Consider the following 113,907-nt stretch of genomic DNA (forward strand, 5'->3'; position numbering starts at 1 on the left):
GGTGATCGAATTACTGGTAGCGCCGATTCATTGGCGGGCTTTGGTGTTGAAGGAGGAACTCGGACCGGACCTGGCTGTCACGCTGGCGAAGGTGGTCTTCGACGGAGTGCGGTGTAGTCGTCCTTGACGGGTGCACTGACGCGGGCGCTGGACAGCCCTTCAGCCAGCGACGAGCGCAGCGAAGCAGCCGCGCCACCGCGACGGTTGAGGAGGTGCAACTCGTCGAAGTACTGAGCCGATCTGGTGGGATGACGAGCCGTCTGATATTCGGAGAGTTTTTCTGCGACCCGAGGAACTCGACGCGACGACAGATCGTCAGGTGTTGGCACCATGGTCTACATGCTGCCGTCGCCGTCACCCGCGACCCGCCGACACTCGTTGCCATCACGCGAGCGGAGGTCTAGTTGTGAACGAAGTAGTGATCGCGATTGAGCTCTTCGAGTAGCCCGTTCCTGTGCGGTTGCCAGCCAGTGATCTCCCGTGTTCGAGCGCTCGAGACAGGGCCGTCCGTCGCCAGAAGTGTGCCAAGGAACCCAAAGTGGTTTTCTACCTCGTCGTCGACGACAGGACGAGTGGGCACGCCGAGCCGGCGACCGATCGCGTCCGCGATATCGCGGACGCGCACGCCTTCCTCGGCGACCGCATGCAGAATCGAGCCAGGAGGCGCCTTTTCGACTGCAAGGCGAAACAAGTTTGCGGCATCTTCGACGTGCACTGCTGACCAGCGTGCAGTTCCATCGCCCGGATACCCCGAGAATGCTTTCTCCCGAGCGATCCGAATCATGGTGGGCATGAACATCGCGTCTCCCACGCCATGGACGGTCGGGGCAAGCCGCACCACAGATGACCGGATGCCTCGGTGGGCGAGGTCGAGGATCGCGTCAGTGGGCGGTTGACGCTTGAGCCCCAAGGCGTTGGGGCGCGACGTTTCGGTTGCGGGCGAACCGTTCTCAGCCTGCAACCCAAGAGCGGCCCCGGCAATCGTCAACGCCCCTGCAGGGGGCAAACCTCGGGCGAGGGCATCGATGGCCGCCAAATCCGAAGCCACCGCGTGTCCAAAATTGCCTGCAAGTGCCACATCATGACGAAACGCAAGGTGCACAACAGCATCGACTTGTCCTGCAGCCCAGGACAATACACCGAGATCCTCGATCGACCCACTTACGGTTTGAGCGCCCAACTCCTCCAATGCTTCGGCGGCTTGACGCGAACGCGCAAGCCCGAGCACTTCATGCCCATTCCTGAGCAAGTCGGCTACAACGACCCGACCGATGAATCCAGAACCACCAGTAATGAGAACTCGCACGATACAACCCCGCTCCTCGTTCATAGGCTGCCATGACCGCTGTCCGAACCTGGCGTCTGGCAGACCCGCATTCATTCTGATTCCGCGATCTGCTGCGCGGGACGCGTCACCGTGAGGTCACGGTATCCGGACAGGCCAATTAACGCAAGCACACTTGCGATAAATTGCTGGCCGAGGCTGCTGGCGACGAGCGCTCAGCCCGCCCCTCGCAATAGAGCAATGCGCGCCGCTTCGGTGGCCAGTCCTTTCGACCAGAAGTCGGGGTGTAGAACGTAGCCGATCTCGCCTCGGCGGTGTTCAGTGCTGGTGATAGCTCCAGCGATTCGTGACGTCGGGTTGGGGATGCACCCCGAGCTGGTCGGCCGCGGGAACGGCGCCCATTTTGGTGCAGTTGTTCTCCGCTACCTGGAGGTTCACCGTCCAGGGCTCACGTTGCGTGCGGTGATTCAAAGCTGGAATGTACGCAGTGTGACGCTCCAGCACCGTCTGGGCTTCCAGACCATCGGGAAACTGGGTCCCCCAACCCCATGCAAGGCCCTCAGCGTGCCGAAAGACACAAGGGCTTCACCGCAGCGCAATGACTCGCCATCACGCCCGCGAGGTGTTAGGCGAAAATAGCTGCAATGCAGCAACTTTAGTGGTGCACAGTGTCCCGCGGAGGAGATGGCATGAGGCTGCATGACAGTGACGAATTGAGGCCTGGTGCATGGGATTCGCGAGCCATGGGTCCGCAAGCCAATTGTCGCGTCAGAAGTGGTGTGGACATGAAAGTGAGAATTCGAGATATGGACACAACGTGAGAATGCCGCAGACGCCGCAGCTCAGCGAAGGACGACTGGACACGAAACTTGAGAACCTACACTGCTGCTGCTGCGGCACACGATGTCCAAATGGACATGAAAGTGGGACTTTTCGCACGGCAGGACGCCACAGCGTTACCTGCATGATGGAAGCGAAATGTGTGCGGGCCATCTGAGGCAGGAAGCGAGACAGCGGGACTATGGAGAGCGAGTGCCGGAGTGGGGTGCTCGACTCAATGGCGTATTTTGGCGGTGGCCTTTGCAGTCTGCACGCATCCCCGATCGAGTGCATGGTCGGCAGCTCTGATTGCTAAAACAGTTGTAGCGGCGATGTCCGGGTGAGGTGGTCGTCGTTTATCTGTCGCGGTAGACGCGGTGGGCGACTCGCCGAGGCCCCTCCCGGCACAACCACCACACCGCGGGTCACGGGGTGCCGCCAGAGCCGCCGCGACTGGCGATGCCGCGCCGCGACATGTGTGACAGGACCCGCTACGCCGATGCCGGGAGATTCACTGAAACGCTGCATCAGCGCTCCATCAGCAACAGCGCTAGATCTCCCCATGTGCGCAACCTGCTGGTCCAGGGAAGTTAGCCGCACAGTGCTGTTATCTATGTCACAGTACGTTCGGATGGCTTAGTAAAGCCCGACTACCTCTGCATAAGTTCTCGCAATCTCGCCAACTATCCGGTTGATGGGGATTCGAGAGTGATAGCCACAGGGGTGGGTCATGGGCCGTCATGCACGCAAACAGTTCGATTCAGATAACTTTCTGACCGCCGAACATCAGTCCATATGGGTTCGCTGGCCAGGACAGGTGCTAGCGATTGTGGCTGCGGTGGCGTTGGTGGTGACCGGGGTGCAGTACGCCGAACGCTGGACCTCCGCCCGCCCGCAGAGCAGTGATGCCACGGTGGTGGCCTCAGCGCCGGAGTTGACCAGTGCCGATGTCGTCGCCCGCCACGCCGTCGCCGCGTTCGGCGACTCCGCAGTCGGCACCGATACCAGCGTGACTCCCGTCCAGCGGGCGGTGGGCATGCCCAACGACCCGGTGGCCGGACTGACCCGCGACACCGCAGCCGGACCGGTGCAGATCGTATTACCCGGCGGCCTGGGCCCCGCCCAAGCGACCGTCGACGGCCACGTGGTCTACCCGAACCGGGGTGCCGGATTCGACTTCCTGGCTGAGAACACCGGCTCGGGCACCCGCACCATCGCCCGCATCCCCGACCCGTCCGGCCCCCGAGCCGTCACCACGTTCGTGCGGACACCGGCTGACACGGTGATGCTCGCTCACACCAACGGCTACCTGACGATCAACCGCGCCACCCCCACCGCCGAGACCGTGGCACTGTTTTCCCCAGCGGAAACCCGGGATGCCACCGGTGCTCTGGTCCCCTCCTCCTACGTGGTGCGGCAGTTGCGACCCGGGCTCTATCAGATGACCGAAGTCATCGACCCCACCCCCGAGACGGTCTTCCCCGTCTTCGTCGACCCACCCCTACACGTCGGCGGCCTCACCGAGGCGCCGTTGCCGGCCGGGTTCCTCGACACCCTCTCCGGTGCTGTCGATGCCGTCGGCGGGGCGATCACCACCGCCGCCAACGCGACCGTCAGCGGCGTCACCGCGGTCGGCACATTCGTCAAAGAAAACCCGCTGGAATCAGCCATCCTCGTCGGGGGTGTCGCCCTGGCCATCACCGGCGTCGGCGGACCCGCCGGCGCCGCCGCCATCGCCGCCGCGACAGTGAATCTCAGCTCCGCCGGCCTCGACATCGCCGCAGCCGCCATGCCCGACAACGAACTGCTCGCCAACGCCTCCACCATCATCGGTGTCGTCTCGATGGCCACCCCGCAAGGCGCGACGAAGAAAGTCGTCAAAGAAGGCCTCGAAGAACTCACCGAACAAGCAGCACGCAACACCGACACCATCATCGACGTCGCGAAAGCCGCACCCACCCCACCGGGAAAGCTTGTCGACGACATCACCGGTGCCACACCAGGTAAAGCTGATGTTCCCGGTGCCGCCACCCCCAAAGCCCCCAACGCACCCCCCACCACCGGCAGCGGCATCCCCGACGGAAACGTCATCCCGGGCGGCGAACACAGCTGGCCACTACCCCCCGCAGCCGCCGACCGCCGACTGTCCACCAAGATCACCTCCGACGTCACGGTGCGGCCAGAGAATAAGAACGCCATTGCCCCGCCAAAAAAGAACGCCGACGGTATCGAAGTCGATCCAAACACGCAGGCGCCGCTCGGTCCTAAACGCGATATGGGACACAAGCCAGGAGAGGAGAAACGGACGAGCAAGGAGATGGCTAAGAAGTACGGGCTCTCGCGCCGAGAATTCGTTGAATGGGAAAACAACCCAGCGCGGCGGCAGTGGGAAAACGCCAGCAGCAACCGCGGCCACGAGTACGAAGACCCGCGTCCGGCTGACGTGATGTACAACAGTTACAAAAGATGGCTCAGAAACAACATGGAGAAGAACCCGCAGCTGGCAGCCGACCCGACCGCTCAGCGCCGGTTGCGGGATGAAATCGACAATCCCACACCGAACATCCGGCCCTCCTCAGAACGGGCCAACATTAACGCCGAGATGCGCGACACCGGCACCACCCGAACCGTGCCATTAGGTTCCGGACAGCAAGACGACTCCGAATCGTCCGAATCAAGCTCGGGCACCAGTAGCTCGCAGCAACGCGATGACCGCGGCGGCAACAAAGACCGCAAAGACTCCTCCAACAACGGCAGCAAGAAGAAAGACGACAGAAAGAAGAGCGAACCGAAGAAGAAAAAGAAGAAAACCCAGGCACAGAAGAAACGCAAACGCCAAAACCGGTGACACGAAGTCGAACTCACCAAACTGCGGCGCCGCCACGAGCGCCGACAGTGATCGAAAACCACGTAAATCAGAAAAGAGGTTGTGATGGTGCGGACTCCGCTGCACATGTTCGATATGAAGTATGACGTGGAGGAGTACTTGGCGTTGGTGGCCAGCGGCAAGTATGACGTCAACGCTCAAGACGCCGACGGCAAGACCCCCCTGCACTACGCCGCCGAACAAGAACAATCACAAATCGCGGCTGCATTGCTAGATGCTGGTGCCGACCCGAATCTGCAGGAAACCCGCTGGGGAAAAACTGCATTTTCCGTCATGGTGATGTACCTCGATACCCCCACCATCAAAAAGGCCATCGCCTGCGGAGCTGATCCGACCATCCCCAACTACCACGGGGTCCGGCCTGTGGACCTCGCCGGAAACGAACCAGAGATCATCATCCCGCTTCTGCGCGAGACCGCCCGCAAGTTCGGCGTCAATGACGACAGTGCGGCGCCATGATCCTCATCGACGACTTCCTGGTCGGACACACCGACCGCTACACCAATACCAGTGAACTCGAACTCGGCACCCTCACCCTCACCTCCGGACGACTACGCATCCGCGACCCCTTCGACCCCCACCCCCGACCCACCGATGATTGCCTGATGCTGATCCCCGCCGGCACCTACCGGGTGTGGGTCACCCTGGCCTCACTGCCGGCCATCCACGACACCACCCTCACCGAAATCCGGGAGGCCTACCTATCCATCGAACTCGCCAACCGCACCCCCACCCGACTGACCTACGCCGACTCCCTCGTCGCACCCCCGAAACCCAGCTACGGCGCACTCACCGGCACCGACAGCGGCACCATCGCCGTCTTCGACGACACCCTCAACACCAGCATCAACCGCGACCACCTCACCACTGCACTCGACACCACCACGCCACTGCCGTTCAACTACGCCAACATCCCCGCCGACAACAACCACAACATTGTTGTCAGCCACAGCGGCTACGGCGACGGCGCCTTCCCCATCCTGCTCACCAGCGACACCGATGGCCCCCTGGCCATCCACATCGACTTCGGCGTCCTCAACACCGGCGAAGACGACGAATAAACACCAAAACTCCTGTCATGCAGCCCAATACGGGCCATGCTCAGTGCTGAGCCAGCCGTAACACCGTCCTCCCCGACCAAAACAGACACCCTGATCGGCAATGAGATTCGACAGGGGCGAAGCTACTGAGCACAAGCCAACGCGCCGGCCCCCACACAGCCCAACCAACTCACCGATCCCGACGCAGACGCGAGTCGACGACAGCCCCGAGCAGGCCCATGGGCAGACGGCGCCGCAACCACCAGGTGTGTCAACGGATCCACCTACACACGGGTAACACGCGAACTCTCTGCATCCCCATCACATACACGTATCGAACAGCTACGGACCAGCAAAGACGCTGAAATTTCGGCCCTGCCTTACAGATAAGCAGTCGGTGACGTCTCGCCCGTTGAGCTGTAGTGCGTGTCCGGACAATGCGATTCGGCGGTGTCAACGGCAACCGAAAGCTGACTACCTGCCCAGAGGGGTGGGCTGCTCAGGATTCGACCGGAGCCGACAGTCCAGTTCTCAAACGAGATGCCCACCTGGTGTCCAAATGGACATGAAGGTGAGAATGCGCCCGGCTGAAGCGTCCCGACTCAGCTGCCAGGGTCGAATTGAGGCAGCGCGATACGAGACGGACGGTGTGAGACGAGACATGAGCCCGCGCGAGCTGGCCGTTACGCAGTGGCGCCTCGGAGAGGGCTCACGTCTCGATACACGGGACCGTCAGTCGCGCAGGTGAACGCGTGACTCCCCTCGACTTCCTTACTCGTTGAGAATTTCAATGATTCCTTGTGGGTAGGTCGTGACCGTGAAGTGGGGGAAGCGTGTGGCGAACTTGCTGGAGTCGAAGACGTTGTCGTAGCGGTAGCGAGGTAGCAGTTCGGAGGCTTCCTTGACCGCGGTGTTGAACCATCCGCCGACTGTGAAGGTGATCTCCGGGACTGTCGTGGGGTGGATGTCGCGCCCGGTGACTTGTGAGCAGATGGCGATCATCTGCGCGTAGGTGAGTCGGTTGGGATCGGTGGGGAGATGCCAGGTCTGGCCGTAGGCGTCGGGGGTGTTGCCGATCAGTCCCATTGCGCGGCTCGCGTCGGGGGTCCAGATCAGGGATCTTCTCGTGTGGGCGTTGATCGGGATAATCGGTCGCTTGCGCTGCCTGATGCGGTCGAAGACGGCGGAGTTGGTCAGGCTCTTGGTCTTACCGGGTCCGTAGAACTCGGGGGCCCGGCAGATGACGGCCTCAATCCGGCCGGCGCTCATCTCGTCGAGCAGCATGTTGGCGATCTGTGCGCGGACGGCGGCCTTGCGGCCGATTGGCTGGAATGGGGTGTCTTCGGTCTGCGGCGTGGAGGTCCGCGGGTACATGTAGGTGTTGTCGAAGAAGACCAGTTTGGTCTTGTGTTTCTGACAGGCGGCGATGGCGTTGGCCATCATCACCGGGAAATGCTGCTCCCACAGGGTCGAATCGATCGGCAGCCCGACCGTCAAGTAGGCGACGTCGCTGCCGGCGACGGCGGCCGCGGTGGCGTCGGGGTCGGTGAGGTCGGCGGAAACCAGTTGGTTGGTGTCGTGAATCTTGATCGGTGTACGGCTGACCAGCCGGATGTCCTCGGTGACGTGGTCATGGAGGTAGCGGGTGAGTTCTTCGGCGATCTGGCCGTTGGCTCCTAGGACGGTCTGCATGTCGTCGTGTTCCTCCGAGCCGGGATGGGGTTACGTGGTGATGGGCCTGCGGCCCAGGTGGCCAATCATGTCGCCGGGAACGACACGGGCACGGGGATGTGCAGGGCGTTCTGGCATTCGGTGAGTACGTCGAGGCGCAGTGCCCTGATGGGTTTGAGCGATTCGATGTCGTCGGTCAGGCGTCCGGTTCCCAGTTCCAGCGAGACGTCTTTGGGCAGGAGCGTGCTGCCGGCGGCGAGGGCGTTGGTCTGGCTCAGTGTGGCGTTCCAGCCGCCGTTGAGTTGCGTGTAGGAGGTCAGTGTCGAGACCTGTGTGCCGCTGCGGATCTGCTTCTGGTTCGGGGTGGCGACGTCGAGCGCGATGTCGGTTCCGCCGGTGCCGTTGGCCACCCTGGAGGCGGTCCGCTGCGCGGTGATGTCGACGTCGATGTCGGTGACCCACTTGGGAAATCCGTACCCGTCGTGCCCACGGACTTGGGCGATCTCGGTGTTCACCGGCAGCGACAACACGTAAGCGTGCATGGAGTTGTTGGCCAGCGAGGACAGCAGGTCGGCCGCTGCGAGGTTGCCGTGATGCGGGGGCCGGACGGCGATGCCGACGGTCGCCTCGGTGTAGAAGTCGATGTCGCACACGTCGTAGCGGAAGAACACCACCGAGAACAACCCGATGCCGGGCGCAATCTGCAGCGGGTCCAGCCCGGCGGGGAGTCGGGATCGCAACCTCCTCACCGGAGCGAGGTAGGTGATCTGCGCCTTGGACATCGCGTAGTAGAAGTTCGGCGTCCGAGTCGGACCGATCGCCGACTGCACCTGCGTCTTGGGCAGCTTTCGGAAGAAGTCGACGCTGCACACCCGCGGGTCCGCGGCGACGGCATCCAGGTCTGCGTCCATGCGGTACCGGTCATAGAGCCCGCCCTTGGGGACGGTGACCGTGCGGCCGCCCAGCTGCACCTCCACCACATCCGAGTCCTTCTGGCCGCTCGCGCCGCCCGATGTCGACTCCGTCATGTTCTGAACCCTCCGTATGTATGCAATGCTTACATTGAACGATAGGTTCGAATGTGCGCGGTGTCAACATTGCTCGTCCCCCCTGGGTGCGGCCCTTTTCGGGCGGGACGAAGATGCTGACGGCGCGTCCGGCATGATCGGAACATGCTCGACGTCGACGTCGACGCGGATGTGGAAGGGAGGCGCGGCCATGGCGGCCACACCCAAGAGCACGTACCACCACGGCGACCTGCGCGCCGCCCTGTTGACGACCGCCATGGACATGCTGGAACGTGGCGAGCAGTTCTCGATTCGCGCGGTAGCCCGTGAGGCCGGCGTCTCGCCCACCGCCCCGTATCGGCACTTCCCCGAGCGGGAGGCGCTGGAGTCGGCGCTGGCGGCTCAGGGGCTGCGGGACTTGAAGGCCGACCTGACTCGCGGCCGCGAGCTGCCCGGCACGGTCGACGAGCTGGCCGACCTCGGTGCGGCCTACGTCGAGTTCGCGCTGCGCCGGCCCGCGCTGTTCCGGCTGATGTTCGGCAACGAGTGCGATCACGAAAGCGAGGAACGCGTGCAGGCGGCCGCCGAGGTGCACGAACTGCTCGCGACCGCGATCACGCGCGTCCTCCCCGATTCCGACCCCATCGACCTCGCCCTCGGAGGCTGGGGGCTCGTGCACGGGATGGCGTGTCTGTACCTGGACCGTAAACTCGCCGCCCCGTCGATCGCGGACGTCACCGCCCAGGTTCGCGCGTCCTTCATCGCCGTGCTCGCCGCCACGCCCGATCAGTCTCGGTCGGACTGACGGTCGGCGTTGACTCCCGGCTCCACCCTCGCTAACGTCGATGTAAGCGATGCACACATTCTTGTATCGCGTCCCCTCCCGCGTTCAGTTACGAGATGGAGACCCGTCATGGCCGATGTCCCGCCGCCCATCACCCCCTACCTCGAACCCGAGGCGAAGCAACTGTGCGAGCAGACCGACCCGCACCCGCGGATCTACGAGATGCCGCCCGCGCAGGGCCGCAAGATCCTGTCGGACCTGCAAAGCGGTGAAGGCGTCGACCGCCCGGAGGTCGACGAGGAATGGATCGACGTCGACGCCGGACAATGGGGCAACGTCCGAACCCGGATCATCCGCCCCAAGGGCGTCGACGGGTCGCTGCCGGTCGTGGTCTACATCCACGGCGCCGGATGGGTGTTCGGCGACGAGCACACCCACGATCGGCTCTTCCGCGAACTCGTCGTCGGCGCGGGTGCCGCTGGAGTCTTCCCCGTCTACGACCGCGCACCGGAGAAGGGCTACCCCACCCAGGTTGAGCAGAACTACGCCGTCGGACAGTGGGTCCTCGAACACGGCGCCCCCCACGGCCTGGACACCTCGCGGGTCGCGGTCACCGGTGAATCTGTCGGTGGCTGGATGTCCGCGGTCTTCGCCCTGATGAACAAGGACCGTGGCGGCATCGACCTCAAGGCCCAGGTGCTGCTCTACCCGGTTACCAACGCCGACTTCGACACTCCGTCCTACCTGCAGTTCGCCGAGGGCTACTACCTCACCCGAGACGGTATGAAGTGGTTCTGGGACGCCTACACCCCCGATGCGAGCCACCGCGCGGAGAAGTACGCATCACCGCTGCAGGCCTCCCTCGACGACCTCACGGGGTTACCGACGACGCTGGTCATCACCGATGAGGCCGACGTATTGCGCGACGAGGGCGAGCAGTACGCCAACAAGCTGCGCGAAGCCGGAGTCGATGTCACCTCCGTGCGAGTCGCCGGCATGGTCCACGACTTCCTGCTGCTGGACAGCCTGCGCAACACCAAGGCCGCCAACGTCGCCCGCGACCTGGCGATCACCGCCCTGACGAAGGCGCTGCACTCATGAGCCCGCGCATCCTCAACGTCGGCCACTACGACGACCCCGACGAACCGACCGGCCTGTGGCTGTCCGAACTCACCCACGCCTGGCACGTCTTCGAACAGCACGGCTTCGAGCAGACCCTCGTCAGCCCCGCCGGCGGCCAGGTGCCCCTGGAGCCGCGCGCGCTGAAATTCCCCAACTACGACAAGACCGCCAAGGCCTGGCGCGCCGACCCCGCCAAGATGGCACTTCTCGAGAACACGTTGAGCCCCAACGACGTCGACTCCTCCGACTACGACGCGATCTACTTCACCGGTAGTCACGCCGTCATGTACGACTTCCCCGACAGCGAGGGCCTGCAACGGATTACCCGCGAGATCTACGAACGCGGCAACATCGTGTCGTCGGTGTGCCACGGCTACTGCGGACTGCTGAACACCACCCTCTCCGACGGCTCCTACCTCATCGCCGGCAAGAAGATGACGGGCTTCGCCTGGCAGGAAGAAGTCCTCGCCCGCGTCGACAAACTCGTTCCCTACAACGCCGAGGAACGAGCCAAAGAACGCGGTGCGCTCTACGAAAAGGGCAAAATTCCGTTCCTCTCTTACGCCGTCGTCGACGGCAACCTCGTCACCGGACAGAATCCGGGCTCGGCCAAGGAGACGGCCAAAAAGGTCGCCTCACTGCTCCGCTAGCTCAACGGCAGGTCACAGCCGCCCAGTCACGTACCACGCATTGACCGACGTTCAAGCCGAAGGACGATTCGACTGCATCCGAGCTTCTGGAACGCGCCGCGCAGTGGGCCGATGTGTTGTCTCGAGCCGCGCAGGAGGTCGGGAATCGTGCCGGGCGACACGGGGTTAATCAGATCATGTCAAAAATGACCAGCACGGAACGCGAGACTTACCTGGCCGATCTGCATGTTGGTGTCATCGCCGTCGAACGCCTTGATCGCGCGCCGCTGTCTGTACCGATCTGGTACGACTACGAGCCCGGCGGCGAGGTTCTCGTCACCAGCTTGGCGGGGTCGCTCAAGGCTCGCCTCATCACCGCCGCCGGGCGCTTCTCCATCACTGCTCAGGATGAGACCTTTCCATACCGTTACGTCACTGCCGAGGGATCGTTGACCTCGATCGAGACAGCCGACGACGCCACCATGAAGGCGATCGCCGTTCGCTACCTCGGAGAGGAGGGGGGCAACGCGTTCGTGGAGTCGTTCGCCAGGGACCATCCTGACGCTGAGTCGCTTTTGTTCCGGATGCGGCCCGAGCACTGGCTCAGCGTCGACTACTCCAAAGAGTCCTAGTGGCGGTTTGACGCGGTCTCATCAGTGAAGAAGTCAGGGCGGGTGAGCAAAGATCTGTTCGGCCCTGATGATGAGTTGTACATGACCCACTGCAGTGTTGTCGCCTGGTTGTTCAGAGGCCTTGGAGCATGGTGATCGGGTTCGCGTTCATGACGCCGTGAAGTACGAGTAGTGGCCACATCGCTCGATAGCGAGCCCAGAGCAGGCCTAAGAACAGCCCGGTGACACCTTGGTTGGCTATGGCGTTCGCGAGATCTGAGACGAGCGGACCCTGGCCTTGGATTGCGATGTGCCAGGAGGCCCAAACGACCGAGGAGAGCACGATTGCCGGCCAGAGACCGCCGAGTAGCTGTTGCCATCGAGTCTGGAGCCACCTCCGGTAGAAGAACTCTTCCAGTACCGCGTTCAGAAGGAACCCGCCGATCAGGACGACCAGAAGCGTGGTGGGGTCGAGCTCGGGAGAGGTACTTGGTCGGTTGGCGGACAGGATAAAGAAACAACCTGCCCATCCGGCTGCTGGTACCAGCGGTCGCCAAAGGTTTTGCAGTGCAAGCATCCTCGTGCCGTCTAGGTCGCCTTCTTCCAGTGAAATTGGTTGGCAACTCTTAGCTTTGGCGCGTCGGGTGGTCACTGCAAAGAGCATCGCCGGCAGGACCAGGAGCAGCGTGACTTTCAGCAGTGTGTACCGAGGCTCGTCGGCTCCCAGTAGCGTCAGCAAAACCGTAAAGGCCAATCCCAGAGCAAGCAGCACAGCCGCTTCGATGCGAAGAGTCCCGGCGCTGCCACGCGGGCGCGGCTCTATCCGTGAACTCGGTGGCACCAGCATCGCCAAAGCTACCCCGATAATGGCGGGAAGCAGCGGATGCCAAAAGGGCACGGTGCCGTTGCTGTCGGCGGTGTAGCGGATCTGTCCGCCATCGCCGATGATGACGATGAAAGCAACAATGTAGATCGTCACACCGAGACCAAAGATGGACTTTCCCACCAATCGGCATAGGCGCCCGATGTCGATATCAGTCGGCAAGCAGGTCGGCGCAGTCTCGGACACGCAGCCACGGTAACCGCGACATGTGGTTCGACTCGAGGCGCTCTCTGGGGACTTCTGAATCCGGCTACCGATGTTGGGGACCAGCATGATTATCAGGCAGGCTTCGTCGTCGGACCCATCACGATGGTGGCTAGAGCGGCCGTGGTAGCCGCACCCGCCCGTAGATGTGACCAGAGATGTCGCTCAGCAGCTACGACTCAGTCGTCACCCATCTGAGCGGGTACCTGTACAACAGTCAGGGCGCACCTCTGGCGCTTCGCGGAGAGGGGCATCGATTGGGGCGGCGTCGAAGCTGCGGGCGGTTTCGCTTACCAACACGCTCGAGCCGTCCATGTCGCGTTTCGATTAGCGCACGACACGGGATTGTCCCGGCTTCGCGTCGAGGCCACGACGTCATCAACGTCGACGTGTGGTCTGGGTAATGTCGGCATTGACGGTCTCCTTCGTGGCCTGCGACGCGCGCCGGTGATGTCCCCGCCACGCGGGTCGGCCTACCGCGCGGCGAGGTGGCGCCAGCAAACTTCACGGTAGACGGCCGGAAAGTCGCACACCATGTACGGTACGACCCATAGTCAACTGCTGCTGGCGTGCGATCCGCACGAAGACGGCGCACACGGCATGCGCGGCCACAACGCCGCCCGATCTGCCTTGCGCTACCTCAACCGCCGCTGATAGATCGGCTGCGCGACGGAGGAATTGGACATCTGAGTGAGATTTTCCAGGTGCCGTCGGTGCGTTGCCCCCGACGGGGTGGACTTCTGGTCGACAACGGCGCACACGGGTCTCGCGAAACATCGTCAAGCAGCAGTGGGAGGACTCAAGCCTAGGCGCCGAACGCCACACAAAACGGCCCGCGAAGTCAACGAACCACCCGCACGCCGGCCTGCCGCGGTATGCCCGTTGCAGGGCTGACGGTCTGGTCCGATTTGCTGGCACCCGCAGCCGTGATGCCTCGGGGCCCTCACTCCAACGGGGGAAGCGATGTGCGGCGGGCAGCGCGAGACAGGAAACGAGGTGAGGGAGTGTTTTCTTCGGCGCGTCCCTTTCTTTGCAACCGAGAAAGAGAGTCCCGGTCAGGGCTGCTGGTGGATGCCTAGCAGAGCTTCGGACCGATCCCAGAGTTCCTGGGCGAGCATGGCGTCTTTGGCCTGGGGGTTTACGCGGCGGGCGGGTTTGAACTTCTCGTAGTAGGTGCCTGACGTCCACTCGCTACCGGCTGTGGTGGTTGCTAGCCAGATGAGCTGGGCTGCACCTTTTTCCGGGGTGATGAGGAATGGGCGGATGGCCTTGGCCAGGTACTTCAGCCAGCTATCGGATTCCTTGGCGAAGTTGGAGGCGACGTTGCCCGGATGGAATGCCGCCGAGGCCAGGCCTTGGGCACGGTAGCGGCGGTCGAGTTCGGTGGTGAACAGGATGTTCTCCAGCTTTGCGGCTCCGTAAGCGCGCACGGGCGCTGAATGCGAATGGCCTCGGAGGCAGGTTCTCTAGCGATATCGCGTTGCCGCAAACAGTGATCAGACGGCGGATCCTCGAGTCCGACAGCTACTACAATGCGTTGAACGTCCCGTTTTCGCTGCGGCAGCAAATCCCCGCGAACCTCGTCATCACCGACCGGAGCGGGTTCACCATCAACCTCGAGACCACTCCGGCTCGCCATAGGTGGATCTATGCATCGGAGGGCATCTTGGTGCACGCCAACCACTATGAGGAGGACGTCCCAGACCAGATCTCGGCCGACTACCGACCGTTCTCGGTGGATTCGCTGTTTCGCTCACCGATCCTTCGAGGCCGGCTCCGATCAGCGGCGCATGCGATGCGCGGACCTGAGCCCTCTGTCCTGATGGACTGTCTCGGTGACCATTTCGGCTATCCCTACGGTGTGTGTCGGCACCCAGACAGCAGGGACCCCGAGCATTTGCAGTCGAAGACGATCGCCTCAGCTGTTGTTGATCTCACCAGTGGCCGCTACTTCCTGGCCCCGGGCAATCCATGTGACACCGCCTACGAGCTCCTGCCCTGGAACCTGTACGACGATGGCCCGCGACCGGGCGGCAATGGCACTGCCGAACCGACGACGATGCTGACCTCGTCCTGCGTCGGGACGAACCCGAATCGCCCCTGAGATAGGGGGTTTCGACAGAGTGCGGATCACGCTTCCACGATGTGAGTGTCATGGGTTCCACGGACCTCCCGTCGGATGCGAGCGACGTCTGTGGGTACTCCCGTCACGTCATATACAGCACGCTGACACCGACCATGCCACATGAGGGCGGCCAGGGTCGGCACCATCCTGCGGAGTGCCTATGCTTCACCCAAACTCGGCCGGTAGTCCGCCGCCTCGGCCTCAGCGGCCAGCAACGCACCCAGTTCGCCCTCCTGCTGGGCGACAAACACACCGATGACCTGCCGGCACACCTCCGGCACGCTGACCCCGCGCATACCAGCAATACGTGTCAATCCGACCAGCATTGACGTCGACACGTGGAACTGCACCACGAACTGACCGCACGAACCATCCTCGGGCGGTGACCCCGGACCGACAACCACCGGATGATCTGGGTCGAATTCGTCAACATCAGCACGGCGAGCCCTCTCAACGGTCCCACCACCAGCGCCGCCAGCAACGCCCTCGTCCGGGTCCCGGAACTCCTCATGGCTGAACAAACCCATCCCGCCCACGCTAGACCTTGCAGAATGCCGACGCCGCCAAGTGAGCGGGTGGGCCGAACCGTGTCGAATGTCTGAAAATCAGGCGGTGAGCAGTGGTGGACCCGTTCGTGTTGTCTCGGCTTGACAGACACCAGCAGATGCCGAGACTAAGAAAGGAGATATGGCCTCGGCCTCAGCCAGACCGTCAGCAATCCGGAGGTAGTTGCTTGCCGTACTGGTCCACCAGCGATCTCAGTGTGCAGGATCAGGCTGCCTACTGGGGTGATGTCGTGTGCGAGGCATTCACGCCGCTGTCTCCCAAGCGCGGTCAGACGCAACTCAGTCGCACCAGTTTTGCCGAGGGCCTCCCAGGCTGGGTGCGATCGGCACCACTGGCCGACACAAACTGTGCTGAGATCGCATCGTGTACGCAGCTGTTGACTCACGGTCCGCGTGAGGTTCGCCGATCACCCTCGGAGGCAGTGTTCGTCAATCTGCAACTGGATGGCACGTGTTACGGCGAGCAAGACGAACGTAGGTGCATCGTCCCCGCCGGCAGCATCGCCGTGTTCGACACCACTCGGCCATATCGACTCGAATTCATCGAGCCGATGGCCCAGAGAAGTTGGCGTGTGCTGTCGTTTCGCATCCCTCGCGATCGCTGGCAAGCCAGCATCGGCGACCTCGAATTCACCTCCACCACCATCGACACGGCCGGAGGACCCGGAAGCGTCGCCTCGGCCATGATGGCGTCACTGTGGCAGAACCTGCAGACCCTGGACCAGGGCACGGCGGCAAGGCTCGAGAGTTCGTTCACCGAGGTTCTTGCCGCCGCGACCGCCGTCCACAGCCGCACCGCCCTGGAGTCCGAGAGTGGACGGCGTGACAACGCGCTGAGATTGTTGGTACGCAATCATATTCGGGCAACAATCCCGCTGGGGAGAGTCACGGCCGCCGACGTCGCTCGCGCGGTGTCGATCTCGGTCCGTTCGTTGCACCGACTATTCGAGGCAGAGTCCAGCAGTTTCGCCGCGTGCGTTCGTGAGGAGCGTTTGCGCGGCGCGATGCTTGATCTCGTCTCTTCACCCAATTCGTTGCCGCTCAACAAGATCGCGGCTAGGTGGGGCTTCTACGACAACTCGCATCTCACCCGGGCCTTTCAGCGCCACCTCGGCTGCACACCGACCGAATATCGGGCCTCTGGCGGGCGTCTTGGTGGGCTTGGTCAAACGCCGGTCACCCCTGTGCACGACAGCATCGGGTCGTAGTCGTCACGCCTCATCAGCGCATGCAGCTGGCGACGGCGCACTCCCATGTTTCCGCCGTCATACAGTGGAAAGCAGAGCACGTCCTGCATGATCCCGGCGATCGGAGTCTCGTCGCCGTAGGAGTTCACTCCCACAACACGCATGGCGTCGTATACGACCTGCACCGCCAGTTCAGAGGTGAAGACCTTCACCATGTGTCCTATCTCCTCGTCCGCACCGCAGGTCCGGTCGTACAGGTCGCATCCCTTCCAGGTCAGGTAGCGCGCGGCTTCGATTCGAGTCTTGATGTCAACGAGCATGTACCCAGCGTTCTGGTGGTCGATGATCGGGACCGACCCCGAGCGCTTGTCGGTCTTGGCAAACGCGAGCGCGTAATCAAACGCGGCTCGCATCCGGCCGACGCACGCGGCCCCGATGATCGACGATGTCCAGTTGAAGGTCCTACGCACGATCTCGATACCGTCGCCCGGCTGCCCGATGAGATGATCGGCAGGCACCCGCACGTCGTTGAAGGTGATGCGTGGCGAGATGGTCGCGCGGTGACCGACTGTGTCGATGTACGACTCGATGACGACGCCGGGAGTGTCGCCCGGTACGACGATCACGGCCATCGATTCCGCAGGACTCAGACTCGGGTCGGTACGACAGAGCACACTGATGAGGGCAGCACCTTCCCCGCACCACCCCGAGCCGTTCGTGGTGAAGTGCTTGCGGCCGTTGATCACCCAGTCATCCCCGTCCCGTCGCGCGAACGTCTGCACACCGCCCTGAGGATCGGCGCTGTCGAAGTTCGCTCCGCCAGTCACCTCGGTGAATGCCCACGCGGCCAGCAGCGCCTCGGTGCCGGCGAACCGAGGCAGAAACTTGGCTCTCTGTTCTTCTGTGCCGAAGTGAATGATCGGCTGCAGGCCCAGACCGGTTCCCAACAACGCGGTCGGCACGTTTATGTCGACCCTTGTCAGCTCTTCCGCTGCCAGTGCAAAATCGAGGGACGACATCGCGGTACCGCCATAGTGAACAGGTAGCAGCGCCTTGACGAAGCCCGCATCGGCCATCTCTTGATAGAACGGTCTGATCGCGGCAAATCTCGCCTCGGGTGTGGGTAGGTCGGCAATCGCCTTGTCAACCAGGCTGAGCCTTTCAGTCGCGAAGGTGCGCGCAGCCGACCGCAATGCAAGCTGGTCCTCACTCATGGTGAAGTCGATGGTCATGAACACTTCCTCCTGGTACGCGGTAGCCCGCCGGAACCCCATGTAGGTCCCGCGGCAGGTGCCAGTACGATGCGTCGGCATTGTTACGGAACACGACCTTTGCCTTGTACGGACGTGCCGGGTTCGTTGTACGAGTGCGCCAACATCGGCGCCATCCAGGACCACCAGCCTCGACCGAGGCCAGCTCGGTGTGCACCAAACCCGGGGCGCCTCCGAGTCTTTGGCAGATCGCCAACATCGGATGATCTCTGCGGCACTCGGCAAGACGCCGCCGAACGATGGGTACAGCACAACATCGACCCAGCCGGACGTTGGGATGACGTCATCGCCGTGCTCTACACACAGTCGACGAACATCTGATCGTCGCAGTGGCAGCCAGGCGGGATTGTCCTACTAGCTACCGATGAATGGCGAAGTTGCGGACGTCGCCGCGTTCGAGGCGAGACAGTGCATCCTGCACGTGGCTGGAGGCAGAGTTTCAATGTCAGCAGTAATGCGCGGTGTTCGGACGCGAAAGCCAGCATGCGGAGCCCGCACAGAAGTTTGGTGAGAAGGTCGAGCACGAAGCGATAGCGGCGGTCTCTCGCCGCCCGCCGGTGCAGTGCGTGAGCGTTGACCGCCGCTGCCGAGCAGACCGGATCAGTGTTGAGATTCCGCGCGATTCAGCCGCCGTAGGCCCATCGACTCGAAAGCCACGACGTAGAGCAGAGCAACCAGGATCATCCAGTCGATGAAGCCCAACGCATTTCCGTTGATGCCCTCGGCCACCGGTGGCTCGTGCAAGACGTGTGCGGCCGCAAAGCGGTAGTAGAGGATGAAGGTGAGTACGCCGAGAACCAACGTGAGCGTGGCTCTGATCGCATAGTTCGCAGTTGTACGCGGCCCGTTGGGACGATTGCCGAAGGCGTTGGCCCACATGATCATCCAGAACACCCAGCAAACGCCGAGTTGGGCGGCGTACTGGTTGATGCCGGCTCCGAGCGTCTCGGTGACTGACGGTCCGAAGATGGCTTTTACCGCCGGTACGGCGAGAAAGAAGAAGGCGGTGCCCAGAACCACATTGCCGACCGTCGAGCACGCCGCCACGCGGCCTGGGTTGCCCGCCAGCCGCCACGGCCAGTTGTCGAGGGTCTGGCCTGTGAGAATCACCGCCACGATGACGCAGTAGAACCAACCCATTACGGTGTCGAGCGACATGATCGGGCTGACGTCCGAGGCGCTGATCGCCGGCAGACCGAGGACGAAGTAGAGCAGCATGGTGGGCCCTGCGACGGCGGCGATCTCGGCCATGCCGACGGTGGGCTGGCGGAAGCCCAGTTGTGGCCACGGCCAGTGCTGCCAGTTGAGTACGACAATGACGAACGTGCCGAAGCCGAACAGGACGAACAGTGCTCCCGTGAAGTAGCCCAGCCCCCCTTCGCGGTCCGCGGCGAAATCGGAATTGAGCGCACCCAGCCCGAAGGCCAGCACCCACGTTACCGCGACGGCGAACACCACCGTTGCCGCGGTGATGGCCAGCCCGCGCCACGGTTGACGAAGCCTGTTGAAAGCTGCGAACTCCGAGTTGAATCCGATGAACACCACGAACAATATGGCCCAGAAGAGCGTGGCGTTGAATGGCATCGGATAGAAGTGCCACGGGCTGAGCTCGGGGTCGGCGAGTAGCCACCAGCCGAGCACGGACAGCGCGACCACCACGATGAGGTTGGCCAACCCGAAGGCGATCCAGCCAGCCGACGTCGACGGGGTCGCGCCTGCGTCGGAAGCTGGCGGTGACGGTGAGCGATCCTGAACGGGGACAGCGGATCCCTCGTTGGTTGGTCCCTGCATCGTGGACATGAGTACTTGCTCCTTCTGAGTGGCGGTCGCGCCTAGATGGCGGGTGCTTCGACGTGGGTTGACGTGCCGGACCAGCTTGCGGAATACGGCACCATGTGCGATCGCGTCGGTGCGCTGCAGTTCGACGTCGGTAGCGTCAGCTGAGACTCTTCGTGTGCGCAAGCCCGCCCTCGCTTCCACGGCGACTTCCGCAATCCGTCGGACATGTGAGCCAGCACACATCTCGTGGTTGATCGACCGCAAGAGTTACATGGGGTTACAACGGCGGTGCGCTCTGCTCGGCAGCGGCACTCACTGCGGCGCAACGCGTGATCATTGACATACCGCGCCATGGCAACAGGGGAGAATCTGCGCTGCGCCAGGTCGGGTCCGCGTCGCGAGGCGCGACTGGTGGCAGCGATCTACGACACCACGGCGCCAGGATGTCGGTCATTGAGCGAGAACACGCCAGTTGGTAGCAGGTCAGGCACGAGCGCGGCCCTGCGCCCACAGCAGTGCAGATCGCGGCGCGGTCTGTGTCAGATTGATCAATAGGTGTCGTGCCGCCGTCGACATTGATGGACTGCCCTCGAATGACAGCGGCGCAACCGCTCAGGAGAAACGTCACGACCCTGCCCACTGCGGAGGGGAGCCGTCGAAAGGTCGGCACAGACAGCACTGTTTCCTGGCCGTATTCTATAATGGTCGTTATAGAAAATGGATGGGTGGGGCGTAGACCTCGTTCGTCATGATCCCTGGAGGACAGTGGTGAGCACTGCAGACCCCATCGAGCAGCTTATGCACGACAACCTGATGGCAGTGTTCAACGAGCGCGACGGCGCGAAGCGTCAGGCTGCGATCCAGCGGACCTATCACCCCGACGTCCGCTGGACCGACGCCGAAGGGGTCATCACCGGCCACGCGGCACTCGAGGCCAAGTGCATTGGTCTGCAGAGAAGTATTGGAGATCTGCAATTCGAGCCTGCGGGTCCGCCTCACAAGTTGCCTTATTTCGGCTACTTGGCCTGGAGGCTGGTCGATCCCGCTCAGGGTCGAGAGGAGATGTCGGGTTTTGATGTCGCCGTGGCCAATGAGGGGCTGATCACCGAGCTGTGGACCGTCCTCATTCCACCCACTCCGTAACCGGCGCCGGCACCAGTCTGACGATCGACGGCTAACACCAGCTGCTGTAAAGACAGCGCACTCAGCGGGATGGCCAGCCGTTCATGGTGGCCGCGGCGACGGCCCGCAGCTCCTTGCGGGTCACCCCGTCACGGGCACGGGTGGACAGTCCGTTGATGGCCACGATCAGGTATTCCGCGAGTGTGCGGGGGTCAGCCGACGGCGGCAGGTCGCCATCGTCGATCGCGCGTCTGAGCCGCGCTTCGACGACTGCGCGCCCCTCGTCGCGCCGGCCGGAGAGCAACGGATCAGTATTGACCAGACACCCTTTGGGGCTGCCCCGCCGCGTGCAATCGACGATTGCGGAGTCGAGTAGGCGTTCGGCGAATGCGCGCGCTGTCGCCTCGGTGAGCGCCAGCGTCAACGGGGTTTGAGGTCGCTGAGCGTAGAGGTCCACTGCCTCGTCGTACAACTCACGCTTGCTGCCGAACGCGGCGTAGAGGCTCGGCGAGGAGATGCCCATGGCTTCGGTGAGTTGGCTCATCGACGTGCGCTCGTAGCCGCCGTTCTCCCAGAACGCGTGCATCGCCGCATCAAGTGCACGGGCTCTGTCGAATTCGCGTGGCCTGGCCATTGCCTGATCATATTGCGCGAGGATGTCGCTACTGCGGTCCCGCCAGATCCATCTCGGGTGGGCTGTTTCCGGCGATGGGTTGGGAGATGAAGCTGTGTCCTGTCAGCGGACCTCCGAATGAGTGCAGCAGGCCGCCGGCGTCGTTGCGGCCGAGGTCGATCGGGTCGAACCCGAACCGTTCTGCCAGGGCTGCGATCTGAGCATTTGCTTGCGGGTCGTTCCCCGAAATGAAGGCGACGCGGCGGCCCTGATTCGACTCGCCGGGGTCGCGTGCGAGGACTTTGGCCCAGGTGTTTCCGAAGGCCTTCACTACACGGGCGTTGACAGCCCATTCAGCGACGAGGTCCGAGGACGCGCGCCCGCCGAGATCGGCTAGCGAAAAGTCGGAGTAGTCGATGGCGTTGGTGGCGTCGACGATGATCCTGCGCTCCCAGTCCGGGACTGACGACACCAATCCCTCGACCGCCTCGAACGGCACGGCGAGGAACACGATCTGTGCGCCCAATGCGTGCGAAACTTCGGTTGGCACAACAGCCGATCCCAGCTGCTGGTGAAGCGAGGCGACGGCTCCCGGACCCTTCGATGTGGCAACCGCCACCTCGATTCCGGTACGGGCGAACTGGCTGGCAAGGGCGCCCCCGATGGCACCCGATCCAATGACGGCGTATTCCATTTCGTCTCCCTCCGGCTCCGTGACTGGGCGAAGCCGCTCATTGTGTATCGATCGTCATATAATCACGAACGGCCCCGGGATGTGGCATTCCGTATCGATCGACACAGCATCATGTGTTGAATCGAAGCTGACGGGTCCCGGAGACTCTCCGTGTCCACGGCGGTCACCAGTACCGCCACTTCACGTGGAGGCGGTGCGCACACTCCGCACGTCAGATGCAGGGCCGCGCTGCCAACGGCAGTGCCTGCCGACTATGACCACCGGACTGCGGTGGTGATCAGATCAATTATCGCGTCGGGGTCCTTGTCGGCACCGATGACCCGCTCTTGCCGACCCGGCAGAACGTCGTGGTCGCGCCACCACCGCCGCAGCTCGAGCTCTCCGAAATCAGCGCACCCCTTGCTGTTGTGGCGTCGCAGCGTCTCTTCGAACGGCAGATCGAATCGGAAGAACTCCGTGGTCCCACGATGATCAGCGGCCAGCGATCGCAACATCGGCCCGTAGACGTCGCTGCGCAAGATTCCCTCCAGCACGACGTCGCTGCCTTGGTCGAGGGCGTACCGCGCAACGAGATCAATGAGCCGCACCGCCGGATTGCCGCGGTCGTCTCCAACGCCGAGCACCTCGCGGCGCAGCACGTCTTGACTGACCAACGCCACTTCGTGACGCTCCCGCAGCATTCTGGCGACAGAGGACTTCCCCGATCCACTGTTCCCGCGCACGACGATCAGCACCGTGCTCTCCGATCCGACAGCAGCCACCGAGAGATCAAACCAACAAAACCAACGAACTGCCACGCACCGCCATGGATACGGCGGACACTGGTGGAAGAAACTCGGGACAGCACCGCCGAGGCGGCACTGATCGAGCGCGGCAACGGGTGACGACGGCCTGGATGTGCCAGGCATGTCATCCATGGTCGAGATGTTGATCGCCGAGCCTGGTGAACTCGATGAAGGGCTACTCAATCCCGCAGAGGCGTTGGTGCGCAGCGCGTTCGGACCCAGCTTTCGCCCCCACGGTTGGGCTGCACGCCGTGCATGGCGTGCACGTGGCCCTCATCGATGGTCAGACCCTCGTAGCGTTCGCCGCTGTCGTGGCCAGGACCCGGCACCACAGTGGTGTTGTCGTTGACACCGGCTACGTCGAAGGGGTTGCGGTCCGCGCCGATCACCAGGGCCACGGACTCGACCGTGTCGTGATGAACCACGCCGAAACGATCATTCGCACACGCCATCAACTCGGGGCACTCAACACCCATCGTTGGGTAAGCGAGACCGGGCAGACCGAGACGTGGATGCAGATCAGTCCGTGCGGTGCCCGGACCGCGGGTGCGGTGCACGGGGATGGCGAAGTCTGTGGTCACATGCCGAGCAGCGGCACGTCGAGGCGGGCAGCGAGTTCGTCGCGGCTGATGCCGTAGGTGTCTCTGACGGTTACCCCGTCGGCGGTGATGTCGAACACCGCCAGATCGGTGTAGACGCGGGATACGCAGCCGACGCCGGTCAGCGGGTAGGTGCATGACGGGACCAGCTTGGCCGAGCCGTCCTTGGCGAATAAGGTCATCATCACGAACACCTGCTTGGCGCCGATGGCCAGGTCCATGGCGCCGCCGACCGCGGGTATGGCATCGGGTGCGCCGGTGTGCCAGTTGGCCAAATCGCCTCTGGCGGAGACCTGGAACGCACCGAGCACGCAGACGTCGAGGTGCCCGCCGCGCATCATTGCGAACGAGTCGGCGTGGTGGAAGTAGGCGGCTCCGGGTAGTTCGGTGACGGGGATCTTGCCGGCGTTGGTGAGGTCGGGATCGATCTGATCGCCGACGGCCGCGGGGCCCATGTTGAGCATGCCGTTTTCGGTGTGCAGCACGATCCCGGCCTCGGCCGGGAGATGGTCGGCGACCGTGGTGGGTTGGCCGATCCCCAGGTTGACGTAAGACCCGGCGGGGATGTCGCGTGCCACCAGGGCGGCCATCTGAGCTTTGGTCAGTGCGCTCATACCGCTACCACCTTGTCGACGTAGATGCTCGGGGTTACGACGGCTTCCGGGTCAAGAGTCCCGGTGTCGACGACCTCACGGACCTGCACGATGGTGGTGGTCGCGGCCGTGGCCATCACCGGCCCGAAATTGCGGGCGGTCTTGCGATACACGAGGTTGCCCATCCGATCGGAGCGGTGGGCACCGATCAGCGCGACGTCGCCGGCCAGCGGGTACTCCAGAATGTAGGTGCGGCCGTCGATCACGCGTTTTTCTTTGCCCTCCGCCAGGGGTGTTCCGACCGCGGTGGGGCAGTAGAAGGCACCGATGCCCGCGCCGGCGGCGCGCATCCGCTCCGCGAGGGTGCCCTGGGGCACGACTTCGAGTTGGATCTCGCCGGCTCGGTAGAGGCCGTCGAACACCCAGGAGTCGGATTGGCGGGGGAACGAGCAGATGACCTTGCGGACTCGCTTGGTCGCCAGGAGAGCTGCCAGCCCGGTGTCGCCGTTGCCGGCGTTGTTCGAAACGACAGTCAGATCTTTTGCGCCCTGGTCGATCAGCGCGTCGATGAGCGCAACGGGCATGCCCGCCATGCCGAAACCGCCGACCAGTACGGTGCTGCCGTCTGCGATTCCGGCAACGGCTTGAGCGGTGGTGTCACAGATGCTGGCCATCAGCGCACCACCTCGAACACCGCGGCCAGACCCTGGCCGCCGCCGATGCACATGGTCTCGAGAACGGTGCGGGCGCCGCGGCGACGCGCCTCATAGGCCGCGGTGGCCAGAATGCGCGCGCCGGTAGCACCGATCGGGTGTCCCAGCGAGATCCCGGAGCCGTTCGGGTTCAGACGCTCGTCGAGCGGATCGACCTTCCATTCGGCCAGCACCGCCAGTACCTGTGCGGCGAAGGCCTCGTTGAGTTCGATGAGATCGATGTCGTCGAGGGTGAGTTCGGCCCGGCCCAGCGCTGCGGCGGTGGCGGCGACGGGGCCGATGCCCATGATCTCCGGCGCGCAGCCGGTGACAGCCCACGAGCGCAGCTTCAACAAGGGCGTCAGGCCCAGCTTCTCAGCCTGGGCGTCGGTGGTCACGACGCACAGCGCGGCACCGTCGTTCTGGCCCGAGGCGTTGCCGGCGGTGACCGTCGACTCGGCATCGACCTTGAGACGGATCGGTCGCAACGCGGCCAATTTCTCGACGGTGATGTCGGCGCGCGGATGTTCGTCGCGGTCGACGAGGACATCGGGCGCCCCGCGCCTACCCGGGACGGTGACGGGTACCAGTTCGTCGGTGAAGTGGCCGGCCTCGTGGGCGGTGATTGCGCGCTGATGCGATCGCGCGGACAGCTCGTCTTGCTCGTCGCGGGTGATGCGGTACTCGCGACGCAGGTTCTCAGCGGTCTCGATCATGCCCCCGGCAATGGGATGCGATGTGCCGCCCGCGGTTTCGCGGGCACGATCCAGCCGGTCCAACAGCGCGATGCCACCTTGGCGAACACCGGTCCGCAGTCCCAGGGCGTAGTGCTCGACGTTGGACATCGACTCCGCCCCGCCGGCGATCACCACGCTGGCGGCCCCGGTGGCCACCTGTCCCGCGGCGTAGAGCACGGCCTGAAGGCCCGAGCCGCACCGCCGGTCGATCTGCAGGCCGGGGACCTCGGTGCCCAAGCCCGCGTCCAGTGCGGCGATACGCCCGATCGCCGGGGCCTCCCCGTTGGCATAGCCGTTACCGAGGATCACGTCGTCGACATCGCTCGCGCCCAGTCCGGTGCGCTCGATCAGCGCCCGCAGTGCGGTGGTGGCCAGGTCGGTGGCGGTCAGCGCTGCCAGCGCGCCACCCATCCGGCCGACCGGAGTGCGGACGGGACTGCAGATCACCACATCGGTCATGGCTCAACCGTAGATCGTGCGGAGGATATGCTGAAATACCTAATTTGGCAGGTTTGATAGGTAGGAAGTCCTAATGGAGCTGCGACACCTGCGCTACTTCCGGGCCGTCGCTGAAGAGTTGCATTTCGGCCGCGCAGCACAGCGACTGCACATCGCCCAGCCGCCGCTGTCGCAGCAGATCAGGCAGCTCGAACGTGAGCTGGGGGTCGCGCTGTTGATCCGCTCCACCCGCAATGTCGAGCTGACTCCGGCCGGGCAGGCGTATCTGAGCCGTACCATCAGGATCCTGGACTCGGTGGACGACGCTGCCGACCTCGCGCGCCGTGTCGCCGAGGGCACCACCGGCCGGCTTGTCATCGGGTGCGTTGGCTCGGCTACGTATTCGGTTCTGCCGCAGCTAGTTCGGGCTCTCGGTGAACAGCTTCCCGAAGTCGACGTCCGAGTACGTGGTGAGATGCTGGCCCCGGCCCAGTTGGCTGCGCTGGCGGCGGGAGAGATCGATCTCGCGCTGCTGCGCCCGCCGGTGGTCGATCCCAGTCTGTCGACCGAGATCGTCCGCAGTGACTCGCTGTTGGTCGCGCTGCCGGAAGGCCATCGGTTGAGCAAGCGAAAGGGTCTGTCGGTAACCGATCTTCGGGAGGAGAACTTCGTGGCGCATGTCGGTGGCGGCCGCTCGGTCATGGGATCGTTGCTCACGACGCTGTGCGCCGAGGCTGGTTTCACTGCAAAGGTTCGCCACGAGGTGGAGGAGACCTCGACGCTGATCACCCTGGTGGCAGCCGGGCTCGGGGTGGCGATCGTGCCGTCCCCGACAGCCGCTCTCGACATCGCCGGCGTCGTCTACCGCCCACTGCGGCCGCGCAGCCTGGGGGTTGACTTGGTGGCTGCATGGCCGACATCGGCACACGATCAACTCATTCGGAGGGTCACTACTACGCTCCATGACATCGCCTGAGGCTTGATGTTCGACAACTGCTCGACCCATGCATTGCGGGCCCCGCGCGTCGAGTTGGGTGCCGGGCAAGGCGCGGTCGGGTGGGTGGCCTGTCTCGACGCTGCGCCGCCTGATGTATCCCGGACCCCGGCGGTGTCGCCGTTCTCGGTTTTCACGGCGCAGGTTGTGGATCGATTGTGATCAGCTTGACGAGGTGTTGCGTATCGCCGGCCGCCCCGGTCTCCGTCTCCATCGGTACGCCGCGCCGAGACCGGTCGCGAGCGACTCGACGGCACCGCGTTTGTCGAAGCAAGCGGTTGCCGCACTACAGATTCTTCTTACTGAGCCAGGTGCGAATGGCCGCGACGTGCTCTTGCTTGCGTTCCAGCGGCAGCCAGTGTCCGGCGGGCAAGTACGTCTCGGTGAGGTCCTCGCAGGCCGCGCGCATCGGATCGCCTTGGCGGTTCCCGGTGATGCTGCAGATCTGATCGAAGTCACCGTTGACGAACAGCACCGGCTGGGACAGGCGGCCGCCGTCGAGTGCCTCACGCGCGTAGGCGATGTTGGCGTCGTCGTTGACGTACCACGCACAGCCTGGACCGAAGCCATGGGCCTGGAACGCTTGCACCAGCGCGTCGAAGTCTGCCGGCGGCCAGAGCGCCGGGTCTGGTTGAGTGGGCGGGGCATGGTGCGCGGCGCCGAAGCGCCCGCCGTTGCGGGAAACCGTCGCATTCGGCGAGATCTTGCCGACGTTGGCGGGGTTACCTGGCTGGAAGATGGACGCCAGTGATGCGGGCTGGTCGGCGTCGAGGTCAGCCACTGCCGCCGCGAAATGCGTCGTGTAGTAGCGGTAGTAATCCCATTGGCCATCCGGATATTCGTCAGCCGGATAGATCGCACGGTCGACCAGGGGGAGGACCGTTTTGATCGCGTGTCCATCGGGGTTGTAGGCCAACGACGTCAGCACGATGCCACGGCTGCGATCGGGCTCGTGTGCAGCCAGATCACCGGCCACGACACTGCCCCAGTCGTGGCCAATCCAAATCGCTGGCTCGCCGCCAAGGTGGTCGTGAAGTTCCACCATGTCGGCCACGACTTCTTCGACGGTGTACGCGTTGTTGGCCCTCGGAATGGAAGACCCGCCGTAACCGCGGAGATCGGGTGCGACGCAGTGCCACCCGTCGTTGGCGAAGGCGCCCATTTGGGCACGCCACATCAAACCGATACTCGGCCAACCGTGCAGAAAGATCATCAGCGGTCCATCGGCGGGCCCGCACTCGAGGTAGCGGGTCGTGTGGCGAGGCGTACTGAAGGTGCGGTAGGCCAGGGTCGAAGCTGATTGTGCGTGCATGTGCCCCCTTCCGGAAAGCAATGATTTTTGCTTTCCGGCATTACCCGTGACCGAGGAAAAGCAAACTTCTTTGCGTAGGATCGTCGACATGGTGAGCCAAGGGGACGCGAACCGCCTCGGAGGACGGGCTAATCGGGTGATGACCGCGATCTACACCGCGGTAGGCGAACTGGTCGCCGAAGGGACCGCCAAGATCAGCTTCCCGGTGATCGCCGAACGGGCGGGGGTCAACCCGACGACGTTGTACCGGCGCTGGGCCGACGTCAACGCGCTTCTCGAGGAAGTCGCGGTCGCGGCCCTGACACGCGACGGTGAGTCGCCACCCGACACCGGATCGCTCGAGGGGGACTTGATGGAGTGGGCGTGCATCATCGCCGCTGACATCACCAGACCAGCGCGGGCTCGCTTTCTGCGCGCGATGGTCTCGGCGCGCGTCGAGATCGTGGCTCGCTGCCCGGTCATGGAGACGCGGCAAGAGCAGGCGACGGAGATGGTGCGTCGTGCCCGCGAACGCGGGGAACCGACGCCAACGGTTGCACAGATTCTCGACCACATCGTCTCGCCGTTGTACCACCACGTCGCCTTCGCCCTTGAAGTCGACGAGGAATACGCGCGGCGGATGGTTCGCGATGTGCTCACCATGGCCGGCTGACAAGGTGGAAGAACCCGCGCGCCGGCTCGACCAGCAGATCGGGTGATTGTGGTGTACCGAAATATCCAGTTTCCGAGAGCATTTCGCGCCTGGTGCGTGGATCTCCCGCGTGCCTGGGCAGTGTGCTACGACGAGCGCCGTGAGGTCAACACGATGTGGTCATGCCGCAGAGGACGGCTGAGCGGGTTGGTGAGTATGTCGCTACGGTGACCGATCAAGTCGGGAAATCAGCACTGCGAGAGAGATTCTCGTTCGCTCGGATGTTCACCAAGGTCTGCTCCAGGGTGTCGACCACGGCGTCGTATCCGCTGTTGCCCAGGACCAGCCGACGAGGCGGCGGGTCCTGGGCCATCGCCGCGATCACCGCACGGGCACCACGGTGCGGATCGCCTGGTTGCACACCGTCCATCCCGACGAAGACGTCACGGACCTGTTCCAACATGTCGTGATACACCGGAATCGCCTCCGCGACCGGCTCGTTCGCGAAGCCGGCGTAGGCATTGGTGCGGAACGCCCCCGGTTCGACGGTCAACACGGAGATCCCCTGTGCGGCGACCTCGTCGCGCAGGGCGTCGGTGATGGCTTCGATGGCGAACTTCGTCGCACTGTAGTAGCCGAATCCGGGTGCTGATACCAGCCCTGCCACCGAGGACACGTTGACGATCCACCCGTTGCCGCGGGCGCGCATCCCCGGTAGCACCGCTCGTGTCACGGACAGTACCGCGAAGAAGTTCAGCTCGAACATCGCCCGCAGCGCGGATTCGTCCATGCCCTCGATCGATCCGTACCAGCCGCGGCCGGCATTGTTGACCAGCACGTCGATGCCGCCGAACTGCTGCTCGGCGGCATGCACCGCACCCTGTACCTGAGCGGCATCGGTGAGTTCCAGTGGCACGACGACAACGCGGTCACCGTACTGCTCGGCCCACGTCGCCAGCTCCTGCGGGCGCCGGGACGTGAGTACGACGCGGTCGCCGGTCGCCAGCGCCTCCTCGGCGAACGCCACCCCGAAGTTGCCGGGGGTGCCCCCGGTGATGAACCATCGCCTGCTCATGGCTCGATCACCACCCGGTTGATCACGGTGCCGTCGAGGGTGAAGCGGTAGTGCAGGTCGGCGACTCCGCCTGGGAAGTTGCCCTCCAGGTGCTGGCCGACCACCACGCTTTCGGCGGTGGCCGTCGCGCCGGTGAACGCGGTGGTGTAGGTGTACTCGGCGGCCGCGGTGGCCACCCAGGTCCCGATTTCGTCAGGTCCCAAGTAGTCGTGGCCTTCATCGGTCACCACCGCGGCGGTGGTGAGTGTGGCCAGCACTCGGTCCACCTCACGGGCGTCGAGCGCGGTCATGAACGTCTTCACGGATTCTGGGAGTGTTTCCCATGCTGTTGTGGTCATGGCACCACGGTGCAGGTTCCCGCAAGGGGAAGGTCAACCCCTGTTCGCCGGCATGCCGTGATGTTGACCTTGCCCCTGGGGGAAGCTTCAGGATGGCCTCGTCCGATGTAGGCGACGCGACATAGAGGAGGACGCCATGGGCGCACAGGTCTCGATCGGTGACTTCGCAGTGATGACCAGTCTGAGCCGCAAGGCGTTACGTCACTACCACGACATCGGCATTCTGGAACCCGCTCACATCGATCCCTACACCGGCTACCGGTTTTACGACACCAGCCAGGTCGATCACGCCCACATCATCCGCCGGTTCCGTTCTCTTGGCATGTCCATTCCCGACATCAAGGCGCTGCTGAGCGCAGAAGACGCCGGGGCCCGCACGGACATCATCACCACCCATCTCGAACAGATGGAGGAGCAGCTGCAGCAGACCCGTGACACTGTGGGCGCGCTGCGCGAGTTGCTCTCCCCGGTGCGCACTCCCACCGATATCACAGTGCGCCACGCGCCTGCGCTGGCCGTGTGGTCCGTCAGCGCCACCATCGACACCTCCGGCATCGACGACTGGTTCGCGGCGTCACTGCAGACGCTGCACCGGGCCGTCGCCACGGCCATGGGCGCACCCACCGCGGTGGTGCCGGGCGGCCTCTACGACCGCGCGCTGTTTCTCGAACAGCGCGGCAGCGCCACCATGTTCGTCGAAGCACCACCCTCGGCAGATCCCCCCGAGGGTGTCCACGCCGAGGTCTTACCCAGGGCCGAATTCGCGGTGCTCGTCCACCCGGGCGGTCATGACGGCATCGACCGTAGTTACGCGGCCCTGGGCATCTACGTCAACGAGCATCTGATCAGTGGCCAGGGGCTCATCCGCGAGCACTACCGCGGCGGCACTCCGACAGATCCGGCCCGGTTCACCGCAACCGAGATCTGCTGGCCGATCTTCAGCACCACCGCGCAGACGCGATGAACGGCACCCACGAGCGGTTCGGTACCTACGGAGCATGGCTCAATCCCGCACTCGGTGATGCTCCCCGTGTCGGCTACGCCTCTGAGCTGGAAGAGCTGGGGTATCAGACGATCTGGGTGGGAATCGGCGCAGACCCCGTGGGCGACATGGGCCTGCTGGAGCAGATGATCGCCGCGACGAGGGACGCGATCATCGCGAGCGCAATCATCAACATGTGGCAAGACGACGCCCGCAACATCGCCCATCACTACCACCGGATCGTCGACCGTCACGGACCTCGCCTGCTGCTGGGTATCGGTCTCGGCCATCCGGAGACCCGAGACACCTACGAACGGCCCTTCGAGCGGATGGCCAACTATGTCGATGTGCTCCTGGAGAACGCGGTGCCGGCCGAGGCGATCGTGATCGGCGCCCTGGGCAGCAAGACACTCACGTTGGCCGGCGAGAAGACATTGGGGGCACACCCCTATCTCACCGTCCCCGCGCACACCCGCTATGCACGGAACACCCTGGGCAGCAGCGCCTTCCTGGCTCCCGAGCACAAGGTCGTGCTGCGCCAGGACGCCGACCGGGCGCGAGAGGTCGGCCGTCCCGCCGTTCAGCATCCCTACCTGGGCCTGCGCAACTACACCGACAACCTGCTGCGGCACGGGTTCACGCAAGCCGATATCGCCGGGGCAGGTAGCGACGCGCTCGTCGATGCCCTGGTTGCTCACGGTTCCCCGGAGGCCATCTACGCCCAGATCGACGAGCACCTTTCGGCCGGCGCCAACCACGTCGGCATCCAGGTGCTCGCCGAGGATCCCATCGCCTCACCGGTACAGGCCTTCCGAGTCTTGGCTGAGCACCGCCCCGCTCGATGAGGTGCGCTTGACCCGACTCGTCGGCACCGACGAGAGCAGGTAGACCGGTCCGGCGGTCGGCGAGGGACCGTTCTGGAGTGCCCGGACAGCGGGCCGGTCCAGACGGTCCATGCGTCTAGCGGGTGGTGTACCCGCCGTTGGCGAAGATGGTCTGGCCGTTGATCCAGTGTCCGTCACCGGTCAGGAACACCACCAAGGGTGCGATGTCCTCGATGTTGGTCAGCCGATTGCCCATGGCTTGTGACTTGTGGAACTCGACTCGCTCCGGGGTCTCCTGCGGGTAGAAGAACGGGGTGTCCATGGGACCGGGGGCAACATTGTTGACGTTGATGCCTCGGACGCCGAATTCTTTGGATGCGGCCCGGACAAAATGTTCCACCGGGCTCTTGGAGCCACCGTATGTGGAGTATCCGTCGGTGTATGCGGCCAGCAGAGCCGTCACGATGGTGACGATCGACCCGTTGTCGTTGAGTCGTGCGCCGGCTTGCTGCAAGAAGAAGTAGGCAGCCTTGGCATTGATGTCGAACATCGAATCATATTCGGCTTCAGTGGTTTCCAGGATGGGCTTACGCAGTACTTTGCCTACGGTGTTGATCGCGATGTCGACGCCGCCGAATGCGTCGATCGCGGCGTCGAAGAGGGCGGTGACGTTGGCCGGCTTGGTGAGATCACCTTGCACGGTGATGGCGCGTGCGCCCGCCTTCTCGACCTCTGCGGCGGTGGCCTCAGCGGCGCCTTTGGTGTTGTCACTGTTGTAGTGCACCGCGACGTTCACACCCTGGGCGCCAAGACTGGTGCTGATCAGGCCGCCGAGATTCTTGGCTCCGGCGGCAACAACGGCAGTTTTTCCTGTAAGTGTGCTCATGCCATCGACCTTATGAGCTGTTCTCACAGATGAAAATCAGTAAAAACCGTCATATCCACAAGCATAGTTTGTTGATATTGTCCTTTGATGGCTTCTGACACTGTTGATCTGCGTCGGCTTCAGCAGTTCTTGGCCGTGGCCGAGTCCGGCAGCTTCACGCGGGCCGCAGGTGCGCTGCATTTGAGCCAGCAGGCACTGAGCAGCTCAGTGCGGTTGCTGGAAAGGGAGCTGGGAACGACGTTGTTCACCCGTGATGGTCGCCGGATCGCGTTGACGCCCTCCGGCCGCGCTCTGGTGCGCGAAGCCCGTCCCTTGTTGGCGGCAGCACGGACGGTGCGCGAGCACGTGCGCTCGGCGGGACAACAGGCGTGGATCATCGGGCACACGCCGGCATTGAGTGGCGCAGAGGCTTATTCGGTGATCGAGCCGGCAGTGGAGGCTTTTCCGGATGTGTCTTTCACCTTGCGGCAGATGTACCCGGCAGACCTCGAGGCCGGCATCCGCGACGGCGCAGTGCAATTGGGGCTACGGCGCGGTGTGGCGCCGGTGGGTGACCTGTCGGGTGCAGTGCTGGCCTACCACCGCGTCCGTGTCGCCGCCGCCGTTGGACACCCATTGGCCGATGCGGTGGAGGTCGACATCAACGATCTCAAAGGGCACCAGATCGCACTCTGGGCACCGCCAGGGGCGTCGTACTACAGCGACTTCCTGCTCGGGGCGTGCCGGAGGGCCGGCTTCGAGCCCGACTATGTCGTCAGCAGAGTGCAGGGAGCAGCCACCGTGGCAGCTCCGCTGACCACCGGGGCGGTAGCGCTGGTGACAGCCGACGCCGGACCGGTCATGTCCGGCCGCGTGATGGTCATCGACCTGACCCCGCCACTGTTGGTGCCCGTCCAAGCAATGTGGCAGCGCCACACCATCTCCGACATCCGTGACACCCTGATCCAAGCGCACACCCAACTGCCCTGAACGGCGCCTGACCTGATTCCGTCCGGTCATTGAAGTATCCCCGTCGCCCCCTTCGTTCTGCAGTTGGCAGGTGATGCTCTGGTTCCGGCATCAAATTATGCGAGCGCTTGCACCGACCATCCAGGAGACGGCCTGTGGTCAAACTTGTGAATCCGATGAAGAGATGTTCGAAACAGCTGGTCACAGCATTCGTCAACGGATCGTCGCTGACACCTACTTGACAGCAAGCGCTCGCAGGAGCACTCTAGTGCGAGCGCTTGCATGAGTGACGCGAGACACACGATTCGCCAGGAGGTAGCTATGCCACGCGTAGGGCAGCGGCAGGCCGCACCGATCGAGCGGGTGTCGATTGACTGTGTTTCCCGGTCCGCCGTCGCGCAGTCGCAGCTCGCCACGTTCACCTGCCAGACAGCCTGAAGCCGGCTTGTTTCCACTTCCCAGGAGGTTCTTCATGACAACTCGCTACCGCATCACGGCAGGAGCAGCCGTGGTGATGGCTGGTGCGCTGGTGCTGACCGGATGCAACCGGGGCAGCGGCGGATCCGAAGCGACACCAGTCGGCTTCTCGGCCGGCTTTCTCGATTCGCCGTTCAACTCGGGCCTGGTCAAAGCTGTTGAATCGCAGGCGAATGCGGAAGGAAGCGGGCTGTCGATGTTGCCGGCGACCGATGCTCAAAGCGATCCCGGCAAGCAGATCACCGATGTCAACACGCTGCTGAGCCAAGGCATCCAGGGTTTGGTGATGTTCCCGACGGACAGCAACGCCATTGTCCCTGCTATCGAAGCGGCCAACGCCAAGAACGTCCCGGTGGTCACCGTCGATATCGCCGGCAACGGCGGAGATATCTACATGAACATCCGCGCCGATAACGTCGGGATGGGCCGCGACGCGTGCCGCCAGATCGGCGAACTGACCAACCAAAGCGGACGTGTACTGGAGATCCACGGCGATCTCGGAACCTCTTCCGGCTTCGACCGAAACAAGGGATTCAACGACTGCATGGCCGCAGAGTTTCCCGGCATCGAGGTCGTGTCGCGGGATGCGAAGTGGAAGACCGACCAGGCCGTGGATGTTGCACAAACCAGCCTGTCGACGCAGAAGTTCGACGCGGTATTCCTGGCGAGCGACTCCGTGTTCTACAACGGAGTCAAGAACGTCATGGCTGACATGGGTCAGCTGCAGCCCGTGGGCTCACCGGGACATATCGCCTTGGTCACCATCGACGGCAGCGGGGAAGCTCTGCAGGGAGTCCGCGATGGCGTTGTTGATGCGGTGGTTTCTCAGCCGGTGGACCTCTACGGCCAGTACGCGGTCATGTACTTGAAGGACGCCTTGGCCGGCAAGGAATACCAGGTTGGCCCGAGCGACCACGACAGCGAAATCGTCGAGTACGAAGGCAACTTGGCCGACATGCTGCCCGCGCCGGTGGTGACGAAGGACAACGTCGACGACAGCGCGCTGTGGGGCAACCAGTAGTGTCCGCGGTTCGCCAATCCGATCACCCGCAGTTGGGGGAGCCAGTGAGCACCACAGCAACGCAGACCCCCTCGACCGAGTACGCCGTCGAGGCCAGGGGCATCGTCAAGACCTTCGGATCGACGCGCGCCTTGCGCGGGGCGAACCTGCAGGTCAAACGAGGGGAGTGCCACGCGCTGCTTGGCCGCAACGGAGCCGGCAAGTCCACTCTCATTGCCGCGCTGACCGGGTTGGTCAAGCCGGATGAAGGCGAACTGATTCTCGGTGGCATCAACGCGACCGCCGGCGAGCACGACCACATCGCCTGCGTCTATCAGAAGAGCACTCTGGTTGCCGATCTCACGGTGGCCGAGAACATCACTCTTGGCGCACAGCCACGCACCCGCTTCGGGCTGGTGGACTGGAAGAGCATCGACCGGACAGCGCGAGAACTGTTGCGGCGCTGGGGCAATCCCAACCTTGCCGATCGACTCGTAGGTGACCTCGAACCGATCGAAAAGAAGATCGTCGAGATCTGCCGGGCACTGTCAAGGGGACCGCGCATCCTTCTGCTGGATGAACCGACCGCGGGGCTCGATGGTGCAGGCGCCGGCGAGTTGTTCCGACAGATCGAGGTGCTCAAGAACGACGGGGTGACCGTCATCTATGTGTCCCACCACCTGGAGGAGATCTTTGCGATCTGCGACCGGGTGACCGTGCTGCGAGATGGTGCGGACGTAATGGCTTGCGACGTTGGTGATCTCACCATGGGCAAGCTCATCGCAACCATGACAGGAAGCACCCCCGACCTGCCCGCGGACGGTCCGGCCTCCACCGCCACGGCGCAGACGCCGCGCGCGGTCTCCGGCGAGCCGACGCTGGTGGTACGCGGACTGGACATCGCGGACCGGGTGTTCGGACTCGACATGACGGTGTATCCCGGCGAATGTGTGGGGTTGACCGGACTGGACGGTGCCGGACACGTGCACATTGGCCGCGCGGTGGCCGGGCATGTACGCCCCGTCGCAGGAGAGATCGTGCACCTCGGCCGTCCGTTGCGTCCCGACCCGGCGGCGGCAATCCTGGCGGGCGTCGGCTTCGTGCCCGAAGACCGGCACGTCGACGGCTACGTCCCGGAGATGTCCGTGGAGGAGAACGCCACCCTGTCGATTCTGCACCGCATCACCAACAAGGCCGGATTCCTCGATACCGGTAAGCGGCGCAGCATCTATCGCAAACTCTCCGACGCCTGGACCATTGTGGCCAGCTCGCCAGACCAGCACGCCGAACAACTCTCCGGCGGCAACCAGCAGAAGGTCGTGCTCGCACGCGCTCTGGCTTCTGACCCGCACACCGTGGTGGTTATCAACCCCACTGCTGGCGTGGACGTGGCCGCCAAACAATCCATCTATGCAACCCTCGTTGAACTCAAAGAAGCCGGCAAAGCCATCCTGGTTGTCAGCGGCGACGATGACGACCTGAGGATCTGCGATCGGGTCCTGGCCCTGCGCAAAGGCCACGTCGCCGCTGAGTTCGGCCGGGGCTTTGCCGAAGACGATCTCGTTGCCGCCGTCCAAGGAGCCGACGCACCCCAGGCTTCCTCCGACCACACCCCGCCTCAAGTCAGGAGTTCCTAACGTGACCGCCAGCCTCATCTCGGCGCACGACGACACGGAGGTGCAGCCGTCGCCGTCCGTATGGTCAAGGTTGCGCAGCAGCAGTGCATTGCGCGAATTGTCACTTGTCCCAGCGATTCTGGTCGTCATGCTGCTCGGCTTCATCTTGTCGCCACAGTTCCTGACCGTGAACAATCTGCTCAACAACGTCCTCGTCACCTCCGCCGTGCTCGGTGTGGTGGTGGTCGCGGAGAGCATCATCCTCATCTCCGGATACTTCGACCTGTCGTTGGAGTCGATCGTCGGATTCATCCCGATGGTGGCTGCCTGGTTGTGCGTGCCGCCGGCGGTGGGTGGACTCGGGGTCGAACTGCCCGCCGCGGCAGCCATCGCGATCGGGTTCGTCGCCGCAGGCCTGATCGGGCTCGTCAACGGTTACCTGGTGGCCAAGTTGAAGCTCAACGCGTTCATGGTGACGCTGGCGATGCTGATCCTGCTGCGCGGCATGACCATGGGTATCTCCTCGGGACAGACCCTCAGCGGGCTGCCGGCACCTCTACTGTGGCTGGGCCGATCATCGATTCTCGGTGTTTCCGTGCAGATCTGGCTGTTTGTCATCGTCTTCGCGATCGCATGGCTGATCATGCGAAACCACCCGGTCGGCCGGAAGCTGTACGCCATGGGCGGCAATGAGGCTGCCGCGCAAGCTGCGGGTATCCGCACGACCCGCCTCACCATCTCCGTCTTCATCGTCGGTGCCCTGGTCGCCGCCTTCGCCGGCTTCATGCTCACCGGCCGCATCGCGTCAGCCACCTCGAACCAAGGTGACGGCCTGATCTTCACCGTGTTCGCAGCCGCCGTGATCGGCGGCATCAGCCTCAACGGCGGTAAAGGCTCCATGATCGGAGCGTTCCTCGGCGTCATCATCCTCGGTATGGTCGACAACATCCTCACCCTGTCCCGCGTGCCGAGCTACTGGGTGCAGGCGACGTACGGATTCATCATTCTGGCCGCCCTCATCGTCAATCGCTTTGCCAGTCAACGTGAGCAGCGGCGCTCGGTCTGACCACGAAGCAGCAATCACCTGACCAACCCGAGAGAAGGCATCATGACTAGTCCTCTGGTGATATCCAACACCGGCTCCCCGAGCGAACTGCACGGCCTTCACGGTGGCCGCGGTATGGACAAGTGGAAGCGATTCGTCACCGGGCTCATGCTGTACGCCGACTGGGACTCTTTCGAACACAACCGTGTCGAGAAGGGTGGACTCATCGGCGAGCACGTGCACACCCGTACCGAGGAGATCTACTACATCGTCAGCGGGCGCGGACGGATGATGCTTGACGGCGAGACCCGCGAGGTCGGTCCGGGCGACCTCATCATGACGCCGCTCAACGGCCGTCACTCGATCGAGAACATCGGCGACGACGAACTGGAATTCGTTGTGGTGGAGGCGCTCCCGCCCTCGATTGTGGAGCGTCTTCCCGGATACAGCCCCAGCGAAGTGACGAAATAGGCGACAGGACAGCAATAGTGACCACCACCGAGACAACCCCCAAGAAGTTCGTCAACCTGTTCCGCGAGCCCAGCAATATCGACCAGGTGATGGCCGGACCGTGGGTGGACATACGCGTGGAGACCGTAGCCGAAGGCGAATCGATGGATCTGGAATCCACAAACATCGAACACGCCGCGTTCATCCTGGGCGGCAGCGCCATCTTGACCAACGGCGACGGCAAGACCTTCGAGCTGGCGCGATCGAGCGCCTTCGCCATCCCCAAGACCGGTCGAGTGTCGATCGCGGCCACCACCGAGCTGTCCTTTCTGCACATTGAAATGAGAATCGACTGATGCAGGCAGTTTCCACCGAGGTGGGACGAGTGCAGGGCAAGGTGGCTGCGGTGACCGGTGCCGCCGATGGCATCGGCCGGGCCATCGCGGACATGCTCGCTCGCCATGGTGCCGCGGTGGCGATCCTGGATCGCAACGCCGAAGCCGCCCACGCGGTGGCCGCCGACATCACTGACCGGGGCGGCCAGGCCATGGCCGTCACCGTCGACGTCAGCGTGGAAGAGTCGGTCGCCGAAGCAATGTCACTGATTTGGCAACGGTGGGGCGCACTGCACGTGTTGGTGAACAATGCCGGTGTTTCTGGCCCGGCAGAGTCGGCCGACGCGGTGGACTTCGACGCGTGGAAAGCCATGTTCGCGGTCAACGTCGACGGTCCGTTTCTGTGCACCAAACACGCCATCGGCTATCTGCGACAAACCCAGGGCGGTCGCAGCATCATCAACATGTCGTCGATCTACGGACTCATCGGCAACAGTGACGCCCCCAGTTACCATGCGGCCAAAGGCGCGGTGCGACTGATGGCCAAAACCGACGCGGTGACATACGCCCCAGAAGGTATTCGCGTCAATGCAGTGTGCCCTGGCACCATCATGACGCCGTTCAATATCCGCAAAGGTGAGAGCTACCCCGGCGGTCTGAAGGCCTACCTGCGTGAGATGAGTGCGATGCACCCCATCGGCCACGTCGGCGAGCCTGACGACATCGCTTACGGTGTCCTCTATCTCGCTTCCGACGAATCACGGTTCGTCACCGGCACCGAACTCATCATCGACGGCGGATACACCGCCCAATAACAACGACGAAAGAAGGCAGCGTCTCATGAGCGGGCCACTAACGAACAAGGTCGCCATCATCACCGGTGCCGGTCAAGGAATTGGCCGCGCCATTGCACTGCGCCTGGCACACGACGGCGCCAACATCGGCATCTTGGACCTCAACCTCGAAAAGGCCGAGGCGGTTGCCGGGGAGATCAGAGAGCTCGGACGCAAGGCTCACGCGGTGAGCTGTGATGTCAGCGACCGCGAACAAGTGCACGACGCAGTCGGCACGGCCCACCGCGAACTCGGTGCTTTCGACATCATGATCAACAATGCCGGTATCGCACAAGTACTTCCGTTGCTGGAGGTCAAACCCGCTGACTTGGAGAAGATGCAGCGCATCAATGTCGGTGGTGTGCTGTGGGGCATTCAAGCCGCGGCGCAGAGCTTCATCGACCGCGGGGTCAAAGGCAAGATCATCAACGCCTGCTCGATCGCCGGCTTCCTCGGGCAGCCCGTCTTCGGCGTGTACTCCTCGACCAAGTTCGCGGTTCGCGCGCTCACCCAAGCCGCCGCCCAGGAATACGCCGGCTACGGGATCACCGTCAACGCCTACAGCCCGGGCACCGTCGGCACGGAGATGTGGGATGGAGTCGACGCGGCCCTGTCGGTCCGCGATGGTGTTGCCCGCGGTGAGTCCTTCGACAAACAAGCCAGCAAGATCGCATTGGGACGGCCGTCGACGCCCGAAGACGTCGCGGGTTTTGTTGCTTTCCTGGCCGGACCCGACTCCGACTACATGACCGGACAATCGCCCCTCATCGACGGCGGGATGCTCTTCAACTAGTCCATTGTGCCGAGTCGGACAAGAGCTTTCCGCCCGGCTACGGGCACACGTGCGGTCGGCGATGGAGGTGCTCCCTCTGGTCGCCGACCGCACGGATCACGGTGCAGCGGCGGTGGTTTCGCGGACCACCAGGTGTACGGGGAGTTCCACCAATCGGGGAACGAAGTCGTCCGGTTTGTCGAGCAACTCCAGCATCATCCGCGCCGCTTCCACGCCCATCTTGTAGTGATCCACAGATACGGTGGTCAGTGCAGGCGCAACCAGCTCGGAAGCGGGGACGTCGCTGTAGCCGACCACACTGATGTCGTCCGGGCAGGACATACTGCGTGCACGAAGCTCCTGTAACACCCCGAATGTCACCATGTCATTAAAACCGATGATGGCCGTGGCGTCGGTGGTGTCGAGGAGCTGAGCGGCAGCACGTCGACCCTGTGCAGTGTCGATGTGGTCGATGGTCACGACGAGGTTGTTGTCAATGTCGTACCCCTTCTCTAACAGCGCGTTTCGGTAGCCACGCAGCCGAGAAAGGGCTGTGCTTATGCTGGGCGGCCCAGCTACCAGTCCGATGCGGCGATGACCGAGACCGTGCAGGTGTTCCACGATCAGCCCCATGCCCAGGGCGTCATTACTGGTGACCTGTCCGATCTGCGGGTTGCCGTCGACGCGCAAGAGATTGACCACCGGGGCCACCCGAGAAAACCGGCGGGACTGGTCTGGGTCCCCGAGCAACGAGGTTGTCACGATGAGGCCGTCGACGCGACGCTCCTCCAGGCTTCGGAGGTGGCGCAACTCGCGCTCGGTGTCGTTGTCGGTGTTGACGATCAACGCCGTGTATCCGGCCTCGCTGAGGGCATCGTCGATACCTCGGATCATGTGGGCGAACAGCGGTACCGCCAGATCGCCGATCACGACTCCGACCGTGGAGCTGCGTGCGCTGGCCAGGCTGCGTGCCATCGTGTTGGGGCGGTAGTTGAGTTCGTCGACCGCGCGCAGGACTCGCTCCAAGGTCTCAGGACTGACCCGGCTTCGGGTGCGCTCGTTGAGCGCTCGCGAGGCAGTAGCAGGGTGCACGTTGGCCAGTTTCGCCACGTCTTCCAAACGTGCCCGCATTGCAAGCCTTTCCGCTTCACCTGAGCAGGTTCGACTACAGTCGATGGTAGCGGACACCCGCCCAGTGCTGCGAGCGCTTGCAGAAATTTGTGCGCACTGATCAAGAATGAAGGCTCCCCTCGTTTCGTCCTGTTTTCCCAGCCTTTCCCTGCGTCTCAAAGAAGATGGTGTGAGCGCAGTTCTGGTGAGGACTTGACAGCGCAGGCCGGTCGAAGGCACCCTCAATGCGAGCGCTTGCACGGTGACACAAGACACAGCCACGGTGGCCGAGAGATCCGCCAGCCACCCGAGCCGGCACCGGCGGAACAACAACGAAGGAACAGGGCAATGGGTACAGATCTAAGCGCCGCGCCGCTCGTGGAAGAGGTCGTCGACAGCTTCCGCGACACCACGGATCCTCGCCTCAAGCAGATCCTGCAGAGCTTGACCCGGCACCTGCACGCGTTCATCAGCGACGTCGAACTGACCTATCCGGAATGGGAAGCCGGCATCGACTTCCTCACTCGCACCGGCAAGATGTGCAACGAGGTCCGCCAGGAGTTCATCTTGCTCTCCGACGTCCTGGGGGCCTCCATGGCCGTGGAAACGCTCAACGACGCCCACACCCCGGAAGCCACCGCCTCCACCGTGCTGGGCCCCTTCCACATGGTCGACTCGCCCCGTCGTGAACTGGGCGCCAATGTGTCACCGCAGAGCACCGGACAGACCTGCGTCGTGCATGGCCGTGTCCTGGACGCCCAGGGCAACCCGATCGCCGGCGCAGCCGTGGATGTCTGGCAGGCCAACGCGGACGGCTTCTACGACGTCCAACAACCCGGCGTCCAGGACACCGGCAATGGACGCGGTCTGTTCACCACCGACGCCCAAGGCAGGTTCTGGTTCACCTCGGTGGTGCCGTCGTTCTATCCAATACCCACCGACGGCCCGGTGGGGGAGCTGTTGGCGGCCGCGCATCGCCACGAGTTCCGGCCGGCGCACATACATTTCATCGCCACCGCACCTGGCTACAAAGAGCTGACCACGCACATCTTCGTCAACGAGAGCAAGTACCTCGACTCCGACGCGGTGTTCGCGGTCAAGAAATCCCTGGTACGCGAATTCGTTTCGCGCCCGGCCGGTACGGCAAACCCGTGTGGTGTCACCGCAGGGTTCGTCGAGGCCGAGATCGACCTGGTCTTGCACTTCGAAGGAAACCCAACCAGAGCGTGACCGGGTGTCGAACGTCATCGGTCGACACCTCCGCGTTCCCGTGTCGCAACGCAGTACTCACACCGCATCCCAATTAATGCAAGGAGTCCGAATGACCGCCGTTCAGAAAGTCGCTATCGTCACCGGTGCCGCGAGCGGAATCGGCGAGGCAACAGCAGAATTGCTGTCTGCACAGGGCGTCACCGTCTACGCCGCCGACATTGCCTACACCGAATCCGCGACGGTGAACGACCGTATCCACCAACGCCACCTCGACGTCAGCGATCTGGAATCGTGGACCACGCTGGCGCGTGAAATCACCGACAAGGAAGGCGGATTGGACATTCTGGTCAACAACGCCGGCCTGGTCGGATCCTACGACTCCATCACCGACATCGAAATCGACGCATGGCACTCGATTGTCGCGGTCAACCAGACGGGAACGTTCTACGGCATCCGGACCTGCGTACCGCTGATGCGCGCCCGCGGCGGTGGCTCGATCGTAAACGTGTCCTCGATCTGGGGGCTGGTGGGCGCCGCCGGTGTGTCGGCTTATCAGGCGTCCAAAGGTGCGGTGAGCACCATGTCGAAGAACGCCTCGGTGACCTATGCGCCCGAAGGCATCAGGGTCAACTCGGTGCACCCGGGTTTGATTGTCACGCCGATGACAAACGCCCAAGACCAAGCCATCAGCGACGGCATCGTCGCGGTGACGCCCATGGGTCGCGCCGGGCGTGCCGAAGAGGTGGCCGCCGCGATCGCGTTCCTGGCCGGTGATGGGGCGTCCTACATCACCGGAGCCCAGCTGACTGTCGACGGCGGCTACACCACGCCGTAGGACGTCCTGTCCTGCGCTACTGCTGAACCCAACTGCGGCGCGCTCCAGGTTATGGAGCGCGCCGCAGTTGGGTGTGGCTGTCGGGACTCGTTATTCCCTTGTCGGTGTCTGCTGCAGAACGTCCACCCGGTCGCCGGGTAGGGGGCGCTCTTCAGTCCTTGGCGGTCGGTGCGGGCGCCGGGATCGGGGTGGGCTGGTACGCCAACAGCAACCAGCCGTTGTCGGTGTTCTTCCACACCGCCAGGCACTTGTTGCGCAACGTCTTCTCGGCGCCGCCCGCAGTGATGTGGGCGTTCATTTCCCCGAGCACCAGAGCGATGTCGTCGATGATGCGGATCTCATCGATGGGGTGGTCGATGTCGTGGTAGACGTAGAAGCCGTCGCGTACCTTGGCCAGATATTCCTCCAGGGTGTCGGTGACGGCTGAGGAATGCGCGTAGGCCAGTGCGGGATGGCACAGCGAGGCGAAAGTATCCCAATCCTTGTCGACGGCGGCCTGATAGCGACGGTCTTCGAGTGTGCGGATGGTGGCGGCGACGTCGTTGGTGGTGGTCAATTGGAGCCTCCAATGGTGTTGATGTGGCAGCGATTAGTGAGTGGGTCTGGTGCCTGCGAGGGCCTGGTGTAGCAGATGGTGCAACCCGTCGGCGGTGACCGGCGCCGGGTTCGTATACGGGCTGGCCAGCGCTTGCTCGATCACTGACGGGATCTGAGCCTCGGTGACGCCGAGGTCGGCCAGTGAGTGGGGGATGGGCAGTGTCTGAGCCATCTCCCACACCGCCACGGAGGGCTCCGCGGTGGTGTGCATCGCGCGCTGCAGAGCGGCACGGGCATCGGGGGCGTGAGACTCGTTGTAGGCCAGGGCATAGGGCAGCACGATCGCATGGGTCTGTGCGTGCGGCAGATCCAGCGATCCACCGAGGACATGGCATAGCTTGTGGTGCAACGACATCGATGTCGCACCAAGGCATGCCCCGCACAGCCACGCGCCGTACAGGGCTTCTGAGCGTGCCGAGAGATCGTCGCCGTCGGCGATGATCGTGGGCAGTGCGGACATGAAGGCGCGCACTCCCTCCTCGGCCATCAACGAGATGATCGGTGACGTGTCAGGGGCATACAATGCCTCTACCGCATGTGCCATGGCGTTGAGTCCACTGGCCGCGGAGATCTCGACCGGCAATGTGGTGGTGACACGGGGGTCGTAGATGACGGTGGTGGGCAATACTGCGGCGTCGCGACCGGTCTGCTTGCGGCCGTCTCGGGTCAATCCCCAGATGGGTGTCATCTCCGACCCGGCATAGGTGGTGGGGATGGCGACGATCGGCAGCTGACGTTCCAGCGCGATGGCCTTACCGAGGCCGATGGAGGAACCGCCGCCGACGACGACGCAGCAATCCGCACGTGCGGCGAGAGCGGCTTCGGTGGCAGCGGTGGCGGTCTCGACCGGCACGTGCATCCTGGCCTGGTCGAAGATGCCTGCGCCGCGCTCACCGAGATCGGCCAGCACCGTCTCGGCCAGGGTGCGCTGTTCGGGTGTGCACACCACCAGTGCGCGGCCCAACCCGGCGCGGTCGAGCTCGTCACCGACCTGGGCGAGAGTGTCGATGCCGAAGGTCACGCGCATCGGAAGGGCATGGTAGGTGAAAGCGGCGGGTGCGGACATCAGGGTTGCCTCCGGTAGTGCGTTCACGGGACAGGTATCGGGCAAGCCGGAAACACGGTCAGATCACAGGGGCCGTTGGCGCGGGAGGCGTGAAGCCGCGACATGTCTGTGTTGGCATGGCCCGCCCCTTCGTCCTGTGTGGCTCGCATCACCTGCGAGCGCTTGCACCTAGAGTGCCGCTGCAAGCGCTTGCTGTCAAGGCTGCGCGGCCTTGCGCGGCGGCTGCTATCGATGACGTGCAGATCGATTGGGATTGGCTCTCCGGCTGGACAGATCATCCGTACGCCCTTGTACACTGCGACGTGCAAGCGCTCGCACGGGTACTTGACATTTTCACGGTGGGGGTGGCCTCCCTCGTCGGCGGTCAGCGAAGAAAGGTCGGTCGATGCGACCTCGGCTTGAAGATGTGGCAAAACTGGCCAACGTGCATCCCGCTACCGTGTCGCGCGCGCTGAATGAGCGCACCCGCGATCTTGTCAGCGCAGAAACTCTGGATCGGGTGATTCGTGCCGCCGACGAGCTTAACTACCTGCCCAACACGATGGCGCGCAGCTTGGCGAGTGCTCGCAGTTCCACCATCGGTGTCGTGGTCGGTGACTTGGCCGTACCGTTGTTCGCGCACATGGTCCGCGGCATCGATGACGTGACCAATGCGGCGGCCTACACCGCGTTGATCGTCAACACCGACAACGATCCTGAGCGCGAACTCCGCCATCTGCGCAGTCTGGAGGAACGGCGGGTCGACGGGCTGATCGTCACCACATCGACACTGAACGATCCAGACAGCTGTCGACGGTTCAGCCAGGTAGCGCCTGTGGTCAATTTGCTTCGCACCTCGGGCGATCCGTCCGTTGGCCAGGTCATCAGCAACGACGCTCTGGGCATGAAACTGATCATGGACCATTTGTTCGAGCTGGGACACCGCAGAATCGGCCTGGTCGCCGGACCGCAGCACATCAGCACGGCCAGGGCCAGGTTGCGCGGATACCGAGATGCGCTGTTGGACCGAGAGATTCAGCTGGATCAGTCTCTGGTTGCGACCATTGATCACATTGACACCGAATGGGGTCGACGCGCCACCGCCCAGTTTCTCGACAGCACCGACGCTACCGCGATCGTGGGCTTCAACGACTTGACGACTTTCGGTGTTCTTCAACAGCTGCGCGCTCAGGGGGTCGACTGCCCTCGCGAGATCAGCGTCGTCGGCTTCAGCGACGTGCCTGCCGCCGAACTCGTGTCGCCGGCGCTTACCACTGTGGCTGTGGATCACTACAGAATGGGGGTCGAGGCGGCGCGAATGATGCTCAGCCTGCTGGACACACCGGACACCTACGTCCCCGATCGATAGAACTGCCGGTCCATCTGGTGGTGCGCGGCTCAACGGGCAGGGCGATCCCACGGGCGTCTCGCATGTGCGATGGCTAAACATCTGCCGCTGATGAGGATCGCCCGCTTCGGGCATGCCGTTCCGATGGCGTCGTGGTGGCCTCGGCATCGGCCGGGACCTTGAACCTCTTGACGTGGCTCATGCCGGAAGAACGGCGTGCCAGACGTGCGTCAACGTCTGGGCCGCGTCGGTGAGCGAGGCTCCCTGCTTGGAGGCCGCGTAGAAGTAGCGCTCGGTCATTGACACCAGGGCCGCGCTGACCGCGAATGCGCCTAGCGGGCTCGTGTCATCCGGCACGCCCGCTTCGACCAACAGCTGATGTGTTGCACTGCTCGCGGCTGACACTGCCGCCTGCCAGGAAGCCTCGATCTCCGGTACGACGGGCCCCAGTTCCACGGCCACTCGCATGACCGGGCCATGCTCCTGCCACATCTGCGCGGTTTGGAGCACGGCTTTCTGCAGAGCCTGTCGGGGGTCGTCGGGTGCCTGGGCCTGAGCGCGGCCGACCGCGCCTGCCACGCCGTCGGCGGTCCTCTGGACCAACGCAGCCAGTACGTCGTTCTTCGAGCTGAAATAGAAGTACAGCGCTCCGCGCGTGATTCCGGCCGCCGTCGCAATCGTCTCCACCGTCATGTGCTGCACGCCGATCTCGCCGAGCTGGCGTTCTGAGGCGTCGAGAATCGCGAGTTCCCTCAGATCGCCCTTGGAGGGTGATGTTCGGCGCCGACCCGAACCCCTCTTCGCTTCAGCCACGGGCACGAGTGTACGCAACGCTCAGAATAATCAACGCAATGGCGATAAAAGTCAACACTGTGTAGATTATTGCTATGCCACACGACCGCACACGTTCCTTCCTCATTACCGGCGCCAGCTCAGGGCTGGGTCGCGCGTTCGCCGAGGCCGCTCTCGCGGCGGGCCACACAGTGGTGGGCACCGTCCGAAAGTCGGCCGATGCAGCGGCTTTCAACTCGATCGCGCCTGGCCGTTCTCACGCCCGCGAACTTGATGTCACCGATGACCGCGCTGTCCTCGCGGTCGTTGACGACGTCGAAAAGACGCTTGGGCCAATTGATGTCCTCATTGCCAACGCGGGTTACGGGCACGAAGGAGTTTTCGAGGAGTCACCGATGTCTGAACTGCGCGCGCAGTTCGACACCAATGTGTTCGGGGCAGTTGCGACGATCAAAGCTGTGCTCCCGCACATGCGTCGGCGACGTGCCGGGCACATCTTCGCCGTCACCTCGATGGGCGGGTTGATGACCGTCCCCGGATTGGCGTACTACTGCGGCAGCAAGTACGCCCTCGAAGGCATCCTCGAAACGGTCGGCAAAGAGGTCAGTGCGTTCGGAATTCATGTCACCGCAATCGAACCCGGGTCCTTCCGCACCGACTGGGCGGGGCGCTCCATGGTCCGTACCGAGCGGAGCATCGCAGACTACGACGATCTGATGAATCCGCTGCGCGACAACCGCATAGCGGCCAGCGGCAATCAGTTGGGCAATCCCGCCAAAGCTGGACAAGCCATCCTCTCGGTCATCGACTCACCCAGCCCGCCTGCGCATCTTGTCCTCGGTTCCGACGCGCTTCGACTGGTCACCAGCGGACGCGCCGCCGTTGACCGGGAGATTGCGGACTGGTCTGAGCTGTCGCGCTCCACCGACTTTCCCGAGGGCGCGCAGATCGCGAACTGACCGCACACCACCGCACTGGGTGCATGTCGCAAAGATCGCCGGGGGAGACCAACGGAGATCGTGTCCGAGTACGGTCGGTGGAGGCGGACAATCTCCGGATGTCGGATGGGTGTTGATGCGAATCCTCATGTTCGGCCGCGGTGTCATTGCGACGATCTATGGCCAGGCTTTTCAGGAAGCGGGTCATGATGTTGAGTTCTACGTCCGCCCGGGCCGCGCCGTCGAGTACGGCGATGAAGTGTGCACGGAACTCATAGACGGGCGCCGTGCCCGGTTGGGTCGACGGGCTCGCCACGTGTTCGGGACACGGCTGCGCGAGTCCGTTGAGCCCGGCGACGGGTTTGATCTCGTCGTGCTCAGCGTTGGCCACCACCGCCTGCGGGAAGCTGCCGCATATCTGGCTCCCCGCATCGGGGAGGCCGCCGTCCTGGTGTTCGGCAATGTATGGGATGAACCGCTGGCCGCGGTCGCCCCGCTTCCCGCAGATCGGGTGACATTCGGATTTCCGCAAGCCGGTGGGGGCTTCGGAGACGATGGGGTTCTCCGTGGCGCGTTGTTCCGATCGGTGGTCCTCGGAACGTCCGGGGTGTCACCTGGCCCGCGGGAGCTGATCGTGCGAGCGGCCTTTCGGCAGGCTGGTTTCGGGATCAAGGATGAGCAGGACATGCGTGGATTGCTGTTGCTGCACTTCGCCTCGGACGCCGGAATGTTCTCTCAGGCGTTGAGCAGTGGGGGACTGGCGAACATGATCGGGGACCGCCGCGCGCTGCGTGAGGCGTTCCTGACGAGTCGAGAGCTGCTGCCGGTTCTCGACAAACGCGGCGTCGACCTGCGCCTGCACTCCATCGCGACGTTGCCCTACCGGTTGCCTGGGTTGACCGCCACCACGTTGGCGTGGGCCACCGAGCACTTCCCGATCGCGCAGGCGAGCCTCGCGGCGCACACCGATCCGAACGCGGCAGAGCCCCGTGCGGTCCTCCAGGATGCACTCAGCACATCCCGCCAGCTCAACATCGCCACTCCGCGCCTCGAAAGCGCCGTCCGCGGAACGTCCACCAGCTGAGCGGTCTCGGACTCAGCCGACCCCGGTAGTTGCTCCGATAACTCTCCGGTGCCTTGTATTACGGCTGCCTCACAGTGCGGTGATCTGTCCTGTGAGGCACGTGTAATCCGCCGCAACCACGACGAAACCCAAAAATACGGTATTTGAAATACCGATTCAGGAATCTCTGACGGTCTGCCTCTACGGTGCGGCAGACGATCGCATACTGCGTCCCTCTTACACACCGGGAGTAGCCATGACCATCAACTTCACCATGTCCGACGACCAGCGAAAGCTGCAGTACGAGGTACGGACCTTCGCCGAGGAGGTGCTGGCGCCCACCGTCGCGGCCGCCGACGCCGAACCCGATCCGCTGAAGGGTTTCCAACTGACCAAGCCGGCTTATGTCGAGGCCTATCACGCCGGCATCGCGATGTGCATGCTGCCGAAGGCCTATGGGGGCGGCGGGGTTTCGTGTGTCGACCTGGTCATCGCGGCAGAGGAGATCTGCGTCGTCGATCCCGGGTTCGCGTGTACCGTGCTGTGTAACGGTTTAGGACTGATGCCGGTGGCCTGGTATGGCAGCGACGAACAGAAAGAGCGTTTCCTCCGGGCCGCGACGTCCGACCCGACCGGCGAATACCTCGGCGGCTGGACCGCCAGTGAGCCGCCAGGAAATCCCTCCGGGACCGCGAACTTCGACATCCCCCTTCCACGGCCCGCGGGCGTGGGATTGACGGCTGTGCGCGACGGTGACGACTACATCGTCAACGGCCGCAAGTACTGGCCGTCGTCGGCGGGCTGGGACGAGCGGGGTGTCAACGCCGGGACGCTGATCGTTCGGACTGACTCGGAAAGAGGTGGCACCGAAGGACTCTCGGCGCTGGTCCTGGAACGCGATACCCCGGGGGTGACGTTCCGCCACCTCGACAAGATCGGTCACCGGCTCGCGTCCAACGCCGAGATCGTGTTCGAAAACGCGCGCATTCCGGCTGCCAATCTCCTGCCGGGAGCGCAGGGGAACGGCGATCTGGTGATCAACCGAAACTTCGCCTGGTCGGGTCCGGTCGCGGCAATCGCGGCTGTCGGCATGGCACGGGCCGCGTACGAAATGGCACTCGACTGGGCCAAGAACAACACCGCCGGCGGGATCGCCCCGATCATCGGGTTCCAGAACGTCGGCTACGTACTCGGCGACGTGGCCGCCAAGATCGAGATGGCCCGCACGTTCTCCTGGCGGGCCGCCGACTACCTCGACAAGCACGATCAACACGCTGAGTTGGTCGGAGCCATGAACAAGATCCAGGTCACCGAGATGATGTTCGACTGCGTCTTCAAATGCATGCAGATCGTCGGCGTCAACAGCCTGGAAACCAAGAACGGCTTCGGCAAGATCTTGCGCGAGGCTGCGGTTCTGCCGATCTACGACGGCGGCAACATGGGCATGCAGCGTCGTCGAGTGCACGGCATCATCGCCGATCCCGACTTCAACCCGCGCGCGATCATGGAGGACGAGTACGTCAAGTTCGGTAAGCAGCACGAGAGCATCGGCACCATGGCCGGTTGAGGTTGAAACCACTGCCCCGGGCCCGACGGTCCCCATGCCGTCGGGCCCGCCACGGCATGGCGACCTGCGGCCGCGGGTTGACCGCGCTGCGGCGGATCAGCCGTGGCACAGTGAGACGGTGCAATCGTCAAGGGAAGCCGCGGCCACATGAAGCACACCAACCACGCCGACTACGCACTACGAGTGCTGCTCTACCTGCGCGTCGCGCCTGACCGACGCGGGTCGGTCGCAGAGATTGCCGCGGCCCACCGAATCTCGCGAAACCATTTGGACAAGGTCGTCCAACGGTTGTCGGCGGCGGGTCTGGTTCGTACGACACGCGGCCGCTCAGGCGGTGTCGAGCTGGCCCGTGACCCCTCCACCATCAGCATCGGCAACGTGATGCGAACCATGGAGTCGGACTTCGCGGTTGTGGAATGCCTCGGTCCCGCGCGTTACTGCCGCGTTGCCGGGGTGTGCGGCGCGCGGAGCGTTTTTTCCGATGCTCTGCAGGCCTACTTCGAGGTGCTCGATCGATCGAGTCTGGAAGACATCGCAAGCAACGACTACGGACTGCGCGGCGCACTGGGGCTCACGAGCGGTTGAGCGTCGGCGTTCACCGGCGGTAAGGAGCACCAGCATGCCCATCGACTTCGCGATGACCGCCGAACAGAGCGCGCTGAAACGCAGGGCACGGGAGTTCGCCAAGGAGGTGCTGCGCCCGGTGGCGGAGCGCGCGGACGCGTTGACCGACCCCCAGGAGGCGTTCCTCGCCATGCGCCCGGTGTATCGCCAGGCGGCCGAGGCGGGTTTCACCAGCATGTTCTTACCGCGCGAATACGGCGGGGGCGGGGCCTCGAACGTCGACTTCCTCATCGCCATCGAGGAACTCTGCGCAGTCGACCCCGGATTTCCGACAACGATCCTCGTCAACGGCCTGGCCCTGATGCCGATCCTGTGGCACGGCAGCGACGAACAGCGCGACCGGTGGATCACCCCAGCGGCATCCGACCGGGAGGGTTCCTTCCTGGCGGGTTGGGTGGTCAGCGAACGTGGTGGCACCGCCAACTTCGACCACCCGAGCCCGTCGGCGGGCATCCAGTTGTTGGCCAGGCATCAGCCCCGTCAGGGGCGATACACGCTCAATGGCGAGAAACACTGGCCCTGCAACTCTGGCGGTTGGGACCTCCAGGGCGCCGACCTCAACGTCTGCGTCGCACGAACGGATTCCACAAAGGGCAGCGCCGATGCCCTGAGCGTCTTTGTCGTCGAGCGAGGTACGGCCGGCATCGAGTATGAAGTCATCGACAAGCTGGCCCACCGCACCTGCCAGAACGTCACCATGACATTCCGTGACGTCAAGGTGCCTGAGCAGAACGTGTTGGCGCACGGCGAGGGCGATCTGTTGATCAACCGCAATTTCACCTGGTCCGCACCGATCGCCAGTATTGCCGCGGTAGGGGTGGCGCGCTGCGCCTACGAATTTGCGCTCAAGTGGGCCAAGACCTACACCGGTGGTGGATCCTCGCCGATCATCCACCACCAAGCGGTCGGCAACCTTCTCACCGAGGTCGCGGCCCGCATCGAGGCGGCCCGGTACTTCTCTTGGAAGGCAGCGCATTACCTGGACCGTCATCCCGGCCAGGGACACGCGCTCAGCGGGATGAACAAGACCTTCTGTGGAGATCTGATGCAGAGCGTGGTGTTCGACTGCATGAGGATCGTCGGGGTGAACGCACTCGACAAGCGGTTCCCCATCGCCAAGCTCTACCGTGAGGCCGTCGTCTTCCCGCTGTACGACGCCGGAAACCTGGCCATGCAACGCCGCCGGGCCTGGGGTGCCATGGCGCACCGCGACTACTCAACCGATACCTTCGCCGACGATGAACCGTTCGAGTTCACCAGGGAGATGCAGGGATTCGGAACCATGCCCAGTTGACGGCGGCACGTTCTGACTGTCAGTAACCGTTCCCGGGTGTCATCACCCAGAGCACCGTCGCCGGCCGCTCCAGGGGATTACGAAACCCGTGCCCGTGACGTGGATCGAGCAGGAGGGAATCACCCGCCTCGAGCCGCACCGTGGTTTCGTCCACGGTCACGTCGATGGCCCCCTCCAGCACAAGCACACATTCTTCGTCGGCGGCGTGGGTGTAGAGCCCATGACCCGAGCTGCCACCCGGCCCGATCACCGTGTGGTGAATCTGCAACTGCCTGGCGGTTTCTGGGGTGACCATCGAGTCGACGAACCCGGAAGGATGACTCATGGTCCGACGCTCGTGTAGACGGACCACCCCTTCGTGCTCGCCGCCGCCGACGAACAGCGTGGCAACCGGCTGATTCAGTGCTTGCGCGATGCGACGTAACGAAGCTATGGAGGGGTTGGCCAGCCCGCGTTCGACCTGCGACAGAAAACTCTCGGACACCCCGGCCGCGGTAGCGGCATCCTTGAGGGTGATCGTTTGGGCTTGCCGCAGGCTCCGGATGCGCGCGCCCAACCGCCGATCGGCCTCGGTGGGCTGATCGGCGGTTTCTTCGACGCGCTCGTTCTTGGTGCTCGAGCGCCGTCGACTCGACGTCATAGCCCTCAATTCACGTTCGTTGGTAACCCCACACGCACTCCCGTGTGCAGAGCTCACCTTCGCGCACGAACACGGTCGAGGGCAACTGCACTGACCAAGACCACTCCGATGACCAGCTGCTGCACGTAGCTCGACACTCGCAAGAGATTCATTCCGTTGCTCAAGATACCGATGAACAGCACACCGAGAATGACCAGACCAAGTCGGCCCTCCCCGCCGAACAGCGACGTGCCACCGAGAACTGCGGCGGCAATCGACAGCAGTACGTAGGTGGTGCCCAGTGTTGCTTCCCCCGACGCGACACGGGCGGTGAGCAGCACACCAGACAGAGCGGTGAGGCCGGAACACAGCAAGAAGGCGCAGATCAACACTTTGCGCACCTCGATACCGGCCACCCTCGCAGCATCCTGGTTACCGCCGACTGCGAAGAAGCTACGTCCGAGTGTGGTCCAGTACAGCAGAACGTAGACGCCCACCGCGGCGATGACGGCGATGATCAGTGGGATGGGCAGGCCCAGCCATTGACCGGTTCCGAAGAGGTCGCTGAATTTCAGCGGTATGCCGGTGACGGGTGCGCCATCGGAGAGGATGAGGGCCGCGCCGGAGGCCGCCGACGTGGTGCCCAGCGTCACCATGAACGAGGGCACATTGAACAAGGTCACTGCCGCCCCGTTGATCAGACCCACTAGCAGCCCCACACCCATGCCCGCCGCGACGCCGACGACCACGGCGGAAAGTGTGCCGCCGGACCAGTTCGACATGGTGAGGGCAGTGACGACGCTGACCAGCGCCACGGTGGCGCCAACGGAGAGATCCAGTTGTGCGCACAACAGCACGATCATCTGCGCCATCGTGATGAGCAGTAGGTACACCGACTGCCTGCCGATGTTGGCCAGATTGTCCGGGGCGAGAAACCGTGGCTCCAGGACCGCGAACAGGATGACCATGGCGACCAGCAGAAAGGGCAACAAACCGATGTCCAGAATTTTGGCGGTCAGGCGCCGGTGCAGTCCAGAACTGCGGCCCGTCGTACTTTCCGGAGCCATAGCTTGCGTGGTCACTGCACCGCCTCCGTGTCTTGAGTATCGGGTGAACTGAAAAACGCTGTCAGCACTGAGTTCTCGTTTATCTCAGTTCCTTCGAAGTGGGCGGAGACGCGTCCTTCGTGCATCACATAGACGCGGTCCGACATTCCCAGTACCTCGGGCAGGTCCGAGGAAATCAACACCACTGCGTTACCGGCGGCAGCCAACTCGTCCATCACGCGGTAGACGTCGATCTTCGCATTCACGTCGATGCCCACCGTCGGCTCATCGAAGATGTGAATGTCCGCGCGATGCAGAAGACCTCGCGCCAGTACCGCTTTCTGCTGATTGCCTCCGGAGAAGAGGTCTGTGCGGCGGCCAGTCAGTGGAGGCCGTATCTTCATCCGCTCGACATGCCGTCTGGAAAGTACCCGTTCGCGCTGCCGGCCCAGAAACCCCCAACGCGCCACACCTGCCGAGCTCAAGCTGCCGAGGGTGATGTTGGTGGACAGCGGCTGGTTCAGGGCCAGTCCCTGACGTTTGCGGTCGGAGGGGTAGTACACGACTCCGTTTCGAATCGCTTTGTGCGGAGTCAAGTTCGACAGCGGCTTGTGCCGCACCGCGACGGTTCCACCGACGATCTGGTTCAGGCCGAAGCAAGCTCGTCCGAGGGCAGACTTACCGGAGCCGAGCAATCCAGCTATTCCCACAATCTCGCCCGCTCGGAATTGCATGGATGCACCGGCCACTTCGGATGCCGACAGCGATTCGATTGTCAGCAGCTCGCTCCCGGGCTGACGGAACGAGCGCGGGTACAGATTCTCCGGCTGGCGGCCCGTCATCAGCTCGACCAAGCGATCGCTGTCACCGATCTCTTCTGGGCCTACTCCGCCGACCCGTCGACCGTCGCGTAGCACGGTGACCCGATGGCCTATCTTCGCGATCTCCTTGAGACGGTGGGTGATGTAGATGATGCCGATTCCGCTTCTGGCCAAAGTCTCTACGAGCGAGAGCAGTTGGTCACTTTCTTGCTCACCGAGGCTGGCGGTGGGCTCATCGAGGATCAGCAGGCGCGCACTGCCCATCAATCCCTTGGCGATCTCCACGAGCTGTTGAGCAGAGCGGGGCAGTGTGTCCGCCCGGGCGGTGAGCGGAATGTCGGCGCCTATCTTGGCAAGTGCATCGTGGGCCAGATGGGGGATGCGGCTGCGATGAACGATCCCGTTCCGTGACGGGAGGCGACCGAGGAACAGGTTTTCCGCGACCGTGAGGCACGGCACCAGGCTCAATTCTTGGAACACCGTGCTGATTCCGGCCTCCTGCGCGGCACGCGGGGAGTTCAACTCAACCGGTTCACCGTCGAGCAGCAGACGCCCTGACGACGGAGACTGCACGCCGGCGAGGATCTTTATCAGTGTGGACTTTCCGGCTCCGTTCTCCCCCAGAAGAATGTGTACTTCGCCGGGTTCCACTGTGAGATCCACTCCGTCCAGGGCAACAACCCCGGGAAAGGTCTTGCCCAGCGACTCAACTCGCAGAAGTGGTGCCACTACGCCGCTGCCGATCTCTTGTGCACTGATACCCCGGCCAGAAACACCTCGTCGACGAGGGCGCTGCGAACCTCGTCGAGGCCGCCGGCACGGGGGTCGCGGTCCAATACGGCGATGTCACCCCATTTGCCGACTTCGATGGAACCCACGCTGTCCTGCATCCCAAGAGATCGGGCGCCTTCGATGGTGTGCAGGCGCAGTGCCTCGGTGAAGGAGATGGTCTCTGCAGGCTCGATGTGCAGGCCCCAGTAGCTACGGCGCGCCATACATTCCCAGATCGAGAACATGGGGTTGGACTGTTCGGCCTCCGCCCCTGGCGCGACATCGGAGCTGGCCACCGGGCCGACCCCATCGTCGAGCATGCTGCGCAGCGGTAGTCGTCCCGTCAGGCCACCGTCGCCGAGCAGCATCGGCACGAAGTCGGCCATGAAGTTATAGAGAAACACCGGCTGCAGTACCGGTATCACGTTCGCGCGCCGGAACAATTCGAGATCAGCGCGATCGTTGACCAGGTTCCCGGCGTGCTCGATGCGCACCGGCCGATGATCGTGTGGCCCAGGGACACTGAGTAATGCGGAGAGTATCTCGTCCTGAGCCCGTGGCCCGTTGGCGTGGATGGCGACTTGAATGTCGCGGCGGCGGGTGGCGCGCAGAGCGCGAAGCACATCGCCCTGCGTCATGTTCAGTGTTCCCTTGTAACCGGGGTACGGGGCGTGCTCGGCGACGTAGGGGGTGCGGGTGGCGGCGTTACGTGCCGAGTATCCGCCGTCGGCGAAGAGTTTGGTTCCTGCCGCACGCATCCAGTCGGTGCCGGCCCTGCTCCGGTACGTGCTGACCCAATCACAGACTTCTTCCAACGGTCCTGCCGACGGCGCCATGGGATACAGCACACCTCGGGCCGCGATGTCTTTCGAACCCACCAGATCGTCCATGATGTCGGCGTTGTCGAATGAACTGAGCATTTCGCCGAACGTGGTGACGCCATAAGCGGTGAACAGCTCGGAATACGTGGACGCGAGGTGTCGCCGCACCTCGGCTCTGTCCATGGGCGGCACCGGTAGGAGTTGATCGATCTCGCTGACCACCCCGGTCGGTACGCCGTTGTCGTCGAGGTGTACGACAGGACTACCCCACAAGCCTGCCGCCCCATTGAGGAACCGCTCCACCTGAGCCAATTCAAGTGCCCGCGTGTTGAGTACGGAAGTATGTCCACCGCAAGCGATCTGGATGGGAATGGTGGTGCTCACCCGGTCGAGTTCAGCACGGGTGGGGAGTCGACGTTCGGCGAGCTTCTGATCGAAGAACAAGTTTCCGTAGCCGAGCAGCCAGTCGCCGTCTGCGACATCGGCAGCCGCCTCGATCAGACGGTCCAGCACGTCGGCGATGGTCTTGCAGCCAGGTACCCGGCAGTCGACCGCCCGCCCGCGGGCAGTGCTGAGAAGCTCCAGGTGGATGTGCGGATCTACAAATCCTGGCACCACGGCGCGCTCGCCGAAGTCACGGACTTCGATGCCTGATGTCCGGGCTTCCTCGGCGAGCCGGCGCGACCCCACCGCTGCTATTCGGCCATTGATGATGACAACCGCTTCGGCATCTGCGCCTCCGGTGACACTCACTATCCGACCGGTCAGAGCAATCGAGTCATGTTGGCGCCGAGCTGTTGTCACTGGTTGTCTCCTGGTTTGACGTTGGACACCGGGCTCCAGCCATCGGGTGCGAAACTGGTGGTGGTGTCGAAGTCGGCGAGGTTGTCGGCTTCACCGGCGGCTGGACCGCAGACGGTCAGCGGAAGGGGCCCCATGCGTTCGAACCCCTCCTTCTGTGGTTTGCCTTCGAGTAGTCGCACGGCGAGGTCGACGGCCATCCGGCTGGTGCGAACGGGTTGCTCGGTGGGCGCGCAGACCACTCGACCGGTCTCCAGCAGTTCCATCGTGGTCGGAACGAGATAGGTTGCCCACAAGCTGATCTTCTCGGCCAGCCCACGTTCGGCCAGCACTCCGTGGGCCACGTCGACAGTGGTCGCCGTGCCGACGATCGCGTCAAGGTCTGGGTAGGCCGACACACTGTCCTCGACGAGGGCCAGCTGTACCTCCCGGGCGGTCTCGCCGTACTTCACGTCCAGCAACTCGACGTCGGACCCCGCCAGGGCATCCTTGAACCCGAGCACCGAACGTTCTGACCACCCAGCACCTGCCGGCCCCGGCAACAACACCACGCGCTTGGCCTTGTTCAACGCCACCAGCTGCTCGCCGATCGCGTGACCCATGTTGTAGTAATCGACGATTGCGTGGCCCGGCACGTCGGCGGTGACGCCGTTGCCGTAGTCCACCACGACGACGCCGGCGTCTATTGCCTGCTGAATGACAGGGTTGAGCGCATCCTGACTCACCGCGCCGACGATGATCGCATCAGCGCCCTGGGCTGTGCAGTCTTCGATCTGCTTGACCTGCTCGGTGGTGCCGGTGTAGCCACCGGCGTCGCTGAATCGCATCTCCAGGCCCAGTCGGCGGCTCTCGGCGGTCATTCCGTAGTTGGTGGCAACCCAGATGGGGTCTTTGAGATGCGGCACTGTGACGCAGATCTGCCAGGGCTGCGTCACCTCCGACGTGTCGAGTGACGAGTACTCACCTTCGGTACCTGCCCCGATGCATCCGGGTTCGATGCCGGCAGCGTCGCAGTCGACGAAGATCGCAGGCGCTGACCATGGCTGTTCATCTTCGGCGCGGATGTCGGCGTTGTCGCCACTGCACGCCGTAGCGGCGGTGGTCAGGATGCAGGCGCCGACGGCGCTGGCTACCAGTGTCGCTCTCATTTCGTCTCCTTTGGCCCGGTCGCGATTGGGTGGGCAATGCGCGCCCAGTGATTGATCTTGGCTGAAGTGATGCTGAAGATGAACTGTGACGCTACTTCAGCCATCTTTGCCTCGCAAGGGGTGCTGGCGAGCGAAAATAGCTTGTGTAGAGCGTATTAAGGCTGAATGTTAATGATGGGTTTCTGAATTATTACTGCATGCGTGCTCTTGTTGTAGTGAATTTACTGAAGTACAGTCCAAGTTCTTCAACAGAGGGGAAGGTTCATTGATGGGTCGTCGCCACGTCGAGATCGCCGGAGCAGGTCTGGCCGGTCTCACTGCCGCAGCAGCACTCGGACAACGCGGGTGGTCGGTCCGCGTGCATGAGCGCGGTGCTGAACTCCGTGAAATCGGTGCAGGAATTTACCTGTGGGAGAACGCTTTACGGGCACTGGAAAGTATTGGTGCGTACGAGGCTGTGACGGCCTACGCGGAACGGGTGCAGACCCCAGAGCTTCGTGACCACCGACACCGTGTGGTTCAACGTGAATGGTTGCGCCACGGCCGGCTTTACACCGTGGCGCGACGTCACCTCCATAGCTGTCTGGTTGATGCCGCGCGTGCCGCAGGCGCCGAGATCCTCACCAAGTCGGCTGTGGCGGGAGCATCGACCGACGGTACGCTGATCCTCGACGATGGCTCTGAGATGAAGGCAGACTTGGTAATCGGGGCGGATGGCTACTCGTCGCGCGTACGCGAGGCCCTCGGACTCGGCAAGGCCACCGTCAACCTGGGCGACGGATGCGGCCGTCACATGATCCCGCGGACCGCGGACGACCCCGTCAACGCCACCATTGAGGAATGGAACGGCGGGCGACGTATCGGCGTCGTGCCCTGCTCACCGGACCATACCTACATTTTCCTGTGCTGCCCGGACAGTGACGCCGAAGGCAAGCAGCAGACACCGTTCAATCGGTCGACCTGGTTGGACAGCTTCCCGCACATGGCATCTCAGCTCAACCGTATCCCGGACAACCCGGAAGGGCGGTATGCCACTTTCTACGATGTGCAGTCGCGTGGGTGGCACGCGGGCAAGGCTGCGATTATCGGTGACGCGGCCCATGCCATGTCGCCGAATCTCGGACAAGCGGCGTGCTGCGGCATGATGAACGCGGTTGCGTTGGGACAGGCCCTCGATCGTTACGACGTGCCGAACGCACTTGACGTATGGGAAGCCAGCGAGCGCCCGGTGACCGACCGTGTGCAGCAGTACTCGCGACTGTACGGTCGCATGGGTACCAGATGGCCACGGGCTCTGCTGGACGCTCGGTCCGCGTTGATCTGGGCGCTCGGTAAGTCGAAGCCGGTTCAGACCCGCATCAATTTCGCGGCATCCTACTTCCCGAGCCTCGACAAGGAAGTGGTCAGCGGGTAAGTCACGATCGGTGTGACATCAGCGGTACCGCCACCCAAAAATCGACGTTCCCCCTACGCGTTGTCGAACTGGTCGAGAGCGAAGGCACACGAGGAAGCGACGTGCTCACGCATGAGACGCTCGGCGAGGTCTTTGTCCCTGTTGCTGATGGCGGTGAGGATGCTCTCGTGCTCGACCAGGGCGGTCTGGCTGCGCTCGTCGGGGTATTTGTAGTTGGCCCGAAAGCTGACCGTGAAGGCGAGCACCTGGCCGACCAGCGTGACCAGGAACGGACTGCCTGCAGCCTTGCTGACCGCGGTGTGGAAGGCGAGGTCCGCCATGGCCTGGTCTGCAGCCGACCCTCGGGCGCTCATCCGGCGGAGCCGTGTCTGTGCATCCTCCATGTCCTCGAGTTGCTCGATGGTGGCGTGTTCGGCGGCGAGCCGGGCGGCATGAGACTCCAAAAGTCCACGTAGCGTGTAGATCTCCACCAGGTCGTCGTTGGTGATCGTGCGCACGGACGCACCGCGGTTCGGAACGACCTCCACGAGCCCCTCGCTCTGGAGGATTATCAGGGCTTCCCGTACCGGCGTCCGGCTCACCTGCAGACGCTCGGCGAGAAGCCGCTCCGGCAGAGTTGTGCCCGCGGGCAGTTCTCCGGTGAAGATCTCCGAACGCAGGATCTGGGCGATGCCCTCACTTGTACGCTTGGAAACCGAGGTGGCCTCGGGACCCCAGCCGCCCATCTGTCTCCTTGCACTCGAGTCAGTGCGCATCTTATCCCGGTCGAGCGGCGAGGTGGTCCGGTGGCGGTGCGGACGAGCGCAGGGAAAGGGCTCGTCCGCACCTCCGGGTCAGGCCGGCACGGCCGGGGGTGCTGTGGCGGCAACGCGGGGGCCGGCTGACTTGGCATCCACGTCGTCATCGGAATGGTTGGGTCCACCCCAGTGGTGCGCGTCGAGTCCACCGAGTTCGGCTTCCTCGGAGATCCTCAGACCACCGAAGCGTTCGAAGAGCAGGCACATCACAAGTGCGGGAATTCCCACGACCGTGACTGTGGCCAAGACGCCCAGCAGCTGCCAGAGCGGACTGATCTCCGCGACACCCACGGCGTAGCGGCCCTCCAGTCCGATGTAACCGCCTGTGGGGGTGCCCCATTCGATGAAGCCGACGGCGATGGCACCGACAATGCCGGGGCCCAGGGCCAGAGGACCCACTTTGGGGTCGTCGATGCCGAGGCGTCGAACCAGCATGGCGGTGCCCAGCGCGACGACCGGGCCGCAGGCTCCCAGGAGCAAACTCGCCCAAGCGGTGCCGACGTCGAGGAGTGTGCCGCAGATGACGACACCGGCGATCGGGCCCAGAAGGGCCCAGTTGGCTTCACGTCGGCGGTAGGCGATCACGAGGCCAACCACGGCGCCGCCCAGGATCGCGGCGAAGAGGTTGACGATGACCACGCCGAGGCCGCTCTCGGTGAAGGAGATCCCGAAGAATCCGACGTCAGGAACGATGTAGCCGCTGCCGATGGTCACGAACGGCAGCGCGAACACGATGAAGAGCGCACCGACCGCGACGAAGGCGGCGTTGTGGGCGGCCGGCCGAGCGCCGGAGGGGTGCGGGGCGAACGCGCCGAGGCGCGGACCGACGCGCCAGGACAAGATGAGGGCGAATGTTCCAGCGGTGATGTAAAGCGGGAAAACGCCATCGAAGTCGTGGGTGCCGCGCAGGGTCAAGGGTGACAGGGAGCCCCAGCAGAGGTAGCCCACAAGCGGTGACAGTACGGCGCCGATGACGAACGACATCACGTAGAAAGGCAGCGGCTTGATCCGCTCGACGACCCCGGTGTGGATCAGGCCGACGGTGGCCATCGTGAAGGTCACGAAGAACACGAGGAAGATCTGAAGGACGTCGGCCTCCGGCAACAGCTCCGGGGAGATGTGGCGTGAGGCGGTGTTGGTGAACGTGCCGCCCAACCACCAGTCTTTGACTGCCTGCCACAGCGGTGAGGGCACTCCGAAGGCAGAGTTGAACTGCCACTGCCAGATCGGATAGCCGATGACGAGGGTGCCGAGCCCGCCGATCATCGCGCCGCCGACCTTCTGGACGACGGTATCGAGGACATTGCGCTTGCGGACCATGCCGATGTCGATGAAGACCAAGCCCATCAGCACGAGCACCACTGCGAGCGCTCCAAGGGTGTAGATGAACGCGGCCATGATCCAGTTCGTTGACGCCTGTTCGGCGAATTGCTCCATCTGAGCTCCTGGGCTATCGCGCCGGGCGGCGCGTGGGATGTGGCCCGCCGACTGATGTCGCGCGGGGTGTCGTCGGGCCGCCGATCCGGCCCCGGGGCATGAACGTACACGTGTATGCCATCTACAGAGAGGGAGTTCTCGAAGTCGAAACACGGGTGAATTCGGGGTAACACGATGTTCACATTCGCGAGCTTGTTTTCGCTGCTAGATAAGTAAATAGGCCGAATTCTTCGGCGGCTGTTGCACATTTGCCACAGAGATGGCATACATATATGCCATGGCATACCACCCCGATTCGGAGCCCGTCGTCGCCGAAATTTATGGCCGGGCGGGATTCGGCCGCCGGGTGGTGCGCGGTGAGCGACCCGCGGTCGTCATCGTCGATCTGACCAACGGTTTCACCGACGCCGGTCAGCCCACCGGGGCAGACCTCGACGATGTCGTGGCCAACAACCGCCGCCTCATCGATGCCGCGCGGGAGGCGGCAATCCCCGTCATTTTCACCACCATCGCCTTTGACCAGGCTCGGCTGCAGGCCTCCGCCTGGCTGCGTAAGGCGACTGGAATGGCAGCGCTGGTCGAGGGGTCGCCCCTGGTTGCGGTGGACGCCAGACTGGAAAAGCGAACCACCGAGCCTCTGGTTATCAAACAGGGAGCCTCCGCCTTCTTCGGGACGGATCTCAGCGCGATCCTGACCTCACAGGGCGTCGATACAGTGGTTGTCACCGGCGCCACCACCAGCGGTTGTGTGCGGGCCACCGCCGTTGACGCGGTGCAGTCCGGGTTCACCGTCCTAGTGCCTCATGAATGTGTCGGCGATCGGGCACGCGGGCCCCACGAAGCGAGCCTGTTCGACATAGACGAGAAATACGGCGACGTCATCAGCGTTGATGATGCCGTCGCCTATGTCCGCAGCCGGTCCGAGCGCAACGCGTCCGTCGCGAATGTGTAGAGCCTCCCAAACCCAACCCACCCACCGGAGTCGTTCATGACAACCATCAGCCCTGACCCGACCACGTCCGTTTCCCCGGACGTGCCTGCTGCAGCGATACCCGGTGTCCGGTTCGCAAGCCCGTTCGCCGTGCCGACACCCGCCGGCGCAGAGGGTTGGGAGTCGATGTACCCCTACTACTCCGTACTGAGCGAGGCGCGGCGGGACGACGAGGAGAGCCGGTTCTGGTTCTTCGACGGGATGCACAACCCCGAGCCGATGTACCCGTTCGACACCATCGCCACGGAGAACTGGTGGGTGGCTGTCAGCCAGATGTCGACGCGGGTCTGGCCAATTCCCCTGGCCGGTGGCATCGACCACCGGATCATCAACGGCTACCTCTACATCAGTCCCACCGCAGTCACAGACCCCGAGGAAGTCGCGACGCGTGCGGAGCACTTCGCAACCCGCGCCGGTCACTACTTCGAGAACTGGGATGAGATGTATGCGGCCTGGGAGACCAAGGCGCGCGATTGCATCGCTCGGCTCTCCGCCATCACCTTCGAGCCGTTGCCCGAGATCGAACCACTGGACCGGGTCATGGAAGGGCGTGGCCTCTATTCGACCTACGACGTCCTGACCAACTACAGCTCGCTGATCCACAGCTTCTTCGAGATCGGGTCCTACCACTTCGAGATGCTCAACCTCGGATACGGCGCGTACCTGACGTTCCGGGAGTTCTGCCAGGCAGCGTTCCCGGGCATCAGTGACCAGACCATCGCGTCGATGGTGTCCGGCATCGACATCATGTTGTTCCGCCCCGACGACGAGCTTCGCACCCTGGCAGCACTGGCGGTGGAACTCGGAGTCGACAGTGCTCTGCTGGCCGAGGACGACCCCGCGACCATCCTGGCCGACCTGGCCGGCGCAGCGGGGGGCGCCCAGTGGCTGGACGCCTTCGAGAAGGCCAAGGACCCGTGGTTCTGGTTCTCCACCGGCGCGGGCTACCAGCACAGCGACCGCGCCTGGATCGATGACCTTCGGCTGCCTTTCCAGGCCCTGCGCGGGTACGTCACCGCTCTGCGCGCCGGTGAAGACATCCGCCGGCCACTCGAGAAGATCCTCGCGGAGCGTACCCGGGTGACCGCGGAGTACCGGTCATACCTGCCCACCGATGCCGACCGTGAGTCGTTCGACGGGCTGGTCGGCCTCGCGCGCAAGGTCTTTCCCTTCGTGGAGAACCACAACTTCTTCGTCGAGCACTGGCACCACTCGATGTTCTGGGACAAGGTCCGCGAGCTGGGCCGGGTCTTCGTCGCGCACAACTTCTTCGACGACGAGGAGGACATCTTCTTCCTGCACCGAAACGAGGTGTACTCGGCCCTCTACGACCTCAACATCGGGTGGGCGACCAGGATCGAGTCACGGGGAGTCACCTACTGGCGCCCCGAGATCGCCCGGCGTCGGCGCATCCGGGACGTGCTCAAACAGAATCCGCCGCTGCCGGCACTCGGCGTTCCACCGGAGTTCCTCACCGAGCCACTCACAGTCATGCTCTGGGGTATCACCCCGGAGGCGATTGCCGACTGGCTGGGCAGCGCGGACTCAGACGCGTCGGTGCTCCGCGGGGTCGCGGCGTCGCCCGGCAAGGCCGTCGGCCGAGCCCGCGTGATCCTGGACCCCGAACAGCTCCACGACGTCGAGGAGGGCGAGGTACTGATCTGTCGGATCACCGCGCCCAGCTGGGCGCCGGTCTTCTCGAGGCTCGCCGCCGCGGTCTCCGACGTCGGCGGCATCATGGCGCACACCGCCATCGTCTGCCGGGAGTACGGCCTGCCCTCAGTTGTGGGCACGGGCTTTGCCACCACCACCATCCGCACTAGCCAGCGCGTCGAAGTCGACGGCGATCGGGGCACTGTGCGGATCCTCGACGACGAGCAGGAGCTGACGGTATGACGGATTTCGTGCTGTGGATCGACACCCCCGGCACTGCAGATGATCCCCGCCTCGGCGGAAAATTCGCCAGCCTCGCGGAGATGACACAGGCAGGCTTCCAGGTGCCGGCGGGTTTTGGCATCACCACCGATGCTTACCGATATTTTCTCGAGGGGGCCGGGCTCGCCGAGCGTGCCCGCCGCACCCGGGAGCAGGCCGCCGGGGCCGATCTGGCCACGGTGGAGCGCCTGGCTTCCGAGATGGCACAAGCCATCGCCGAAGCGGCACTGCCTGCCGATCTGGAAGCCGCCATCAAAACTGCCTACGCCGAGCTCTCGGCGAAGACCGGTGACGACGACGTGCCCGTGGCGGTGCGCTCGAGCGGTGAGTCCGAAGACCTCGGCGGTGCCAGCTTCGCCGGACAGTACGACACCTTCCTGTGGGTGCGAGGCGTCCAGGATGTGCTGACCCATGTGCGCCGCTGCTGGGCGGGCATGTTCGGCGCCGCCGTGCTCACCTACCGGCCGACGGACACCGCCGAGTTGACCGACTACGGCATCTGCGTCGGCATTCAGCAGATGGTCGCGTCCCGCTCGGCCGGGGTGATGTTCACCCTGGACCCGGTCACCGGCGACCGCTCCAAGGTCGTCATCGAGGGCTGCTGGGGTCTGGGGGAGGGCGTCGTCAGCGGCGCGATCACCCCCAGCCGCTACGTCATCGACAAGGTCACCTTCGAACAGGTGTCGGCCGACGTCGCGGTACAGGAGCAGATGTTTGCTCTCGACCCCACCACGTCGCTGACCGGGCTGATCGACGTCGTCGCCAGTCGCCGCGCGCAGCCCTGCCTGACCGACGAGGAGATCCGGGAACTGGTCGAACTCGCGAAACGGATCGAAAAGCACCGTGGCGCACCGCAAGACATCGAGTGGGCGATCGCGGAGAATGGCGACATCCGGGTCCTGCAGGTCCGACCCGAGACGGTGTGGAGCAACCGTGTCTCCGAACAGTTGGTGGCCGCTCCTGCCACTGCCATCAGCCAGGTGCTGGCTCGTTTTGCCGGTGTCGGTGTAACGCGCAGTTCCGGAGCGCCCGGCGCGTGAAACCGTCCCGCTTCACCTATCACCGCCCGTCCAGCGTGGCCGAGGCTGTCGCGACGCTGAGCGCCCACGGTGGCGCCGCCCGGGTGCTCGCCGGTGGACAGAGCCTGGCACCGATGCTCAACATGCGCCTGTGGCGTCCTGCGGCGCTGGTCGACATCAACGACATCGACGACCTCGACAGCATCGAAATTAACGGCGACAGAACAACTCTCGGTGCCCTGGTGCGCTACAGCACGGTCGAGCGGTCCGCCCTGCTGGCTGAGCGGCTTCCGCTGTTGGTCGAGATGGTAGGGCACATCGGCGACCGTCAGGTCCGCAACAGGGGCACGGTCGGCGGCGCAGTGGTACACGCCGATCCAACCGGCGAGTTGCTGCTTGCTTGTCTGGTGCTCGACGCCACCATTGTGGTTCACGGCCCGGCCGGCCAGCGGAGCATCCCTGCCCGCGAACTGTACGACGGTGCCTACTCGACAGTTCTGGCGACCGATGAGATGCTGACCGCCGTACAGTTCGGCGCATCGCCGGCCCACCATGCTTTCGGCGAAATCTGCCGTAAACACCACGATTTTGCGATCGTCAGTGTGGCCGTGTGTGGTGAGCTGGCCGCCGACGGCACCTGGTCGGACATTCGCGTGGGACTCGGCGGTGTTTCCGATACCGCGTTGCGGCTCACCGAGGCAGAAAGGCTGCTGACCGGGACCGCGCTCGATGACGTGCACATCGCCGCTGCCGCCCGCTCGGCGCTCGACGTCATCGATCCGCCGGAGGACATTCGGGCGAGCGCGCAGTACCGGCGGCACCTGACCCCCATTCAGATCTCGCGAGTCCTGCGCGATCTGCGCAGCCGCGCCGCCAACCCCAGAACAACGTGACAAGAACGGAAGTGCTGTGAAACTGCACGAAGAGTTCGAGGTGGCCCAGCGGGTCGCCGAGGTATGGGCGTTCCTGGACCGCCCGGAAGCGGTGGCCGGGTGTATGCCCGGTGTCGAACAGCTGACAGTGCTGACCCCGGATGACATCGACGTCCGGATCAGCCAGAGCATCGGCCCCATGAACGCGACTTTCGCTGCCAGTGTTCGTATTACGGATCGCGAGCTCGAACGCCGGATGGCGTTCACGGCTGTCGGCAAGAGCGTCCGTGGCGCCGCTGGAAACGTCCGGGCCGAGGTGGTCGTCGGATTGCGTCCCGGCGCCTCCGGTACCGTCGTCGACGTCGAGGGAGACGTGGCGCTTGCCGGTGCACTTGGCAGCGTGGGACAGAAAGTGGTTGCCAAACAGGCCGGCAAGGTCACTGCCCAGTTTGCCCGCAACCTGGAAGCCGCCCTGGGCGGCGACACGGCGGTGGCAGCCGGCGGATCGCCTCAGCCGCAGGCAGTCTCGCACCCCGCCGCCCTGCCTCCGGTGAGCGACGCTCAACCGGTCGGAGTCTCAGCCGTCTCCAGTGCCTGGGTCAAGGTCCTGGTGGCATTGAACGCCCTGCAGCTCATCCTGGCAGCGGTGACGCTGGTGCGGTCCAGAGGACCTCGGTGAGCGCATTCGAGGTGAGACCCGAATTCGACTGGCTGCCCGCCGAAGTGCCCATCGAGACTGACGTGGAGCAGGCGGCTTCGCGCTGGGTCGCGCCCTACAGCCAGGTGGTGCATCTGATGCGCACGCGTGACTGGCTGGTTCACCTCAGCCCCGAGGCAACGTTGGAGGCCCGACTGGCGGCCATGACGCACGACATCGAGCGGATGTTCCCGGGCGGCCCCACCGTGGACTACGCGAACATCCGTTGGGACGACCCCACCTACCTCTATCCCCACCAGCTCCGCTCGGCGAGGTTGGTCGGCGACTGGTTGTCCTCCGAAGGACACGGCGCGGACGTCGACGTCGACGAGGTACGCCGCCTCATCGGACTGCACGAAGTCGGCGGCCTCGGGCTCGCCGACGATCTCCAGGCTGCCGACTCGCTGTCCTTCCTGGAGACCCTGGCGGGCTTGGCCGGTGACTGGGTACGCACCGGAGCCTGTTCCAGAGACAACGCGATCGCCAAACTCACCTACAGCGTGGACCGGATACGGCTGGACCGGGCGAGCGAGCAGGCCCGTGCTCTGCTGCCCTGGGCCATCGACCAGATCCCGGCAGAACGCACCAAGGAGTCTTCATGATCAACCCACCAATTTCGGGACGTCGTACTGTAGTGCAGGCCAACGGCATTCGACACAGTGTCCTTCTCTACAACGAGAGCGCCGATGTCGATCTGTACCTAGTACCAGGGATCACCAGCCCGGCCGTGACCGCCGACTTCATTGCCGTGGAGCTCGCCGCTGTGGGTTACCGGGTAGCAGTGCCCGACGTCCGCGGTCGCGGAGGTAGTGACGTCGCCGGTCCCGGCGGCTACACCCTGGCCGACTACGCGGCAGACGCCGAGGGTGTGATAGCGGCGCTGGGGCTGAACCGGCCGGCCCTCGTCGGCCACTCGATGGGTGCCCGGATCGTCGCGGCACTGAGCCTGCGTTGCCCCGACTTCGCGCCTGTCGTTCTGGTTGACCCCCCGCTGTCGGGTCCGGGTCGCGAGCCCTACCCGACCACTCGCCAACAGTTCCTCACCCAACTGCACGAGGCGCAACGCGGAACCGACGTCGATGCTGTCCGCCGGTTCTACCCGGGCTGGCCTGAACGGGAGCTCCAGATCCGCGTGGAGCATCTGGCCAGCTGCGACGAGACCGCAGTGGTGGAAACTCACGAGGGGTTCGAGACCGAGGACTTTCACGAGATCTTCGCCAAGCTCAGCGCGCCCACACTGTTGGTGCGTGGAGCCGAGAGTCCAGTGGTGCCAGAGGGCGCCGCCCGTGAGCTTGCCGCGTTGCGGACCGACATCACCATCAAGAACGTCGCTGCCGCCGGGCACATGGTGCCGTGGGACAACCTGCCGGGTTTCCTCGATGCCGCACTGCCCTTCCTGACCCCCGCATCCGCCTGAATTCTCCTGACCTGTAACGAGGAAACCGCCATGGATCAGAACCTGTTCAACGAGATCTGTCTGCAGCAGCTCACCCTCTCTGCTGTCAACGAGAGCGAGACGGTCGCTGTCCTTTCCCGCGGTCACGAACGCGCGGAGTACGCAGACGCTTTTCTCTGGGCTGCACAGAAGCTCGGTGCGGCCACCTATCACATGCGGTTGCCTTCTCCGGTGTCCGCGAGTGGCGCGTGGGCCGTGGGAGAGTCGGGTCTGGGTACCAACCCCCTGGCCGTGGACGCATTGAAGGCCGCCGACATGGTCGTCGACCTCACCTTCCTGCTCTTCAGCAAGGAACAGTTCGCCATCCAGGACGCCGGTACGCGGATCCTCACCGCGGTCGAGCCAGCCCCGCTGCTGGCGCGCCTGATGCCGACGGTGGAACTGCGCGAGCGCGTCGAGGTGGGTGCGGAGCTACTGGCCAAGGCGCAGAACATGCGGATCACCAGCCCGCACGGGACGGACGTCACCTATCAACTCGGGCGATACCCCACGCTGAGTGAATACGGCTACACCGACACCCCGGGGCGCTGGGACCATTGGCCGGCGGCCTTTGTGTTCACCGGTGGCACCGACGAGGGTGTGGACGGGACGATCGTGCTCTCGCCCGGGGACGTTCTGCTTCCGTTCAACACCTACGTGCAAACCCCGGTGACACTGACCATCGAGGCCGGGTTCATTCGCGACATCCGCGGTGGTCTGGACGCTGATCTGCTGAGTTCCTACATCAGCTCCTTCGACGACCCGCGCGGGTACGGAATGTCGCACGTGGGTTGGGGTCTCGACGAGCGGGCGCACTGGCACGGGCTGACCCAGTTCGGCGGCGGGATGGGCATGGAGCTCCGCTCGTTCTACGGCAACGTGATGTTCTCGATCGGCCCCAACAACGAACTCGGCGGGCCCAACGACACCCCGTGCCACTTCGACATCCCGATGCGGGGCTGCAGTCTCTACCTCGACGACGAGCTCATCGTGGACGCCGGAGAACTGACTGTGCCGGAGATGCGACCCGTGGGACGCCGGTGACAACTGTGGAGAACGCACCGGAACAGATGATCCGGATATCGACGGTTGTCAACGGCACCGAGTTCAGCGAGGACGTGGCAGTACGGATGCATGTCGCCGACTTTCTGCGGCAACGCCTCGGCCTGACCGGCACCCATGTCGGTTGTGAGCAAGGGGTGTGCGGAATGTGCACCGTGATCGTCGACGGGGAATCGGTCAAGGGTTGTCTGATGCTGGCCTGCCAACTCGACGGCCGCTCGGTCCAGACCGTCGAGGGACTGTCCGAGGACGACGAACTGGGCTCCATGCAGGAGGCGTTCAGTTCCCACCATGCCTTGCAGTGCGGGTTCTGTACTCCCGGATTTCTCATGACCGCAACCGCCTTGTCCTATCAGGGCGGCTGTCCCGACCGCGACACCATCACCGAAGAGATCTCCGGAGTGCTCTGCCGCTGCACGGGTTACGCACCCATTGTGGCTGCCATCGAGGAGTACTTCGCCAAGATCAAGGACGGAGCTGCAGAATGACCGCCGTCGAGGAGCGTGGCACTGATGTCGACGGCAACAACACGCCCCGCGCGCGAGTCATCGGAAAATCGGTGCAGCGCAAGGAAGATCCACGCCTGCTGCGTGGTGACGGTCAGTTCACCGATGACGTGGAGCCGGCGCGGACGGTCCACATGGCGGTGGCGCGGTGCCCGTACCCGCATGCGCGTATCGGGGCCATCAAGACGTCCGCCGCCCTGCGACTGCCGGGCGTGCTGCAGGTTCTCACCGCTGACGACATCCGCGACAGCACTGGCTCCCTGACAGTTCTGCGGCCGGTTCCCGGCGCACCCGCGCTGCCATATCGAGCCCTCGCCGACGGCGTCGCCACCCACGAGGGTCAACCCGTCGTCAGCGTCGTCGCGATCAGTCGCCACGTCGCGGAGGACGCACTCGAGCTGATCGACATCGAGTACGAGCCATTACCACACGTCGTGGATGCGGTTCGCGCACTGGAACCCTCGGCGCCGGTGCTGCACGCCGGACTGCTCGAGGGCAACGTGCTGGCCACCCAGGTGGACCGACGTGGCGAACCGGAGCAGCGGATGTCGGAGGCGGCACATGTTGTCAGCGGACGGTTTCGGATCAATCGGGTCACGCCGCTTCCCATGGAGCCCCGCGCGGTGCTGGCGCAATGGCGTCCCGGTGCGCGCATGCTCACCGTGCACTGCTCCACTCAGGTTCCGCACCTGATTCGTAAGCAACTGGCCGAAACGCTACGCCTCGAGGAAAGCGAGATCCGCGCGGTCGCCAGCGACGTCGGGGGCGGCTTCGGACAGAAGCTCGGGGTGTTCCCCGAAGACGTCCTGGCCTGTGTGCATGCCATGGCGTTGCGGCGACCGGTGAAGTGGACCGAGGATCGTGGTGAGCACTTCCGGGGGTCCACACATGCCCGGGAAGCGGTGCACGACTACAGTATCGGCGCGGACGCTTCGGGGCGGATCATAGCGATGGTGAACCGCTACGTGACCGATCTCGGTGGTTGGAACTCACCCTTCGGGTCGGCACAGCTGTCGAGCGTGGTCTTCAACGGACCGTACGACGTCCACGACGGCATGGTGGAACGCCGGGTGGTGCTCACCAACAAGACACCTGTTGGCGCATACCGAGGTTACGGGCAACCCGAGGTGAACTTCGCCTACGAGCGGTTGATGGATCGGCTCGCTCGGGTCGTAGGTGTCGACCCGGTGGAGTTACGGGCGCAGAACATGGTGACCTCAGATCAGATGCCTTGGGTGAACCCCACCGGCGCGGTGTACGACAGTGGCGACTACGAGCGCTGCCTGAGAATGGCCGCCGAGGCTGTGGGGTGGGGCACCCATGCTGCGATGCCGAGGATCCCGCGGGCTGACGGCCGAATAGTCGGGATCGGGTTCTCCTCCTTCGTCGAGCGCACCGGCTATGCCAGCGCGCGGTTCCTGGCCAAGCGTGGTTCGCAGTTCGGCGCGCATGAAAGCGTCACTCTGCGGGCCAACCGCTCGGGTGGTGTTGACGTATACACCGGTGTCTCGACCATGGGCCAAAGCAGCGAGACGGCCTTTGCCCAGGTAGTCGCGGAGGTCACCGGGATCGCCTACGAACGGATTCGCGTCCATTCGGGCGACACCGCCTCGTCGCCCCTGAACACAGGTGCCTTCGCATCGCGCACCATGATCGCCGCGGCCGGCGCCCTGCGAGACGCCGGAGAGGAGTTCGCCGCCAAGACCCGTCGGCTCGCCGCCTTCGTCCTCGGCTGTGCCCCTGACGAAGTTCTCGTCGACGGACGGGTGGTGCGTGCTGAAAAGGGCACGGCAGAAATCGAACTCGCAGATGCCTTCACGCGGGCGATCACAGGTCAAGGCATCCCGGAGGGGGAGCAGCCGGGGCTGGAGACGACCGCGCACTTCGAACCGCTCGACGCCGCGTATTCGTTCGGTACCGCGGCGGCTGTCGTCGCCGTCGATCCGGAAACCGGGGAGTTCGACGTCGAGCGGTTCGTCATGGTCCACGACAGTGGGACGGTGGTAAACCCGGTGGTGGTCGAAGGCCAGGTGCGGGGCGCGCTGATGCAGGGCTTTGGCGCCGCGTTGGCCGAGGAGCTGCGCTACGACCAGGAAACCGGTCAGCTCATCAACGGCTCCATGATGGACTACTTCGCGCCCACGGCCGCCGATGCTGTGCCGATCGAGCTACTCCACACCGAAGTTCCCTCGCCGGTGACGCCGTTCGGTATCCGTGGGGTTGGTGAAGTGGGCACCATCCCGCCCGGGGCGGCCATCGCCAACGCGGTATGTGATGCCCTCGCCGAATGGGACGTCGATCTGACGGCGTTGCCCATCACACCCGAGTCGATCTGGCGCGGCCTGGAGGCCGCGCGGGCCAAATCTCCTGTCAACACGGGAAAGGATTCTCGATGACCACCACCTCGTCACGCATCGGACTGATAGTGCCCAGTTCGAACACCACGATGGAGACCGAACTACCTGAGCTGTTCCGTCGCCAGAACGCTGCCACCGGGCATACCTACACGTTCCACTCGGCCCGGGCATCGATGCGCAACGTCAACACTGAGGAACTTCTGGCCATGGTCGGTAAGGCAGGTGACTGCGCTAGGGCGCTGTCGGACGCCGACGTCGACGTGATCGCCTACGCCTGCCTGGTGGCAGTGATGGCACAGGGGGCGGGCGCTCACCGCGAATCCGAGGAAGTGATTGCGAAAGCCGCTGCCGACAACGGACATCCGGCGACCGTGGTCAGTAGCGCGGGCGCATTGGTTCGCAGCCTGACGGCCCTGAAGGCCGAGCGGGTGGCCATTGTGACGCCCTACGTACCTGCCCTGACAAAGATGGTCACCGACTATCTCGAAGGCGAAGGAATCTCGGTGATCGATGCCGTGGCCCTCGGTGTCGACGACAACCTGGCGGTCGGGCGACTGGACCCGAGCAACCTGCCGGCGTTGGCCCGTAACCTCAGCCGCGAGGGGGCGGACGCCATTGTGTTGTCGGCCTGCGTCCAAATGCCATCACTTGCATCCGTCCAACTGGTGGAGGACGAGCTCGGGCTCCCCGTGATTTCGGCCGCCACCGCCACGGCATACGAGATCCTCCTCGCGCTGGGACACGCCCATGCAGTCCCGGGCGCTGGATCTCTGCTCACCGAGGCGGGTACAAAAAGCGCATAGCGGCAGCGCCACAAGGTATCAGCCGATTGGCTTGGGAGTGTCAGTCCGCCGACCGCCTGTTGATGAGATCGGCGATCTCACGTTCCCAATCAGCGCCACGGCGAACGTCAAGCCGCCACCGCACGAGCGCGAACAACGCCGCCGTCATACCCACAACGATCAGGCAGAGCAACAGTCCCACGCAGGCCGCGTCTACTCCGGCCGACTGGAAAGACGAACGAGTGACACGCTTGCCCTGATCGTTCAACCAGATATCGATCTGATCTCCCACTGCTACCGGGCCGTTGGTGGAAAATGAGTCGGTGTGCTGGATGCCTTCCGATCGCCAACGAACCTCGACGACGGTGGTGGTCATATGGGGCCGGGTGGCGATGACACCGCGCCGCGTTGCGGCAACGGTTGCACTGACCGATCGCCGTGTTTGTGACTGCTCGGCGCAGGTCCGGCTGCGGGCATCGTAGACAGCGGTGCCGATGGCCCCGGCGGTCGGAGCAGCAAGCAGTGTGATCGTGATGGCCGAAACCGCGACGATGGCCTCGATTCGATCGCTGCCGCGAACCAGTGGGTTCTTGCCGAAGGCCTGGATGGTTCGCCACCGTGTCGACCAGAATGTGATGTCCTGCATGGTCTTTCCTCGATCGTTTGCCGGCGGTCAGAGGTGCTCTCGTGGATCACTGTTGAAGTCTGGTCCCCACCAGTCCTCGGGCGACCACCGATACCGGTTGCCCACGGTCCTTCGACAACTGGGCCAACAACGAGAGCGCGGTGGCGGCGTCCACAGCCCTGCGTTGCATCAAGATTCGCTTTGCCTGTCTGATGAGCTCGCGATTGTTCTGGTAGCCATAGCGTTTCGAACTCCGCCCGAACTCGAGCAGGGCCTCAGCGTTCCTGGCGAACATCAATGCGATGAGTTCATCGTCGCGACCGAACGCGTACGGCTGATCTGCATACATGTTCAGGACTGTCCTTCCTCGGCAATGGGTAACCAAGGGCACGGACAGCATTGACCGGATGGGTGTGGTGGCTGCGGCCTCGTCACTGAACGTGGGCCAGCGCCGTTCGGCAGCGAAATGGTCAACTCGGCGTGTCTGGTTTTCCCACGCTGCATCCAAGCTCGGTCCCTCCTGGAACCGCTGCTGCAGCTGGTCCAGCATCCGGGGGTGACCGGTGGTCGAGGCGACAGTACGGATGCAGTCTCCGTGGCGGACACGCATGATGCCGGCGTATTGCACTCCCGACAGCTTCATCGCCGCCGCGGTAGCTGCCAGCCACGTGGATCGCGGGAGTACCTCGACGTCGGCGCGGACAAAGTGGATGAGTTGTGCGATGGCGGCGCAGACTCCGGCTTCGCCACGTGTCTGTTCAGCCGTCACTTCGATGGAATGCTGCATGCCTGCCCCTTGCGTCGCCATGACCGATGAACCAGAGCCTGACAATCTGCATTCGTTCTCGGAAGCGCCTCCAGAGTCGGAAATCGCAATCCGCATTTGCCCTGAGAGGACAAGACGGCTACGCCCACGGAGCGGGTTGTTGCCCCGTGTTTGTGTTGCGCCGGAAGGGTAGTCACCCCGCTACAGGTGGTGGGCCTGTGCACCTTGGTTGTGGTGGCAAGGTCTTCAACCGGGTGCGACGAGTAGCACCTTGACCCGCCGGGGTGAATGCGGACATGCCACTTGGTACCGGCGGGAGCAGGAAATCGGCCGTTCCAATGCGCATGCTGGGGGCAGGCGCGACACAACCGAGGATAGAGCCGACGACAGACATCTCTTGGCAGAAGATCGCTCTCATGGTGAACACCGCCGAGGTGGAATCCCCGCGGGACGCACTGTACGAAGCCGGAACCCGAAAGGATCAACCGTGGTTACGAAAGCGTTGCTGGTGCGCCTGGAGGCCAAGCCCGGCAAGGAAGGCGCCGTCGAAGAGTTCTTGGAGTCGGCACTGCCGCTTGTTGAGCGGGAACCTGACACGAAGCCATGGCTCGCTGTCCGATTCGGGCCGTCGACGTTCGGCATCATTGACGCGTTCCCGGACGAGGCGGCCCGCCAGGCCCACCTCGCAGGCCCGGTGGGTAGAGCTCTCGCAGAGCGCGCCGATGAGCTCTTCGCCTCGCCACCGGAGATCAGCAGTCTTGATGTTGTGGCCAACAAACTCTGACGTATGGGTGCCGTCCGCCAACGAGTCTCGTGGCCGGACCGCACGCAGGTCTCGCCTATGAACTGTGCAGGCTCGTCCCCAGCTTTCGGGTCTTGAACATCTGCCGGACAATCAGCGCTGCAGTTTGGCCTCGTTCACGGTTGTGAAGATCTCGAATCGTTCGATCAGGTCCGCAGCGGCCAGCGCCTGGACAACCGGGCTCGCCGGCGACACGACCAGGCAAAACGATGTGTCGGCCTCTCCGGCCAAGGCGGAGGCGTGGGCCAGGGCTTCGACGAATGCGGTATCGACCGAGGTGGTGTGTGAAAGCTCCAGCACCAGCTGCGCGGGCTCTCGTGCCAGCTCATCGGCGACCAAGCGGCTTATCGCCGAGGGTGTGTCACCGTCGACGTACCCGGCCGCGGTGAGAATGCTCATGCCACCGGGAAGCCGCCGCACGGTGAAGGGACCTCTGTCCTGCTGGCCGTCGGGACCCTTCTCGTTCACGCCGCCACCTCCTGTGTGCCTTCCTTGGCGACTCAATCAGGCTGAGCCGCGGTTGGCTAGCCGCCAACAGCCCCCGCGCTGGCCGATTCGCGCCAGGTGCGATATCACCCTTGCGTAAGCGGATGATCGGAACCAGGAGTTCGTGGATTTCGTCATGGACCCGTCATTTCGGCCGAGGCCTCCGAGGTTGCGCGTGGCGTGAGCGAAGACACGATGATCACCGAGAAGTCGCAACTGTCAGCGTTTTTCGAGTCCTGGTGGTGACTCTTCGACCTGCGAGGCTCAAGTAGCAGGACCAGATTGCGCCTGCTGGTCCGGTTCGGTTGGGCGGGCGACTGTGCCAAGGTTGAGGCCCTGGCCTGCTATTGGCGGCCCCACCTGTGGAAAGGAGGTACCTCGTGACCAAGCCACGGGGTATTCCGCTGTTTCAGCGGTTCTTTCGTACGGTCGCAAGCATCAATATCGACAAGAACGATATCCGACGCTTCCATGAGTTCATCGATGAGCTGATTGACGACATTGCTCTTACTGCACGCAACTCGGCAAAGTGGAATGGTCGCGATGTCATGGTGGCGCAGGATCTTCCGATCACAAAAGGACTCCAGGAACGAATGCGAGAGTTCGACAAACTCGAGGAAGCCGAGGAGATCCGCGGGCTGCTGCGTGAGGTGGTGCGTGAACCACCCGGTGACGTAGCGTTCGCGCAGGATGCTGAGCAGCTGTTGCCAGAATTGTTCGGCGGGTTGGCCATTGCGCTGGCCCGTTCGCTACGCCAGATAGATCCGGCGGTGTCGAACCCGTCGAGCGAGCATTGGAATCGGGTGTTCACTCTGTTCCGACTCGTGTTCTGAGGCAGCGGCGTGCGCCTTGGCGGCTGCAGCGGCGCAGCATCGACTCCGTATGGCATGTGTGTGACGAGGCGCGCAACCGGTCGGGCAACGCAAGCTGGGAGCAACAGATGATCGAGGTACCACCGGACCACGCAGCAGAGGTTCGCACAACCGATGTCGACGAGGCAACCGATGTCGTCGGCCGCTTCTATGTCGACGCCGAGTTGACTCCGGTCGACACCGCGGGCGTGAACATGCAGATGAAGGCGCTGAAGCTTCCCATGGTGACAGTCGGCAACGTCGGGTTCGGTGTGGATATCGAGATCCGTGCCGGTGATGTCACCGCGTACTACATCGATGCGCCGTTGTCCGGCTCGGCGATGAATCGGTGGCACGACGGCGAGAGTGTTCACACGACGACAGGGGCCGTCGCGGTCTTCACACCAGGTACGCCGTGCTTGCTCGGCTGGTCCGCCGACTGCGATCAGATCTGTGTCAAGGTATCGGAATCGCAGATGAGGAGGCAGCTGGAAGCGATGCTCGACCGACCGGTGCGCAACCGGATCACGTTTCATCGGCAGCTCGATCTGAGTTACACCGCCGCCAACGATTGGTACTACCTGGTGCGGCTCTTGGGCAGCCAGGCCTGGCAGCCTGGCGGGTTTCTCAACCACCCGCTCGCTATGGGAAACCTGCAGCTCCTGCTGATACAGGGCCTGTTACAGATACAACCTCACAACTTCACCGACGCGCTGAATGCGCGCGAATGTTCAGCGGGTGCGGCTACGGCTAAACTGGCCATCGATCTGATGCACGCCGAACCACAAAGGCTATGGAGCACAGCGGAACTGGCGCGGGCGACCGGGGTCAGTGCGCGAGCCTTGCAGCGAGCCTTCGAGAAGTCCGGACACCCTTCGCCGATGGCCTATCTACGGCGGCTTAGATTGCTCCATGTGCACGCCGAACTGGCGGCCCAGACTGCGAATTCGATCACGGTGACGTCGGTCGCCGGCCGATGGGGGTTTGTCCACCTGGGACGGTTCGCGAGTCAGTATCGCCAGATCTTCGGGGAAAGCCCCTCGGAGACACTTCGTTCCGGCGATCCGTCGGTTGGCTCCCATTCCTAGCCAAGTGCTGGTTCAGCCCGCATCTCTGACTGCTTGCTCTCCGGGCTGAACCGAGTATCCGCGAGGGGGCTTGTGCGTGCCGCTCCCGTCCACTCAGCTCCGATGCCGTCGCGTTCCATCACGGCGAGGTCCTGTTGTTTCGATATGTATGTCATGTCGACATGTGTGCATCCGCGACGCCGGCGAGCAGCGTTCGAAACTGACCACGTGCGTGGCCCAGTAGAGACGTCACGGTGCCTACAGATGTTCGCATGATCTCGGCAATCTCGTCGTAGCGGAATCCCTCCACGTACGCGTAGTGGATGACCATTCGGAGGTTCTCGGGCAACGCCATCAGCGCCTCCGCTATTGCGTCGCCGGGCAGGGTCGCTAGCACCTCTGCCTGCACCGAATGCAGCTGCGAAGGTGAGTGACCCTGACCTCCAACGATTTGAGAGCCGGTCAGCCGGTCGCCGGCACTGCCCGCTTCGAGGCGCTGAGCCCCGCGGTGGGCACTGACCCATGTGTTGGTCATGATTCCAAACAGCCACGCCTTGAGGTTTGTTCCTGTAGGGAAGGCGTGGAACGCCGCATAGCCGGCCAACATCGTCTCGTGAAGCAGATCCTCGGCGGCCATGCGGTTACGCGTCATCCTCAATGCGCCGGCGTAGAGGCAGTCGAGCAGCGCCATCGCATCACGCTCGAAATGGATGGACAACTCGAAGTCGTTCTCTGACTGTCGATTCGCGATCGATGGATCTCCTCGGTGGTTGCCGGGGCGAGCTGGTTGCATCGGCGGGGCCGATCCCGAGCCGTGGTAATCGGCCTTGCGCTTGGCGTATGACGCCAGACTTCCTGCTGTGCAAGCCCGTTCGGTGTCCATGAGGTAGCTCCTCCGAATGGTGACGATGGCAGGGGTTGTGCTCACGAATCAGATTGCTGATCTGGCCCAGTTACTGGGAGGTCCCTCGGGGCCAAACGAGACCCCCTAGATGACGCGTTGCGGCCCAAGGCTCGGTGTGCTGTCACAAGGATGTGAGTTGTGGCTTCAGCACTACTTTCGTCCAACCGTCGTCGCGAGCGTCGAAGTGTTCGTAGGCGCTCGCCGCATCAGACAACGGCAGCTCGTGAGACACGATCCACGACGGCGTGGCCTTGCCTTCGTGAATCAATGCTCGCAACTCACGGTTGTAACGCTTGACGTTGGCCTGCCCGGTTGCCATCCGTTGGCCCTTAAGCCAGAAGTTGCCCATCTCGAAAGAGATCCTGCCCTTCTTTCGATCTTCGTCCGGCGCGCCGGGATCCTGTGGCAGGTACAAGCCCACGACGCCGATTCCGCCGGTGAATTTGACTGCTTGCACCAGGTCATTGAGGACCATCGACGGATCCTCATGCCCTTGGGGGTCGTGTGCCTGATAACCGATACATTCGCAACCGCAGTCTGCTCCGGCACCGCCGGTCTGTTCCAGGATCTGCTCGACGGCAGGTCCTTTCGAATCGTCGATTGGGATGACTCCGATCTGTTCGGCCAACTTGAGCCGGTCGGGGTGGCGATCGACGATCATCACTTTGGCGGCCCCCTTGATCATTGCCGAGTGGGCCGCCATCAAACCGACCGGACCTGCACCGTAGACCACGATCGAATCACCGGGTTGAAGTCCGGCGAGCTCCGTGCAGTGCCAGCCCGTCGGAAAGATGTCCGACAGCATCACGTAGTCGTTTTCCTTCTCTTGCGCATCTTCTGGCAACTTCAAACAGTTCGAATCGCCGAACGGCACCCGCAAGTACTCGGCTTGTCCGCCGCTGTATGGTCCCATGCCCGCGAAGCCGTAGGCTGCCCCGACCATGTCCGGGTCAGGATTGTTGGTCAGACAGTAAGCTGTCAGTCCTTTCTCACAGTTCCGACAGAAGCCGCAGCTGATATTGAACGGAAGGCAGACCCGGTCGCCTACCTTCACCGAGACCACCGCCGCCCCGACGTCGACGACCTCGCCGAGATTCTCGTGACCCAGAATCCTGCCTGTTTCCATCGCTGTTCGACCCTCATACATATGAAGATCGGATCCGCAGATGTTCGTGGTGGTGATTCGGACGAGTACATCGGTGGGAGCTGTGATGATCGGATCCGGTACGTCCTCGACGCGGATCTGCATGGGCGCCTCGTATACAACAGCTTTCATCAGGTCTCCTAATTTGCTCACAGGGTCGTGGTGACCACGTTGTTATCGACCTCCCGACGCGATCGCGCTGCGTCCGGCACCAGACTTCTACAAGACGATGCTGACGTCTTGGTCGCATCAGGGCGAATTCATCGCGCCTCCTTAGCCCTAACGGGAGGATCCCCCGTCACGGTCCGCCGGGGAGTTCGGCCTGAAAGGTCCAGCGGTAACGCGCCTTTGTGTGCTGGTGGGTTCATGCGCGGTGTCGTGTGCCGCTTGCACCATGGAGAACGTCGAAAGGAGCCCCTACATGATCCCGACCCGTGCCATACCGCCGGCTTCCGGCGCCAAACACGCAGACCTCGGTCAGGGAACGTGGCATTTCGCCGAGAACACCGCGCTACGATCCGAGGAGGTCGCCTCGATCCGGCTCGGTATTGACTTGGGGATGACGGTGATTGATACCGCCGAGATGTACGGCAACGGTGCCGCTGAAGCCTTGGTTGGCGAAGCGATAGCGGGACAGCGCAATAAAGTTTTCCTGGTCGACAAGGTGCTTCCGCACCACGCCACCCGTGAGGGCACCTTTCGCGCGTGCGAGGCAAGCTTGCGAAGATTGGGCGTGGATCACATCGATCTTTACGTGTTGCACTGGCGGGGTGCCATCCCGTTGTCCGATACGATCGAAGGTTTCACCGATTTGAAGCGGCGCGGGATGATCCGGCACTGGGGCGTAAGCAATTTCGACATAGACGACGTGGTGGAGCTGTTGGCTGTCACGGGCGGTGTCGGAGTCCAGGCGAATCAGATCCTTTACAACCTGACCCGGCGCGGCCCGGAGTACGCGCTGCTGCCGTGGCTGGCTCAACAGGGGATAGCGGCCATGGCGTACTCGCCGATTGAGCAGGGTCGGCTGCTTCGCCACCCGGCGCTACAGCGGATTGCGCAGCGGCACAATGCCACTCCTGCGCAGGTCGCGCTGGCGTGGGTGCACCGCCACGGCGGGGTCACCGCGATCCCGCGTGCTCGCAGACTTTCCCACGTTCGACAGAATGCCGCCGCTAGAGACATCGAGCTGACCCATGTGGACCTCGGCGATCTCGATCAAGCGTTCCCGCCACCCACCAAGCCGCACCCGCTCGAGGTTCTGTGAACGGTGGCCGTCACAGGCGGTTGGCGAGCCCACCAAGTCAATATTGTCGAGCACCAACCCAATCAAGGAGGTTGATGAGGATAAGCGATAAGCCAGACTAGTCGTCGCTGGGTAGCGGGGTCCCGGTGATGCGCACAATCCGGGTCGCCAGGTGCAAGTTCAGCCTGTCCTCGACGTCATGCAGGTCGCGCCCTGAGATATCGCGTATGCGGCCGAGCCGGTAGCGCAGCGTGCTTCTGTGAATGGTCAGCGACTCTGCTGCGGCGTCGTAGTTCCCGCCGCAATCCAGGTAGTGGGTGAGCGTCACGACCAAATCGGCGTTCTTCTTGCGATCGTAGCTGAGCAGCGGACCCAGCCATTCGGCGACGAAGGCGTCGACTTCCGGCCTGTCGCTGGCGCGATCAAGGATGCGGTACAGGCCGAGATCGTCGAAGCGTTGGGCGCCGTGCGGCGACATTGATTCCTTTTTCACCTGCAACGCCCGCTGTGCCTCTGCAAATGAGCGCGGCAAGTCGGACGGAGCGGCGGCCGCCGAACCTATTCCGATGGACCCTTGTTCGGAACCAACATCGATGGAGATGGCCCGGTGGAGCGAGAGGGGCTCGGGTACACCGTCTGTGAGCAGGATGGTGATCGCAGGCCTTCTCACCGCAAGGGCGTTCATTCGCGCGTTGGTAGCCCACTTGCGTGCGGCTGTGGTGATCTCGTCACCGGCGACGCCATGGTGCCAATCCAGAACCGTGACTGTGTGCGCGACGCGGAGATTGTGACCGATCACCTCGGCGCGCTGGCACGCGCTCTCATCATCCGTGCCTGCAAGCAAGTCCTCAACAAGGTCGCGGCGTAGCCGCAGCTCCGTTTCCGCCAAGACACGTTGATGGGCAAATTCGAGTGCCAACACAGTGGCGGCATGTTCGAGCGCCACGATGTCCAGGCGATCGGCCACCCGCTGCGGATCGAGCAGGACAACGACACCGTGGACGTTCGACTTCTGCCGTATGAGCCAGAAGATCTGGTTGCCGATCCGCTGCGGGGTGCCGTGCGCAGCCGCGCCACGAAGCGTCTCTTCGCGGTTGGCGCCACCGATTGCCCGGTACTGGTTTGACAAGACTCCGCCGGAGCGGGCCCGCTGATTCCCGAACACGTCCTCTACGACGACGTCCAACGACGTCAGCTCACGCAGTGCGTCGGCGATTCCCTGTACGCCCGCGCCCGAGCCTGAGACGGCAGTCAGCGTCGCATGTATCCGGTCCTGTCGTTTGAGCTCGCTGACCAGTTCGGACAGGTGGTTTATGACACGCTGACGTTCCTCGATGTGGGCGCGCTCCTTCTCGAGCAGGTCGGCACTGTGCATCGCTGCGGCCGTTTGCTGAGCCAAGGCCCTGAGTCGGAACAGTTCCCCCTGGGTGAGAGCGGCCTCGGTCCGTACCACCAATGCACCCTTGGTACCTTCGACCGCCTGCAGAGCGATCGCATATCGGCGCTGGCCGTCGGACAGCTCGATGCGCAGATCCGTCCCAAGGCCTGCCGCGACGAGAGAGTCCATGTGGCGATCGAGAACCCTGTCCGGACTGCGAGCGTCCAACAGCTTTCCGTTCGCGATTCGGTATGTGGCGTCGGTGTGGAACGCCCCAAGAGATGACACCGCATTGGCTGCCAACTGGAGTACGGAGTCGGCGTCGCGACCGTCGAACATCAACGTCGAAAGGACGTAAACGCCATACAAGCTGGAAAGTTCGACACGGGCATCCTCTGCCGAGCGCAGCGGGATACGTTCGTAAGGAAAGAACTCACGGTTCTCGGGCGCCACAGTCAATTAGATCCCGCTCCTATGCCGCGTTCAACCGGCAACCAAGCTTCCCACACCGCGACCGCGTATTCTTCGGCCTGGCAGGACAGTTCTGGCCGCAGTTTTGGCCTCAGCGGCTGCAATCGGACATTGACCGCGACTTCTGCCCCAGAAACGGGCTAGGGTCACCGGGACTGCACACAACTTCAGCCGATCGGGGGGTGGAGCGTGTCCGATGCCCTCGATTGGAGTGCTGCCGGCATCAAGGCCACGCCGGGCGACCATATCTGTGGCCTGTACATCAACCAGATCCAGCGTGACCAGATCATGCTTCCCTTCCTCGAAGCAGGCCTTGCTGCCGGCGACAAGTGCATCTGCGTTGTCGACGGGACCGATCCGAACGACGTTGTCACCGCTTTGAGTACACATCTAGACATCGCCACGTCCGTTGCCGACAAGCAACTCGAGGTCATCCGGGCACCCGACATGTACCTGCGGTCCGGAGGCTTTTCGGCCGATGAGGTGATCAGTTCCTGGAAGGCCGCCATGTCCGACGTCATGTACGACGGGCGATACGACGTGGTGCGGGCGGTGGAGGCATGGTCATCTCGCGACGTCGTGCCCGACATGGACGAGCTCATGTTGCTCGAAGCCGAGATGAATCGGTTTTTGCCGTTGTTTCCCCAGGTTGTCGTATGCCTGTACGACATCGATCGCTTCGGCAGCGCCATCATCGTCAATCTGCTCAAGACGCATCCGCGAATGCTGATCGGCGGGATGCTCGTCGAAAACCCCTATTACATGTCACCCGACGAACTCCTTCACATGGCAGAGCGCGGAGATTCAGCGGCCGCGGATGCCGACATCAATGAGGCGGCCAAATGGTACTTCGACGAGACGACTGGCTCGAACTAGCCCGCAAGGTCAACTGGACACCCCGTTATGTCAGTGAGCGGGAGCTGTTTCCTGAGGAACTCAGCGGCCACCCCTGGCTACTGCAAGAAGCTTGGCGCGATTGGAACGAGTCGTACCGCACCACCTACCGCGAATACGTTGCAAACCAACGTGAGAAGGACGCCGCAGTGCTCGGCGTTCGGGCTGCGTTGGACAAGCCGCACCTGTTCGACGGCCTCGATCCCGGTTGGGTGCAGCTGGTCAAGTTTCACAACGGCGCAGTTGCGCTGGTGGAATACGCCGGCGCAGTCGCGGAGTTGCGGATGGCCCGGTTCGGCCGTGACAGCGCCTGGCGGATGATGTCGACTCTGGGCGCGCTCGACGAGATCCGGCATACCCAGATTCCGTTGCTGATCGGTCACGACATGCTGGCCTACGATGGCAACTTCGACTGGACACACAAGGCTTTTCACACCAACGAATGGGTGATTATCGCGGCCAGGCACCTGTTCGACGACATGTTCCTTGCCGCCGACGCAATCGACAGCGCGATCCAACTCAACTTCGTGTTCGAGACCGGCTTCACCAACCTGCAGTTCATGGCGATGGCGGCAATGGCCGACCGCGCTCACCATCACCTTTTCGAGAAGACATTGGCCAGCATCCAGACCGATGAGGCCCGTCATGCGCAGATCGGGCTCCCGGTGATGCGGACGTTGCTGGAGAACGGTTCTCGGCAGCGGGCGCAGTACCTTGTCGACAAGATGTGGTGGCGATGCTGGCGGTTGTTCCTGGCGCTGACAGGAACAGCGATGGAGTACCTGACCCCGCTCGACGCGCGGAACCGCTCGTTCAAGGAGTTCATGCAAGAGTGGGTGACGGAACAGTTCATGAAGAACCTTGCTTAATTCGATCTCGAAAGGCCGTGGTTCTGGGACATTTTCGTCGAGGAGCTCGACTACGCGCACCATAGCTTCCAATTGGGGTTGTACACCTACCGAACCACCCTCTGGTTCGACGTCGCGATGCCCGACGATGCCGAGCGTCAGTGGTTGAATACGAAGTACCCGGACTGGGAGGCGACCTACGGCCCAGTGTGGGACCGGCTCGAGCAACGCTGGAAGGCAGGTGGCGAGAGCAACACACTGACCTACGGACTACCCGCTCTGTGCAACCTCTGTCAGTTGCCAGCGCTGTTCGTCAGGCCCGGCCGGAACACCGCGTGCACCCTGCAGATGAACGGCAGGCGTTACCTTTTCTGCTCCGAACCGTGCCGCTGGATCTTCGGCCAGGAAAGTTCCCGGTTTGCCGACCACAAGAGCGTGGTCGATCGTATCGTCGTCGGGGAAGCGCCGGGAAAACTCACGGAATTACACAAGTGGATGGGACTCGAGGCGCCCGTCGAGACTGGCAAGGACCTGCGACGCGGACTTGATCCGTGGCGCCTCGATCCGATACCCACGGTGTAGGAGGCAGCCATGCGCGTCTATCTTTTCGGTTGCGCCAGCGACGACTTCCTGGCGAGGGTTGTGGTGACACCCAGCGAACGCACTGTCGCGCAACTGGCGCAGCAGCTGGTCGCTTGGGGACTGGCGCCCGAGCGGGGTGGGTCGCTGAGCGTACGCAACGAGGCCGGTGATCTGCTCGATCTCGACTCGACGGTTTCTGCGGCCGGACTGAGCAATGGTGACGTCTTCACCGTCGAGAGGGGGTGACGGTGTTGTGATGGAGTGGCTGGACGCGGGGACGCTCGAATTGCTCTGGGAGGGAGAGATGCTCGCAGTGAGCCTGGCTGATGTCGACGTGGTCCTGTGCAACGTTGGCGGTCTGGTGCATGCCTATCACGACAGTTGTCCGCATCTGGCCAACCCGTTGTCGGAGGGCAGACTCCGGGACAACCTTCTCACCTGCGCGGCCCATGAGTGGCAGTTCGACGCACAGACAGGCAACGGAGTGAACCCCAAAGACGCTTGCCTACGCCGCTTTCCGGTACGTATGGATGGAGACCGCATCTTGGTCAACCTCGGGCAGGGCCAGTGAATGCGGCCGAGAGCGTCGGTCCGGTCCTGCATGCAACACCGTTCGCACGCAAGGTGATTGCGGCTATCCAGGACGAGAACGAACAGGTGACCGTACAGGACGAGGGGGCTTACATACGCGTGCTGTCGCCTCGAATCTGCCGGCTGTCGCGGGTCGGGCTCGAGGCAGCGACAGGGGTGAACGTCCGATTTCCTGGGGAGTTGGAGGTGGTGATGTCGTCGTTCACGGGTGCCATGCGGCTGACCGAGGATGATGCGATCTGGCAACTCGCGGAGGATCCGTGGTGACCGGGCCTGCTCGGCCGCCGGGGCGCAAGAACTACACCCGACTCACGACGGGCCGGCGTATCCCCAGCGATTACGAGCTGATGAGCACGGACCTGCACTACAACTACCCCCGGCGCTTCGAGCTCTCAGCAGGAAACCCTGTCGTCGACTGGTACTACCGCCACCGTGAAGACTCCGCCCTGCAATCCCGCGACTGGGAGCAGTTCGCCGACCCTCGCCGCACCACCTATCAGATCTACACCAGGCTGCAGGACGGTCGTGAGGAAATGGTCGACGGTCTGCTCCGCGAGATCGATGACACCGGTTACGACACCCGGCTCGACAGCGAATGGGTGAGCTTCCTCGACCGCTGGTACTCCGCACTGCGCTTCCCGGTGCACGGCCTGCAGATGCTGGCTGCCTACGTGGCGCAGATGGCACCTTCGTCGAGGATAACCAACTGCGCCGCTTTCCAGATGGGCGACGAGATGCGTCGAGTCCAAAGGATCGCTTACAGGACTGTGCAATTGGCCGGACCACCCCTCGATGACGCCGCCGCCCGGCATCGGGCTGTGTGGGAGAAGGCTGCAGCCTTCCAACCACTACGCGAACTCATCGAACGTGCGTTGGTCGCCTATGACTGGGGTGAGGCCTTCATCGTGACCAACGCGGTTATCAAGCCCCGCATCGACCGACTGGTCAACGAGGAGATCGCGGGCAAGCTCGCGACGGCGAACGGCGACCCGATCATGGCGAGTATCCACTTTTCGCTCGACGAAGATGCTCGTTGGCACCGTGAGTGGACTGCGGGTCTGGTGCGACACATCGTCGGTGGCGGCGGAGCCAGCGCCGCGGTGGTGTCCGGCTGGATCGAGAAGTGGACACCGCTGGCGTCCGAGGCGCTGGAGGCCCTCGCCGGCGTCACCGCGCAGGCGCCGGTGCCGTCCGATCCCAGCGTGGTGACCGCTCGAATCACCGAGGAGGTCTCGGTCGAGCTCAGCGCAGCGCTGGGGTGACGACACGGTCTTGTGCACATGACCGCGGTCGCTAGAGGGAAGCCAGCATGTCCCTCATGGAATCGAGATCCTGTTGGTGGGTGCTGGTGATCATTCGGGCCATTGCAACCGCCGGAGGATACTGACCTTCCTCGATTTCGTTTTGCGCCAAGCTGATTGCACCCTCATGAAGCACAATCAGCTGTGACAGGAACAGCCGGCCGGCATCGGTGCCCCGGGTTTGCCTCAATGCGGTCAATTCTCGCTCGGTCAGCCGGCCCGGTGCGCTGCCATCCGCAGGAGTTTGGCTGATGGCCCATTGGTCGAGCCAGCTGCGCATCTGCTGGATCGCCGAACTCCGCGCTGTCTTGTTCCTGATTGCCAGGTCAGTCACGCGGGGCTCGACGTCGGGTTTACCCATGAGGATGTCACTTATCTCAACTTCCTGCTGTTGGTGGGGAATCATCTGGCGCACGAACCAGATATCGGCATTGTTGTGCGCCTCGATGTTTGCGGCCGGCGTCACGGTGGAAGTGGTGGCCGACATGGTCTGCGCCGTGGGAATCTCGCTACCGGTGTCGGGATCGGCGCAGGCTACCGGGACGACCGACGCCACCAACGCGCTGACGATGGTGATTCGTTTCCACCGTTCTGTTCGACGGTGGTCTGGTAGCCAGTGACGGGGCCGCTCGCCTCGCGCACTGCCAGAAGCCCGCCAGACCGGCCCCGTCACGGCGTCATCGCATACGCCGGCGGGCAATCACCCCGGCGCAGGATCAGGAACTGATCCGCCAGCCACACCAGAGCGGGACCGTTCGGATTCACGCCGGGCAGCAGGTCGAGCATTGTGTAGGCATCACCTACGCATTGCGCCAGAAACTCTCGCTCCTTTTGTTCCAGGCCAGCCTGAGTCGTCATGGCGGGGTTCCTTTCTCAAGTCCATCGTGTAGCCGCGCGCCCACCCCATCGCTACCTTGGCGCACGAACCGGGCGCGGTCGTCGGCCCGTGGGCACGAGGACGCAGCGTCTGATTTGCCCTCGTGAGTCAGGTGGAAGGCCTGCCACCTCGACGCGCGGCCGGTGCGGTGACAGCGAAAAGCCGTCGACTGCACAGCCATGCAAGGTAACTGTGGCGTATCCGGCGCGTCCCGGCCGACCTCGAAACCGGGATGCGCCCACTCGTGCTGACAGGACCAATCCTCATCGACATTTCTGACTTGCCGGGAGCACGCGCTTGCCGAATATGCCTGACAGTCTTGTTGTTCGGAGGTCACTGGCAGTCAGCGCTCACACGCTGTGGGTTGCCGGACCCTCGATACAACAATCTCGCGAAACCCCTCGAACCCAGGAGGAACTCATGGCATTGATGCGATACGACCCGTTCCGTGAACTGGATCGGTTGGCTGAGCAGGCACTGGCCGGCACACGCACGGCGCACACTCTGCCGATGGAGGCGTTTCGACGCGGTGACCAGTTCATCGTCGCTCTCGATGTGCCGGGCATGAAGAGCGATGACATCGATGTCACCGTTGAGCACAACGTCATCGAGATCACCGCGCGCCGTCGCCCGCTTCGCCAGGACGGTGATGAACTGATCGTCGATGAGCGGCCTCAGGGCGAGTTTCGCCGTCAGCTGTTTCTCGGTGACAACCTCGATCCGAACAGGCTCAGCGCGACATGCGACAGCGGTGTGTTGACGCTGACAGTTCCGGTGTCAGAGGCAAGCAAGCCGCGCAAGGTGCAGATCGGCGCCGCTGAGCAGAGCCAGCAGGCGATCCACGCTCCGTCCGCGCCACAAACAGTGGATGCGTAGGGCCAGTGATGGTTGAGCATTCGACAGTGGCGACCTCGGCGATGCGACCCAATGAACCTGCTCGCCAGGTGATCGCCACCTTCGACAACTATGCCGACGCCGAGCGGGCGGTCGACTACCTGTCCGATCAGCGGTTCGAAGTCAACCGGTTGGCCATCGTGGGCCGTGATCTCGAGTACGTCGAGCAGATCTTGGGCCGACTCAACTACGGCGGGGCGGCGTTACGCGGCGCAGGCTCCGGTGCTCTGGTCGGCGTGCTGATGGGCTGGATCTTCGGTCTCTTCAGCTGGATCGAGCCGATCATCTCAGCCCTGATGCTGGCCGGCTACGGCTTGGTCTTCGGCGCTGTCTTCGGCGCATTGATGGGCCTGCTGATCTACGCGCTGCAGCGCGGTCGCCGCGATTTCCGCTCCGTCAGCGCGCAGGTGCCCCGCCACTACGACCTGGTCGCCGACGTAGAAGTGGCCGACCGTGCACTGCAACTGCTCGCAGACAACCGAAAGGAATAGATCATGGCCACAGCGGTAGGCATCGACCTGGGAACAACCAACTCGGTGATCGCCGCCTGGCAGGGCGGGGAACCGATCGTGATCCCCAACACCGAAGGAGCGCGCACGACGCCGTCGGTGGTGGCGTTCACCGAAAGCGGGGAGCGCCTGGTCGGACAGCTGGCCAGGCGGCAGTCGGTCATGAATCCCAAGGGAACCATCTACTCGGCTAAGCGCTTCATCGGCCGACGGTTCGACGAGATATCGGAAGAAGCCAAGGCGGTCAGCTTCGACGTTGTCGAGGGTGAGGGAGGCGCCGCCCGGTTCGACGTGCGCGGCAAGAAGTACTCCCCTGAGGAGATCAGCGCGCAGGTGTTGCGCAAACTTGTCGACGACGCCGGAAAGTTCCTCGGTGAACGCGTCAAAGAGGCGGTGATCACCGTCCCGGCGTATTTCAACGACGCCCAGCGCAACGCCACCAAGGACGCCGGCCGAATCGCCGGGCTGGAGGTGCTGCGCATCATCAACGAGCCCACCGCCGCGGCGCTGGCCTACGGGCTGGACAAAAAGGGGCACGAGACGGTGCTCGTCTTCGACCTCGGTGGCGGCACGTTCGATGTGAGTCTGCTCGACGTGGGCGACGGTGTGGTCGAAGTGCGTGCCACGTCCGGTGATTCACACCTGGGTGGTGATGATTTCGATCGCCGGCTCGTGGAGTACCTCGCCGACGAGTTCCAGCGCGCAGAGAACATCGATTTGCGCAAGGATCCACAGGCGCTGCAGCGACTGTTCGAGGCGGCCGAGAAGGCCAAGGTCGAACTGTCGTCGATGGCGCAGACCCAGGTCAATCTGCCGTTCGTCACCGCCGACGCCAGCGGACCCAAGCATTTGACCACCACGATCATGCGATCGAAGTTCGAGGATCTGACCGCGGATCTGGTCGAGCGAACGATGGGCCCGGTCAAGCAGGCGATGAGCGACGCCAAGGTGAGTGCGAATGACATCGACGAGGTGATCCTGGTCGGCGGGTCCACCCGGATCCCCGCAGTCCAAGCCTTGGTGCGCCGGCTCACCGGCGGCAAAGACCCCAACATGAGTGTCAATCCGGATGAGGTGGTCGCGCTCGGCGCCGCAATCCAGGCCGGAGTGCTCAAGGGCGAGGTCTCTGATGTTCTGCTACTCGATGTCACGCCGCTATCGCTCGGTGTGGAGACCGCAGGCGGGCTGATGACCAAGATCATCGAGCGCAACACCACCATCCCCGTACGCCGCAGCGAGGTGTTCACCACTGCGGCCGACAGCCAGCCGGCCGTGGACATCGTTGTGCTGCAGGGTGAACGGGAGTTGGCCAGGGACAACCGGGTGCTCGGCCGTTTCAAGCTGGAGAACATCAGACCGGCGCCCAGGGGTGAGCCGCAGGTCGAGGTGACCTTCGATGTCGACGCCAACGGCATTCTGCACGTCACCGCACGGGACCAGGACACCGGCGCCGAGCAGAGCATCACCATCAGCGAGCAGTCCAACCTCGACAAGAACGAGGTTGAGCGGATGCTCGCCGATGCCGAGGCGAACCGACGCGAGGACGAGCGACTGCGCGAGACCGTCGAGGCGCGCAACGCACTCGACTCGGCGGCGTACCAGGTAGAGCGCAGACTTGCCGAGCTGGGCGAGCAGGCGGCGCCGCATGATCGGGCACGCGCCGAGATGTTGGTTGCCGATGCACGTCAAGCTGTTGCACAAGACGCACCGTTGGATCGAGTGCAGGCTCTGACATCTGAGCTACAACAGGTGCTTTATGGATTGCAGCCCATGTCCTCCGGTGGAGGGAACGGGCAGCCCACCGACAACGGCCAGGCCTCTCCCGTGGGTGATGACGATGTGGTCGACGCCGAGTTCGACCGGAGTTGAGCCCCCATGGTCAGCTCCGCAGAGCAATCCAAGGCCGAGGAACGGGTAGACGAGCATCCCTCAGAAGTAATTGTGGCCCCGCATGATTCGAGCGACGAGCTGGCCAAACTGGAGGATCGCTGGCGACGCGCCGTTGCCGATCTGGACAATGTGCGCAAGCGCTATGCCCGCGAGCTGGACCACGAACGAGCCACGGAACGATCGAGGGTGGCCGGGGCGTGGCTGCCCGTGGTGGACAATCTGGAGCGCGCGCTCAGTCATGCCGGCGAGCAGTCCGACGCGGTTGTCGCGGGCGTGCGGGGCATTCTCGAACAAGCTCTGCAGGTCCTCGAGCACCTCGGCTATCCGCGGAATGCGGAGGCAGGGGTGCCCTTCGACCCGGAGCGGCACGAAGTGGTCGGCGTGGTGGAGCAACCGGACAGCGCGCCCGGGACGGTTGTCGAAGTGCTGCGACCGGGTTACGGCGAAGGCTCGCGACAACTACGGCCGGCGGCCGTAGTTGTCAGCCGCCGCGGGGAGTGAGCTTCGTGGCCGGCGATTACTACCAGGTACTCGGGGTGTCGCGGGACGCGACAGCCGATCAGATCCAGCAGGCGTTTCGGACACTGGCCCGCAAGCATCACCCCGACGTCAACAAGGATCCTGGCGCTGAGGACCGATTCAAGGAGATCAACGAGGCCTACCATGTGCTCTCAGACCCCGAGACACGCAAGCGCTACGACCGATTCGGCGCGGACTTCCGCAAGGTCCCAGAGGATTGGGAGGAGCGGGTGGGAGCCGGTGCCGGCGGCTTTCGTGCAGGGGGACCCTCCGGGGCACGGGTGCGCTACGGCCAGGGTTCCGGCGGGGGAATCAACATCGAAGACCTCTTCGGCGACCTGTTCGGTGGTGGCGGCGGTTTCGGGCCGATTCCAGGTGCGGATCAGGAAGCGGTGTTGGAACTGACGGTTGAGGAGGCCTACCGGGGCGGCAAGCGGCAACTGTCATTGGGTGGTCGCAACTACACGGTGAACATTCCCGCCGGCGTCCTCGACGGGCAACGGATCCGGCTGGCGGGAGAAGGGGGCCGGGGCAGCGGCGATGGACCCGCCGGAGATCTGTACCTGCTGGTACGTATCACGCCGCATCCCCGGTTTCGACTGGATGGACGCAACATCACCCTCGATCTGCCGGTCTCGCCGTGGGAGGCGGTGCTGGGGACAACTGTCGCCATCGAAACTCCTGGCGGCGAGGCGAAAGTCAAGGTTCCGCAGGGCTCCTCGACCGGCCGCCGGCTGCGCTTGCGCGGTGAAGGAATGCCCAATCCGCGAGGTGGCGCGGGCGACCTCTATGCCGAGGTCAAGGTGATGGTGCCAGCCAAACCCACTGCGCGGGAGCGTGATCTGTTCAAGCAACTGGCCGCCGAATCCACCTTCGACCCCAGGAGGTCACGATGACCGCCCAACGCTACGTGCTGGCGCGGCGGTCCGAAATGCCGCTCGACGTCTTTGCGGCGCGCTGCGGGCTACACCCCGACATGGTGCGCCGACTGGTGGCGCTGGGCCTGCTGGGCTGCCGACGAGATGCCCGCGGTCACTTGTGGTTCCCGGCTTCCTCGTTGGCCACCGTCGGGAGAATCCAAAGGCTGCGAACCGGTCTGGGGCTGAACTACGCAGCGATCGGACTGGTGCTCGACCTGCTCGACCGTATCGACGACCTGGAATCGGCATCGCACCAAAGGAGGGCATCGCTGTGGACATCAACAAGCTGACGCAGAAGTCGCAGGAGGCGTTGGCTGAGGCTCAAGCCATCGCGACCCGGATGGCCCATACCGAGGTCGACGGTGAACACTTGTTGATGGCGCTGATTGATCAGTCCGAGGGCCTGGTGCCGCGGTTGCTTGATCAGGCGGGCGCCGACACCGCGGCACTGCGCAATGATCTCGAGCGTGAGTTGAACAGACGCCCGAAGGTCAGTGGCCCCGGCGCCGCGCCGGGCCAAGTCTCCGTCACCAGGCGGCTGGCGAACCTGTTGGATGCCGCCGAGCGGGAAGCCAAGCGGCTCAAGGACGAATACGTGTCCGTCGAACACCTTGTCATCGCGCTGACCGAAGAGGGTACGGCCAGCGCCGCTGGGAAGATTCTGGCCTCCCACCAGGTGACCCGAGATTCCTTCCTGGCTGCGCTGACCAAGGTGCGCGGCAACCAGCGGGTCACCTCGGCAACGCCGGAAGGCGCCTACGAGGCGCTGCAGAAGTACGGCCGCGACCTGGTCGCCGAGGGCCGTTCCGGCAAGATGGACCCGGTGATCGGGCGTGATGCCGAGATCCGCAGGGTGACGCAGATTCTCAGCCGCAAGACCAAGAACAATCCGGTACTCATCGGCGATCCCGGCGTTGGCAAGACTGCGATAGTCGAAGGGCTCGCCCAGCGCATCGTTCGCGGGGACGTCCCGGAAGGTCTGCGCGACAAGACCATATTTTCTCTCGATATGGGCGCACTGGTGGCAGGGGCCAAGTATCGCGGCGAGTTCGAGGAACGGCTGCAAGCGGTACTGGCAGAGGTAAAGGCCGCCGAGGGCCATATCTTGCTGTTTGTCGACGAATTGCACACTGTGGTCGGCGCTGGGGCGGCGGAGGGGTCCCTGGATGCCGGCAATATGCTCAAGCCGATGCTGGCTCGAGGTGAGCTGCACATGATCGGTGCCACCACCCTCGACGAGTACCGCAAGCACATCGAAAAGGACGCCGCCCTGGAGCGCCGATTCCAGACGGTGCTGGTGGACGAACCCGACGTCGAGGACACCGTTTCCATCTTGCGCGGGCTGCGTGAACGCCTCGAGGTGTTCCATGGGGTCAAGATCCAGGATGCCGCACTGGTGGCGGCGGCAACTCTGTCGCACCGTTACATCACCGACCGCTTCCTGCCGGACAAAGCGATCGATCTCGTGGATGAGGCGTGCGCGCGACTTCGTACCGAAATCGATTCCATGCCAGCGGAGTTGGACGAACTCACCAGGCGGGTGACCCGGCTCGAGATCGAGGAGGCAGCGCTGGCCAAGGAGACCGACGCGGCCAGCAAGTCACGTCTCGAGGAGCTTCGAAGAGAACTGGCGGATCTGCGCTCGGAAGCCGGCGCTCAGCACGCACAATGGGATGCCGAACGGCAGGCGATCCGGCGGGTACAGGAACTGCGCGGGCAACTCGAGCAGCTCCGGCATGAGACCGAAGAAGCCGAACGCAATTACGACCTCAATCGGGCCGCCGAGTTACGCTACGGCCAGATGACCGAACTGGAAAGAAGACTGGAAGCGGCCGAGGCGCAACTGAAGTCCAAGCAGGGCAAAACACGGTTGCTACGTGAGGTCGTGACCGAGGACGAGATCGCCGAAATCGTGGCTGCCTGGACGGGCATACCGGTCGCGCGGTTGCAGGAGGGTGAACGGGAAAAACTTCTGCGACTCGATGAGATACTGCATGAGCGGGTGATCGGCCAGGATGAGGCGGTCCAGTTGGTCGCCGATGCAGTCATTCGGGCCCGCTCGGGAATCCGCGACCCACGCCGACCGATCGGCTCCTTCATCTTCCTCGGACCCACCGGGGTAGGCAAAACCGAGCTGGCCAAGACGCTGGCCGCCGCGCTGTTCGACAGTGAGGACAACACGGTCCGGCTTGACATGAGCGAGTATCAGGAGCGGCACACGGTGAGCCGTTTGGTCGGTGCGCCACCGGGATACGTCGGCTACGAGGAGGGCGGCCAGCTCACCGAGGCGGTGCGGCGTAAGCCCTACTCGGTGGTGCTGCTCGACGAGATCGAGAAGGCGCACGCCGACGTGTTCAATACGCTGCTCCAGGTGCTGGACGACGGCCGGCTCACCGATGCGCAAGGACGCCAGGTCGACTTTCGCAACACGGTGGTCATCATGACCTCCAACATCGGATCGCATCACCTGCTCGACGGGGTCACCGCGGACGGGGAAATCAAGCCCGACGCGCGTGATCGGGTGATGGGCGAGTTACGCGGACACTTCCGGCCGGAATTCCTCAATCGCGTGGATGACATCGTGCTGTTCACGCCGCTGTCGATGCCGCAGCTTGAACGTATCGTCGAACTACAGCTGGCGGAGCTGCGGGATAGGTTGGCCGAAAGGCAAATCAAGCTCGACATCACCCCGGACGCTCGCCGGATGATCGCCGAACACGGATATGACCCGGTGTACGGAGCGCGGCCACTGCGCCGTTACATCGCCCACGAAGTCGAGACCAAGATCGGCCGTGCGCTGCTGCGCGGTGACATTGCCGGTGGTGGGGAAGTTCGCGTCACGGTAGAGAACGGCGAACTCGCCGTGGACTATTCGGAATCGGCCCTCGCGGCCTGATGGAGGAGGCGACATGGATTCAGACATCGTGACATGTCCGCACTGCGGAAAGCGCAATCGAGTGGCCGCGGCGGCTTCGGGCAAGCCCCGGTGTGCCAACTGCCACCAGTGGCTGCCGTGGATCGCTGAGGCCGGCGACGGAAACTTCGCTGACATTGCCGAAAAGGCCTCGGTGCCGGTTCTTGTGGACCTGTGGGCGACCTGGTGTGGGCCGTGCCGCATGGTCAGTCCGGCGCTGGAGCGTCTTGCAGGTGAACGCGCCGGACAACTCAAATTGGTCAAGGTCGATGTGGACAAGGCGCCGGCGACTTCGCAACGGTTCACGGTCAAGGCGGTGCCGACGCTCCTGCTCATGGAGAACGGCGAAGTACTCGGGCGTCAGTCTGGAGCCGCTCCCGTTGCAGCATTGCGTAATTGGCTGGATCAGGTGTTGTCTTCCGACAGTAGGAAGGAGACACAGCCATGACCTCGGTTGGTGTGGATCCAGACGTCGCAGCAATTCGGCGGGTACGCCCGCGGACCAGCGGCTGTGAGGAATGTCTGAGGCTTGGCACGCCGTGGGTGCATCTGCGGCTGTGTCTGACATGCGGACACGTTGGTTGCTGCGACTCGTCACCGATGCGGCATGCCCGGGCGCACGCGCACACGGTGAGCCATCCGATCGTTCGGTCCATGGAACCAGGGGAGAATTGGCGATGGTGTTATGTCCATGAGAATTTCGTCTGACGTCGACACCGACCAGCGCGCGTCGACTCCGCTGGCCGAAACCCCCGACTTGCATGGTGCCTACCCTTGCCTGTCCGACGATCAGATCGCCGTCCTCGAGACAGGAGGCGCCCGGCGCAGTGTCGATATCGGAGACGCGCTGGTTCGCGAGGGGAACGCTCGGATTACTTCTTCGTGATCCTGTCGGGCAAGGTCGCCGTCGTTTCGACCGACGACGACGGTGATCAACAGGTGATCCGGGTGCATGGCCCGGGGCGGTTTCTCGGAGAGTTGGGTGATCTCGAAGGTCAGGCCGCGTTCTACACCGCAGAAGTGGTGGAACCCGGTGAAGTGCTGGTGATACCGAATGAGCGGGTTCGGACCCTAGTCGCCCACGATCCGATACTCAGTGACCTCATTCTGCGTGCATACCTGTTGCGACGTTCGCTGCTCATCCAGGATGGATCAGGATTCCGGGTCATCGGCTCGTGTTTTGACCCCGATACCGTGCGGTTGTGCGAATTCGCTGCGCGAAACCGGCTGCCGCACAAATGGCTTGATCTCGAACGTGACAAGCACGCCGAGCGGCTGCTGCAGCGATTCGGCATATCACCGCAGGACGCACCGGTGGTGATCTGGGCCGGCGAGGTGCTGCGCAACCCGACCACAACCGAGCTGGCTCGCCGAGTGGGCCTGCCGGTGGCCGATACCGCGCCCCACGAATGCGACGTCGTTGTGGTGGGCGCCGGTCCAGCCGGACTGGGTGCGGCCGTGTACGGCTCGTCGGACGGTCTCATCACGGCGGCCGTGGAGCGAATCGCAACAGGTGGGCAGGCCGGCACATCGTCGAGAATCGAGAACTATCTAGGATTTCCGGGCGGGATCTCGGGTGGCGACTTGGCCGAGCGGGCGGTGCTGCAAGCCGGCAAGTTCGGCGCACGGATCATGGTTGCTGCTGAGGTGGTCGGCCTGGAATCAGGCAGCCGTCAGCATGTGCTGCATTTCGCTGATCAGTCGTCGGTGGTCACGCGTGCCGTGGTGCTTGCCACCGGAGCGCGGTACCGCAGGCTCGCCGTGCCTGGAATCGAATCGTTCGAGGGCAAGTGCGTCTACTACGCCGCCACCTATCACGAGGCGTTGATGTGCGGTACGGGGCCCGTCGTCATTGTCGGCGGGGGCAACTCCGCCGGCCAAGCCGCGGTGTTCCTTGCCGAGCGGGTCTCCCGGGTGTACGTCATGATCCGGGGTGACGACCTGAACGAGAACATGTCCCGATATCTCGTCGACCGGATCCGCCGGCACCCCCGGGTGACGGTGTGCTTGCATACCGAGGTCCGGGAGGTGCACGGGGATCACCTGCTCAACGCGGTGGTTGCCGAGGACACTCGGACAGGTGAGCAGCAGTCGATCCAGGCCCGCGCTCTGTTTGTCTTCATCGGTGCGGTTCCCAACACCTCGTGGCTCACAGGTGCCATCAAGCTCGACGACCACGGTTTCGTGGCGACCGGCTCGGCCGCTCGCTACTCGGACACCGACAGCAATCGCCGGGAGTCCCAACGTCAGCCGATGATGCTGGAGACCAGCCGTCCTGGTGTGTTCGCAGCAGGCGATGTGCGTAGTGGCTCGGTGAAGCGAGTGGCGTCGGCGGTCGGCGAGGGAGCTATGGCAATTCGACAAATCCATGAGTACTTTGGGGTGTAGTCGGCAGAACTTGGAGCTTGAACACCGCTTCGCCCAGCTCGCACCCGACAACCGCCGGCTCGTGAATATGGAGCAATCATGACAAACGCAGAGGATGTCCCGCTGACCGACGACAAGCCCGAAGCCGATGTGGCAGAACAGCAGATCCCCGTCGATCCCACAGTCGACGAAACAGGGTTGGATCCTGCTGATATCGCCAGCCGCAGGGATGCCGAGGCAGATCTCTCCGACGTGATCGACCAGGCCATCGTTGTTCCTCTCGCTGACGATGATCGCCCGGTGCAGCAATGACCGCGGCCCAGTCGAGAATCCGCGCCTGGTTTACTGCGCGCTGCTGCTCACTCACGCCGCCGTCGGATGGACGTTACGGAAGAAGGTCGTGATGTCGTTGCCGACAAGCGAGGTCTCTTCTCGCGCAGCGAAGTGGCCTCCACGCGGCATGCTGGTGTAACGAACCAGATTATACTTGCGCTCTACCCAGCTGCGCGGCGGCTTGGCGCCCAGGTCTGCCGGGAACCAGGCGATCGCGGTAGGCGTCGTGACCCGGTGAAGTGTTGGTGCGTAACCATTTCCACGCTCATAGTATTCGCGCAGCGACGTCGAGATCGTGTTCGTGAACCAGTACAGCGATGCCTGGGTCAGCAGAAAATCATCGCTGAAGCTGGCGAAGTCGTCGCTCCAGGCCCGGTACTTCTCCAGGATCCAGGCCAGCAGGCCCGATGGGGAGTCGCTCAGTCCCTGCGCCAGCGTCATCGGACGGGTGCGGTGCTGGTGGGCGTAGGCGCCCTCCTCGTCGGCCCAGATCTTGAAGTCGCTGAGGAACGTTCGCGATTCGGTGTCCAGGTTGCCTTCGTCGCCGGTGAAGGTGCGATCGACATCCAGAAGATGTAGTCCGACAACCGATTCCGGATGAGCTTGCGCGAGCCAACCGGCAATGCCGGCACCGAGGTCGCCGCCGTGCACACCGTAGTGGCGGTATCCGAGTTCGTCATGCATGAGTCGATGCCAGAGTTCGTGTGTAGGCAGCGACTGGTCCAGGCTCGGGCGGGCATCGGAGAAGGTGAACCCGGGCAGTGATGGCACGATTACCGTGAATCCGTTGTCGGCCAGCATTTTCGCCAGCTCGACCAACTCAAAGAATGTGCTGGGCCATCCGTTGGCCAGGAGAAGTGGCAGGGCGTCGTCCCGGCCGGCGTTGAACCGGAGGTAGTGGATCTGGACGCCGTCGATCTGGGCGAAACGGTGCGGAAGCGCGTTGATGTGCGTTTCCCAGCCCCGCCAGTCGTATCCGTCGCCCCAGTAGGCGATCAGGCGGCGCAGCGTCTCAGCATCGGTGCCCGCCTGCCAGGGGGGACGAGGCCAAGTTCGCGCCCATCTCGTGTTGCGCAGGCGCGAGCGCAGATCTTCCAGGTCATCGGGGGTGACATTGAGAGTCTTCCGCAGATAGGACACCACTAAAACGTATTACTGGTGTCGAGGTCTGTCAACACCTGATTACGGCTAAGCTGGTGTCGTGGATTTGACCGTGGTCGAGCAGTTCCTCAACACGCTGGACGAGCGGACGTTCAGCGTGCACGGTGAACGCCATGTCCCCAGCGACGAATTGTGTTCGCTTGCAGGATTATCGGCGTGGTTGCGTGCGCATCATCTCGACGATGCGGAGCTGGCCGAGTCCGACCTGAATGTTGCGGTGGCCTTGCGTGCGAGCCTTCGGCAACTGTTGGGGGGCGGGGCGGTCGAGCTCTCCGCCTTCGACCCATATGCCTTACGTCTGGCGCCGGACTCAGCCGGACACCTGCGCATCGCCGCAGACACCGGCGTGGCGGGGCTGGACGTGATCGTGGAGACGGTGGCGACCAGTGTCGCCGCCGGCAAATGGCACCGCCTCAAGCTGTGCGCTTCGCCGGACTGTCGATGGGCGTTCTACGACACGTCCCGCAGTGGTGGGGGTCGGTGGTGCTCGATGGACGTCTGTGGCAACCGACACAAAACCCGCACCTACCGTCGTTCGCGCGCGCAGCGGAGCCAATGAGGTGCGCTGATCAGCTCCACGACCTGGTTGGCGTCGACACGGCGTATGAACCGGTGATGACGCCGTTGTTGACCGTGTAGTACCCGTCTTGCACGTACAGGGTGTACGTGCCCGTGAAGGTGACCAGAGCGCCGACGCCGCTTTGGACATTGTCGGTACCCCCGGTGAAACCGCTCGGAGCGAAGTACCCGGCAGCTCCGTTCGAGGGGTTGCGTGTCGTCCCGATCGTGTCGCCGTCAGCATCGGTGAACTTGATACCGCTGACGGTCTTGAGTCCGAAGACGTTCGTCACCCCGCTGGAGCTGACAAAGGTGGGTGCGCTGTTCACCGCGAAAGTGGACATCGTCACCGTGGTGTACGCGACGCTCCCAGTGAAGCTGTCTGTCACTGCGACAGTGAACGTGTCACTCACATCCGCTCCGGATGCCCCTACCTTGGCCGCCGCGTGGAAGTACGACTTGTCCTTGATGATGGTGTAGGTGTACGAGCCGTCTGCATTGAACGTGACGGTGCCACCGTTGGTGGTCGTGGACACGGGGGCGTGGGTCACCGAATTGACCAACGAATAGGTGAGGGTGTCTCCATCGGCGTCGGTGGCGATGATCCTGCCGGTGGTCGTCTGCTGCCGGTTGTTACCGGTCAGGGTGTCGAGGCGCCACTTGTTGGAGTCCGTGCTGCCCTTGTCCGTCGTCGTCGAGACCACCACAGGCGCGTTGTTGGTCACCGTGGGCTGGACGGCCATGCGCAATGTGACGGTGCGGCCATTGGCATCGGTGGCGAGCACAGTCACGATGTCGTCGTTCGCGGTGACGCGGCCTACGTTCGAGACGTAGGTGAACGCTCCGGTGGAGGGGTTGAACGAGGTCACCGTCCCCTTTGTCGGGGCGCTGCCCAGCGTGTAGCTGGTGAACACTCCCGGGGAATTGGTCGAACCCGGCACCGAGCCACTGACGACGTACGGCGTGGAGGTGTTGACGTTGGTCGGGGTGATCGACGTGGTGTTGGTGACCGTGACCGTTCTGATGACGCTGCCGCCGTGGCCGTCGGACACTCGTACCTGAAAGCTCTGAGTGGCACCCGCCGTCGCCGACGAGACGTAGGTGAAATCACCCGTGGTCGGGTTGATGGTGACGATCCCGCCGTTACCGGTGCCGTTCTTGGTGTAAGCGGAGTTGCCGCTCGCACCGTTGACCGACGTGTCGACCAGCGAATAGGTCAACGTGTCGCCGTCGGAATCGCTGCCGGTGACTTTGCCCTTCACGACGCCGAGTGCGTCGGAGCTGCCCACGGTGTGGGTTGCCGTCGGATTGGCGTTCGAACCGCCGACGATTTCGATCTTGAAGGTGAGCGTGTACGAGACGCCGTCTGCGGACAGCACCGGTATCTGCACGGTGTCGTATCGGTCCTCGGGGTTCTCCGAGGTCGACCTGTGCAGAAACGCGGCACTCTGGAACCACGGTGTGTAAGTGAAGCCGCCGTCGACGGTGTTCACCGTGACCGTTGCCCCGCCGATCTGGGAGATGTACGTCGCGCCGAGGGACCCTCCGGCGGGGAAAGTCACGGGGTTCCCGTCCGGATCGACCGCATGGAACGTGCCGGCCGCGTAGAGGCCGAAGCCCGGAGTGGCGTAATGCCAACTGTCGTAGGTCGTGCTGGTGGTGAAGGTTGTCAGGACGGCCATTTCCTGAAACCGCTTGTACATGGCAACCACGGCGATGTAGGTCACGATGGTGAAGGGATTCACCTGGGCGGCGGTCCAGGTGGGCAGTGTCAGATTGAAGGCTCGTTGGGGCTCGTTGAACGCGCCGCCGTCGCCGCCGAGAAGTGCTGCAGCCTGCGCCGCAACAACTTTGCTGGACAGACTGCTGAAGTTGCTGAGATCGGATTCGGTGACGGTGGCCCCGGTGGTTGCCTTGATGACATGGATCGCCCACTGGACCGGGTCGTAGATGCCGTTCAGCATGTCCTGCAGAACCGTTGCCGTCCCCACCACGGCGGCACCCATGATCTTGTACTGCGTGATGATGCCGAACGTGCCTGCGCCGTCGGAGATTCTGAATGGCGGCACCACACGATTGAAGAAGTCGCCGAGCGTGTTGAGAGTGTCGGTGAACGTGAAGTTGGGTAGCGCCGGCTTGACGAAGAGCCCCACGATCTCGAGCAGATCGGGAAGCCAGCGCGCCGGACTACCCGGCAGAGCGGCAGAGATCAACGCGTCCAGCTGGTCGTTGGCGGCATCGAGGCTGTGGTCGGTCACGTAATTGGTGATGTCGACGAAGTTTCGCGGGACACCGGGCCAGGTTCCCAATCGGTTGATCGCCCGCTGCAACACGGCCAGGAAATGTTCGTTCGACCCGGGCACGGCTGTTGTGACCGCCAAGGCAACCGGTGCAGCGGCCGTTGGCGGCTCCGGTTCAACCACGGAATCGATGTTCGCCGGCGCCAACGGCTCGTCGGGCTCAATGGCACCGTTCGGAGCCGACGAGGATGCCGGCGGCGCGTCGATCTCCTCCGTGTCCGTCGGATGACTCTGTGGTGCCGGGGGCGTTGATTCGACCGGCGACTCGACCTCGGGAGACTCCTCGGTCTCGTCCGTCGCCGTCGGTGAGTCGTCTACCTCATCGGGATCCGTGGGTTCTTCGTCGGAATCCTCGTCCTCCGAATCCGTGTCCGGCGCATCGTCGGGATCCTCGTCCGCCTCAATTGCGTCGTCGTCTTCGTCCTCCGCAGACTCGTCGTCCTGCGCGGACTCGTCGTCTTGCTCTGATGCCGACGGGGTTGTGTCTCGGGTGCTGCTGCCGGCGTCGTCATTGTCCTGCCCACTGGACGGGCCGGCGGCTCCATCGGCGCTGGAGGACGAATCTCCGGAACTCGGGGAATCACCCGTGCTGGCCGACGCGACGCCTTGGCCGCTGGCGATAGCTGCGGCAAGCCCGGTGCCGACCATTCCAGCTAGTAACCACCGCGAGCAATCATTTGTCGCAAAGCTAGAGGGCTTGCGATGACGACCTTTGATCCGACGTGACTTCCGAGGGCTGGAGGCGGCCAATGTTGCTCCCTTGCTCTGCTCGATTACCCCGAGCTGCTCCGAACAGCGACATAATCTGCGTGATTTCGCAAGCATCACCAACGCCGTGGAACGTGCCGCGACGACGACGACTCACAAAAGGTGAGGCAGATCACGGGACATTAACATATCCGTTAAATTGTTCACTCGTTGCTCGGCAAAAAAGTGGTCAGAGTGTCAGCGCATGCAGGGCGGTCCGTGACGCTGCCTGTCGCTCCTTGCAGACGCTGGGAGCGCGCGGTTCGACGCCTCATCCTGCTGGCTCGACACCTTGTGCGTGAGAGCTGTTCGCAGCTGACGTCCGGTGCCGCATTTCCCCGGGCGCATCGCGACATCGGGTAGACGCGTAGGGGTAGGTCTGCTGATCAGGCGGTGGTCACGGGTGGAAGTTCCACTGGCCGCAATCCTGGGCCAGGACATCGTTGACATCCACGCGGATGCCGCCCACCACGGGTCCAGGATTGGATTCGGTGTCGATGATGCGCTGGTAGAGAACTGCGCCGGGATAGATCTCTCCCTGCGACCAGGACCGGGTCTGCCAGGCCCATACCTTGCCCGGCGTGCGGGAGCGACCGATGACACCGTCGGCCGTCGCCCACTGGCACGTCCGGATCCCCCCGTACACGCCGGTGCGCTGCACTCCGATCACCGAGTTGATCCCTCGAAACCACGGCAGCGCGACATTGATCCACGTTTGGCGGTCGATGTCGTCGTCGACGCTGAAATAGATCGGTGCGCTCTGCCCGCCACCGGCGGCGGTGTGCAGCTGCCAGCCGGTACGGGCGTCGGCGACGCCGCCGGCGTACCCGCGGGTGAAGTCCGACGGTGCCGTGCCGCCCGGTTTGCCGTACTGGTAGTTGCTGACGATCACCAGGCCGGCGGCGTTGAGCGACTGCGCGTAGGGCAGGGTGATCGGCTTGGCGCCGAAGGACGAACCGGGCCGCGAGGTGGAGACGTAATTGATCACCCCGGCGTGGCCCGCCGCGCGGATGTCCTGAGCGGGTATCTGGCGCATGGCGTAGTCGATCAGTGTGGGACCCGCGGCCGCCGCTGGGGGTGAGCCGACTCCGGTTGCGGCACCCAGGCCCGCCAGCGCGGACGCGGCGGTGGCATAGCGCAACGCCTCACGCCGGGTCAGGAGCACGTGGAGATGTTAACAAAGTGGCATTTGTGAATGTTGTGACCTTTGGTTCGACGTCGTGTCGTGTCGCCGCCTGCAGGCCACAACGACGAGTGGACATCGCCCGGGGTGGTTCGTAGCCTGTGCCGGGACACCCACAGCCGGGCCGGGACGGTCCGCGTGACGAAGGATCGTGAACAATCCGAATGACCTGGATGCGCCATTCACTTCGGCGAACGGTGTGCGGTTCGGCCGCCGCGGTCCTGGTGTTGGCGGTGTCGCTGGGCGACGTGTTGGCGGACCCGGCGGCCGACGCGCTGGCCAAGCTCAACGATCTGTCCAGTCAGGCTTTGGAGAGCCGCAAGGCTGTCACCACTGCCCAGGATGATGTGGACGCCAAGCTCGCTGTCCAGACCACTGCCGAAGAGAGGCACCGAGCCGATCTGAAGGCGCTCGACGTCGCCAATGCCGCGCTTGCGCCCTATCAGCAAGCGGTCGACCAGGTGGCGGTCATGACCTATATGAGCGGACACACCGGTCAGTTGAGCGCGGCGCTCACCGCGCAGTCCCCACAGGGACTGATCGACGGGCTGTCACTGCAGCGGGCAGTGGCCACGCAGGCCGCCGGCCAACTTCGGGAGTTCCAGGCCCGACGCGAGCGCGCCGCCGCTGCTGCCCGAGCATCGGAGAAGTCGGCCGCCGACGCCCGCGCCGCGGCGCAGCAGGCCGCAGCAGTGCGTGCGGAACTGCAGGCCAAACTGAACGAGATGCTGAGGCAGATCACCGCTGCCGAGGCGCAGTACGCAGCGTTGACGCCGCAGCAGCAGGCCGCGGTCGACATTGCCTCCGCACCTGCTCCGCCACCTCTTGCCGCGATGCCCGGTTTGCCGCCCGGTGATGTTGCTCCTCCCGGGGCCCCGCCCCTTGCTCCTCCCCCTGCTGCGGTGCTGAACCCGGAGGCGCTGCCGGTGGGGGTGGCCTCAGAGGTTGGGCTCCAACCGAACACCATCCTCGCGGCGCGGGCCGTCAGCCACCAGTTCCCCCAGATCTCCGATATCGGTGGAGTGCGGCCGGACTCGAAACCATGGCATCCGAGCGGTCTGGCGATCGACATCATGATCCCCAACGCGGGTAGCCCTGAGGGCATCGCACTCGGCGACCAGATCATGACGTTCTTCCTCAGCAATGCAGCCCAGTACGGAGTTCAGGACGTGATCTGGCGCGGCGTCTACTACACGCCGGGCGGCCCGCAGGGCTCGGGCTACGGGCACTTCGACCATGTGCACGTGACCACTACGCCGCGCCGCTGATCAGTTCTGGCTGGTGCCGTCGTCGACGTGGCTTTGGCGCGCCTCGCGAGATTGCGGGTCCCCCAGGCGGTTTAGATCCGTCCGTCCGGGAACATCGTCTTGACCGCCCGGGTGACGTTGTTGCGCGCGGTGGCGGCATCGGTGGGATCCAGGGAACCGATGGCCATGACGAAGCGGCGGTCGGGCCCGATGGCACCGGTGGAGACATGTAACTGATTGCCGCCGTTCCAGCAGCAGAACCAACCCTGCTTGACGGCTACCGGCTCAGCAGAGAGCCCGTCGGGGATGCCAAACCGCTGTGGGTATCCGTCATTGCCCGACGGGGTGAACTGGGCGAGGTTGCTCAAGATCGTGTCGGCCTGCTCACGGGGTAGCCCGCCAGTGCCGTCCAACAGCATCGCGTAATAGCGCACCAGATCGGTGGCGGTGCTTTGTGTGACGTCCCAGTGCCCGTTGTACGGGGCAGTGGTTCCCGCAAGACCGTAACGCGCCTTGATCCGGGAGATGATCGCGTTTCCGCCGCTGCGGTCCCAAAAGCTCTGCGCCGCACTGTCATCGGAGGAGCGCAACATGACGTCGAGCGATCTGCGGTCGGCGGCGCTCAGTTCCGTTTCACCCTGGGACTCCTGCAGTAACAGGTCGTCGGCGATGAACAGCTTCACCACCGAGGCGATGGGGAAGGGCTGGCTGTTGCCGTTGGTCACCAGCTGGCCGGTGTCGCGGTCCAATACCGCCGTCTCGATGGTGGCACCGGACTGTGCGGCATCATCGGTGGCCTGACGTGTCCGCGCCTCGAGCCCGTCGAACGGCGCGGTCACCTCCACCGCCGGCGCCTGAGGTAGCACCGGAACAGGAGCCTGCGGGGTGACCTCGGCTGCAGGCGGCATTCCCGAGACTTGCGCTTCGCACCCGCCGATCAGCAGCGCCACGCTGAGAATCGTCACCCCACCCAGGGCCCACCGCAGCCGTCGCATGTTCTCAGGTTAGCCGCAGGGCGTCAGTTGTTCGCTTTGGTAACAGGTCGCCACCCGATCGGTTGCAGAATGAATTCACGTCTGGAAGCCGGCAGCACCCAGCAAATAGGTTTTTCGGGTGCGTCGCCGAACCGTCCTCCAGCTTTCTGCCCTGGTGGCTGCGGCAGCGGCGCTGGGCCACGCCCCGATCGCATCGGCGGCAGGTACGCGCTGGACCGCGGATCAGGCCAATGCCTGGTATCAACAGCAGGGCTGGCTGGTCGGCGCCAACTACATCCCGGCCACGTCCAGCAACCAGCTCGAGATGTGGCAGGCAGGCACCTACGACCCCCGGCGCATCAACGGTGAGCTGCAGGTGGCACGTCAGATCGGGTTCAACACCGTCCGGGTGTTCCTGCACGACCAGCTCTGGGCCCAGGATCGGGCGGGGTTCCTGCAGCGAGTGAACCAATTCGTCGGCATCGCCTCCAGCCACGGCATCAAACCGCTGTTCGTCCTCTTCGACTCCTGCTGGGACCCACACCCGAGAATCGGTCCCCAAAAGGCCCCGACCGCAGGCGTGCACAACTCCCGGTGGGTGCAGGGTCCCGGCGCCGCGCTCATCGACAAACCGGAGTACCAGCCCATCCTCCGCGACTATGTCACCGGAGTCATCGGGGCCTTCCGCAATGACGGTCGCGTGCTGGGCTGGGACCTGTGGAATGAGCCGGACAACCCGGCACCCCAGTACAGCGCCGTCGAGCGCAGCGACAAGGAAGAGGTCGTCGGCAAGCTGCTGCCGCAGGTGTTCCAATGGGCTCGTTCGGTCAACCCCGCTCAGCCGCTGACCAGCGGCGTATGGCGAGGATCGTTTCGCAACCCGACTGGCATCGCCGCGATGCAACTGGACAACTCCGACATCATCACGTTCCACAGCTACGCAGAACCAGAGACGTTCGAGGACAAGATCGACGAACTCGCGCCGCTCGGACGGCCGATCCTGTGCACCGAGTACCTGGCCCGCGAGGACGGCTGCACCGTCGAAGACATCCTGCCGATCGCCAAACGGCGCGGGGTGGGTGCCTACAACTGGGGTCTGATCGCCGGCCGCACACAGACCTACTTCCCGTGGGATTCCTGGGATGACCCGTACGACGACATCCCGGAACAGTGGATGCACGACCTGGTCCACCCCGACGGCCGGGCCTTTCGCGCAAGTGAGATCCAGACCATCCAGACACTGGCCAGAAGCGTCTGACACCACCGTTTCGTGAACACAATGAGCGCAACCTGGCGCCGGCACCGCCAGGTCAGGACGATGGACGCATGAGCGTCGTTTCCCCGCCGAGAGCCGAACGTGTCCGCAAACCGCACTGGTCGTTGGCGCGGACATGGCTGCTGCAGCCAGGGCTTCCCGGTGGCGATGAGGCGTTCGACACCGCGGTTGCCGGCAGCGCCGACGTAGTCGTGCTCGACATCGAAGACGGCCTGCCCGACAGCCAGAAAGCAGCTGGTCGCCGATCGGTCGCCGGCTGGTTGGACGCCGGGCAGCAGGCGTGGGTGCGGATCAGCTGCGTGAGCACGCTGGATTGGGCGGCGGACCTGGACGCCGTGGCGGACCTACCGGGATTGTCCGGGGTGATGCTGGCCAAGGCCGAGTCCGCCGACGACATCGCCGCGACCACCGACCGGCTGCCTGCGGGGACGCCGGTGGTGGCTCTCGTCGAGTCGGCCCTGGGGATCGAGTCGGCCCTCGACATCGCCCGGACGCCCGGGTGCTCACGGATCGCCTTCGGGGTCGGTGACTTCCGGCGTGACACCGGGATGAGCGATGACCCGGCGGTCCTGGCTTACGCGCGTGCCAGGCTGGTGATCGCCAGCCGGGCTGCAGCGCTACCTGCTCCGATCGACGGCCCAACGTTGCGTACCGCGACCGAGCACCTGACCCGCGACACGGGGGTGGCCAAGGCTGCCGGGATGACCGGACGGCTGTGTCTGGAGCTCGCCCACACCGAGACAGTCAATTCACTGCTGAGCCCGTCGCCACTGGAGATCGACGAGGCACGTCGCACCCTCGCGCGGCTGGACGCACCCACCGGTGTCTACGACGGCAGCGTCGGTCCCACCCGGGCCCGCGCCGAAGCGGTACTCGACCTCGCAGCCAAGCTCGGCCTGGTCTGACTGCGGAGCTGATCTCCTCGATCTGTAGTGAGAACGCACCGACGGTTTCGACGCGCGCCTGTCGTCCGCGCCGGCGGTTCGCGGAAAAATCGAGGAATGGCCTGACATCGACCCGGAGGCGTGGGTAGCGCCGAATGCGGTGATCGCCGGTGACGTGACGATCTGTGCTGGAGCCAGTGTGTGGTTCAACGCGGTGATCCGCGCAGAGGAGGCGCCGATCTGGATCGGGCCCGGTACCAGCGTCCAGGTCGGAGCGGTGCTGGACACCGAGGTCCACGCCCCGCTGCACATCGGAGCGGGAGTCGCCCTCGGCCACAACGCAACCTGCACGGATGCTGCGTGACCTGTATCGCGCAGCCATGCAAGGGGCCGGCGGACCGGCTCAGCTGCCCAGCATCCCGTCGGGGCACAACAGGTGATGCGGATCCAAGGCCTCCTTCACGGCCCGGTGTACCTCCATGCCCACCGGGCCCAGTTCGCGTTGCAGCCAGCCGCGCTTGAGTCTGCCCACTCCGTGCTCACCGGTGATGGTGCCCCCCAAACGAAGCGCCGCCTCGGTGATCGCGTCGAAGGCGGACGTCGCCGCAGTCCTGCTGACCGGATCCGACTCGTCGAAGATCACCGTCGGATGCAGATTTCCGTCCCCGGCGTGTCCGAACACTCCGATGGTCAGGCCGGTGCGCCGGGCGATGGTCTCGATGTCGGCAATCAGATCGGTCACGGCGGTCACCGGAACGCATACGTCGTCGAGCAACCAGTCGCCCATCCGCTCCAGCGCAGGCAGTGCAAGCCGGCGTGCTTCGAGAAGCATGGCGCCCTCGGCGGCGTCGTCGGTGTCGACGATGTCCACCGCGCCCGCGGCGTTGCACAGTTCGGTGACGCGCTGCATATCACCGTGGTCACACTCCATCAGCAGCACCGCCGCCACTTCGGCGCCGAAGTCCATGTGCGCCATGGCATCTACGGCTTGGACGGTGGTGCGGTCCAAGATCTCGAGCATGCCGGGAATCACGCCCGCGCCGACGATGCCGGTGACAGCTGTGCCGGCGGCCACCAGTTCGGAGAACGTCGCGACCAGGGTGTGTGCGGGCCCGGGAACGGGTGCCAGCCGCAACGTGATCTCGGTGATGATTCCCAGGGTGCCCTCGGATCCGACGAACAACCGGGTCAGATCGTATCCGGCGACGCCCTTCACTGTCCGCCTGCCGGTCCGGAGCACCCGCCCGTCGGCCAGTACCACTTCCAGTCCGATCACGAAATCAGCGGTGACTCCGTAACGCACACAACACATTCCACCAGCATTGGTGGCAACGTTGCCGCCGATGGTGCAGAACGCGACGCTGCCGGGATCCGGCGGATAGAACAGGCCCGCGGCGGCGACGGCCGCGCGCAGATCAGCGGTGATCACGCCGGGCTGCACCACGGTCACGCGGTTGGCGGTGTCGATGTCGACTACCGAGTTCATCCGGTGCAGCGACAGCACCAGCGCTGCTGCGCTGGCATTGGCTGCACCGGACAGTCCGCTACCCGCACCGCGGGCGATGACGGGCACACCGTAGTCCGCGGCCAATCGCAGGCACGTGGACACCTCGGTGGTGCTGCGCGGAATCACCACCGCGGCCGGTAGATCGGCGTCGGTGAGTCGCGACTGGTCACGGGTGTAGGCGGCGGTGACGTCGGGGTCGGTCAGTACCGCACCGGACGGCAGCGCGGACGTGAGCGCCGAAATGCAGGCTTCGGTGCGGGTTTCGTGTGTTGTCGTCATGCGCGCTGCTCGAGCAGCATCGTCTTGATGGTGCGTTTGACGATTTTGCCGTAGCCCGATTTCGGAATCTCGTCCCAGACGTGTACCTGGCGCGGCAGCTTGTAGCGGGCGACGCGTTCGCCCAGCCAACCTGACAGTTCGTCGATGTCGATGGTCATGCCGGGTCCGGGAACACAGATGGCGACACCGATCTCGCCCCACACCGGATCCGGCATGCCCAGCACCGCGCACTCCGACACCGACGGGTGCTGCAGCAGCTTCTCCTCGATGTCACGCGGGTACACATTGGATCCGCCCGAGATGTACATATCGGAGGCGCGGCCGGTCACGTAGAGGAAACCGGTCTCATCGAGCAGTCCGAGGTCCCCGGTGCGAAACCACCCGTCCCGGAAGGCCTGTGCGTTGGCCGACGGATTGTCGAGATATCCCGCGCACACCGCCGGACCGGCCACGCAGATCTCGCCCTGAGTGCCCACCGGCAACTCGGTTCCGGCGTCGTCGCAGATCGCGATCTGGATTCCGGTGCGCGGAACTCCGCAGGTGCCGATCTCGACTCCGGCCGGCGACGGGTGATCATGCAGCCGTGGCGGGAGCACGGTGATGTTGCCGGTGACCTCGCCCAACCCGTAGTACTGCACCAGCACATCCCCGAGGACCTCACGCGCGTGGCGCTGGTCCGTCGCATACATGGGCGCTCCGGCGTAGATGACATAACGCAATGACGAGTGGTCGTACTTCGCGGCTGCCGGGTGTTCGGCGAGCAGTTTCAGAATGGTCGGAACCGTGAACATGTTGGTGACGCCTTCGCGCTCCACCAGTTCCCAGATCTCGTCGGCGTCCATTTTCGAAGACGTGGTCAGCACCGATCGCGCGCCGGTGGCCACCTGTGGCAGCAGGTGGATGCCCGCGCCGTGCGACAGCGGGGCGACCACCAGCGACACGTCGGCCTCTGTGGTGGCAGGCATCAGATCGCACAGGTGGTTGGTGACTACGAAACCCATCTGATCATGGGTCAGGACAGCGGCTTTCGGGGTGCCGCTGGTTCCGGAGGTGAAGAAGTACCAGGCGTGGTCGCCGACGTAGACCGCGGCATTGGTGGTGCCGCCGGTGTTGGATTGCGCGGCGACGGAATCGGGCTGGTGCGCAGGGGCGTTGAGCCACAGAGTGCCGGCGGGAAGATCCACGTCGCCCGTCACAGCGCCAGCGTGATCGGCGAAATCCGCGTCGCAGACCATCGCGACCGGCCGGCAGGTGCGGGCGATTCCAGCCACGTCGGCCGGTGTGAGTCGGACGTTGGTGGGTGCGATGACCGCGCCCACGCGCCAGATGGCGAACAGAGTCTGGACGTACTCGGGGTGGTTGCATCCGTGAATCAGGACACAGTCGCCCTTTCCCACGCCGCGTTCGGACAACGTGCGGGCCAATGCGCTGACTCGTTGATCGAGTTCGCGCCAGGTCCACCGGGTTTCGCCGTGCACCAGCGCGACGTGCTCGGGCAGACGCCGCGCCGTCTGGGTCAGGAACTGGGCGAGATTGACGGCACGGAGCCGGTCTTCGGTCATCGGTTGCTCTCCAGGACGGTTGCGTAGTTGGCGACGGCGGCACCGCCCATGTTGAACACGGCCGCGCGGGAGGCTGTCGACAGCTGCATGTCGGCGGCTTCGCCGACCAGCTGGCGAGCAGCCAGCACATGCTGGGACACTCCGGTGGCACCAACCGGGTGTCCCTTGGCCTTGAGGCCACCCGAAACGTTGACCGGAATCCTGCCGTCGCGTTCGGTGAGGCCTTCCTCCACCACGGTGGCGCCCTTACCCTGCTCGGCGAGCCCGAATGCCTCGTACTGCATCAGTTCGGCCTGCGTGAAGCAGTCATGCGTTTCGATCAGGTCCAGGTCCGACAAGGTAACGCCGGCCTCGGCCAGCGCTCCGGCGAAGGCGTTGCGAGCCCCGTCGAAGAACAACGGGTCACGGCGACGGGCCATCGGCAGCGGTTCTGCGGCCTGCGCCCGCCCTGCGATGCGAACCGAGCGGCGCGCTGACCGTGCGACGTCGGGGTTGGCGATCACCAGGGCCGCCGCGCCATCGGAGACCATGGAACAGTCGGTGCGCAGCAGAGGGCCCGCGACAACCGGATTGCGGTCCGAAGCCGTCGAACAGAATTCGAAGCCGAGGTCCTTCTGCATGTGCGCCCACGGGTTG

Annotated in this window: 119 protein-coding genes (2 of these 119 cut by a window edge); 72 read left to right on the plus strand and 47 right to left on the minus strand. The window is 63.9% G+C overall.

Annotated elements, in window-relative coordinates; all coding sequences use genetic code 11:
- Positions 1-127 carry the final stretch of a TetR/AcrR family transcriptional regulator gene (locus BVC93_RS12495; protein WP_083737573.1) on the plus strand. The gene continues 470 nt to the left of window position 1, outside the view, so 127 of the gene's 597 nt are visible here — the last part of the coding sequence; the start codon falls outside the window, past its left edge; its stop codon occupies positions 125-127.
- A gap of 273 nt (positions 128-400) precedes the next feature.
- On the opposite strand, the gene BVC93_RS12500 is transcribed toward BVC93_RS12495, so the two are convergent.
- From BVC93_RS12500 to BVC93_RS33070, 3 genes are all read right to left on the minus strand, one after another.
- The gene (locus BVC93_RS12500; protein ID WP_083740996.1) at positions 401-1,306 is read right to left on the minus strand and encodes an SDR family oxidoreductase; all 906 of its coding nucleotides are present in this window, start codon (positions 1,304-1,306) and stop codon (positions 401-403) included.
- Positions 1,307-1,500: 194 nt separating this feature from the next.
- Positions 1,501-1,650, minus strand: a complete 150-nt coding sequence (locus tag BVC93_RS34745) for a GNAT family N-acetyltransferase (RefSeq protein ID WP_083740997.1) — start codon at positions 1,648-1,650, stop codon at positions 1,501-1,503.
- Positions 1,604-1,756 (minus strand): hypothetical protein, encoded by a 153-nt coding sequence (locus tag BVC93_RS33070; RefSeq protein ID WP_157516885.1) that lies wholly within the window; start codon positions 1,754-1,756, stop codon positions 1,604-1,606. The genes BVC93_RS34745 and BVC93_RS33070 overlap by 47 nt, the downstream gene beginning before the upstream one ends.
- A gap of 1,177 nt (positions 1,757-2,933) precedes the next feature.
- Between BVC93_RS33070 and BVC93_RS33770 the strand changes: the two genes are divergently transcribed.
- The 3 genes from BVC93_RS33770 to BVC93_RS12525 all read left to right on the plus strand — a co-directional run bounded on the left by BVC93_RS33770 (position 2,934) and on the right by BVC93_RS12525 (position 6,052).
- Entirely contained in the window at positions 2,934-4,952 is a 2,019-nt protein-coding gene (locus BVC93_RS33770; RefSeq protein WP_197687543.1) for a GH-E family nuclease, read from the plus strand.
- 84 nt (positions 4,953-5,036) lie between these two features.
- Positions 5,037-5,450, plus strand: a complete 414-nt coding sequence (locus BVC93_RS12520) for an ankyrin repeat domain-containing protein (RefSeq protein ID WP_083737577.1) — start codon at positions 5,037-5,039, stop codon at positions 5,448-5,450.
- Entirely contained in the window at positions 5,447-6,052 is a 606-nt protein-coding gene (locus BVC93_RS12525) for a DUF4241 domain-containing protein (protein ID WP_083737578.1), read from the plus strand. The genes BVC93_RS12520 and BVC93_RS12525 overlap by 4 nt, the downstream gene beginning before the upstream one ends.
- Positions 6,053-6,802: 750 nt before the next feature.
- Here BVC93_RS12525 and BVC93_RS12530 read toward each other — a convergent pair.
- Positions 6,803-7,723, minus strand: a complete 921-nt coding sequence (locus BVC93_RS12530) for an NAD-dependent epimerase/dehydratase family protein (protein ID WP_083737580.1) — start codon at positions 7,721-7,723, stop codon at positions 6,803-6,805.
- Between the two features lie 65 nt (positions 7,724-7,788).
- Positions 7,789-8,730, minus strand: coding sequence for an acetoacetate decarboxylase family protein (locus BVC93_RS12535; RefSeq protein ID WP_083737582.1), 942 nt, complete (start codon positions 8,728-8,730; stop codon positions 7,789-7,791).
- A gap of 190 nt (positions 8,731-8,920) precedes the next feature.
- Between BVC93_RS12535 and BVC93_RS12540 the strand changes: the two genes are divergently transcribed.
- From BVC93_RS12540 to BVC93_RS12555, 4 genes are all read left to right on the plus strand, one after another.
- Positions 8,921-9,514 carry a TetR/AcrR family transcriptional regulator gene (locus BVC93_RS12540; protein WP_083737584.1) on the plus strand — a complete coding sequence of 198 codons (594 nt, stop codon included), beginning with the start codon at positions 8,921-8,923 and terminating at the stop codon, positions 9,512-9,514.
- A gap of 108 nt (positions 9,515-9,622) precedes the next feature.
- Positions 9,623-10,594, plus strand: coding sequence for an alpha/beta hydrolase (locus BVC93_RS12545; RefSeq protein ID WP_083737586.1), 972 nt, complete (start codon positions 9,623-9,625; stop codon positions 10,592-10,594).
- Positions 10,591-11,265 (plus strand): type 1 glutamine amidotransferase domain-containing protein, encoded by a 675-nt coding sequence (locus tag BVC93_RS12550; protein WP_083737588.1) that lies wholly within the window; start codon positions 10,591-10,593, stop codon positions 11,263-11,265. The genes BVC93_RS12545 and BVC93_RS12550 overlap by 4 nt, the downstream gene beginning before the upstream one ends.
- A gap of 176 nt (positions 11,266-11,441) precedes the next feature.
- Complete coding sequence (locus BVC93_RS12555; RefSeq protein WP_192860285.1) at positions 11,442-11,876, plus strand: pyridoxamine 5'-phosphate oxidase; 435 nt, start codon at positions 11,442-11,444, stop codon at positions 11,874-11,876.
- 112 nt (positions 11,877-11,988) lie between these two features.
- On the opposite strand, the gene BVC93_RS12560 is transcribed toward BVC93_RS12555, so the two are convergent.
- Together BVC93_RS12560 and BVC93_RS33075 are read right to left on the minus strand one after the other, a co-directional pair.
- Positions 11,989-12,924, minus strand: coding sequence for a CPBP family intramembrane glutamic endopeptidase (locus tag BVC93_RS12560; RefSeq protein ID WP_236950341.1), 936 nt, complete (start codon positions 12,922-12,924; stop codon positions 11,989-11,991).
- Positions 12,925-13,997: 1,073 nt separating this feature from the next.
- A complete protein-coding gene (locus tag BVC93_RS33075) occupies positions 13,998-14,372 on the minus strand; it encodes a hypothetical protein (protein ID WP_157516886.1) in 375 nt (124 codons plus the stop codon).
- Positions 14,373-14,422: 50 nt separating this feature from the next.
- Here BVC93_RS33075 and BVC93_RS12570 point away from each other — a divergent pair, with 50 nt between their 5' ends.
- Positions 14,423-15,046 carry a carcinine hydrolase/isopenicillin-N N-acyltransferase family protein gene (locus BVC93_RS12570; protein WP_192860287.1) on the plus strand — a complete coding sequence of 208 codons (624 nt, stop codon included), beginning with the start codon at positions 14,423-14,425 and terminating at the stop codon, positions 15,044-15,046.
- A gap of 179 nt (positions 15,047-15,225) precedes the next feature.
- On the opposite strand, the gene BVC93_RS12575 is transcribed toward BVC93_RS12570, so the two are convergent.
- Entirely contained in the window at positions 15,226-15,594 is a 369-nt protein-coding gene (locus tag BVC93_RS12575; protein WP_083737598.1) for a hypothetical protein, read from the minus strand.
- A 356-nt stretch (positions 15,595-15,950) separates the two neighbouring features.
- Between BVC93_RS12575 and BVC93_RS12580 the strand changes: the two genes are divergently transcribed.
- Complete coding sequence (locus BVC93_RS12580; protein ID WP_335583139.1) at positions 15,951-16,841, plus strand: helix-turn-helix domain-containing protein; 891 nt, start codon at positions 15,951-15,953, stop codon at positions 16,839-16,841.
- Here the strand turns inward: BVC93_RS12580 and BVC93_RS12585 are convergent.
- Positions 16,799-18,217: an acyl-CoA dehydrogenase family protein gene (locus tag BVC93_RS12585; RefSeq protein WP_236950342.1), complete on the minus strand. Its 1,419-nt coding sequence runs from the start codon at positions 18,215-18,217 to the stop codon at positions 16,799-16,801. The genes BVC93_RS12580 and BVC93_RS12585 overlap by 43 nt on opposite strands.
- Positions 18,218-18,691: 474 nt before the next feature.
- Positions 18,692-19,882, minus strand: coding sequence for a hypothetical protein (locus tag BVC93_RS12590; protein ID WP_442929082.1), 1,191 nt, complete (start codon positions 19,880-19,882; stop codon positions 18,692-18,694).
- Between the two features lie 756 nt (positions 19,883-20,638).
- On the opposite strand from BVC93_RS12590, the gene BVC93_RS12595 reads away from it, so the two are divergent.
- A complete protein-coding gene (locus BVC93_RS12595) occupies positions 20,639-21,013 on the plus strand; it encodes a nuclear transport factor 2 family protein (RefSeq protein WP_236950344.1) in 375 nt (124 codons plus the stop codon).
- 61 nt (positions 21,014-21,074) lie between these two features.
- Here BVC93_RS12595 and BVC93_RS12600 read toward each other — a convergent pair whose 3' ends face one another.
- The 4 genes from BVC93_RS12600 to BVC93_RS33975 form a co-directional block, all read right to left on the minus strand.
- On the minus strand, positions 21,075-21,626 hold the full coding sequence (locus tag BVC93_RS12600; protein ID WP_083737602.1) for a TetR/AcrR family transcriptional regulator: 552 nt from the start codon (positions 21,624-21,626) through the stop codon (positions 21,075-21,077).
- Positions 21,627-21,654: 28 nt separating this feature from the next.
- Complete coding sequence (locus tag BVC93_RS12605) at positions 21,655-22,299, minus strand: NADPH-dependent F420 reductase (RefSeq protein ID WP_083737603.1); 645 nt, start codon at positions 22,297-22,299, stop codon at positions 21,655-21,657.
- A 251-nt stretch (positions 22,300-22,550) separates the two neighbouring features.
- A complete protein-coding gene (locus BVC93_RS12610; RefSeq protein ID WP_083737605.1) occupies positions 22,551-23,060 on the minus strand; it encodes an AAA family ATPase in 510 nt (169 codons plus the stop codon).
- Positions 23,061-23,263: 203 nt separating this feature from the next.
- Positions 23,264-23,509, minus strand: a complete 246-nt coding sequence (locus tag BVC93_RS33975; RefSeq protein WP_236950345.1) for a hypothetical protein — start codon at positions 23,507-23,509, stop codon at positions 23,264-23,266.
- Here BVC93_RS33975 and BVC93_RS34750 point away from each other — a divergent pair.
- Complete coding sequence (locus tag BVC93_RS34750) at positions 23,396-23,722, plus strand: hypothetical protein (RefSeq protein ID WP_442929083.1); 327 nt, start codon at positions 23,396-23,398, stop codon at positions 23,720-23,722. The genes BVC93_RS33975 and BVC93_RS34750 overlap by 114 nt on opposite strands.
- Here the strand turns inward: BVC93_RS34750 and BVC93_RS12620 are convergent.
- The 3 genes from BVC93_RS12620 to BVC93_RS12630 are packed head-to-tail and all read right to left on the minus strand — an operon-like array spanning position 23,662 to position 26,164.
- On the minus strand, positions 23,662-24,297 hold the full coding sequence (locus BVC93_RS12620) for a 3-oxoacid CoA-transferase subunit B (protein ID WP_083737609.1): 636 nt from the start codon (positions 24,295-24,297) through the stop codon (positions 23,662-23,664). The two genes, BVC93_RS34750 and BVC93_RS12620, sit on opposite strands and share 61 nt — an antisense overlap.
- On the minus strand, positions 24,294-24,950 hold the full coding sequence (locus BVC93_RS12625) for a 3-oxoacid CoA-transferase subunit A (RefSeq protein WP_083737610.1): 657 nt from the start codon (positions 24,948-24,950) through the stop codon (positions 24,294-24,296). Before BVC93_RS12625 ends, BVC93_RS12620 begins: the two co-directional genes overlap by 4 nt.
- Positions 24,950-26,164, minus strand: a complete 1,215-nt coding sequence (locus BVC93_RS12630) for an acetyl-CoA C-acetyltransferase (RefSeq protein ID WP_083737612.1) — start codon at positions 26,162-26,164, stop codon at positions 24,950-24,952. The genes BVC93_RS12625 and BVC93_RS12630 overlap by 1 nt, the downstream gene beginning before the upstream one ends.
- 73 nt (positions 26,165-26,237) lie before the next feature.
- Between BVC93_RS12630 and BVC93_RS12635 the strand changes: the two genes are divergently transcribed.
- On the plus strand, positions 26,238-27,119 hold the full coding sequence (locus BVC93_RS12635; protein ID WP_083737614.1) for a LysR substrate-binding domain-containing protein: 882 nt from the start codon (positions 26,238-26,240) through the stop codon (positions 27,117-27,119).
- 304 nt (positions 27,120-27,423) lie between these two features.
- Here BVC93_RS12635 and BVC93_RS12640 read toward each other — a convergent pair whose 3' ends face one another.
- Entirely contained in the window at positions 27,424-28,539 is a 1,116-nt protein-coding gene (locus tag BVC93_RS12640) for an alpha/beta fold hydrolase (protein WP_206780398.1), read from the minus strand.
- Here BVC93_RS12640 and BVC93_RS12645 point away from each other — a divergent pair.
- The gene (locus tag BVC93_RS12645; protein WP_083737618.1) at positions 28,538-29,101 is read left to right on the plus strand and encodes a TetR/AcrR family transcriptional regulator; all 564 of its coding nucleotides are present in this window, start codon (positions 28,538-28,540) and stop codon (positions 29,099-29,101) included. The two genes, BVC93_RS12640 and BVC93_RS12645, sit on opposite strands and share 2 nt — an antisense overlap.
- A gap of 214 nt (positions 29,102-29,315) precedes the next feature.
- Here the strand turns inward: BVC93_RS12645 and BVC93_RS12650 are convergent, their stop codons facing one another.
- A complete protein-coding gene (locus BVC93_RS12650) occupies positions 29,316-30,155 on the minus strand; it encodes an SDR family NAD(P)-dependent oxidoreductase (RefSeq protein WP_083737620.1) in 840 nt (279 codons plus the stop codon).
- A complete protein-coding gene (locus tag BVC93_RS12655; RefSeq protein WP_083737621.1) occupies positions 30,152-30,493 on the minus strand; it encodes a hypothetical protein in 342 nt (113 codons plus the stop codon). Before BVC93_RS12655 ends, BVC93_RS12650 begins: the two co-directional genes overlap by 4 nt.
- 136 nt (positions 30,494-30,629) lie before the next feature.
- Here BVC93_RS12655 and BVC93_RS12660 point away from each other — a divergent pair, with 136 nt between their 5' ends.
- Together BVC93_RS12660 and BVC93_RS12665 are read left to right on the plus strand one after the other, a co-directional pair.
- The gene (locus BVC93_RS12660) at positions 30,630-31,457 is read left to right on the plus strand and encodes a MerR family transcriptional regulator (RefSeq protein WP_083737623.1); all 828 of its coding nucleotides are present in this window, start codon (positions 30,630-30,632) and stop codon (positions 31,455-31,457) included.
- Positions 31,454-32,320 carry a TIGR03620 family F420-dependent LLM class oxidoreductase gene (locus BVC93_RS12665; RefSeq protein ID WP_083737625.1) on the plus strand — a complete coding sequence of 289 codons (867 nt, stop codon included), beginning with the start codon at positions 31,454-31,456 and terminating at the stop codon, positions 32,318-32,320. Before BVC93_RS12660 ends, BVC93_RS12665 begins: the two co-directional genes overlap by 4 nt.
- A 115-nt stretch (positions 32,321-32,435) precedes the next feature.
- Here the strand turns inward: BVC93_RS12665 and BVC93_RS12670 are convergent, their stop codons facing one another.
- Positions 32,436-33,185 (minus strand): SDR family oxidoreductase, encoded by a 750-nt coding sequence (locus BVC93_RS12670; protein ID WP_083737627.1) that lies wholly within the window; start codon positions 33,183-33,185, stop codon positions 32,436-32,438.
- Between the two features lie 87 nt (positions 33,186-33,272).
- Here BVC93_RS12670 and BVC93_RS12675 point away from each other — a divergent pair, with 87 nt between their 5' ends.
- From BVC93_RS12675 to BVC93_RS12710, 8 genes are all read left to right on the plus strand, one after another.
- Positions 33,273-34,154 (plus strand): LysR family transcriptional regulator, encoded by an 882-nt coding sequence (locus BVC93_RS12675; protein WP_083737629.1) that lies wholly within the window; start codon positions 33,273-33,275, stop codon positions 34,152-34,154.
- A 451-nt stretch (positions 34,155-34,605) separates the two neighbouring features.
- Positions 34,606-35,631 (plus strand): sugar ABC transporter substrate-binding protein, encoded by a 1,026-nt coding sequence (locus BVC93_RS12680; protein ID WP_083737631.1) that lies wholly within the window; start codon positions 34,606-34,608, stop codon positions 35,629-35,631.
- A gap of 44 nt (positions 35,632-35,675) precedes the next feature.
- Complete coding sequence (locus BVC93_RS12685) at positions 35,676-37,247, plus strand: sugar ABC transporter ATP-binding protein (protein WP_157516889.1); 1,572 nt, start codon at positions 35,676-35,678, stop codon at positions 37,245-37,247.
- A gap of 1 nt (position 37,248) precedes the next feature.
- Complete coding sequence (locus BVC93_RS12690; protein ID WP_197687544.1) at positions 37,249-38,292, plus strand: ABC transporter permease; 1,044 nt, start codon at positions 37,249-37,251, stop codon at positions 38,290-38,292.
- A 42-nt stretch (positions 38,293-38,334) separates the two neighbouring features.
- Positions 38,335-38,742: a cupin domain-containing protein gene (locus BVC93_RS12695; RefSeq protein ID WP_083737634.1), complete on the plus strand. Its 408-nt coding sequence runs from the start codon at positions 38,335-38,337 to the stop codon at positions 38,740-38,742.
- A 17-nt stretch (positions 38,743-38,759) separates the two neighbouring features.
- The gene (locus BVC93_RS12700) at positions 38,760-39,077 is read left to right on the plus strand and encodes a hypothetical protein (protein ID WP_083737636.1); all 318 of its coding nucleotides are present in this window, start codon (positions 38,760-38,762) and stop codon (positions 39,075-39,077) included.
- Complete coding sequence (locus BVC93_RS12705) at positions 39,077-39,871, plus strand: SDR family NAD(P)-dependent oxidoreductase (protein ID WP_197687545.1); 795 nt, start codon at positions 39,077-39,079, stop codon at positions 39,869-39,871. The genes BVC93_RS12700 and BVC93_RS12705 overlap by 1 nt, the downstream gene beginning before the upstream one ends.
- 25 nt (positions 39,872-39,896) lie before the next feature.
- Positions 39,897-40,682, plus strand: coding sequence for an acetoin reductase (locus BVC93_RS12710; protein ID WP_083737638.1), 786 nt, complete (start codon positions 39,897-39,899; stop codon positions 40,680-40,682).
- Between the two features lie 96 nt (positions 40,683-40,778).
- On the opposite strand, the gene BVC93_RS12715 is transcribed toward BVC93_RS12710, so the two are convergent.
- On the minus strand, positions 40,779-41,792 hold the full coding sequence (locus BVC93_RS12715; RefSeq protein WP_083737640.1) for a LacI family DNA-binding transcriptional regulator: 1,014 nt from the start codon (positions 41,790-41,792) through the stop codon (positions 40,779-40,781).
- 327 nt (positions 41,793-42,119) lie between these two features.
- On the opposite strand from BVC93_RS12715, the gene BVC93_RS12720 reads away from it, so the two are divergent.
- Together BVC93_RS12720 and BVC93_RS12725 are read left to right on the plus strand one after the other, a co-directional pair.
- Positions 42,120-43,001 (plus strand): dioxygenase family protein, encoded by an 882-nt coding sequence (locus tag BVC93_RS12720; RefSeq protein WP_083737642.1) that lies wholly within the window; start codon positions 42,120-42,122, stop codon positions 42,999-43,001.
- Between the two features lie 91 nt (positions 43,002-43,092).
- Entirely contained in the window at positions 43,093-43,818 is a 726-nt protein-coding gene (locus BVC93_RS12725) for an SDR family NAD(P)-dependent oxidoreductase (RefSeq protein WP_083737643.1), read from the plus strand.
- Between the two features lie 151 nt (positions 43,819-43,969).
- On the opposite strand, the gene BVC93_RS12730 is transcribed toward BVC93_RS12725, so the two are convergent.
- Positions 43,970-44,374: a nuclear transport factor 2 family protein gene (locus tag BVC93_RS12730; protein WP_083737645.1), complete on the minus strand. Its 405-nt coding sequence runs from the start codon at positions 44,372-44,374 to the stop codon at positions 43,970-43,972.
- A 33-nt stretch (positions 44,375-44,407) separates the two neighbouring features.
- Positions 44,408-45,481 carry a maleylacetate reductase gene (locus BVC93_RS12735; RefSeq protein WP_083741004.1) on the minus strand — a complete coding sequence of 358 codons (1,074 nt, stop codon included), beginning with the start codon at positions 45,479-45,481 and terminating at the stop codon, positions 44,408-44,410.
- Positions 45,482-45,866: 385 nt separating this feature from the next.
- Here BVC93_RS12735 and BVC93_RS12740 point away from each other — a divergent pair, with 385 nt between their 5' ends.
- The gene (locus BVC93_RS12740; protein WP_083737647.1) at positions 45,867-46,829 is read left to right on the plus strand and encodes a LacI family DNA-binding transcriptional regulator; all 963 of its coding nucleotides are present in this window, start codon (positions 45,867-45,869) and stop codon (positions 46,827-46,829) included.
- A gap of 177 nt (positions 46,830-47,006) precedes the next feature.
- Here the strand turns inward: BVC93_RS12740 and BVC93_RS12745 are convergent, their stop codons facing one another.
- A complete protein-coding gene (locus tag BVC93_RS12745) occupies positions 47,007-47,621 on the minus strand; it encodes a TetR/AcrR family transcriptional regulator (protein ID WP_083741005.1) in 615 nt (204 codons plus the stop codon).
- A gap of 74 nt (positions 47,622-47,695) precedes the next feature.
- Here BVC93_RS12745 and BVC93_RS12750 point away from each other — a divergent pair, with 74 nt between their 5' ends.
- The 5 genes from BVC93_RS12750 (at position 47,696) to BVC93_RS12770 (ending at position 53,086) form a co-directional block, all read left to right on the plus strand.
- Positions 47,696-48,559: an oxidoreductase gene (locus BVC93_RS12750; protein ID WP_083737649.1), complete on the plus strand. Its 864-nt coding sequence runs from the start codon at positions 47,696-47,698 to the stop codon at positions 48,557-48,559.
- 115 nt (positions 48,560-48,674) lie between these two features.
- Positions 48,675-49,622 carry a ketopantoate reductase family protein gene (locus tag BVC93_RS12755; RefSeq protein ID WP_083741006.1) on the plus strand — a complete coding sequence of 316 codons (948 nt, stop codon included), beginning with the start codon at positions 48,675-48,677 and terminating at the stop codon, positions 49,620-49,622.
- Positions 49,623-49,857: 235 nt separating this feature from the next.
- Positions 49,858-51,168: an acyl-CoA dehydrogenase family protein gene (locus BVC93_RS12760; protein WP_083737651.1), complete on the plus strand. Its 1,311-nt coding sequence runs from the start codon at positions 49,858-49,860 to the stop codon at positions 51,166-51,168.
- A 147-nt stretch (positions 51,169-51,315) separates the two neighbouring features.
- Positions 51,316-51,753 carry an RrF2 family transcriptional regulator gene (locus BVC93_RS12765; protein WP_083737653.1) on the plus strand — a complete coding sequence of 146 codons (438 nt, stop codon included), beginning with the start codon at positions 51,316-51,318 and terminating at the stop codon, positions 51,751-51,753.
- Positions 51,754-51,787: 34 nt separating this feature from the next.
- A complete protein-coding gene (locus BVC93_RS12770) occupies positions 51,788-53,086 on the plus strand; it encodes an acyl-CoA dehydrogenase family protein (protein ID WP_083737654.1) in 1,299 nt (432 codons plus the stop codon).
- A 19-nt stretch (positions 53,087-53,105) separates the two neighbouring features.
- On the opposite strand, the gene BVC93_RS12775 is transcribed toward BVC93_RS12770, so the two are convergent.
- From BVC93_RS12775 to torT, 5 genes are all read right to left on the minus strand, one after another.
- Entirely contained in the window at positions 53,106-53,726 is a 621-nt protein-coding gene (locus BVC93_RS12775) for a helix-turn-helix domain-containing protein (RefSeq protein WP_083737655.1), read from the minus strand.
- A 53-nt stretch (positions 53,727-53,779) separates the two neighbouring features.
- Positions 53,780-54,787 carry an ABC transporter permease gene (locus tag BVC93_RS12780; protein ID WP_083737657.1) on the minus strand — a complete coding sequence of 336 codons (1,008 nt, stop codon included), beginning with the start codon at positions 54,785-54,787 and terminating at the stop codon, positions 53,780-53,782.
- Complete coding sequence (locus BVC93_RS12785) at positions 54,784-56,235, minus strand: sugar ABC transporter ATP-binding protein (RefSeq protein ID WP_197687546.1); 1,452 nt, start codon at positions 56,233-56,235, stop codon at positions 54,784-54,786. The genes BVC93_RS12780 and BVC93_RS12785 overlap by 4 nt, the downstream gene beginning before the upstream one ends.
- A 65-nt stretch (positions 56,236-56,300) precedes the next feature.
- Positions 56,301-57,917: an amidohydrolase gene (locus BVC93_RS12790; RefSeq protein WP_192860288.1), complete on the minus strand. Its 1,617-nt coding sequence runs from the start codon at positions 57,915-57,917 to the stop codon at positions 56,301-56,303.
- A gap of 47 nt (positions 57,918-57,964) precedes the next feature.
- On the minus strand, positions 57,965-59,113 hold the full coding sequence (gene torT, locus BVC93_RS12795) for a TMAO reductase system periplasmic protein TorT (RefSeq protein WP_083737663.1): 1,149 nt from the start codon (positions 59,111-59,113) through the stop codon (positions 57,965-57,967).
- 268 nt (positions 59,114-59,381) lie between these two features.
- On the opposite strand from torT, the gene BVC93_RS12800 reads away from it, so the two are divergent.
- Positions 59,382-60,527 carry an FAD-dependent oxidoreductase gene (locus BVC93_RS12800; RefSeq protein WP_083737665.1) on the plus strand — a complete coding sequence of 382 codons (1,146 nt, stop codon included), beginning with the start codon at positions 59,382-59,384 and terminating at the stop codon, positions 60,525-60,527.
- Between the two features lie 53 nt (positions 60,528-60,580).
- Here BVC93_RS12800 and BVC93_RS12805 read toward each other — a convergent pair whose 3' ends face one another.
- Positions 60,581-61,252 (minus strand): GntR family transcriptional regulator, encoded by a 672-nt coding sequence (locus tag BVC93_RS12805; RefSeq protein WP_192860290.1) that lies wholly within the window; start codon positions 61,250-61,252, stop codon positions 60,581-60,583.
- Positions 61,253-61,360: 108 nt separating this feature from the next.
- Entirely contained in the window at positions 61,361-62,761 is a 1,401-nt protein-coding gene (locus BVC93_RS12810; protein ID WP_083737669.1) for an ammonium transporter, read from the minus strand.
- A 277-nt stretch (positions 62,762-63,038) separates the two neighbouring features.
- On the opposite strand from BVC93_RS12810, the gene BVC93_RS12815 reads away from it, so the two are divergent.
- Genes BVC93_RS12815 through BVC93_RS12865 form a run of 11 tightly spaced genes read left to right on the plus strand, consistent with a single transcriptional unit; the run spans position 63,039 to position 74,438 of the window.
- Complete coding sequence (locus tag BVC93_RS12815; RefSeq protein ID WP_083741007.1) at positions 63,039-63,713, plus strand: isochorismatase family protein; 675 nt, start codon at positions 63,039-63,041, stop codon at positions 63,711-63,713.
- Positions 63,714-63,749: 36 nt separating this feature from the next.
- Entirely contained in the window at positions 63,750-65,648 is a 1,899-nt protein-coding gene (locus BVC93_RS12820) for a PEP-utilizing enzyme (protein ID WP_197687547.1), read from the plus strand.
- On the plus strand, positions 65,645-66,727 hold the full coding sequence (locus BVC93_RS12825) for a PEP/pyruvate-binding domain-containing protein (RefSeq protein ID WP_083737671.1): 1,083 nt from the start codon (positions 65,645-65,647) through the stop codon (positions 66,725-66,727). The genes BVC93_RS12820 and BVC93_RS12825 overlap by 4 nt, the downstream gene beginning before the upstream one ends.
- Positions 66,724-67,599 (plus strand): FAD binding domain-containing protein, encoded by an 876-nt coding sequence (locus tag BVC93_RS12830; RefSeq protein ID WP_083737673.1) that lies wholly within the window; start codon positions 66,724-66,726, stop codon positions 67,597-67,599. The genes BVC93_RS12825 and BVC93_RS12830 overlap by 4 nt, the downstream gene beginning before the upstream one ends.
- 16 nt (positions 67,600-67,615) lie before the next feature.
- Positions 67,616-68,257 (plus strand): CoxG family protein, encoded by a 642-nt coding sequence (locus tag BVC93_RS12835; protein ID WP_192860292.1) that lies wholly within the window; start codon positions 67,616-67,618, stop codon positions 68,255-68,257.
- Entirely contained in the window at positions 68,254-68,877 is a 624-nt protein-coding gene (locus BVC93_RS12840) for a hypothetical protein (RefSeq protein WP_083737676.1), read from the plus strand. The genes BVC93_RS12835 and BVC93_RS12840 overlap by 4 nt, the downstream gene beginning before the upstream one ends.
- Positions 68,874-69,692 (plus strand): alpha/beta fold hydrolase, encoded by an 819-nt coding sequence (locus BVC93_RS12845; protein WP_083737678.1) that lies wholly within the window; start codon positions 68,874-68,876, stop codon positions 69,690-69,692. The genes BVC93_RS12840 and BVC93_RS12845 overlap by 4 nt, the downstream gene beginning before the upstream one ends.
- Positions 69,693-69,722: 30 nt before the next feature.
- Positions 69,723-70,754: a leucyl aminopeptidase gene (locus BVC93_RS12850; protein ID WP_083737680.1), complete on the plus strand. Its 1,032-nt coding sequence runs from the start codon at positions 69,723-69,725 to the stop codon at positions 70,752-70,754.
- A complete protein-coding gene (locus BVC93_RS12855) occupies positions 70,751-71,260 on the plus strand; it encodes a (2Fe-2S)-binding protein (RefSeq protein ID WP_236950346.1) in 510 nt (169 codons plus the stop codon). Before BVC93_RS12850 ends, BVC93_RS12855 begins: the two co-directional genes overlap by 4 nt.
- Positions 71,257-73,674: a xanthine dehydrogenase family protein molybdopterin-binding subunit gene (locus BVC93_RS12860; protein ID WP_083737682.1), complete on the plus strand. Its 2,418-nt coding sequence runs from the start codon at positions 71,257-71,259 to the stop codon at positions 73,672-73,674. The genes BVC93_RS12855 and BVC93_RS12860 overlap by 4 nt, the downstream gene beginning before the upstream one ends.
- Positions 73,671-74,438, plus strand: coding sequence for a maleate cis-trans isomerase family protein (locus tag BVC93_RS12865; RefSeq protein ID WP_083737684.1), 768 nt, complete (start codon positions 73,671-73,673; stop codon positions 74,436-74,438). Before BVC93_RS12860 ends, BVC93_RS12865 begins: the two co-directional genes overlap by 4 nt.
- A gap of 40 nt (positions 74,439-74,478) precedes the next feature.
- Here the strand turns inward: BVC93_RS12865 and BVC93_RS12870 are convergent, their stop codons facing one another.
- Both BVC93_RS12870 and BVC93_RS12875 read right to left on the minus strand, forming a co-directional pair.
- Positions 74,479-75,063: an Rv1733c family protein gene (locus tag BVC93_RS12870; RefSeq protein WP_083737686.1), complete on the minus strand. Its 585-nt coding sequence runs from the start codon at positions 75,061-75,063 to the stop codon at positions 74,479-74,481.
- 46 nt (positions 75,064-75,109) lie between these two features.
- Entirely contained in the window at positions 75,110-75,829 is a 720-nt protein-coding gene (locus BVC93_RS12875; protein WP_192860294.1) for a GAF and ANTAR domain-containing protein, read from the minus strand.
- A gap of 466 nt (positions 75,830-76,295) precedes the next feature.
- On the opposite strand from BVC93_RS12875, the gene BVC93_RS12880 reads away from it, so the two are divergent.
- Positions 76,296-76,592 carry a putative quinol monooxygenase gene (locus BVC93_RS12880; RefSeq protein WP_083737689.1) on the plus strand — a complete coding sequence of 99 codons (297 nt, stop codon included), beginning with the start codon at positions 76,296-76,298 and terminating at the stop codon, positions 76,590-76,592.
- Positions 76,593-76,703: 111 nt separating this feature from the next.
- On the opposite strand, the gene BVC93_RS12885 is transcribed toward BVC93_RS12880, so the two are convergent.
- Entirely contained in the window at positions 76,704-77,078 is a 375-nt protein-coding gene (locus tag BVC93_RS12885; RefSeq protein WP_083737691.1) for an STAS domain-containing protein, read from the minus strand.
- A 398-nt stretch (positions 77,079-77,476) separates the two neighbouring features.
- On the opposite strand from BVC93_RS12885, the gene BVC93_RS12890 reads away from it, so the two are divergent.
- Together BVC93_RS12890 and BVC93_RS12895 are read left to right on the plus strand one after the other, a co-directional pair.
- Positions 77,477-77,929 carry a DUF1931 family protein gene (locus BVC93_RS12890; RefSeq protein WP_083737693.1) on the plus strand — a complete coding sequence of 151 codons (453 nt, stop codon included), beginning with the start codon at positions 77,477-77,479 and terminating at the stop codon, positions 77,927-77,929.
- A gap of 227 nt (positions 77,930-78,156) precedes the next feature.
- Positions 78,157-79,035: an AraC family transcriptional regulator gene (locus BVC93_RS12895; RefSeq protein WP_236950347.1), complete on the plus strand. Its 879-nt coding sequence runs from the start codon at positions 78,157-78,159 to the stop codon at positions 79,033-79,035.
- A gap of 151 nt (positions 79,036-79,186) precedes the next feature.
- Here BVC93_RS12895 and BVC93_RS12900 read toward each other — a convergent pair whose 3' ends face one another.
- Together BVC93_RS12900 and BVC93_RS12905 are read right to left on the minus strand one after the other, a co-directional pair.
- Positions 79,187-79,897: a sigma-70 family RNA polymerase sigma factor gene (locus BVC93_RS12900; RefSeq protein ID WP_269466576.1), complete on the minus strand. Its 711-nt coding sequence runs from the start codon at positions 79,895-79,897 to the stop codon at positions 79,187-79,189.
- A gap of 142 nt (positions 79,898-80,039) precedes the next feature.
- Positions 80,040-81,194 carry a glutathione-independent formaldehyde dehydrogenase gene (locus tag BVC93_RS12905; RefSeq protein WP_083741011.1) on the minus strand — a complete coding sequence of 385 codons (1,155 nt, stop codon included), beginning with the start codon at positions 81,192-81,194 and terminating at the stop codon, positions 80,040-80,042.
- Between the two features lie 289 nt (positions 81,195-81,483).
- On the opposite strand from BVC93_RS12905, the gene BVC93_RS12910 reads away from it, so the two are divergent.
- Complete coding sequence (locus tag BVC93_RS12910; RefSeq protein ID WP_083741012.1) at positions 81,484-82,326, plus strand: aldo/keto reductase; 843 nt, start codon at positions 81,484-81,486, stop codon at positions 82,324-82,326.
- A 97-nt stretch (positions 82,327-82,423) separates the two neighbouring features.
- Here BVC93_RS12910 and BVC93_RS33825 read toward each other — a convergent pair whose 3' ends face one another.
- A complete protein-coding gene (locus BVC93_RS33825; protein ID WP_083737697.1) occupies positions 82,424-84,136 on the minus strand; it encodes a PucR family transcriptional regulator in 1,713 nt (570 codons plus the stop codon).
- A gap of 207 nt (positions 84,137-84,343) precedes the next feature.
- Here BVC93_RS33825 and BVC93_RS12920 point away from each other — a divergent pair, with 207 nt between their 5' ends.
- From BVC93_RS12920 to BVC93_RS12945, 7 genes are all read left to right on the plus strand, one after another.
- Positions 84,344-85,030: an MEDS domain-containing protein gene (locus BVC93_RS12920; protein ID WP_192860301.1), complete on the plus strand. Its 687-nt coding sequence runs from the start codon at positions 84,344-84,346 to the stop codon at positions 85,028-85,030.
- Positions 84,997-85,917, plus strand: coding sequence for a hypothetical protein (locus BVC93_RS33775; protein ID WP_197687548.1), 921 nt, complete (start codon positions 84,997-84,999; stop codon positions 85,915-85,917). Before BVC93_RS12920 ends, BVC93_RS33775 begins: the two co-directional genes overlap by 34 nt.
- A 117-nt stretch (positions 85,918-86,034) precedes the next feature.
- Complete coding sequence (locus tag BVC93_RS33780; RefSeq protein ID WP_197687549.1) at positions 86,035-86,478, plus strand: hypothetical protein; 444 nt, start codon at positions 86,035-86,037, stop codon at positions 86,476-86,478.
- Between the two features lie 9 nt (positions 86,479-86,487).
- Positions 86,488-86,724, plus strand: coding sequence for a hypothetical protein (locus tag BVC93_RS12930; protein WP_083737700.1), 237 nt, complete (start codon positions 86,488-86,490; stop codon positions 86,722-86,724).
- Between the two features lie 10 nt (positions 86,725-86,734).
- Complete coding sequence (locus BVC93_RS12935; protein ID WP_192860303.1) at positions 86,735-87,049, plus strand: Rieske 2Fe-2S domain-containing protein; 315 nt, start codon at positions 86,735-86,737, stop codon at positions 87,047-87,049.
- Positions 87,046-87,336, plus strand: a complete 291-nt coding sequence (locus tag BVC93_RS12940) for an MmoB/DmpM family protein (protein ID WP_192860305.1) — start codon at positions 87,046-87,048, stop codon at positions 87,334-87,336. Before BVC93_RS12935 ends, BVC93_RS12940 begins: the two co-directional genes overlap by 4 nt.
- Positions 87,333-88,331 carry a toluene hydroxylase gene (locus BVC93_RS12945; protein WP_157516894.1) on the plus strand — a complete coding sequence of 333 codons (999 nt, stop codon included), beginning with the start codon at positions 87,333-87,335 and terminating at the stop codon, positions 88,329-88,331. The genes BVC93_RS12940 and BVC93_RS12945 overlap by 4 nt, the downstream gene beginning before the upstream one ends.
- Positions 88,332-88,362: 31 nt before the next feature.
- On the opposite strand, the gene BVC93_RS12950 is transcribed toward BVC93_RS12945, so the two are convergent.
- Positions 88,363-88,926: a DUF305 domain-containing protein gene (locus tag BVC93_RS12950; protein ID WP_083737706.1), complete on the minus strand. Its 564-nt coding sequence runs from the start codon at positions 88,924-88,926 to the stop codon at positions 88,363-88,365.
- A 113-nt stretch (positions 88,927-89,039) separates the two neighbouring features.
- Positions 89,040-89,228, minus strand: coding sequence for a hypothetical protein (locus tag BVC93_RS12955; RefSeq protein WP_083737708.1), 189 nt, complete (start codon positions 89,226-89,228; stop codon positions 89,040-89,042).
- A 439-nt stretch (positions 89,229-89,667) separates the two neighbouring features.
- On the opposite strand from BVC93_RS12955, the gene BVC93_RS12960 reads away from it, so the two are divergent.
- The 12 genes from BVC93_RS12960 (at position 89,668) to BVC93_RS13010 (ending at position 99,572) form a co-directional block, all read left to right on the plus strand.
- The gene (locus BVC93_RS12960) at positions 89,668-90,123 is read left to right on the plus strand and encodes an Hsp20/alpha crystallin family protein (protein ID WP_083737710.1); all 456 of its coding nucleotides are present in this window, start codon (positions 89,668-89,670) and stop codon (positions 90,121-90,123) included.
- 8 nt (positions 90,124-90,131) lie between these two features.
- Positions 90,132-90,632 carry a general stress protein gene (locus tag BVC93_RS12965; RefSeq protein WP_083737712.1) on the plus strand — a complete coding sequence of 167 codons (501 nt, stop codon included), beginning with the start codon at positions 90,132-90,134 and terminating at the stop codon, positions 90,630-90,632.
- Between the two features lie 3 nt (positions 90,633-90,635).
- On the plus strand, positions 90,636-92,519 hold the full coding sequence (dnaK, locus tag BVC93_RS12970; RefSeq protein ID WP_083737714.1) for a molecular chaperone DnaK: 1,884 nt from the start codon (positions 90,636-90,638) through the stop codon (positions 92,517-92,519).
- 6 nt (positions 92,520-92,525) lie between these two features.
- Complete coding sequence (locus tag BVC93_RS12975; RefSeq protein WP_083737716.1) at positions 92,526-93,041, plus strand: nucleotide exchange factor GrpE; 516 nt, start codon at positions 92,526-92,528, stop codon at positions 93,039-93,041.
- 5 nt (positions 93,042-93,046) lie between these two features.
- Complete coding sequence (locus tag BVC93_RS12980; RefSeq protein ID WP_083741014.1) at positions 93,047-93,955, plus strand: DnaJ C-terminal domain-containing protein; 909 nt, start codon at positions 93,047-93,049, stop codon at positions 93,953-93,955.
- On the plus strand, positions 93,952-94,269 hold the full coding sequence (locus BVC93_RS12985; protein ID WP_083737718.1) for a chaperone modulator CbpM: 318 nt from the start codon (positions 93,952-93,954) through the stop codon (positions 94,267-94,269). The genes BVC93_RS12980 and BVC93_RS12985 overlap by 4 nt, the downstream gene beginning before the upstream one ends.
- Positions 94,251-96,875 (plus strand): ATP-dependent chaperone ClpB, encoded by a 2,625-nt coding sequence (clpB, locus tag BVC93_RS12990; RefSeq protein WP_083737719.1) that lies wholly within the window; start codon positions 94,251-94,253, stop codon positions 96,873-96,875. Before BVC93_RS12985 ends, clpB begins: the two co-directional genes overlap by 19 nt.
- A gap of 13 nt (positions 96,876-96,888) precedes the next feature.
- Entirely contained in the window at positions 96,889-97,341 is a 453-nt protein-coding gene (trxA, locus tag BVC93_RS12995) for a thioredoxin (protein ID WP_083737720.1), read from the plus strand.
- Positions 97,338-97,601: a UBP-type zinc finger domain-containing protein gene (locus BVC93_RS13000; RefSeq protein ID WP_083741015.1), complete on the plus strand. Its 264-nt coding sequence runs from the start codon at positions 97,338-97,340 to the stop codon at positions 97,599-97,601. The genes trxA and BVC93_RS13000 overlap by 4 nt, the downstream gene beginning before the upstream one ends.
- Positions 97,585-97,779, plus strand: coding sequence for a hypothetical protein (locus BVC93_RS33980; RefSeq protein ID WP_236950348.1), 195 nt, complete (start codon positions 97,585-97,587; stop codon positions 97,777-97,779). Before BVC93_RS13000 ends, BVC93_RS33980 begins: the two co-directional genes overlap by 17 nt.
- Positions 97,776-99,281 (plus strand): FAD-dependent oxidoreductase, encoded by a 1,506-nt coding sequence (locus tag BVC93_RS13005; RefSeq protein WP_236950349.1) that lies wholly within the window; start codon positions 97,776-97,778, stop codon positions 99,279-99,281. The genes BVC93_RS33980 and BVC93_RS13005 overlap by 4 nt, the downstream gene beginning before the upstream one ends.
- A gap of 78 nt (positions 99,282-99,359) precedes the next feature.
- Positions 99,360-99,572 (plus strand): hypothetical protein, encoded by a 213-nt coding sequence (locus tag BVC93_RS13010; RefSeq protein WP_083737722.1) that lies wholly within the window; start codon positions 99,360-99,362, stop codon positions 99,570-99,572.
- A 51-nt stretch (positions 99,573-99,623) separates the two neighbouring features.
- Here the strand turns inward: BVC93_RS13010 and BVC93_RS13015 are convergent, their stop codons facing one another.
- Positions 99,624-100,733: an epoxide hydrolase family protein gene (locus tag BVC93_RS13015; RefSeq protein ID WP_157516896.1), complete on the minus strand. Its 1,110-nt coding sequence runs from the start codon at positions 100,731-100,733 to the stop codon at positions 99,624-99,626.
- Between the two features lie 73 nt (positions 100,734-100,806).
- Between BVC93_RS13015 and BVC93_RS13020 the strand changes: the two genes are divergently transcribed.
- A complete protein-coding gene (locus BVC93_RS13020; RefSeq protein WP_236950350.1) occupies positions 100,807-101,313 on the plus strand; it encodes a CGNR zinc finger domain-containing protein in 507 nt (168 codons plus the stop codon).
- 10 nt (positions 101,314-101,323) lie between these two features.
- On the opposite strand, the gene BVC93_RS13025 is transcribed toward BVC93_RS13020, so the two are convergent.
- Positions 101,324-104,437 carry an Ig-like domain-containing protein gene (locus BVC93_RS13025; protein ID WP_236950438.1) on the minus strand — a complete coding sequence of 1,038 codons (3,114 nt, stop codon included), beginning with the start codon at positions 104,435-104,437 and terminating at the stop codon, positions 101,324-101,326.
- A gap of 319 nt (positions 104,438-104,756) precedes the next feature.
- Positions 104,757-105,524 (minus strand): DUF1906 domain-containing protein, encoded by a 768-nt coding sequence (locus BVC93_RS13030; protein WP_083737726.1) that lies wholly within the window; start codon positions 105,522-105,524, stop codon positions 104,757-104,759.
- Between the two features lie 182 nt (positions 105,525-105,706).
- On the opposite strand from BVC93_RS13030, the gene BVC93_RS13035 reads away from it, so the two are divergent.
- Positions 105,707-106,810, plus strand: a complete 1,104-nt coding sequence (locus BVC93_RS13035) for a coiled-coil domain-containing protein (protein ID WP_083737728.1) — start codon at positions 105,707-105,709, stop codon at positions 106,808-106,810.
- A gap of 71 nt (positions 106,811-106,881) precedes the next feature.
- Here BVC93_RS13035 and BVC93_RS13040 read toward each other — a convergent pair whose 3' ends face one another.
- Positions 106,882-107,784, minus strand: a complete 903-nt coding sequence (locus tag BVC93_RS13040; RefSeq protein ID WP_083737730.1) for a serine hydrolase — start codon at positions 107,782-107,784, stop codon at positions 106,882-106,884.
- Between the two features lie 118 nt (positions 107,785-107,902).
- On the opposite strand from BVC93_RS13040, the gene BVC93_RS13045 reads away from it, so the two are divergent.
- From BVC93_RS13045 to BVC93_RS13055, 3 genes are all read left to right on the plus strand, one after another.
- Entirely contained in the window at positions 107,903-109,021 is a 1,119-nt protein-coding gene (locus BVC93_RS13045) for a cellulase family glycosylhydrolase (RefSeq protein ID WP_083737732.1), read from the plus strand.
- Between the two features lie 68 nt (positions 109,022-109,089).
- On the plus strand, positions 109,090-109,944 hold the full coding sequence (locus tag BVC93_RS13050; RefSeq protein ID WP_083737734.1) for an HpcH/HpaI aldolase/citrate lyase family protein: 855 nt from the start codon (positions 109,090-109,092) through the stop codon (positions 109,942-109,944).
- A gap of 154 nt (positions 109,945-110,098) precedes the next feature.
- Positions 110,099-110,287 carry a hypothetical protein gene (locus BVC93_RS13055; protein ID WP_192860307.1) on the plus strand — a complete coding sequence of 63 codons (189 nt, stop codon included), beginning with the start codon at positions 110,099-110,101 and terminating at the stop codon, positions 110,285-110,287.
- A gap of 39 nt (positions 110,288-110,326) precedes the next feature.
- On the opposite strand, the gene BVC93_RS13060 is transcribed toward BVC93_RS13055, so the two are convergent.
- The 3 genes in view from BVC93_RS13060 to BVC93_RS13070 are tightly spaced (each overlapping or abutting the next) and all read right to left on the minus strand, a layout consistent with a single transcriptional unit that may run on beyond the window.
- Positions 110,327-111,709 carry an FAD-binding oxidoreductase gene (locus tag BVC93_RS13060; RefSeq protein WP_083737737.1) on the minus strand — a complete coding sequence of 461 codons (1,383 nt, stop codon included), beginning with the start codon at positions 111,707-111,709 and terminating at the stop codon, positions 110,327-110,329.
- On the minus strand, positions 111,706-113,271 hold the full coding sequence (locus BVC93_RS13065) for an acyl-CoA synthetase (protein WP_083737738.1): 1,566 nt from the start codon (positions 113,269-113,271) through the stop codon (positions 111,706-111,708). The genes BVC93_RS13060 and BVC93_RS13065 overlap by 4 nt, the downstream gene beginning before the upstream one ends.
- A protein-coding gene (locus tag BVC93_RS13070; protein ID WP_083737740.1) for a thiolase domain-containing protein crosses the window boundary here: on the minus strand, positions 113,268-113,907 show its 3' portion. It continues 539 nt past the right edge of the window; only the last 640 of its 1,179 coding nucleotides appear in the window; its start codon lies beyond the right edge, outside the window — the gene reads right to left on this strand; the stop codon is at positions 113,268-113,270. Before BVC93_RS13070 ends, BVC93_RS13065 begins: the two co-directional genes overlap by 4 nt.

The sequence above is a fragment of the Mycobacterium sp. MS1601 genome, from assembly GCF_001984215.1.
Classification (GTDB): domain Bacteria; phylum Actinomycetota; class Actinomycetes; order Mycobacteriales; family Mycobacteriaceae; genus Mycobacterium.

Coding starts and splice junctions, on each gene's coding strand:
- BVC93_RS12850 (WP_083737680.1), top strand. CDS start 69,723: ATGGATCAGAACCTGTTCAACGAGATCTGTCTGCAGCAGCTCACCCTC.
- BVC93_RS12985 (WP_083737718.1), top strand. CDS start 93,952: ATGACCGCCCAACGCTACGTGCTGGCGCGGCGGTCCGAAATGCCGCTC.
- trxA (WP_083737720.1), top strand. CDS start 96,889: ATGGATTCAGACATCGTGACATGTCCGCACTGCGGAAAGCGCAATCGA.
- BVC93_RS13000 (WP_083741015.1), top strand. CDS start 97,338: ATGACCTCGGTTGGTGTGGATCCAGACGTCGCAGCAATTCGGCGGGTA.
- BVC93_RS12760 (WP_083737651.1), top strand. CDS start 49,858: ATGACCATCAACTTCACCATGTCCGACGACCAGCGAAAGCTGCAGTAC.
- BVC93_RS12625 (WP_083737610.1), bottom strand. CDS start 24,950: ATGGCCAGCATCTGTGACACCACCGCTCAAGCCGTTGCCGGAATCGCA.
- BVC93_RS12530 (WP_083737580.1), bottom strand. CDS start 7,723: ATGCAGACCGTCCTAGGAGCCAACGGCCAGATCGCCGAAGAACTCACC.
- BVC93_RS12695 (WP_083737634.1), top strand. CDS start 38,335: ATGACTAGTCCTCTGGTGATATCCAACACCGGCTCCCCGAGCGAACTG.
- dnaK (WP_083737714.1), top strand. CDS start 90,636: ATGGCCACAGCGGTAGGCATCGACCTGGGAACAACCAACTCGGTGATC.
- BVC93_RS12555 (WP_192860285.1), top strand. CDS start 11,442: ATGTCAAAAATGACCAGCACGGAACGCGAGACTTACCTGGCCGATCTG.
- BVC93_RS12875 (WP_192860294.1), bottom strand. CDS start 75,829: ATGCAGCATTCCATCGAAGTGACGGCTGAACAGACACGTGGCGAAGCC.
- BVC93_RS13035 (WP_083737728.1), top strand. CDS start 105,707: ATGACCTGGATGCGCCATTCACTTCGGCGAACGGTGTGCGGTTCGGCC.
- BVC93_RS12670 (WP_083737627.1), bottom strand. CDS start 33,185: ATGAGCACACTTACAGGAAAAACTGCCGTTGTTGCCGCCGGAGCCAAG.
- BVC93_RS12600 (WP_083737602.1), bottom strand. CDS start 21,626: ATGGCCAGGCCACGCGAATTCGACAGAGCCCGTGCACTTGATGCGGCG.
- BVC93_RS12665 (WP_083737625.1), top strand. CDS start 31,454: ATGAACGGCACCCACGAGCGGTTCGGTACCTACGGAGCATGGCTCAAT.
- BVC93_RS12965 (WP_083737712.1), top strand. CDS start 90,132: ATGGTTGAGCATTCGACAGTGGCGACCTCGGCGATGCGACCCAATGAA.
- BVC93_RS12775 (WP_083737655.1), bottom strand. CDS start 53,726: ATGACGTCGAGTCGACGGCGCTCGAGCACCAAGAACGAGCGCGTCGAA.
- BVC93_RS12725 (WP_083737643.1), top strand. CDS start 43,093: ATGACCGCCGTTCAGAAAGTCGCTATCGTCACCGGTGCCGCGAGCGGA.
- BVC93_RS12650 (WP_083737620.1), bottom strand. CDS start 30,155: ATGAGCAGGCGATGGTTCATCACCGGGGGCACCCCCGGCAACTTCGGG.
- BVC93_RS12860 (WP_083737682.1), top strand. CDS start 71,257: ATGACCGCCGTCGAGGAGCGTGGCACTGATGTCGACGGCAACAACACG.
- BVC93_RS12755 (WP_083741006.1), top strand. CDS start 48,675: ATGCGAATCCTCATGTTCGGCCGCGGTGTCATTGCGACGATCTATGGC.
- BVC93_RS12740 (WP_083737647.1), top strand. CDS start 45,867: ATGCGACCTCGGCTTGAAGATGTGGCAAAACTGGCCAACGTGCATCCC.
- BVC93_RS12865 (WP_083737684.1), top strand. CDS start 73,671: ATGACCACCACCTCGTCACGCATCGGACTGATAGTGCCCAGTTCGAAC.
- BVC93_RS13025 (WP_236950438.1), bottom strand. CDS start 104,437: ATGCTTGCGAAATCACGCAGATTATGTCGCTGTTCGGAGCAGCTCGGG.
- BVC93_RS12975 (WP_083737716.1), top strand. CDS start 92,526: ATGGTCAGCTCCGCAGAGCAATCCAAGGCCGAGGAACGGGTAGACGAG.
- BVC93_RS12550 (WP_083737588.1), top strand. CDS start 10,591: ATGAGCCCGCGCATCCTCAACGTCGGCCACTACGACGACCCCGACGAA.
- BVC93_RS12930 (WP_083737700.1), top strand. CDS start 86,488: ATGCGCGTCTATCTTTTCGGTTGCGCCAGCGACGACTTCCTGGCGAGG.
- BVC93_RS12675 (WP_083737629.1), top strand. CDS start 33,273: ATGGCTTCTGACACTGTTGATCTGCGTCGGCTTCAGCAGTTCTTGGCC.
- BVC93_RS12825 (WP_083737671.1), top strand. CDS start 65,645: ATGACGGATTTCGTGCTGTGGATCGACACCCCCGGCACTGCAGATGAT.
- BVC93_RS12620 (WP_083737609.1), bottom strand. CDS start 24,297: ATGAGCGCACTGACCAAAGCTCAGATGGCCGCCCTGGTGGCACGCGAC.
- BVC93_RS13065 (WP_083737738.1), bottom strand. CDS start 113,271: ATGACCGAAGACCGGCTCCGTGCCGTCAATCTCGCCCAGTTCCTGACC.
- BVC93_RS12750 (WP_083737649.1), top strand. CDS start 47,696: ATGCCACACGACCGCACACGTTCCTTCCTCATTACCGGCGCCAGCTCA.
- BVC93_RS12520 (WP_083737577.1), top strand. CDS start 5,037: ATGGTGCGGACTCCGCTGCACATGTTCGATATGAAGTATGACGTGGAG.
- BVC93_RS12935 (WP_192860303.1), top strand. CDS start 86,735: ATGGAGTGGCTGGACGCGGGGACGCTCGAATTGCTCTGGGAGGGAGAG.
- torT (WP_083737663.1), bottom strand. CDS start 59,113: ATGAGAGCGACACTGGTAGCCAGCGCCGTCGGCGCCTGCATCCTGACC.
- BVC93_RS12765 (WP_083737653.1), top strand. CDS start 51,316: ATGAAGCACACCAACCACGCCGACTACGCACTACGAGTGCTGCTCTAC.
- BVC93_RS13050 (WP_083737734.1), top strand. CDS start 109,090: ATGAGCGTCGTTTCCCCGCCGAGAGCCGAACGTGTCCGCAAACCGCAC.
- BVC93_RS12645 (WP_083737618.1), top strand. CDS start 28,538: ATGGTGAGCCAAGGGGACGCGAACCGCCTCGGAGGACGGGCTAATCGG.
- BVC93_RS12660 (WP_083737623.1), top strand. CDS start 30,630: ATGGGCGCACAGGTCTCGATCGGTGACTTCGCAGTGATGACCAGTCTG.
- BVC93_RS12900 (WP_269466576.1), bottom strand. CDS start 79,897: ATGGACACCGAACGGGCTTGCACAGCAGGAAGTCTGGCGTCATACGCC.
- BVC93_RS12590 (WP_442929082.1), bottom strand. CDS start 19,882: ATGCAGGGACCAACCAACGAGGGATCCGCTGTCCCCGTTCAGGATCGC.
- BVC93_RS12735 (WP_083741004.1), bottom strand. CDS start 45,481: ATGTCCGCACCCGCCGCTTTCACCTACCATGCCCTTCCGATGCGCGTG.
- BVC93_RS13010 (WP_083737722.1), top strand. CDS start 99,360: ATGACAAACGCAGAGGATGTCCCGCTGACCGACGACAAGCCCGAAGCC.
- BVC93_RS12955 (WP_083737708.1), bottom strand. CDS start 89,228: ATGACGACTCAGGCTGGCCTGGAACAAAAGGAGCGAGAGTTTCTGGCG.
- BVC93_RS33980 (WP_236950348.1), top strand. CDS start 97,585: ATGAGAATTTCGTCTGACGTCGACACCGACCAGCGCGCGTCGACTCCG.
- BVC93_RS12705 (WP_197687545.1), top strand. CDS start 39,077: ATGCAGGCAGTTTCCACCGAGGTGGGACGAGTGCAGGGCAAGGTGGCT.
- BVC93_RS12870 (WP_083737686.1), bottom strand. CDS start 75,063: ATGCAGGACATCACATTCTGGTCGACACGGTGGCGAACCATCCAGGCC.
- BVC93_RS12905 (WP_083741011.1), bottom strand. CDS start 81,194: ATGAAAGCTGTTGTATACGAGGCGCCCATGCAGATCCGCGTCGAGGAC.
- BVC93_RS12545 (WP_083737586.1), top strand. CDS start 9,623: ATGGCCGATGTCCCGCCGCCCATCACCCCCTACCTCGAACCCGAGGCG.
- BVC93_RS12630 (WP_083737612.1), bottom strand. CDS start 26,164: ATGACCGATGTGGTGATCTGCAGTCCCGTCCGCACTCCGGTCGGCCGG.
- BVC93_RS12845 (WP_083737678.1), top strand. CDS start 68,874: ATGATCAACCCACCAATTTCGGGACGTCGTACTGTAGTGCAGGCCAAC.
- BVC93_RS12635 (WP_083737614.1), top strand. CDS start 26,238: ATGGAGCTGCGACACCTGCGCTACTTCCGGGCCGTCGCTGAAGAGTTG.
- BVC93_RS12715 (WP_083737640.1), bottom strand. CDS start 41,792: ATGCGGGCACGTTTGGAAGACGTGGCGAAACTGGCCAACGTGCACCCT.
- BVC93_RS12815 (WP_083741007.1), top strand. CDS start 63,039: ATGGCATACCACCCCGATTCGGAGCCCGTCGTCGCCGAAATTTATGGC.
- BVC93_RS13040 (WP_083737730.1), bottom strand. CDS start 107,784: ATGCGACGGCTGCGGTGGGCCCTGGGTGGGGTGACGATTCTCAGCGTG.
- BVC93_RS12710 (WP_083737638.1), top strand. CDS start 39,897: ATGAGCGGGCCACTAACGAACAAGGTCGCCATCATCACCGGTGCCGGT.
- BVC93_RS12605 (WP_083737603.1), bottom strand. CDS start 22,299: ATGGAATACGCCGTCATTGGATCGGGTGCCATCGGGGGCGCCCTTGCC.
- BVC93_RS33775 (WP_197687548.1), top strand. CDS start 84,997: ATGGTACTTCGACGAGACGACTGGCTCGAACTAGCCCGCAAGGTCAAC.
- BVC93_RS12680 (WP_083737631.1), top strand. CDS start 34,606: ATGACAACTCGCTACCGCATCACGGCAGGAGCAGCCGTGGTGATGGCT.
- BVC93_RS12770 (WP_083737654.1), top strand. CDS start 51,788: ATGCCCATCGACTTCGCGATGACCGCCGAACAGAGCGCGCTGAAACGC.
- BVC93_RS12540 (WP_083737584.1), top strand. CDS start 8,921: ATGGCGGCCACACCCAAGAGCACGTACCACCACGGCGACCTGCGCGCC.
- BVC93_RS12575 (WP_083737598.1), bottom strand. CDS start 15,594: ATGGGTTTGTTCAGCCATGAGGAGTTCCGGGACCCGGACGAGGGCGTT.
- BVC93_RS12655 (WP_083737621.1), bottom strand. CDS start 30,493: ATGACCACAACAGCATGGGAAACACTCCCAGAATCCGTGAAGACGTTC.
- BVC93_RS12535 (WP_083737582.1), bottom strand. CDS start 8,730: ATGACGGAGTCGACATCGGGCGGCGCGAGCGGCCAGAAGGACTCGGAT.
- BVC93_RS12720 (WP_083737642.1), top strand. CDS start 42,120: ATGGGTACAGATCTAAGCGCCGCGCCGCTCGTGGAAGAGGTCGTCGAC.
- BVC93_RS12805 (WP_192860290.1), bottom strand. CDS start 61,252: ATGGGCGGCTGGGGTCCCGAGGCCACCTCGGTTTCCAAGCGTACAAGT.
- BVC93_RS12525 (WP_083737578.1), top strand. CDS start 5,447: ATGATCCTCATCGACGACTTCCTGGTCGGACACACCGACCGCTACACC.
- BVC93_RS13060 (WP_083737737.1), bottom strand. CDS start 111,709: ATGACGACAACACACGAAACCCGCACCGAAGCCTGCATTTCGGCGCTC.
- BVC93_RS12910 (WP_083741012.1), top strand. CDS start 81,484: ATGATCCCGACCCGTGCCATACCGCCGGCTTCCGGCGCCAAACACGCA.
- BVC93_RS12810 (WP_083737669.1), bottom strand. CDS start 62,761: ATGGAGCAATTCGCCGAACAGGCGTCAACGAACTGGATCATGGCCGCG.
- BVC93_RS12800 (WP_083737665.1), top strand. CDS start 59,382: ATGGGTCGTCGCCACGTCGAGATCGCCGGAGCAGGTCTGGCCGGTCTC.
- BVC93_RS33780 (WP_197687549.1), top strand. CDS start 86,035: ATGCCCGACGATGCCGAGCGTCAGTGGTTGAATACGAAGTACCCGGAC.
- BVC93_RS12820 (WP_197687547.1), top strand. CDS start 63,750: ATGACAACCATCAGCCCTGACCCGACCACGTCCGTTTCCCCGGACGTG.
- BVC93_RS12640 (WP_206780398.1), bottom strand. CDS start 28,539: ATGTCGACGATCCTACGCAAAGAAGTTTGCTTTTCCTCGGTCACGGGT.
- BVC93_RS12960 (WP_083737710.1), top strand. CDS start 89,668: ATGGCATTGATGCGATACGACCCGTTCCGTGAACTGGATCGGTTGGCT.